Origin of the sequence: Marinomonas atlantica (assembly GCF_001639725.1) — a bacterium.
GTDB lineage: Bacteria > Pseudomonadota > Gammaproteobacteria > Pseudomonadales > Marinomonadaceae > Marinomonas > Marinomonas atlantica.
The window spans coordinates 1-115,343 of record NZ_LTAW01000003.1 but is presented as its reverse complement, the minus strand read 5'-3'; the positions used below and the strand labels follow the sequence as shown (position 1 = coordinate 115,343).

Genomic DNA, 115,343 nt, shown 5'->3' with positions numbered 1-115,343 from the left:
AATTTAGAGAATGGCGGCCATAAGTCACCTTCTATCCAAACGGCTAACTAGCCAGAATGTTAGGGGAAATACATGTCAAAACAAACTATTTACTACACGTTGACAGATGAAGCACCGGCGCTAGCAACAGCTTCTCTTCTGCCAATTTTTCGTTCTTTCGCGAAAGAAGCAGATATCGAGCTAGAACTAACAGATATTTCTTTAGCAGCTCGTATTTTAGCGGCCTTTTCTGATCGCTTACCAGAAGATCAACGAGTAGAAGACGGTTTAGCGTTTTTAGGTGAATTAACTGCTGAACCAACAGCCAACTTCATCAAACTACCAAACATTTCAGCCTCTATTCCTCAGCTAAACGCAGCTATCAAAGAGCTGCAAGAGCAAGGCTATGACATTCCTAGCTACCCTGAGAAAGCCGTATCTGAAGACGATAAAGCCGTACAAGCACGTTATGCTAAACTACTTGGCAGTGCGGTAAACCCAGTTTTGCGTCAAGGCAACTCTGACCGTCGTGCACCAGCAGCGGTAAAAGCCTTTGCTCGCAAGCACCCTCATTCTATGGGCGCATGGAAAAAAACGTCTCAAACGCACGCTGACTACATGCGTGATGGTGATTTTTTCTCTTCTGAGCAATCTGTGACAATGGATAAAGCTCAAGATGTACGCATTGAGTTCGTTGATCAATCAGGCAATGTTGAGCTTAAGAAGACACTACCTCTTATTGAAGGCGAAGTGCTTGATGGCATGCGCATGAGCGCAAGCAAGCTACGTGAGTTCTTCGAAGAGTCGCTTCAAGAAGCAAAAGAAGCTGGTATCATGTGGTCACTTCACGTCAAAGCAACCATGATGAAAATCTCGCACCCAATCGTGTTTGGGCATGCAGTGACTGTTTTCTATAAAGAAGTGTGGGATAAATACGGCGATGTATTCAACAAAATCGGCGTCAACCCAAACAACGGTCTTGGCAGTGTTTATGATAAAATTAAAACACTTCCACAATCTCAACAAGATGACATTCTTCAAGCCATCCATGACTGCCATGAACACCGCCCAGAAATTGCAATGGTTGATTCCGTACGCGGAATAACCAACCTACACGTTCCTTCTGATGTCATCGTTGATGCTTCCATGCCGGCTATGATCCGTAATTCTGGCAAGATGTGGGGCCGCGATGGCAAGCCAAAAGACACTAAGGCTGTAATGCCTGAGTCGACTTACGCTCGTATTTATCAAGAAGTAATTAATTTCTGTAAAACAAATGGCGCATTCGATCCAACCACTATGGGCACTGTTCCGAACGTTGGCCTGATGGCTCAAAAAGCAGAAGAATATGGCTCTCATGACAAAACATTCGAAGCGTCACAAGATGGCTTAATGCGCGTTGTCGATGCGGAAGGTAACGTCCTAATGCAACATGATGTTGAAAAAGGCGATATCTGGCGTGCCTGTCAAACAAAAGATGCTGCGATTAAAGACTGGGTTAAATTAGGCGTTACACGTGCCCGCAATTCCGATACGCCAGCGATATTCTGGTTGGACGAAGAACGCGCCCATGACAATGAGCTACGCAAAAAAGTGGCTTTGTATCTTCAGGATCACGATTTAGAAGGCTTAGATATTCGCATAATGTCTTACAACGAAGCCATTCGTTTCTCAATGGAACGTATTATTCGTGGTGAAGACACTATTTCAGTAACTGGTAACGTTTTGCGTGATTACCTAACTGACTTATTCCCTATTATGGAATTGGGTACCTCTGCGAAAATGCTGTCTATCGTACCAATGCTAAACGGCGGCGGCATGTACGAAACTGGTGCAGGTGGTTCTGCTCCGAAACACGTACAACAACTTCAAGAAGAAAATTACCTACGCTGGGACTCTCTTGGTGAATTTCTAGCAACTGCAGTATCGTTTGAAGAGCTTGGTATTAAGCAAGGCAACGATAAAGCAAAAGTGCTAGCTAAATGCCTAGATAAAGCTACAGGCAAACTTCTAGACAACAATAAGTCTCCTTCTCGTAAAATTGGTGATATTGATAACCGCGGCAGCCACTTCTATCTTGCAATGTACTGGGCTCAAGAGCTTGCAGGGCAAACAGAAGATACTCAGATTGCAGCTAAATTCGCACCTCTTGCTAAAACATTGACCGATAACGAGACGAAAATTGTTGAAGAATTGGCGGCAGTGCAAGGCAAGCCAGCTGACTTAGATGGTTACTACCATATGGATCTAGAGCAGCTATGGAAAGTAATGCGCCCAAGCGCAACGTTTAACGCTGCACTGGCATCACTGTAGTTCACTTTTCTCTAACCACTTACACGCTGTAAGCTGAGTAAGTGGTTAGCAAAAGTTAAACAAAAAAAGGGAGCTAATTAAGCTCCCTTTTTATTTTATTCTACTATCAATTAACAACTGCAATAGAACCAAAACTGGGCTCTGAGTGCGCATTGTTTAATGCATGCGTTGAGTGAGGCATATACACTAGATTACCCACACCTTGCTCAGCTGGCGTTATATTCCCCATCCAAGCAACTTTACGCTCATCACGTGGCGAGATACCTAAATGCTTACGGTAACATCGACTAAAATGAGGCGTTGAAATAAACCCACACGCAGCAGAAATCTCAACGATCGACATGCTAGACTGCTTAAGTAGTTGTCGCGCTCGATCTAGGCGCAAACGTAAATAATAGCGTGAAGGTGAACAATCCAAATATTTATGGAACATACGCTCTAGTTGACGACGTGACACGTCAACAAACGCAGCCAATTCATCAAGATCAATCGGCTCTTCTAAATTGTTTTCCATCAGCTCAATCACATCTACCAATTTAGGCTTGCATCCACCTTTATTAAGCTGACGTAAAGGCACGCGCTGCTGATCAAATTCACTACGAATACGGTCGCAAATAAACATATCTGAAACAGCGCCAGATAATTTCGCACCATGCTCTCTAGCAATGATAGTCAAAAACATGTCCAAGGGAGCGTTTCCTCCCGTAGCAGTAACACGATTTTCATCCATCGAGAAAAGACGATTATTACAGCGAACTTTAGGGAAGCTTTCTTGCAAAGCTGTCATACACTCCCAGTGAACACTACAATTAAATCCATCCAATAAACCTGCATGTGCAAGCACGTACGCTCCTGTACATATACCACCTAACGTAATTCCTTTACGCGATCTTTGTTGCAACCAGCTCACTTGCTTAGTAGTAAAACCGCGAGTGATGTCTAAGCCACCGGCAACAATAACCATATCCAGCTCTGGACATTCAGCGATTGATGTATCCGCTGATAAACTTAAACCATCGCTGGCGACAACAGGTTCACCAGTTTCTGAAATCATATGCCAGTTGTACAGCTCCTCACCGTACAGCTGATTGGCCATACGCAATGGCTCAAGAGCTGAAGCCAATGCAATCATAGTAAAATTATCTAGTAACAAGAAACCAACTCGCGTTACTTTCTTCTTGCTAGTCGTTGATGTAGGGGAAGATGAGACCATGGATGTGCCCTCTTATACGTGATATATAGCGTAAGCAATTAACAGGCCAGTATTGCTATAAAACACCATTTTTATTATGACGGACCGACAGAAACTGCTGGGTAAACGTCTCTTCACTTTCTGTTCATTAGATGGCTATTTTAAGCCCTAAAACAGAACCCGTATAATAATTGACCCGAGCCTTATAAATATCACAAAAACGACAAAATAAAAAACATACAACACAAAAAACGACATGAGCTAATACCACTTAAGAGGTAGAACAAGTCTTTTTTAATGCAGGTGAATTTTAACTATAGACTAATTCAGCCATCTTTGGCTTTATTTGATACCAAATAAAGCCACCTTTTATCATTTAAAGAGGCAATAGCCATGTTATCACTAAGCTTACTGCCACAAGTCTGACACACGACCTGTTTTATCAAAGCGGTGACGAACTTGAGCCTGCAGAAGTTCGGCTGTAGCAATCGCATCCGTCATCGCACTGTGCATATGATACCTAGGCAAACCATAACGTAAACGGCTATCAACTAAACGAATAGAAACCAGTTTTCTGCCAAACAGTCGCTTTAATTTAGTGCGCCAACCATCTCGATAAAGCATGGCCTCAAAATGCATGGTATCGAACATAGGAAACCAAAGCTCTTCCCCTAATACACCTTCAACCGCTCGATTCAAAAATTCTCGTTCAATATACTGGTAATGAACAACAACGATTTTACCTTCAAGAGCCTTTAGTACTTGTTCTAGTACTTCTGAGATACGAGGGGCTGTTGAAACTTCACTATGAGTAATTCCATGAATTACAATCGAGTCATCGTTCAATTTACATCTTGGGCGAACAACCCAATGCTTTGCTTCAGCCACCTTAATGCGCTTTAAATTAAAAGGCACCAAGCCAATACTGACTATTTCATCTGTTTTAGGATCAAGTCCTGTGGTTTCAAAATCTAACGCAACAAACTCGGCCTGATTTAATGTGAGGTCTTCAGAAAAATTTTGAGAGGCATAAAAGCTTTTCAGAAGTTTTGAATTAGCATCTTCAGCTTCCTGTCGAAGAAACTCGTGCCAAGAAAATGCGTCACTTACACGAGCCATATTTCTTAAACTCACGAAAACGGATAGCGGTATTTGAGGAAGCGCTGACTATTGCTCAGCACGTTAAAAGCTTCTTTTAGATTACGCCTTTCAATATCAGACAAGGTATCAGGCTCTATATTGTTATCAACCTCAGATTCATTCTCAACATCTTCAACTTGGTGTCGAATTCGAACCATTGCTAAGTACTCAAGGGCATATTTTAACTCTTGACCACGCTTATCGGGCAAGATTCCAGACTTTATGACATCATCAAGACGATCTATTGAATTTCGTGACGTTGAACCAACCGCCAATGCATGTACCCTGATAAGGTCAACTAAAGGTGCCGTCCCTCGACGCTTCAAGTTAATAGTGCGACGATGTTCACCATCTTGCTCCATTACAAACTCTTTGAAGAAACCCAGCGGGGGCGTACGGAGCAAAGCATTTCTCGACAAGCTAGCAAGAAACTTAGGCGTGTGTTTTGCTCGATTAACTATGAAACGATACAGCTCATCAGCCCATTCTGTTTTGCCCCACACACCTTCGAGATCAAAAAATACAGAGCTATTCAGTAATGCGGCTGGGTTAGGCACATCAATCCAATCAGCAAAACACTCACGCCACTCACTGATCGTTTTTCGCCAGCGCGAATTGGTTGCCATAATACGACCAGTGCAGTAGGGATAACCACATCTATCCAACCCCTCTGAGACAAACTCAGTTAAGGCCTCAAAATACTCATTATGCTGACGGTGGTTATAATCGTTAGACAAGATTAAGGCATTATCTTGATCCGTGATTAACAGCTGCTCATCTCGTGCCATAGAACCTAATGCCAAAAAGCAATAAGGTATTGGTGGTGGTCCGAGCTTCTCTTCTGCAAGTTCAAGTAGTCGCTGCTTAAAACTACGGCCGATAACCGACATTGCGCTACCAATCATTTGAGCACTAGATTCCTGCCTCACCATGCGAACAAAGCAAGACGGGACGTCTTTAGACACTTGAACCAACTCTTCAATAGAATGCTGCCGATGAATCAAACCAACAATATACAGACTATTTTTAGATTCATATCGAACAATATCTGAAATTGCAATCACACCAATTGGGACATTATTTTCAACGATAGGCAAATGATGAAGATTAAAGCGCAACATCATTAACATTGCTTCAAAAACAAACGTATCTTTATCTAATGTTTTAGGTGTTAGTGTCATCACTGAAGAAACAGCACTGTCGAGATCGACCCCCTGTGAAACAACACGGGTTCTCAAATCTCGGTCGGTTAGTATGCCAACCAAATGCTTAAAGCTGTCACCAAAGTCTTCTACTGGGGCTATTTCATCATAAATCAGCAGTGACGAAACGGATTCATCGGTCATCACCAACGCTGCTTGGCGAATACTGGCATCGGATGAAATCATAATAGGAGGACGAGCAATCAACGTAGACACTTTTACACTTGAAAGGTCATTCTCTTCACGTTTCTGCTGTATTTCTTTGTTCATCTTACGCTTGTCATCTACTTCAACAAAGTAAGCAAACTCATCGTAATTATCACACAATTCGTTAAAAAGGGTCTCAGGAACAAAATAAATTAACGAATCTTCAAGCGCTCGGGAAGGTAGACGAATACGATTATTCATCAACAAACCAAGTTGGCCAAATACATCACCGACACTTAAACGGTTGTAAAGAACACCATTACGACGATAAATTTCCACAGATCCACTGCGAATAAAACATAAATCATGAATCTCTTCGCCGAATTTATAGACATCAGCACCTTGACGGTAGTAACTAATCTCCAAAGAGGAAGCCACTAGATTCAATGTTTTTTCAGGTAAGAATGAAAAAGGAGGATAGCGCCCTAAGAATTCAGCTATCTCTATTTGCTCAGCTTCCATAGGGCGCCCTTAATACTAGTAATTAGTATTCGAATACAACATCAGATTTCGCTACTGTACAACATGAAAGCACATAACCAGCCGCTACATCTTCATCCATAATACCGCCATTGGACTCCATGTGCGTTTCACCTTCTTTAATTAATACCTTACAAGTACCGCAAATCCCCATACCACACGCTTTTGGAATGTGTAGGTTAAGTTTCGCTGCGGCGTTGTGCAACGTCTCACCTGGAGCAACCTGAACACTCATAGTCATACCAGAGCTGATCACTTCTACGCGGTGCATATCTGAAGAGTCAAGTGCATCAGCTGCTTCTTGAGCAACTTCTGCGTTTTCGATCGCTTCTTCTTCCACATCAGAAGGTGTCGCACCGAAAGCTTCTTCATGGTAACGAGACATGTCGAAACCTTTTTCTTGAAGCATCTTCTTAATAGCACTCATGTAAGGTGTTGGACCACAACAGAAGATCTCACGATCCATAAAGTCAGGTGCAATCATTTCAAGCTTAACGCCATCTAGATAGCCACGGTATCCATGCCAAGCTTGACCGTTTTCAACACGCTCAACGATAAGGTTAAGGTTGAAGTTATCAACACGAGAAGCCATATGGTCTAGCTCACGTGCGTAAATTAGATCACGAGGAGTACGCGCACTGTGGATGAAGACCATATCTACATCAGCATTCGAGTCAAACCACCAACGTGCCATAGACATAACAGGCGTGATACCAACACCACCAGATAGAAGTAGTACTTTCTCAGCTGGGAAGTCGATACAGTTAAAGTTACCAACTGGGCCGTGTACAGCTAGCTCGTCACCCACTTTCATGTTGTCATGCAACCAGTTAGATACCAAACCACCAGGTGCACGCTTAACAGTAATAGAAAAACTGTAAGGTACAGATGGTGCACTAGAGATGGTGTAAGAGCGCATTACTTGCTTACCGTCGATCTCAAGCTCCAAAGTCACAAATTGACCTGGCTTGAAGAAGAACATAACTGGCTGTTGTGCCATAAAGCAGAAAGTGCGCACATCCCAAGCTTCTTCAATAACCTTTACACAACGTACGTTATGACGGCCATTTACCCAAGTTTGAGTATTTACTGGTGCTAAGTAGTCTGCAGCGGATGCGACTGTTGGAGGAGTTGTCATGGTTATTCTCTCTTGATGGCGTTGACGTTTCACCGATTTGAGCAATTGTCGTTCGAGTGCTAGGATTTCAGTTGACCTTTTGCGACACCAAGTTGCTCATTGAAGCCATGAAAGTAGCCCTAACTATCTGATGTAGCAAGAAGAGTCGATATATGTATGAGAGTATGTCGTAATTAGTCATTTCGCAAACCCTAACTTAGGTGAGGATAGCGTCATTATTATAACGACAAAGGGAATGTAATAAAATATTCCCAATTATGTTGCTCCGACGAGGGAAACAACATCAACTCGGCTTTTGTTATTGAGGATCACTCTAATGAATCAATATGATCTGTTAAACATGCGTTACGCGACTGTTCAAGAAGCTCGCACAGAAATGTCTAAATTGCTTGAGGCTCGCCCAGCAAATTACTCGTTGGATGCACCACTGTACAACGACCCTCACATGTTCCGCGTTGATGTGGAAGAAGTATTCCAAAAGGAATGGCTATTCGTTGGTATGACCAGTGAAATCCCAAACCGTGGTGATTACTTCACAGTAGAAATTGCGCAAAACCCAATCCTTGTCATTCGTGATGCTGACGGTTCTGTAAATGCATTCCACAATACATGTCGCCACCGTGGTTCTCGCGTATGTCTTGAGCACCGCGGCAAAGTAGCAAACCTAGTTTGCCCTTACCACCAGTGGACGTACGACCTGAAAGGTAATCTGCTATTTGCTGGTACAGAGATGCAAGAAGGCTTCGATAAGTCTCAGCATGGTCTGAAGAAAACTCATTGCAAAACAGCTGGCGGTTTCATCTTTATCTCTCTTGGTAAAGAAGAGCCAGAAGGTGACTTTGATGAGTTTCTTGCAACGCTAGAAGAGTACATGGCACCTTACGACGTAGAAAATACGAAGTTAGCAGCTGAGTCCAACATGTATGAAAAAGCTAACTGGAAACTTGTACTTGAGAACAATCGTGAGTGTTACCACTGTGCAGGTAGCCACCCTGAACTATTGAATACAATTCTAGAGTGGGATGATACGAATGACCCTCGTGCACCTCAAGACTTCCTAGACCATTACGCAGAACAGTCTGCTAAATGGGACGCTGAAGGTATTCCACATGAACACAAGAGCTACGGCCCTGGTAAGCGTAACCGCATCGTTCGTATGCCTTTGAAAAAAGGCACTAAAGTAATGACGATTGATGGTGAAGCAGGCTGTAAGAAGATGCTAGGCAACATCAAGAACCCTGAGCTTGGTTCTATGCGTATCCTTCACCTTCCGAACTCTTGGAACCACATGCAGTCTGATCACTTCATCGTGTTCCGCGTGCTACCAATCTCTGCTCAAGAGTCTATGGTGACCACTAAATGGTTCGTACACAAAGACGCAGTAGAAGGCGAAGACTACAACCCTGACCGATTACGTCAAGTTTGGGATGCTACTAACGACCAAGACCGTGTACTTGGTGAGCAAAACCAATTGGGGATTAACTCTGTAGGCTACCAGCCTGGTCCATACTCTGAAACTTACGAATTCGGTGTTATGAACTTCCTAGAATGGTACACAGACACTATTCAAAAGAACCTTAAGAAATAATAAGGTCTTACCCTAAATAAAAAAGCCAGCTTAAAGCTGGCTTTTTTTTGCATTCATACTCTATTTGTAACTAATAAGTACAGTTAATTAAATGACATCTAATGCATTATAACGAGTTTTGCTGTGTTGCACTCCGATACGCCATTGCCAGTCTTCATTAATCGCATGAGATCAATCCACTTTAATATCTTGATATTCTGCACTACGTAGTTTGAATTAGACAAGATACCAATAACTGCTAGAAAATTGGACGCTTTACGGCTCTAATTCTAATTTAGCTCTGTATTAGATAAACCCGCATCAAGCTATATTCAATCCATAAAGACAAAAGAACACCACCATCGAGCCGATGCCAACCATATTCTACAACTTCAAAATTGATATAGCCCTCCTTACCTCATCAAGCGCAATATCTCCAATGAGCAACTAACACATTAATAGAGAGCGTCAATAACGGTATTAATAATCGTTAAGAACAACTTAATTAGCTGCAACTCAAAGATAGCTGTGTATAGGCCTGTTCTGTGCAAACACATGAATAAACACACTTATTAGAGTGAGCTAATTCTTATGACTGCTGGATATTACTTAGCTAACTTAATTATGATGTGGCGACTCAGCTTTAGATAAAAAATAAATACCTCATAAAACACCTAGTCGATCAGACATCAAAAAAGAGGCTGCCTCAAAAAGATTAGCTAAAATCAATAAACTACAAATCTACTTAAAAAAGAGCTACCAAAAATTGAGAGCAAGGTTTGCGCAAGATACTTCATCGGACTTCCAAGCAATGCAGCTCACAAAAAAACCGCACTAACATTTGCTAGTGCGGTTCTTATTTAAAGCTAACTAATTAATAAAATTTAGTTAGTTCAACTCTGAACGTAGACCTTTGTAGACACTCACACACATCAACAGAAGGATTACTGTAAACGGTAGGCCCGTAGTTACAGCACCGGCCTGTAGAGAGCTTAGAGCCTCTGAACCACCACCGAACAACAACACACCAGCGATCAGACCAACCATAGTTGCCCAGAAAATACGCTGTGGCACAGGCGTTTCAACTTTACCACCGGCAGCAATAGAGTCGATTACCAATGAACCTGAGTCAGAAGAAGTAATGAAGAACACCAATACAAGGACAATGGCAACAATCGAAGTCAATGTTTGCAGTGGCAAGTTCTCAAGCATCTGGAACATAGCGCTAGATACATCACCTAGACCACCAGCAAGTTGACCTACGCCACCTTGTACTTGATCAAGTGCTTGTCCACCGAATGCAGACATCCAGATAATCGAAACAACTGTTGGTACAAGCAACACAGCAATCATGAATTCACGAACAGTACGACCTTTCGAAACACGTGCGATGAACATACCTACGAATGGAGACCAGCTAATCCACCAAGCCCAGTAGAACACAGTCCAACCTTCGTAGAATTTATTGTCATCACGACCAATCCAATTACTTAGAGGGAAGATGTATTCCGCGTAAGAAACAGTTGTGCTGAAAATATGACCAAAGAAACCAGTAATCGAGCCAAAGATAGCAACAAACAGTACTAATATGCCCGCTAGCATCATATTGATGTTACTTAGAACTTTAACGCCACCATCAAGACCACGCATTACAGAAACAACTGCAATACTTGTCACAACAATGATGATTCCGATCTGTGTAGAGATATTGTTCTCAATACCAAATAAGAAACTCAAACCACCAGCAGCCTGAGACGCACCTAGACCTAAAGAAGTCGCCAAACCGAAGATCGTTGCGATAACAGCAATGATATCAATACAGTGACCAATAGGACCCCAGCAGCGCTCACCCAATAGAGGGTAGAAAGCTGAACGAATAGTAAGTGGAAGACCTTTATTAAACGAGAAGAACGCTAGCGCTAGTGCAACAACACCGTAAATTGCCCATGGGTGTAGACCCCAGTGGAACATTACCGCGCCCATCGCAGCAGAAGCTGCTTCTGGTGTGTTTGCTTCTACATTTAGAGGCGTACCCCACCAGTCGGTGTAATATGCAACTGGCTCAGCAACACTCCAGAACATCAAGCCAATACCCATACCAGCCGCGAATAACATGGAGAACCAAGACATAGTGGAGAATTCTGGTCGAGCCTCATTACCACCAAGACGAATTTTACCAACAGGCAAAACAATCAATGCCAGACAGAACAACACGAAGATGTTACCGCCAATCATAAACAACCAATCAAACGTCTCGATTGACCAACCACGCGCACCTACCATCCAGTCTTTAGCTTGTGCTGGGAAGATCAAAGCCAAAGCAATAAAGGCAATGATCGCCACAGCACTTGTTGTAAATACTGGGTTATTGACATCCATACCGAGGATCTGGACATTGTCCTGCCCCGCTTTGTAGTCAGACGTATAGTCCGACGACTTTGGACGTTTTTTAGTTTTTTGGTCCATTCTGTTACTCCACCTAGTTTAAGTCAGCAACCGCTCACCTAGACTCGCCAGAAAATCAGTCTAGGTGAACAGTCATTGTTTTGATCCAACACTATAAATCTTTTGACAGGTTAGTACCTATCTTTTCGAGCGCACAATTTTTGCACCGTCTTATGATAGTACGACGACTATTTGCGCATTTGGTGCCTAAAGGCGACAAGCTTAGAGTACATTATGACCAGACACGACAAGCATTGATTTTAGGCATAATTATAAAATTGACGACTCGGACAAGTTCTTTACAAACGCTTTATTTTAAGGCAAACGAACCATTTTAGAGCAGATCGTTTTATTAAAAACGCCCTAAATTAACACCATAAAAACAAGAAGTTATATTCGCGTTTTATAGAAATCAATGCACATTAGCATTCAACTAATACACTTTTAGCAAATATAAGAAAAAGCTTATCTAAAGAAAATTAACGTTCTAATGCCAATAAATCTTTTATAACAATATGAACATCAGGAAGGATAGTTGCACCAGTAGCTTCAAGCTCAATGCAAGCACTTTGTATAACTGATAAATTTTGTGGTGCATCGTTGATCCATAGGTTCAAAGATCCAATCACTTCCTCAAGTGTTTGACAATCTTTAACTGGCGCACCCACCCCAAGCATCTTCTCTTTGAAGTCAACTTCATCAATCAAATCGACAATCATCATAAGAAATAGCCTTAATCATTAAAACTTTTAAAAATATGGTAAGAAATGTAACTTAAAAAAGGGGTGATTAACAGTCGTTAATCACCCCTTCTTCAGAATACAGCCATTCTATCGAATAACTTTCTCTTCGATAAGAAGATCAAAGATAGCTTGCGCTTGTTCTTGCGCAGACTCATTCTTCATTACCTTACCTGAGCCACCTTGTGGTTTTGCGGTAGCCGCTTTAAAACGATCGGCAGCGGTTTTCGCTTTTACAATTTTCAGACGCTTTGGACGCGCTTTAGCAGGAGCCTCACTCCAGTCAACACGAACAGAGTCTTCAACTGTAGAACCATTTTGGCTATCCATCTTAGCACGTAGACCTGGGCCAAACGCACTTTGTCGCGCAGCCTCAGCAGCATTATCGATAGATGCAATAAAAGGAAGCTTAACAGTTACTTGACGACGTTGACCACGAGGAAGTGCAAGTAACACCTGAGCCTCATCACCTTTAATTTCAACGATATCAGCAACCCGCGCGACAATCGGCCAACCTAACTGCTCCGATAGAATGTAAGGCGTCATACCTGATGACTCCCCACTTTCTGCACGAACACCAGTTAAAACAATGTCAGCTTTTTCGCTTTTTAAGTAATCAGCAATAGATACTAAAGCATCGGCACTTTCGTCTTGTTCAAGCACTGTCACTTTTGGAAGCCCCATGCCCGCATATTGACGAAGCACAGGCTCTTGCGAAGAACCGGCATGAACGACATCTAAGTCAGTGCCTGCTAATTTAAGGCCTAACTCGACTGCTCGACTATCTTGATCCGCACGACGAGAGCGACCAGATTGAGGGTGACGACCAACCGAGATTAAAGAAATTACTTTATGCGGCATGACTGTCCTCCTCAGCTTGATCACTTACACTCGTGCTTTTGTGCTCGGCAGTCAGTTTCATTAACTCACCAAGAATCTCTTCACTGTCACCAATAACACTTAGCGCGGCACGTTTTACCATGTCACAACCAGCATCCGTATTGATCGCAACGACTTTGTCTACTTGACCAATGCCTTGCATGTGCTGAATCGCACCAGAGATACCAACTGCGATGTAAACACGTGCCGTTACCCAAGTACCAGTCGCACCCACCTGACGCGAACGAGGCATAAAGCCATCATCGACCGCAACACGGCTTGCACCTTCTGTCGCGCCCAACACTTTCGCAGCATCATGGAACTGATCCCAGTTATGGATACCATTACCAGCCGATAAAATGAACTCAGCTTCAGCCATTGGAATTGCATTTGGATCGACATCCATAAGGCCTTGGTCTTGAATGGTTGGTGCAGTCACTGAAACACCGTCCAACGTAATCGGTGTTGCTTCATGACGCGTCTCGTCAATTGCATCAGCACATTCTTCAAGAAGCATAAGTATTTTTGGTGTTTTGCGCGTAATGTCTAAACTAGCAGAAGCACCACGGCTTACTGTTTGCTCAACATTCACTTGCCATGCTTGTGTCGCTGGACGCTCACCTAAACGAGCCGCTAAACGAGAAGCAAGATCACAACCACCATGAATACTATCAGGGAATAACCATTGCTTGACTGGGTATTGAGCCTCAACTTGAGCCAATGCTTGTACACGGGCTTCAGGTGAGTAACCTTCAAACGCTTCACCATCGATATGCAACAGACGGTCAACGCCAGCTGTATCGAAATGCTCTTCTTTGACCTCACCGAAACACACTGCAACGACGGCACCATTACCGCCGCGCTCTGCAATCAATTTGTGTGCAAGACCTAAAATATCTTTATCGTGACCAGTCAAGCGACCACCCACTAAGTCTGCGACAACCATAATGTAGTATTCAGGGCTATCCACTTTATGTAGAGGTAATTGAACCTCTTGAGCAGCAGATGAACGTTTACCTTTCGGCGCAGATGAGTTGCCTTTCAAACGATCAATACGCTTGATGCCATTCGGCCCAATAAACCCTACTTTATGCGGAAACTTACGGAGCAAACCTGAAGGGCCGCGAACTTCGCCACCCTCCTCTTGGTTTGCGTATTGATCATGTAGTGGGTGCAAGCGGTTACGAATAATCCACTCTGCACGCGGGTCACGACGAATGATGTCACTCATTAGTGAACCTCCTCAGCTAATTGATCCACTAGGATCTCAGAGATGTCTTTTACCACTGGACGAGGCTCAACAACACCTTCAAGCATGGCAGTACATTGCTGACAACCTACTGCTACTAATTCGGCACCCGTTGTGCTCGCATCTTCCATACGCATATCAGCGATACGACGCTCACCTGGAATATCCGTGATCGGAGCGCCGCCGCCGCCGCCACAACAGCGTGAACGGAAACCAGAGCGCTCCATCTCAGCAATTTCGATACCCAATGAACGCAAGAGCTCACGTGGCGCTTCGTACTCACCGTTATAACGACCCAAGTAACAAGGGTCATGATAAGTTACTTTGCCACCCTTGAATGCATCAAGCTTCAAGGCTCCAGACTGAACCAGTTGATTCAAGAATGTAGTATGGTGCAAAACTTCAACACCTTCCAATGCACCCTCTTTATCAAAGTCAGCGTATTCATTACGTAGACAGTGGTAAGCGTGCGGATCAGTTGTCACAATCTTCTTAAACTTGTACTGGCCAAGCGTTGCTAGGTTACGCTGTGCAAGGCTTTGGAAAGTTGCATCATCACCTAAACGACGCGCCACATCTCCACTGTCTCGCTCTTCGTCACCCAGAATAGCAACATCTACGTTGGCATGTTTCATTAACTTAACAAATGCACGAAGAATACGCTGACTACGCATATCAAAGGCACCATCAGACACCCAGAACAATACGTCAGCTTCTTTCTTCTCTTTCATCACTGCTAAGTTTTGGTCAGCTGCCCAGTTGGTACGACTACCTGGAGCATAACCACCTGGGTTATCTGTAGCGATGATATTCTCAAGAACTTCAGAGCCTTTGTTTGGTGTCTCACCTTTTTCCATGGTTAGGAAACGGCGCATATCAACGATCGCATCAACATGCTCAATCATCATCGGACACTCTTCAACACAGGCACGACAAGTAGTACATGACCACAGTGTTTCTTGGCTCACAAGGCCGGCAGTAATGATCTCATTCGGACCACCTTTTGCGTTGCCTACTTCTTTTCCTGGGTAAGGACTACCTGCATAGTTCGCATCCGTTCCACCAGCAAGACCCACAACCATATCTTGAATAAGTTTCTTCGGGTTCAATGGTTGACCCGCAGCAAAGGCAGGACACATTGCCTGACATTTACCACACTGTACACACGCATCAAAACCAAGCAGCTGATTCCATTTGAAATCACTTGGTTTCGAAACACCTAGCACATCACCATCAAGATTTACCGGTTTAAGGCCAGTAGAACGACCGCCACCAAAACGCTCTGAGCGACGATGGAATGCTAAATGAAGTGCACCAGCGAAGGCGTGCTTCATTGGTCCACCCCAGCCCATACCGAACAACAATTCGCCAAGGCCAATAACAATACCAACACTCAATACAGCGATCATTAAGACACTGCCCGAAGCATCTGGCAAAATGCCTGCCGCTGGTAGAGTCAGAATAATGAAAGTAAGCGAGTAGATAATCAAACTTTTCGGCAAGCGCATCCAAGGCCCTTTAGAAAGGCGCTCAGGTGGGTTAAGACGACGTTTGAAAACAAAGAAAGCACCTGTCAGCATAATCAACAATGCACCGATCAACGCCCAAGCAACAATTTGCTGCTCAACATTGAATACATGCACGATCAGCACAAGCACCATAGAAAGAACGAAGCCACCACCCGTTGCAACGTGAGTACGTGACATGTATTTGTCGCGCTCAACAACGTGGTGTAAATCTTTAAGGTAGCGGCCAGGCATCGCTAGCAGACCAGCGATGAGATTGACTTTTTCCGGTTGGCCAGCACGCCATAGACTGACACGGCGTAACGCACCGATAACACCTAAGGCAAGCAGTACAACAATAAGAACAGAAGGTAACCAGTCGATAACCATCTTTCAACCCTCATATAGCAATAAAGAGGCGGCCGCATTGCCGCCTCTTGGGTTCGGTTTTGTTGGTTTAGTTTTGAATGGCTAAACGATTATAGATCTTTACATAGACGAAGAGCATCGTACATTGCAGCGTGAGTATTACGTTGAGATACGCAATCACCTAAACGCCACAAGATCATGCCATCGCCACTTTCAGAAAGTACAGGCTGTGGTTTGATGTCAAACATTGCCTCAACATCAAGCTGACCTTTGTTACGAGACTCTTCTTTCAGCTCGTAGTAAAGCTCTTCGTTTGGACGAGTGCCGTTTTCAATAACTACTTGGTCTACAACACGCTCTTCATGCTGACCTGTGTACTCATTTTCTAGTACTGCTACTAGGTTATCACCTTCACGGTAAACTTTTTCAAGTAGGTAGTCAGATGTCATTACCACTTCTTTCTCGTATAGAGAACGGTAGTAAGTTGGGAACGTTGTACCACCGATACCAACACCAGGTTTGATATCGTCCGTTACGATTTCAACCAATGAACCTTTAGATGCCAGATAGTCAGCCGCTGACAAACCTGAGAATTCACAGATTGTGTCGTAGATTAGAACATTTTTACCTGGCTCAACTTTACCAGTTAGAATATCCCAGCTTGAAACGACAAGACCTTCCTCAACACCCCATGCTGGGTTTTGATCCATGTATGGACGACCACCCGTTGCCATAACACAGACATCAGGTTTCAGATCACGAATCATCTGAGCATCGGCTGTTACACCCGTACGAACATCAACACCGAGGCGATCAAGTTCCATGACCAACCAACGAGTGATACCTGCAATTTGATCACGCTGAGGCGCTTTAGATGCGATCGTAATCTGACCACCTAGCTCATCAGCACGCTCTAATAGCGTAACTTTGTGGCCACGTTCGGCTGCAACACGTGCAGATTCCATACCACCAGGACCACCACCAACAACGACGACGTTGCGAATTGGCCCTTCAGTCTTCTCGATAATATGAGGAAGCCCCATGTACTCACGAGACGTTGCCGCATTTTGGATACATAGCACGTCAAGACCTTGGTACTGACGGTCAATACAGTAGTTTGCACCAACACACTGACGAATTTGGTCAACTTGGTCGTTTTTAATTTTCGCGATCAAGTGTGGGTCAGCGATATGCGCACGCGTCATACCAACAAAGTCAACGTAACCCGCTTCAACGATACGTTTCGCTTGGTTTGGATCTTTTATGTTTTGTGCGTGAATAACAGGAACACTTACTACTTCTTTAATACCAGCTGCCAAATGTAGGAATGGCTCTGGTGGGTAGCTCATGTTTGGAATTACGTTCGCTAATGTGTTGTGTGTATCACAACCAGAACCTACAACGCCAAAGTAGTCAATTAGACCTGTGTCGTCGTAGTACTTAGCAATTTGTTTCATGTCGTCGTGGTTGAGACCATCAGGATGGAACTCGTCACCTGTGATACGCATACCTACAACAAAGTCTGGGCCTACTTCAGCACGAACCGCTTTAGCAACCTCAAGACCAAATTTCATACGACCTTCGAATGAACCACCCCATTCGTCAGTACGTTTATTTACACGAGGAGACCAGAATTGGTCAACCATGTGCTGGTGTACCGCAGACAGCTCCACACCGTCAAGGCCACCCTCTTTCGCACGACGAGCCGCTTGTGCGAAGTCACCGATGACGCGCCAAATTTCTTCTGGCTCGATCGTTTTACAAGTTGCGCGGTGAACGGGCTCACGAATACCAGAAGGCGACATTAGGTTAGGCCAGTTTTCACCGTCCCAACGTGAACGACGTCCCATGTGAGAAATCTGGATCATGATCTTACCGCCGTGCTTGTGCACTGCATCAGCAAGATTTTGGAAATGAGGAATAATACGATCTGTCGATAAATTGACAGAGCTCCACCAGCTTTGTGGGCTGTCAATGGATACAACACTTGATCCACCACAGATACACAAGCCACAACCGCCTTTCGCTTTTTCTTCGTAGTACTTGACATAGCGATCGGTAGTCATACCACCGTCGGTTGCATAAACCTCTGCGTGAGCCGTACTGACAATACGGTTACGAATGGTTAATTTATTGATATTCAGTGGCTGAAACAGCGCATCAAACTGGGACATAGTGGAACCCCGCCTTTTTTAAACGATAGACTGACAATTAATAGTAATAATATTTAAAGCGGTGTTACTTCGAAGTAACCCACATCACAACCTTCTTCGGCTGCACATTGCGTTTGATCTGCTTTAGTACGAACAGAAAGACCTTGCGCTTCCGCGATTTGATCAAGTGCCCCTGCAAACCAACCAGTAAACATGTAATCGATTTTACGATTAACTTTCTTACCGTGAATTTTTTCGTAGTGGTAAACAAAAGCCGAATTTTCTAGACGTACTTTAGCCGTACCTTTTTCAATATCTAGCTCTTCAGTAATGAAGTAGCCCCAACCGCGCTGAGATAAACGCTTTAAATAGTGGTGCCAAACATCAGCACCAGACAGACCGTGACACTCAGCTTCTTGTTCACACCAGAAATAAGCTGATTTGTAGCCAGCCTTGTAAAGAATTTCTGCGTAACGCTCTGCGCCGATTTCATCTTCGATACCCATATGGTTGTTTACAAAGAAGTGACGTGGAACGTAAAGCATTGGCAACGCATCTGTTGTCCATACACCGGTTTCATCATTTACTTCGATTGGCATTTCTGGAGCATGTACACCCATTTCTTACACCTCAACTCTTATTGTAAGCTGGAATCGCATCGCGACCCCTAAAATTCTATTAAAACAAAATTGAAGTCGATGAACTTTGCAGTTATCGACTTCCTTTGATCGCTATAAGCCGTTTTTCGGCATATACGTAAAAAATTTACTCGCCCCAGACTTCAGCAAGTAGGTTTACCCAGTTTTCACCCATAATCTTCAACACTTGAGTTTCCGTAAAACCATGACGAAGAAGCGCTTCCGTTAAGTTAGGGAATTCACCCACTGTACGGATACCTTTCGGATTAATGATCTCACCAAAACGTGTCAGGCGACGAGCATAACCTTTATCATGCGTTAGGTACTCAAAGAAATCTTCGCCATGACCTTGAGTGAAGTCAGTGCCAATACCGATCGCATCTTCACCAACGATGTTGTAAACATATTGAATTGCTTCAACATAGTCATCAATCGTGGCATTAACACCAGCACGTAGGAATGGCGTAAACATTGTTACACCAACAAAACCACCGTTGTCAGCAATAAACTTCAGCTCTTCATCAGAGCGGTTGCGAGGATGCTCTTTAAGACCTGATGGTAGACAGTGAGAGTATGCAACTGGTTTTTTAGACTCAAGAATCACTTCTTTTGCGGTATTAGGGCCAACGTGAGAAAGGTCACATAAAACACCTACGCGGTTCATCTCTGCAACAATTTCGCGGCCAAAGCCAGACAGACCACCATCACGTTCGTAACAACCGGTACCCACTAAGTTTTGCGTGTTGTAACACATCTGTGTAATACCAACCCCAAGGTCTTTCAATATTTGCACATAACCGATTTGATCTTCGTAAGGATGTGCGTTTTGAAAGCCCATCATGACACCAGTTTTACCTTCTGCTTTGGCACGATGAATGTCTTTAGTTGTACGAATTTTCATAAGTAGATCGTTGTTTTCATCGATCATCTTGTTCATGTCAGCGATGTTTTGCACAGCGCCTTCAAAGTTTTCCCAGAACGACATTGTAAAGTTTGCCGCAGTCAGTTTACCTTTGGCCATGTCTTCAAATAACTCGCGATTCCAATTCGCACAAATCAAGCCATCGATCACAATAGCCTTATCATGTAATTCTGCTGCATTCATCGTTCTTTTCCTTCTATATTGAATATAGGATCAAGTGGAAGCTATGTCTTCCGATTGGGTCAGTTTATGACTTACCCTAAAACTATTAGTGGCTGTAAGCGACTTTAGCGGTACCAAAACCGACCTAGACTACGACGCAAGCCAAACAGGAATGGTATAAATAAAGGGCGCATGGCTGCGCCCTTAGAAAGGATAGTAGAAATATACTTAAACGCGATAGGATGACACTAAATCACTTAATTCTGAGGCTTGCTGCTGAACCCTCTTACTCGCCTGATTTGTCTGAGTCGCATTAACACTTGTGGTCGCTGCCTCATCGCGAATCATACGAATACGCCCATCAATTGTTTCCGCTGAAGCCGCTTGCTGCTCCATTGCTGCGGCGATCTCCGTTGCTTTGGCTGACATATTACTAATGGAGTTAGAGATTTTAACAAGTGCGTCAGACGCTTCGTTTGACTTGATAACAGTTTCTTCTGCTTGTTGTTTGCTATTATCCATAACGACGACAGCATCATGTGCACCACTTTGCAACTTAGTTATCATCTGTTGAATTTGCTCAGTTGATTCTTGGGTGCGTTGAGCCAGAGTTCTAACCTCATCAGCCACAACCGCAAAGCCGCGCCCTTGTTCACCCGCTCTTGCCGCCTCAATCGCAGCATTTAAAGCTAACAAGTTTGTTTGGTCAGCAATGTCACGTATAACATCTAGAATACTACCAACATCTGCTGTTTGGCTCTCTAATGCCTGTAAAGCCCGTGCAGCCTCTTGAACGCCTTCGGATAGTTTGGTGATGGACGCTGCATTACCATTAACAATTCCTGACACCTCTCGGGCAAAAGAGTCAGACTCTTTTGCAGCGTTCGCAGTCTCATCTGCACCTTCAGCAACATACCTAATAGTGCCCTGCATTTCCTCGATCGCCCCAGCGATTCCGAGCGTTTCATTTTGCAGTTCCTCCATACCATAACTCGTTCGCTCGGAAGCTACTAACATCTGTCCACCGACGGCAGACAATTCTTGAGATTGCTTCTGAACAGCACCAACAAGTTGGTTTAGGCTCATAATAAAAACATTGAAACTTTTTGATACATCAGCCAGCTCATCATTACCTTTCTCTTCTAAGCGCACAGTAAGATCACGAGCACCTTGGGCGATATCACGCAAAGATTCCTCTAATGTTTTTATGCCAGGCAAGGTTTTGCGCCTTAAATAGAGCAAAGCACAAACAGTTAATACAGCAGAAACTAAGCTACTAATCAGAGCAACCTGCTCCGTATGATCAATATTGTAAATTGATAGTTGAGACATAGCCTCTAAGCGCTGTGAAATATCTTCTGCAACCTCATTTAGTGAGTTAGAAAGCTCGATCGAAGCGTCATCTAACCCCCCATCACCTTTCATAAGTGCATTACCTGCCTCAGTGCCATCATTTATGTACGCCAATGCCATTTTGTAACCAGAGTCGTATAACGCATCTAGCTGAACTGTCAATTCGCTTACCTGATTTGTATATTCTGGAAGATAGCCTTTTAGTTTACCTAGACTCTTCTTGGCGTCTTGAAGGCTTTGTTGCGCTTCAGGCAAAGCATCGTTGCCACGTGTAGCCCCCATGTCCGTTAAAAACTGTTGCACTTGAACCGTGTAGTAACGAGCATCCTTCATAGAAGACATCGCATGAGCTAGCTTAACCTCTTCTCTTATAGAATCTTGATTTTGCTTTAAGCCATACTCCGTGACCACATAGAGCCCACTTAAAATAAAAATCACGCTAACTATTACAATTCCGTAAAGACGGTTGATGGTCATAAAAACCCCTTCGCAAATAAGCTTCAATAGCCGAACTGAACATATTAAAAAATCTAATGCTAAATATAAAAAACTTTAATGTATTTATTTGTCTCCGTCGTTGACTGATTTACAAATCGTTAACGTAGCACCGACGTAGCCTTTCCCTTATAATGGTATCTCCCTGAAAACCATGTTCGAGGCGTTAACTCAATGCAATTAACCAGCTTAAATGCGATTTCTCCGATCGACGGGCGTTATGGCTCAAAAACCAATGCTTTGCGTCGCTCTGTAAGCGAATACGGCTTACTACGTATGCGTGTAATCGTAGAAGTTCGTTGGCTACAAGCACTTGCTGCTCATTCTGAAATTGTGGAAGTGCCAGCGCTAAGCGCTGAAGCAAACGCTATCCTTGACGATTTAGCGGCTAACTTTTCTGAAGCCGATGCTCAATCCATCAAAGATATCGAGAAAACGACTAACCACGATGTTAAAGCGGTTGAGTATTTCATTAAAGATAAGATTGCAGATAACGCCGAGCTGGCTGCTGTTTCTGAATTCGTTCACTTTGCATGTACTTCTGAAGACATCAACAACTTGTCACATGCATTGATGCTAAACGAAGCATTGGCTGAAGCTATCCTTCCTGAGATGAAGTCGGTGCTTTCTTCTATTGAAGCGCTTGCGATCGAACATGCAGATCAATCTATCCTGTCCCGCACACACGGCCAAACAGCTTCGCCAAGCACTGTTGGTAAAGAAATGGCAAACGTTGCTGCTCGTCTTCGACGCCAAATCAAGCAAGTAGAAGCAGTTGAATTCCTTGGTAAAATCAACGGTGCCGTAGGTAACTACAATGCTCACCTTTCTGCGTACCCTCAAGTAGACTGGCAAGCACACGCGGAAAAATTTGTAACGTCCCTAGGTTTAACGTGGAACCCATACACGACTCAAATCGAGCCGCACGATTACATTGCTGAGCTATACGATGCGATCTGTCGCTTCAATACAATCTTGATCGACTTCGATCGTGACGTTTGGGGTTATATTTCTCTTGGCTACTTCAAGCAAAAAACCATCGCTGGCGAAATTGGCTCTTCTACTATGCCTCATAAAGTTAACCCTATCGACTTTGAAAACTCGGAGGGCAACCTAGGTATTGCGAATGCCATCATGGGCCACCTAAGTGCTAAACTGCCTATCTCTCGCTGGCAGCGCGACCTAACAGACTCAACTGTTCTCCGTAATCTTGGTGTTGGTTTAGGCCACAGTCTTATTGCTTACCAAGCTTCTTTAAAAGGTATCAACAAGCTTGAAATCAATGCAGCGCGTCTTGATGAAGATCTTAATTCGTCTTGGGAAGTGTTAGCAGAGCCTATTCAAACAGTTATGCGTCGTTTCGGTATTGAAGCACCTTACGAGAAACTAAAAGAACTTACTCGTGGTCGTACAATCAACCAAGAAATCATGCAAGAGTTCGTTGATAAGCTTGAGCTACCAGAGCAAGCGAAAGAAGAGCTAAAAGCCCTAACACCTTCAAACTACATTGGTAATGCTGTTGCTCAGGCGAAAGCTATCCGCGACTAATCTCGGCCAATAACTGTTTTTCTTATATACAAAGAGCCGCTCACACGACGGCTCTTTTTTTTTGATGAGAATCCATATGAATATCGATACGCCAATAAGTATACTCGCAGGCATCAGCGCCAAAACCTTTTACCAAGACTTTTGGCAAAAGAGACCTCTATTAATTCGTGGTGGTGCGAAAGACTTAGAGCTACCGATTAGTGCCGATGAGCTTGCCGGCCTTGCCATGGAAGAAGAAGTAGAGTCGCGTATTGTTATTGAACACGGTGAAACACCTTGGCAGCTTCTACAAGGCCCATTCGAGGAAGAAGATTTTACCTCCCTACCAGAAAAAGAATGGACACTTTTAGTACAAGCCGTCGACCATTGGGTCCCTGAAGTTCAGGCATTAAGAGAACGGTTCAACTTCTTACCGAGCTGGCGGGTCGATGACATAATGGTAAGCTATGCAACTGAAGGAGGCAGTGTTGGGCCTCACTACGATCAATATGACGTATTTTTAGTGCAAATGGCCGGTAAACGCCGTTGGCAAGTTCTGTCACCAGAGCAATACCAAGACAGCGCCTTACAAAACTCTCAGCTTCACATTTTAGATAATTTCACTCCTGACTCGACTCAAGACTATGAACTCGAAGCGGGTGATATTTTATATCTCCCACCCAACTTTGCTCACAACGGCCGCGCCTTAGACAATGAATGTATGACGTTTTCTGTTGGCTTTCGTGCGCCCTCCACTCAAGCAGCCTTACAAGGCATTACCGACAAGCTTTGTGAAGAAGTAAATGAAAAGAATCGTTTCTCTGCTCCTGAGCCATTGGAACGCGATCACCATGCCGAGATTCAAGCAAGTGACATTGAACATTTAAAGCAAAAACTCCATGAGTTGATTGATTCACCAGAGCTTTTAGCTAGCTGGTTAGCTGAATCCATGAGTGAGTTAAAATATCCAGAATACAGCGTACAATTAAATGACGAAGAACTATCTGAAACTTACCAACAGGCACTAAATGGCGATACTTTCATTCGCCCTGGCGATGCTCGGATCTGCTATTTTCTATCTGAAGATAAGCAATCATGCTCTTTATTCTGCAATGGCAATTCTATTGTTGTCGACGTAGAACTTGTACCTTTTATTCAAGCCATTTGCGATCAAGAAGAATTTGATTTCAGTGGACTAAAAATTGAGCAACATGCTCAATTACCGGATACATTGAGGTTTATACTTCAACATCAAGTAATCATTGCATTGCCGCACGAAGACGAGGACGCATAAAAACATGAAAGTTTTAACGTCAGACTGGAACAGCAGTAAAGCTCAGCTTATGTTTGTTCGTCGTCAGGTTTTTATTTTAGAACTTGGCGTGGATGAACAGGATGAATGGGATGAACAAGATACTGACGCAGTGCATTTTGTGGCATTTGGCACAACTGCGGTCCCCATTGGTGTATGCCGCTTAACAGAAGACGGGCAAATTGGTCGACTCGCGGTACTACCTAACTATCGCCAGCAGGGTAATGGCACTTTACTGCTTAGAAAAGCGTTGCAAGTTGCACGTGAAATGAACCTTAAAGACCTCTATTTACATGCCATGGTGGATGTTCAGACATTTTACCATGCACATGGATTTGAAACGGATGGGCGAATATTCATGGAAGCAGGAAAACCACACGTCAAAATGGTTCGAGCACTCTAATTCTGCTTAACAACGCATAAAAAAATAGGAGCTAAAAGCTCCTATTTTTATCATTGTTAGATGATGGCGATTAGCTCAACATCAAATACTAATGTAGCGTGAGGTGGAATAACCGCACCCGCGCCTTGCGCACCATAGCCAAGTTCAGCAGGAATAGCGAAACGGTATTTAGCACCTTCTTTCATAAGCTGAAGACCTTCCGTCCAACCAGCAATGACGCCAGCTAATGGGAATTCAATTGGCTCACCGCGCTGGATTGAGCTATCGAACACCTGCCCATCGACCAAGCGACCTTCGTAATGTACACGAACAGTAGAAGACGCAACTGGTTGGTTACCTGTACCCTCTTCTAAAACTTCATACTGAAGACCAGAATCCGTTACCTGAACACCATCACGCGCTTTGTTCTCGTCAAGGAAGGCTTCACCTGCCGCTACTGTTTCAGCTGCTGCTGCTTTTGATTTTTCTTCCATGCTCGCTTGAAGCTCAGCAAATGCTGCTTCTAGTTGCTCAGCAGGAACAGCCATTGGCTGGTCATTTAAAGCATCTTTAATCGCAGCAAATAGATGATCTAGAGAAAGCTCTCCTAAATCACTACCACGAAGTTGATCACCGATCTGACGACCGATTCCGTAAGCAATTTTCGCTTCATTTGTGTCAAAAGACAGTTCAGACATGATGTTATCTCTTTAGTGTCGTTAAAAATTCGCGCAAAGGATAACACAACCAATTAGCATTGCCGACTACCGACAAAGAAACAAGTTATAGACAGGATAAATGATATCGAATATCATTTACAAGAAATAATCATAGGACTAAAGTCATGAAAAACTTAGTTGCTATTATGTTAGCTCCAACAGAATCTCAACAAAAATGGAGCACTTTCCTATTTGTTGGCGCTATTTTAACTATTGTGGCCTTTGGATTTATGTTTGACGGATACCAAGACAGTACAAGCTAGACAAGCAAGCCACTTTAGGCAGCACAAATTTGATTTGCGTCACTCCCCCTTAATATGGAAGGATTAAAATAAGTAATCATCCTGATGAGGAGAAAAGTGATGTTACAGAAAATCCGTACGATTCTATTTGCTTGTGACTTAGAGCCTAAAACCAACCAAGCTATGGAGATGGCTTTGAATATGGCAATTGCTAATCAAGCAGAAATCGTTCTTATGCATGCCATTGAACCAGTTAGCGCTCAAGCAGCTAATATGATCAACAACTATATCTCTGATATAACCATTAAAGAAATGCGCGAAGAGGCTGACCGCTCTACATTGGAACGAATGCAAACGTATTTAGGTCAGTTCATGGAAGCTCATGCAGAAGAAATGAAACAACTACCAGCCTTCCCTAGGCTTGAGTTGGCACACGGCATACCGGCAGAAGTCATTGAAGCAACAGCCGAAAAAGTAGGTGCTGATTTAATCATCATGAATAGCCGTACACATAGCCGCATTGGTCAAATGGTTATCGGTTCAACGGCGAATAAAGTAGTTCATCACAGCCGTGTACCTGTCATGGTGGTACCAATCATCAATTAGAAAACACTCTTAATAGACTTGGGCACACAAAGTACTGTATAAATAACCATAAATATACAAATTTGTGTGTCCATGATTCTCTATATTGCTGAAAAACCCAGTCTTGCAAGAGCGATTGCGAGCGCCTTACCTACTCCACAAAAAAAGCATGAAGGCTATATTCTGCTTCCCAATGGGGACTGCGTCACTTGGTGCATAGGTCATTTACTAGAACTCGCCGAACCACATGATTATGGTCCACATTATAAACAGTGGAACCTAGACCACCTACCAATAGTGCCTGACGAGTGGCAATGGAAAGCAAAAAGCAACACCAAGAAACAGCTATCTGTTGTTAAAAAGCTAATAAAAGAAGCCAAGCAAATTGTACATGCTGGCGACCCAGACCGTGAAGGTCAGCTACTGGTAGATGAAGTTTTACACTTCGCTAAAGTGCCGAAGCGAAAGCTTGAACAAACTCAGCGCCTACTGATTAACGATTTAACTGTCACCGCAGTTAAAAAAGCCTTAAATACATTGCGACCCAACCAAGAATTTGCTGCGCTCTCACGTTCCGCTTTAGCCCGTTCTCGAGCCGATTGGCTATACGGGATTAACCTAACTCGAGCCTATACGGTGAAAGGCCGTCAAGCAGGCTACAATGGGGTGCTATCTGTTGGCCGGGTACAAACCCCTGTTTTAGGACTTGTCGTACAACGAGACAAAGAGCGTGAGAATTTTGTCTCAAAAGCATTTTTCCAAGTCATTGCTCACTTAGAAACAAACACACTCCCTTTCCAAGCAAAATGGCAGCCCAGTGAAGCCTGTGCTCCTTATCAAGACGAAGAGAGGCGAGTTTTGAGTCGCCCATTGGCCGAAAATGTCGCCAAACGAATCAGCAACAAACAAGGGCACGTAAAACAATACGATAAAAAACCGAAGCAACAGTCCGCACCGCTCCCCTATAATTTATCTGCTTTACAGATTGATGCTGCAAAAGCTTTTTCTATGAGCGCTCAAAAAGTTTTAGATGTCTGCCAAACACTTTATGAACGACATCAAATGATTACTTACCCGCGCTCAGACTGTCGCTATTTACCGACCGAACAATTCAAGCAAGCGAAGACAATTATTGGTCAGTTAAAGACGTTAGCTCTTCCCTTCTCTACAGCAGCACAAGAAGCGAACCCCACTACACGTAGTAAAGCCTGGAATGACAAACAAGTAGGCGCCCATCACGCTATCATCCCCACCTCCCAAACAGGCTCATTTAGCAAACTAAACCATGATGAGAAGAAAGTCTTTGAACTGATCGCGCGTCAATATCTTATCCAATTTATGCCCGTTTACAAATATTTAGCGACTAAAATTCTAATTGAAATTGAAGGTGGAAACTTTGTAACCCAAGGCATTACTGTTACAGAGTTAGGCTGGAAAAGCCTAATGCCTCAATCTAAAAAGGAAGATACCGAATTGCCGATACTAACCGTGGGGCAACAAGTTCATTGTCAAAGAGGCGAAGTCCTCGACAAGGAAACCGTTCCACCAGAGGCTTTCACCGATGCAACACTGCTTGCAGCAATGACTGGGATCAGCCGCTTTGTCAGCGATAAAGAGATCAAAGCAATCTTGAAAGAAACAGACGGACTCGGAACAGAAGCAACGCGAGCGGGTATTTTAGAACTACTTTTTAAACGGAGCTTTCTAACCCGTCAGGGGAAGCAAATACATGCGACGCCAACCGGACGAGCTTTAATTGGGGCATTACCGAACAGCACAACTGTACCTGATATGACAGCTAAATGGGAGTCCATGTTAAATGACATTAGTCAGAACAAGCAGAGCTACCAAACCTTCATGCATGAACTGGATCAAGCGCTACGTAATCTAATACACAGCGCCCGACAAGGCTCTATGAGCCAATTTTCCTCATTACCCAAAACAAGCAGCGCACCTAAAAAGAAACGCACCTACACTCGTAAGAGTAAACGCCCTAATAAAGCGAACCCCACAACCTAGCCAAATGCCAGCCATACTCCGACGCTGACCATCAACGTTCCTGCGATACGATTCATTATTCGCACATTACCACTCTTCATTAAGAGAGTACGCATTGTGCGACCTCCAGATGCGTAAATCAGTAGGCATGCAAATTCTAAGGTAAGGATAATTGCGATAAGACTAACTAGTTGTTGTACCAACGGCTGTCCGGGAACCAAAAAAGGTGGTAGCAAAGCCACAAAGAACGCCCAACCCTTAGGATTAGCAATAGCGGTTACAAAACCTTGAGACATCAATTCAAATGCGCTGGCGGGGCGCCTATGCTCATCATCAGCTTTGATCGCCATTTTTCCACGTGACAACCACATTAAAATACCAATGTAGGCTAAATAAGCTCCGCCAAGATATTTAAAAATAATAAAAACCGTTGGATAATTTAGCAAAAGGGCTGCTACACCAAAAGCCGATAAAGTGGCGACCAAGCCAACTCCGACCAACTCTCCCACCATCATCCATAAAGATCGCTTAACACCAATAGTCATTCCCAGCGTCATAGCAAGTGTCATACACATACCGGGAGTGATAGAAACGAAGAAAAAGGTTGGAATAAATACCGATAAAAGAGCGAAATTCATTGCAGCATACCGAACAAATTGACTAATTGAGCTTAAACTGCCAGAAGCTATGCAAGTTGGCAATATTGGAGCAGTGGAAATAATTGGAAAGCAATCTACTTTTAGAAATGCTTCTTACGTTCAAACTCCCCTTCTTCCATAAATTTTTGCCATTCATCATCCAGTCCCTCTTCCGCCTTGCTGTCTTCCAGTGCTTCAGCCTCCATTTCAGCTTCACGTTGCTGAAGAGCTAAATCATCTTGAATCTCTTGAATAATGTCTTGGAATTTGGTGATTAATTCAATCGCTTCCGGCTTTTCTTCAACAGGTTTTAGCTGATTAATAGCTTCACTATATTCAGTGATCGCATCTTCCATTTTGTGCGTTAGAAAAAATTGCCGAGCTAAGTAAGAATGATGATCCGCATTGATTTTATAGCGAAACCAGTGAAGTAACTCATCATATCGAGCAAAGCTGTCTTCATCTATTTGCTTAGCCGTTTTTGCTGTCAGCAAATAACCATGAAATGATTCAAATAGTCGCTTCAATTCCATTATTTGAATTTCATCAACAACAGGCTTCGCACGACGCTTTTCTTTACTTTCTTGAAACTGTTGCATTTCTTCATGCAGAAAACGACGTCTTCGAGATAACGGCTCATCGGGCTGTACAGCTAAAAGCTCGTCACAGATAGCAATCATACGAGCATACAACCACAAACGCATATCTTTTGGCTGATACTGCGCAGGCAACTCATCTAAATAACGGCGCACTTGGCGCAACTGGTTGTTTAACAACGCTGCTTTGCGCAACCGCTCAATTCTTGCCTGTTCTTTAAATTGTAGATATATGGCAAACGCAATAAAGCCTCCAATGACCATCAACAGAAGCGTTACGATAATTGCTGTCATAATTTCGTTTTCCGAAGCGCTAATACGTTATTGTTTTTTCAACCAATATTCCCTTATAACAAAAGGACTTAACTGGCTCTAGGATTATTTCCAAATAGTTCCGTTTCAATGCTCTGTATTGTACTTTGCAGTTTTTTAAGTACGGGTTCCGCTTGCTCAAATGTCGCTACTTTTTCCATTTCAGCCAATGCCAAACGAAGTTTTTCAAGCGCACTGGCTTTTTTATCTAGATCCAAACTTGCTTGAGCCTCTTTCACAAGCAAATCATGATGCGCTAAGCAGTACGAAAAACGAACCTGTGTCACTTGATCTTTTGCCGTTGCTTTATCAACTAGGTTATTACTGACCAAGCCCCTCAATAATAACGGGACATCCTGTAAACCTTGTTGGACTTGGGATAACTGAACATGTGTCTGTACTTTGTCATTAATAGACGCCTGCTGATCTAGTTTGAGTTCTTCCAAAAGTTGCAGATAGCCTGGAAGTGCACTTTCTAAATCCGCTACTAGTTTGTGTCGGCCAAGTAAGTGAATACTTGAAATTAAGTATTCCAACAAGACGACTTTGGTTGTTAGAGGCAAGTAGCGGTCAGGCAACACATTCAATAAATGGGCAACACGATAGCTACGTTTACTGAGCTGTTCTAACTCTTGTTGCTGCCTTTCTTGGCGCTCTTTGTAGAATTTCAACAGTGATATAATCAGTATCGCTAATAGCAATACCACTGTCACGATAATTATGGTTGTTACAATAAAGCTACCAGACACGGGTTCACCACGAAAATTAGAAAAGCCTAAACCTAAGCATATAAAAAAACCGACCATTATGCATGATCGGTTTTTAAATGATTCAAAACTAAGGTGAGGTTTACGCGACTGAGAAGCCTAGCAACGCATAGAAAATAATTGCTGATAGTATCCCTGAAGCAGGAACGGTGATAACCCATGCTGCAGCAATACGTATCAGTGCAGAGCGCTTTACTAACTCTTTCTTAGTTGCTTTCTTAAGACTCTTACGCTCATCACGTGAGATTGGCGCTGCGCTACGAAGAGACTTGACCTCACGTAAAATCGCACGCTTTTCCGCCACATCCGCCAACTTAAATCGCTCAACGAATGCATGCGTTTCATCTTCACCAAGGCCAGAGCTAGTCGAGTGTTTCTCTATTTGAGCTAATTTTTTCTCGTAAGAAAGCTTCAAATATTCGCGCAAGAAGCCAACACCAAAGATACCACCTACCGCAATGTGCGTAGAGCTCACTGGTAAGCCAAGCTGAGAAGCGATAATTACCGTAATTGCTGCAGCCATTGCCACACAGAAAGCTCGAGTCTTATCCAGCTCGGTAATTTCAGAGCCTACGGTACGAATTAACTTAGGCCCAAACAAAGCTAAACCAATCGCTATACCTATACCACCCGTCAACATAACCCATAAAGGGATAGACGCTTTAGTTGAAACACCACCATTCATAAGTGCATCATTGATTGCAGCCAATGGCCCAATCGCATTCGCTACATCGTTGGCACCATGAGCAAAACTCAACAAAGCTGCAGAAACAATAAGTGGAATAGTAAATAAGCTATTAACCGCATCTTTGTCATTCTTAAGCGCATTCGCTGCACGGTCGACTACAGGGCGAACAATAAAGTAGACGGTTAACGCCAAACCTAAGCCAATCAATAAAGCCGTAATAATATCCAGCTTCCAAATCTTCTTAAGACCTTTCATTGCTAGGTATGTTGAAAACGCCCATACCATCAGAGCAACCAAAAGTGGCACGACTTTTTTAGCCGCTTCTATCCTGTCACTCTTATACATGACGGATCGTTTAATATAGATCAAGAAAGACGCAGCGATAATGCCACCCAAGGCAGGTGAAATAACCCAGCTAGCAACGATCGCGCTTACTTTGTCCCAGTTAGCGATATCCCAGCCACCTGCGGCAATACCTGCTCCCATTACACCACCCACAATAGAGTGAGTCGTTGACACTGGTGCACCTAAATAGGTGGCTAAATTCAGCCAAATCGCGCCGGCCAATAAAGCGGCCATCATAACCCAGATAAATGTTTCTACATCTGCAATTGCATTAGGGTTAATAATGCCTTTTTTAATGGTTCCAACAACGCTACCACCTGCAATAATTGCACCCGCTGCTTCAAATATCGCAGCGATAAGAATTGCACCCGCCATAGACAGAGCTTTAGATCCTACGGCAGGGCCAACGTTATTTGCTACGTCATTGGCACCTATATTTAACGCCATATAAGCGCCAAAAGCGGATGCAATGGCTAAGATAGATATGTTTGAAATGCCTTCTCCATGCGTATACGCATAGTAGCCAGACAAAACAACGAACGCTAAGGCGATTAAAATCCGAACGATATCACCGCCACGGGTAGTCTTTGAGCTTGTGCCGTAATCTGTAAGATCCATAAAAAGATACTTCTTAAAAAATTAAACGACGCTGGTTGGTAAATAATCACCTAGCCGCTCTTTTCCTAGAGGACCTAAACCAGCCTTTCAAATTAATCCGTCAAAATTCATTAAACTGAAACGCGCGCCATTCTACACTTAGATCATTTTTATAAAAACCCAATAGGCCCTGAATCATGACTTAAGTAAGAGTTTTTTTGGCGTACATTTCATTTCGATTGCATTTATATGACTTTAATATGACAACAATGTTACAGCCAACATTAATCTAAATATTTTATTAAATTCAGACAAAAAAAAGCCCCATCAGGGGCTAAAAAGTTAGAATTGGGGGGGCCAATTCTCAGGGTAAAAAATGACTAGGGCTTAAAAGAAGCCCATAGGGTTGATATCGTAGCTTACTAACATGTTCTTAGTTTGTTGATAATGATCAAGCATCATTTTGTGGTTTTCACGGCCGACACCAGATTTTTTGTATCCGCCAAACGCAGCGTGTGCTGGATACTGGTGATAACAGTTCATCCACACTCGCCCAGACTGAATACCACGCCCCATGCGATAAGCGCGATTGGTATCTCGCGTCCACACACCAGCCCCCAGACCAAATTCAGTATCGTTGGCTATTGCTAGTGCTTCAGCTTCATCTTTGAAAGTAGTCACAGATACAACAGGACCGAAAATTTCTTCCTGGAAGACACGCATGTCGTTGGTGCCTTTCAATAGTGTTGGCTTAATGTAAAACCCATCATTGAAACCATCAACCACTTCTTGATCACCACCAACAAGTACCTCAGCCCCCTCATCGCGGCCGATTTTTAGGTAGCTTAAGATCTTTTCAAACTGCTCTTGTGACGCTTGAGCACCAACCATGGTGTCAGTATCTAGTGGATTACCACGTTGAATCTTTTCAATTCGATCAATGACAAGCTTAATAAAATCATCGTACATATCTTCTTGAATCAAAAGACGCGACGGACAGGTACAGACTTCACCTTGATTGAAGAATGCCAATACGGCCCCTTCAACACATTTGCTAACAAACTCGTCTTCGGCATCCATAATGTCGCTGAAGTAAACATTTGGTGATTTACCGCCTAACTCAACAGTGGATGGTATGATGTTTTCAGCGGCACATTTTAGGATATGCGAGCCAACTGGGGTAGAGCCAGTGAATGCAATTTTGGCGATGCGTGTACTGGTTGCCAGTGCTTGTCCGGCCTCTGCGCCGTAGCCGTTGACTATGTTGAGCACGCCAGCGGGTAACAAGTCACTAATCAATTCAGCTAATACTAAGATAGAAGCAGGTGTTTGTTCGGCAGGTTTTAGCACCACACAGTTACCTGCAGCGAGCGCTGGAGCTAATTTCCATGCAGCCATAAGCAATGGGAAATTCCACGGGATAATCTGCCCCACAACACCTAATGGTTCGTGAAAATGATAGGCAACTGTGTTTTCGTCGATTTCACCGATGGAGCCTTCTTGAGCACGAATAGAGCCAGCAAAATAACGGAAGTGATCCGCAGCAAGTGGCACGTCTGCAGCTAAGGTTTCTCGGACTGACTTCCCATTATCCCAAGTGTCTGCGACTGCCAAAACTTCTAAATTTGCTTCAATGCGATCAGCGATTTTTAACAGCACTAATGAACGCGCTTGAACCGATGTTTTACCCCAAGCCTCTTTTGCAGCATGCGCTGCATCAAGTGCAAGGTTAATATCTTCTTCGGTAGATCGAGGAATACGACAGAATGGTTTACCATCAACAGGGCTGACGTTGTCAAAGTACTCACCTTTTACGGGGGCTACCCATTCGCCACCAATAAAATTTTCATACTGCTCATTAAAGCTAACAACGCTGCCTTCAGAACCTGGTTTTGCATAGATCATACTGTTTACTCCGATTATTGTTGTTTTCAGTAAGTGAATTACTATGTAATCAATGTAGACCTATGGTTAGGAAGTTTCTTGCCTGACAGTCTAAAAAACTTGTCTAGCAGTCCATAAAAGTTGACCGTACTCTATAATTTAGGTTAATCATTAAACAACATTTACTCAGCACCACCATCAAACAATAATTAATGAGGTGTGTATGACTCATCAAATAGCGAGCCTTGAGGCACTTCGACAGCCCACAAAGCTTGTAGAAAATCGAGTTTGTTTTGCTGGCCCGCACGCCGAACTCAGCATATATGACACTTATGAACAAGCAGAGCGAGTTAGCTTGAAATCAGATTCACTTCTCTATTGCGGCATGGTCACTGGCGCCAAAGTAATGCATACCAAAAGTGAAGAGAACATTCCCTTCTTACCACATGAGTCTTTTATTCTTGCTCCGAAAGAAGAGGTCTTTATCGATTTTCCGGAAGCGTCACTAGATCGACCCACAACCTGCTTAACCGTTGAAATATCTCAAGAACGCATTGCACAAATATGCGACCGCATGAATGATGTGACTAACATGAATGGATTGTCGCTAATCGATCCAAATAAACCACTGCACGCACTACACACACAAGGCACGCAACAGGTACTGGATCGCCTAGTAAGCGATTTTGTACAAAATGACCCTGATCGCGATTTGTTGGTAGATTTAGGAGTCAGTGAACTGGTCACTCGTATTTTGCGTCATCATGGCCGTGAAGCCTTACTTCAATTCACTAAACTAATGCCCGATGCGAACGGCTTAACAAATGCATTAAGCTTTATTGAATCAAACTTAGCCATGCCGTTGGATATTGATCAGTTAAGTAAGCTTTCCTGTATGAGCCGGAGCCGCTTTTACCAAGAATTCAAGCGACACCTTGGATGCACGCCTAACGAATATCAGCATCAACGGCGCATGAGCATTGCCTTAGAGTTTTTAAAACAGAAACGCTCTGTAACAGAGGTCAGTATGGAGCTAGGCTATCAAAGCTTGAGCCACTTCAGTCGTCGATTTCATCAACATTTCGGTGTATCCCCACGCCAAATCCTGAGTCAACTCAACCTCCAACACTAGCCCCTCTTTTATAGTGATTATAAGGGAGTATCCAAAAGCTCCCTTCGTTTTCCCTGACGTTAGTTGATACTATTCACTTCATACTACTGTTTATGGTGATATAAGGGATCTCCATGCCATCCTTATCTGATTCGCTGCTCAGCCAGCCTAATTTTGTACATTTTTGGACTGGGCAAATCGCCTCTTCTTTCGCATTTCAAATGCTTGCTGTCGGCATTGGCTGGCAAGTCTACGATTTAACCGGTAGTGCGATGGCACTTGGTTTAGTCGGGCTGTTTCAATTTTTACCACAGCTTATGCTGACGCTTGTGGTTGGACATATAGCGGATCGATATAACCGCCGTCTTATCTGTGTTTGTACTCGTTTAGCCATGGCAGCAACCGTTGGCATTTTGGCCTACGGAAACATATCGGACACAATATCACCAAACATGATCTATACCTGCGCGGTTATGCTAGGCACTGCGCGTGCTTTTGAAATGCCTGCAGGGCAAGCCATTTTACCTAACCTTGTCCCCCCAGAACTGCTTTCTAAAGCCGTAAGCGCTATCGCTTCAGCCCGCGAAATATCCGTGATTGCAGGACCAGCCTTAGGGGGCTTTATCTATCTTTTAGGCGCACCTGCACTCTATTTTACTAGCATGGCTTGTTTTTTAGTGTCTTGCTGTATTTTGTTTTTCTTACATTACAACTATGTATCCAAAGAAAAACAGCCCGTGAACCTGCATCATTTATTTGGTGGGTTACGCTATATTAAAAATAACAAACTGATTCTTGGATCCGTATCTCTGGACATGTTTGCGGTGTTATTGGGCGGCGCAACAGCCTTGCTCCCCATTGTCGCAAAAGACATTTTGCAGACGGGCCCTTGGGGGCTTGGCTTATTGCGCTGTGCGCCAGCAGTGGGCGCACTATTAATGTCTGTCTATTTGGCTCGATACCCTTTAACCCACAGTGTTGGAAAAATCATGTATGCCGCCATCGCCCTATTTGGCTTAGCTACCATTGTATTTGGGTTATCAGAACATTTACTTCTATCAATGTCGGCACTGTTTGTATTAGGCGCCTCAGATATGATCAGCGTCGTCATTCGCTCAACCTTAGTTCAATTGGAAACACCGGATGATATGCGAGGACGAGTCAGTGCCGCCAATTCAATCTTCATTGGCAGCTCAAATCAGCTTGGGGAATTTGAATCGGGCGCAACGGCGGCGTTATTTGGGACCGTACCAGCCATTGTGGTTGGAGGCTTTGGCACGATTGCAGTTGTCGGTTTATGGGTGTACTTATTTCCCAGCCTTTTCCATCGGAACTCTCTAGAGAACGATAATGAACCGACAAATCCAACATAGAGGTAATATATCGGCACATTAACTAAATTAGGCGTAACATGTAAGGGTGACTATAAATTTCAGACAAAAAAAAGCCGATCTAAATAGATCGGCTTTTTAAAATTTGGTGCGGAAGGAGAGACTCGAACTCTCACGCCGTGAAGCACTGGAACCTAAATCCAGCGTGTCTACCAATTCCACCACTCCCGCAAGGAATGAGGCGTATTATAGGGATACGCATTTTAAGGTCAAGTATTTTTTAGCGCTTTTATAGAAAAGAGTAACTCGACTTAATATAAAAAAATGCTTTATGTATCAAGCATTTATTTTAGGCAATAAAAAAGCCGATCTATTTAGATCGGCTTTTTTAAATTTGGTGCGGAAGGAGAGACTCGAACTCTCACGCCGTGAAGCACTGGAACCTAAATCCAGCGTGTCTACCAATTCCACCACTCCCGCAAGGAATGTGGCGTATTATAGAGAAACGCTTATACAGGTCAAGCTTTTTATTTGGTTGTTTACCCTCTAAGCGTCAAACAACCAAATAGATCACACGCAACACACTAGTAAACCAAATGTAATTAATAAGTTTACTGACAATTTTATATGTCGTCTTTATAATGCCCGCGTCAATTTTGGAGAGTTCTGTTATGTGGATTTTATTGGTCATGACTGGCCTATGGGCGTTTTCATTCAGCCTAATCGGTGTTTATCTTGCGGGGCAAGTAGATGCTTGGTTTTCTGTTTTAATGCGCATCACACTTGCCATGCTCGTGTTTTTGCCTTTCATTAAGCTTCGCCAGACCCCTAAGCCTCTGGCCTTAAAACTTATGGCCATAGGTGCCTGCCAGCTAGGTGTAATGTATGGCCTGTATTATCAATCATTCTTGTATCTTTCGGTGCCAGAGGTGCTTCTGTTTACAGTAATGACACCTATTTATATCGCTTTGATAAACGATATTCTTGAGCGTCGCTTTCACCCTACTTACGTTATCAGCGCCGTCGTTGCGGTCGCTGGAGCCATCAGTATACGTTATCAAGGCATTGATGAAGGCTTTGTCCAAGGTTTCTTACTCGTACAAGGCGCCAACCTATGTTTTGGTTTAGGTCAGGTTGCCTACAAACGTCTTATGGCGAGCACCAAAACAAAGCTTCCACAATTAACGCTGTTTGGATGGTTTTTTATTGGAGCATTTATTGTCGTTGTACCGTGCTTCTTGTTACTCGGTAACATCGAAAAGCTGCCAACTACAAACCTTCAATGGGGAATTTTAGTATATCTGGGTGTGATCGCATCAGGAGTAGGCTATTTCGCTTGGAATAAAGGTGCCACATTGGTCAACGTCGGCGCCTTGGCAGTTGCAAACAACCTACTGATACCTGCGGGAATCTTGGTAAACGTTTTGTTTTGGAATCGTGATGCCGATATCGTTCGCTTAGCCATTGGGGGCGGTATCATTTTGTTCGCACTTTATCTCAACGAGTGGTTTATCAAACAAAACGCACAAAAGAAGTTAACCACCACAAAAGCGTAAACTAAACTTTTAGATCTACCCAATGCATTAAAAAAGGGAATCAAATGATTCCCTTTTTTAATCTGAGCGCACCGAATAATTTAATTCGCTAGAAATTCACTGCGCGTTTTGTCGCTACGTTTGAACAAACCGCCTAAGGCCGTAGTTTGAGTCGATGAGCTGGCATCCATCACACCACGCGCTTTGACACAATAATGCGTTGCGTTAATGCTTACCGCCACATTGTCTGTTTCAAGCAGTGCTTGCAAGGTCACTAGAACCTGCTGGGTAAGTCGCTCTTGTACTTGTGGTCGCTGGCCAAAGAAACGCACAATTCGATTGATCTTTGATAACCCAATGATTTTGTTCTTCGGTAAATACGCCACTTTTGCTAAGCCATCAATGGTGACAAAATGATGTTCGCAAGTACTGGTAAACGAGATATCACTGACTTTAACCATCTCGTCCACTTTCATCTTGTTTTCAATGACAGTGATTTTTGGAAACTGGCTGTAATCAAGCCCAGAGAAAATCTCTTTTACATACATTTTTGCGATACGGTGTGGAGTCTCTGATAGACTGTCATCCGTTAGATCCAAGCCTAATGTGTAGACAACATCTTCAAACGCAGATTTGATACGCTGATACTTTTCTTCTGTTGTAAACCCATTATCAATCATCGGCGTTTCAAGACCATGCTTGATGAGCGCATCACGAACACGACTGGCTTCTTCGGAAAGCGCAATAGTGCTAACTTTATTGGTTTCTGCCACTGCAGTTGTCATATCAATACCTTGTCTCGCTAATTCGTTGATTCATGATGCCTAGAGCGTCGTAGCTTGCTTAGTTAAGCCAGATGAAGACCTCCGTCCAAAGCCAATGTACGCTCGGTCATGTAACGACTACTTAGGAAGTATTGTACCGCTGCAACCCCTTCCTGTTCACCTGGTTCTTGGCATAATAACGATTTTTTTAATGCTTTCTGCTGATATTCCTTATTGTCACCCTCCTGAAACAGGAAAAGAGACGGTGCAATTGCACTCTACTTTACACGCAGATTGTCAGCTTGCGAGAGAAGGATAAACTTAAATTAGTGAGGTCCGCTTTACTAGCAGCGTACGCAATATGCTTATCGCTGCCATTTTCCGCCATACAGTCGATTAATTGCATAGCATCCTTACTCGACTCTGCCATTTTTTGCAGTGTTAATGAGTAAATTCATGCAATCGCACACTTATTACGATTGTATAATTCGTTTAACCTCAATCGCGTCGCTTTTCTTGATAAGACAATCAAGTTTAGGTTTATTCATAAAATAGTCTAACTTATATAGGGCCTTAACCTGAGCTTACTCTTAGCAATGGAGCAAATTATGAATTCACAAGAACAGCTACCAAATATCCCCCAAGCAGCATTTGATTGGTATGACGAGTATGCTCACGGTTACATCGACCGGCGTACTTTTATTCGACGTTTATCTACTCTAGGCGCAGCAGGAATTACAGCATCTGCTGTATCGGCTGCTTTACTACCCAATTACGCTTTAGCAGAACAAGTTTCATTTAACGATCCAGAGATTATAGCTCGTTATGTTGAAATTGATGCACCCAATGGTCATGGAAAAGCACGCGGCTATCTAGTAACACCCACCGGAGTAAGCAATGACAATCCAGCCCCGGGCGTCATTGTAGTCCATGAAAATAGGGGGCTAAATCCCTACATTGAGGATGTCGCTAGACGCCTTGCTAAAGACGGATTCGTCGCCTTCTCACCTGACGCGCTATTTCCACTGGGAGGGTATCCAGGCAATGATGATGAAGGTCGAGCAATGCAAAAGACATTAGACAGAGATAAGATTCTTGGGGATTTCAGTGATGCGGCCACGTATCTGAAATCATCTTCCATCACGACCAATAAACTTGGTATTGTTGGTTTTTGCTTTGGTGGGTATGTTTCCAACCAATTAGCCGCCTCTTGGCCTAATATGATCGATGCCGCCGCCCCATTTTACGGCACACCTCCAACGACTGATTTACAAAATCTAAAAGGCCCTCTCTTGCTACATTTCGCCGAACTCGATCAAAGGGTCAATGCTACATGGTCAAATTATGAAAGCGCTTTAAAAACTATGGGAGTCGATTATCAAGCACACATGTACGAACGGGTTAACCATGGTTTCCACAATGATTCTACTGCTCGGTACGACAAAGACAGCGCTGAGTTAGCATGGCAGCGTACCGTCGACTTTTTCAAGCTTCACCTAACTTAATAACCCTCTTCTAGAAATAACAAAGGCCTCTTAAAAGGCCTTTGTTTATGACGAATCGCTCACGTTTATTATATTGCCGCAGTCATGATGTCATCTTTGCAAAAATATACACCATTACTTGGCGAAACTTGTTGCCACATATCCGTACTAAGTTCTTCGATAGGAACTTTTGCGCCAGCAGAGACCCACTCAGCAATACCACGTGCAACATTTGGGTAGCAGACTCTCACTACTTTGGCATTGTTTAGCCAATCACTGACCACGTCTGACGATAAAGTGTTCGTCGAACTCGCTAACCCCAAACGCTCCAACGCAACAACATTAGACAGTTGCTCTATCTGACCTTGCAATGGTTTTACTAATATTCGTCGGCCTAAATGCAGCGCCTCAGAGTTTAATTCAAACCCAGCATTACAGAGTACAGATTCACATTCTCTTAAGTTTTTCTGAAACTCATCACGGCTAAATGGAAAGACTTCGATATTTCCGTAGACACCTGGCTCAATGTCTTTGCAATGCATTCTGAAGCGATGTGAGGTGACATTCTCTAAGCATTCCATGACCTCTTCACTGTTTTCAAAGGGTAGATAGACCAATACCTGATCGTCCACAGCAATGTTTGTTGTATATTGACCCGTATGCTGAATTATGGGGGGTAAAATAGGCTTATCAAAATGATGCCAATGAACTCCTACACCTTGCGTCACAGGTGCAAAGTTGGACATCACCCAAGCGCCAAATACATCGCCTTTGTGTTTCGGAATATCATGTTGAAATGCATATTGATGACCAACGCCAATACAAGGCTTGCTTTGTCGCTTGGCAGCCCATGCTGTAATCGGCTCAAAATCCGTTAAGATAAGGTCATATGATGACAAATCTAATGCACTAATATCACGAAATAATTGTATTAGCTGAGCTTTTCGATACGTTGCTAATAAGTTTACTTTTCCATCTTTAGCAGCAAATGATAACCCGCTAAACGAACGAAACTCACCAAAGCATTGCATATCAAAATAGTCATGTTTATCTCTTCCTGAGAATACATAATCCACTTCAATACCAAGTCGGTCAAACTCGACACTCATTGCTCGTGCACGGGTAATATGACCATTTCCAGTGCCCTGCACCCCATATAAAATCTTCATACTAATACCCCAAATGTCACCATAGCGCATGTCGTTCCTAACAAGGCACCCATTGCCGTATCCGTCGGAAAGTGCACTCCTAAGAAAATTCGTGACATAGCTACCATGGCAGACCAGCTGTAAAAACTCATATAAAACTCAGGAAACCATTCACTTAAACAGTACGCCATAAAAAAAGCGCCTGAAGTATGTCCTGAGGGAAAAGAAAATTGATCAGAAGGACGAATAAAGCTCGTAAAGTCATCCAGAATGTCGGCGGGACGATTTCGTTTGAAGCTTTTTTTCAGAAGCAGATAAAGTATGCGCTCTATAGTGAAGCCGACTGCAATGATCAGAGCACATTGAGAGTAACCCAGAGACCACATTAAGATGGCCAACAAGACATACAAAGGTCCATCAGCTGATATTGAAACAACACGACTTGCTCGTGTCATAAATTGGCGATGTTTTCTCGCCATCAGCCAATAAAACGTCGATACGTCCATGTTGTGAATGCTGTTCAGTATGTTCATAACCCCCGCCCCTACACGTCTTCTATACTTACAACATAGAAAGTTTGGGTGTCATTTTCGTGGCAAGAGGATGATGCTTTTATGACAAAAAACGCTCCCGAAGGAGCGTTCTGTATGGTCTGATGAATGAATATTAATTTGCATTCATCATATTAAACTTTTTCATCAATTCAACTGGCTTATGCTTTTTATTACTGCCATTCAAAGCGTAAACTACAGTTTCGCCTTCAGGACCAGCACCAATATCAGTGTAACGAAGAGGCACTTCGCCAACGATACGAGCTTGATTCATTTCTTCAAGTGATTGGAATACATAGATACGACCTTCCATTCGCATTTCACCGTAAAACTCTTCAGCACCACTTAGTTCACCATCATACATGTCGATGCTTGCGATACCGCTGGTTTTTTTCTTATCTTCACTTGTTAAACCGAATACTAGTGTTTCACCTTTTGGACCTTCACCTATATGAACTTTACGGTAAGAAGTTTCACCTACTTCTAAAAAACTTTCATACGTTGCACGATCATCAAATACGTAAATACGACTTTCTTCGTGAACTTCGTACATATCTTGATTGTTCAGGTTCGCTTCAGTCGCCATCATATCGTTGTCAGATTTGGCATTAGAGCCTGCACATGCTGTTAACAGTAAAGAACCAGCAATCGCTGCAACAAGTGGTAACATTTTTTTGTTCATGGGTTATCTCCTTAACGTAATAACCCAACAAACTAACAAAGCAATATTGCAAATATATTGCACTACCAACTAAAACCGCTATAACCAATTCGACAACATTATCCCTACACCAAATGAGCGTGTGTAATTGTCATAATCCAATAGGGATTGCCCATATCCTTCAAAATATTGTGCATAACCACGTGCTTTACCCCACATTGGAAAACTGACCCCAAGTTGCACCGCTCCGCGGTTATCGGAGAAATTAAGATTGTTGCGCAATATCAAATCGTATGTAACATCATTATCTACATGCACAATAGTCAACTCGCCATGTCCCATGTAGTCGGTAATATTAGGGTTGTCATCGTCCTCATCGGATTCAGGAATACGATACCAAGGCTTAAACGACACTACCGTGTTATTACGCTCAAATATAAAATCCGCATACACTCTATTCCAAGACCTAGAAAAAGGGTCACTACGACCATTAGATTGATGTTGAATGCCGTAATTTATGCGTTTTAGCTCGGAACCCAAAAAAGAAAAATTGGGTTCCGTAGCAATAAAGGCCTCAGGCTCGTAACTTGTATCCCTAAATGGTGCGGAAATTTCACGATTATAAGCTTGCCAATAAGACTGCTGGGTATAGGCGAACCAAAGTTTTGAGTTCCGACCTAGTACACCTTTCGCGACAGGAAACTTAAAACTTAACTGGAATTTAAACTCCACATCCTGCAACTCATCAGATTCAACATTGCTGTAGGTAGCACGATCTCCAGTTTTTTGTGTGTAATAAACGGGTAGAAAATAATTAGGCCGATGAGGTGTTAAAACAAAAGGTTCATCGGATGTTATTTCCTCGCGTTGGACACGCTGCTCAATCATCCCATTAGCTTTTCTAGCCCGCTCCGCAATGGGTTCAGGAACCTCAGGCTCGATCAATAGTTTGGTTTTTTGTTTATCGTTAGAGTCGCCTGTTGAAGATGAATCTACTGCCCATGCATTGGAGAAAACCCCTATACCGATAACGAGCATACTTACCTGTCGCCAACTCATGACATGACCCTACCTTTTGAAGTATTTTAGAAGGAGTAATTAAGTAGAAATAACTTTACGGATATAGCTGTCTTGTGCCATTTCACATATTTCGACAGACAGGCTAACCTGTTTCACAGAAAAGCGGCATAACGTTTCAAGGACAGACTGTGAAAGTTCAGACTTCTGTTGTGCCGTTCGCCCAGGCAACAATCGTATTGTTACGTGTACAAAAGCATCTTGAACCCCACCCGTTATGAAGTGCTTACAGGCAAAAGCACGCAGCTTGATATCATTCGCTTCAAATAAGCCGGATGCTATACAGGCTTGCTGAACCGATTCCATCCAATCTAGTGGCGGAACTTCTTGTTCTAGGTTTTGGCTATATTCAATAATACAATGCGGCATAGTGACTTCCTTTTATTGTTTTATACGAAAGTATCAGTACCCAAGCTGGGTATTTACCGTATTAGGTAAAATACGTAAATGACGGTAATTACGAATATTTTGGGCTACTATTTCACTCGCACTTTGCACTGTCGTAGGCGCAGATATATGAGGCAATACGGTCACTTTAGGATGCGTCCAAAAAGTATGTGAGACAGGCAAGGGCTCATAGGCAAACACATCCAATACGGCATGTTGAATATGTCCGCGATTAAGATCATAAAGCAATGCTTCATCATCAATGATACGTCCACGTGCGAAATTAATAAGTTTAGCACCTGGTTTTAATTTGCTTAGATTCTCAAAACTTAATAAATTTTCTGTGGCTGGAGTAAGGGGCAATAAGCAAACTAAAATATCACTCCGCCCTAGCACTGTATCGAGTCCCTCAGCTGTTGAATACGTTTCAACTTGGTCAATCGACTTTTGACTTCGACTCCAAGCAATGACGTTAAATCCAAACCTAGCTAATAACAATGCAGCTTCTTTACCTAACTCACCTAGACCAAGCACACCAACAGTCCGTTCACTGGCTGAAACATAGGGCAATGGCTGCCAAAGCGCCTTTGCTTGTTGCTCTGCGTACTCAGGCATATCTCGATGTAAATATAAGGTCCATGCTAATACAGCTTCGGCCATGGTCTGGCTCAATTTAGGATCCACTAAACGCACAATACTAAAGCTATGAGTTGCAGGGCTTTGTAGCATTTTTTCAACCCCAGCCCAGACACTATGTACCCAAATAAGGTTCGGTAGTGTTCGTAGATCTTCAGGATCAGGATTGGCAACAATCGCTATCTCTACCGATTGACGCGCTTGATCGTTAAGCATTCGTAAAGGAAGAATTGTCTCATCTGGCATGAGCTTAGAAAGAGCTTGTAACCAAATATTTTCATCAGCTTCGTTCATAGTACTAACGAAAGGGATGGTGGGTGTTGTCATCATACTTCAGCCTCTTTCATTTCGAACCATTATTTAGTATCCATCAGCCATGATACTAAATATGATTTTTACAGAACATCTCAAAGTCGTGTGCACACATAGGTCGACCAAAGTAGTAACCTTGATAAGTATAACAGCCCATTAATTTCAGTTGTTTAAAGTGCTCCTCTGTCTCCACACCTTCCGCTAAGACTTTCAGGGATAAAGCATTGGCCATAGCAATTACCGCTAAGACGATGGCGTAATCATCTTTGTCTGTGATTAAGTCATTAACAAAAGACTGATCTATCTTTAGGCGATCTATTGGGAGATCTTTTAGATACTTGAGAGATGAATAACCTGTACCAAAATCGTCAATAGAAAGACTAATTCCAAGTGATCGGATGCTTTCCATCTTACCTAAAGCACCTTCTAAGTCCGTCATCAAGGTATTTTCGGTAATCTCAATATCCATCAACTTTGCAGGTAAACCACTTTGCTTAAGGGCAAAAGTAATATCATTAATCAGGCTTATATGAGCAAATTGCAGAGGGCTCACATTAATAGATATGCGCCAATCATCTTGCCAGATGCCTTGTTGAAGCCATATCGAGACTTGTGATGCAGCCTGTTTTAATACAATACGTCCAATATCATGAATTAAACCAATGTCTTCAGCAACACCGATAAACTCCATTGGCGAAACACGCCCCATGTCTTTATCGTCCCAGCGTAATAATGCCTCAGCGCCAATGATCTCGCCTTTCTCATTATTCTGGGGTTGGTAATACACCTCAAACTCTTCATTCTTCACAGCACGATATAGAGATTTTTCCATTTTCAAACGTGCATCAGACAGCGATTGCATGTTCTCTTGAAAAAAAGCAAAGGTATTTCGACCAAGTTCTTTCGCTTTGTAAAGTGCAGTATCCGCCTGACGTACGATAATCGCTGTAGACTCTTCACTTCCATCAAAAAACGATACACCCATGCTTGCTGTTATATGCAAGTCATGTCCACTTACATGTTTTGGCTCTGAGCAGGAAGACAAAACTCTTTGCATAAAGCGGTTAATAAGTATATTGCTTTCATTCTTGGATCCTCGAACCTGATTCCATAAAAAGACAAACTCATCTCCTCCTATACGAGCAAAGGTTGTATTAGGAGGAAGCAATGGCAAGAAAGACTCAACTACTTCTATTAAAAGCTGATCACCCACGTTGTGACCTAGTGCGTCATTAATGGTTTTAAAGCGATCCAAGTCTAAAATGATCAAAGCACCAAAGTGGCCCTCTGTCATGTTCTCCATAGATTCTTGTAAATGATCAATCATCAATGTCCGGTTCGGCAAACGCGTTAAAGAGTCGTAATAAGACAGACGATTGATTCGTTGCTGAGCCTCTTTTCGTTCAGATAGATCGCGCATCAATAAAACTATCTCAGTTTCACCTTGTACTTTATATTTGCTGATACGAATTTCAACAGGAATAAGCCTTTGATTATTTGATAAGGTAGTCTCCGCTGTCATGGCCTCATCTAGGGGTAAATTGTATAACGAGTCTTCTAAAGCCCCCCAAAATTTTTCCTTTTGCAAACTAGCTAAAGTGGAGCCAGTCAGTTGACTTGAACTAAGGCCAATCAACTTCTCAGCGGCTTCGTTTACAACACAAATCATTAGTTTTTCATCTAGTACAATGATGCCATCTGCTGCGTGACTGATCATTGCTTTGGAATGCTGATGGCTTCGCTCTAAAGCGTCCAAAGCACTGGTTAGACGGCGCCACAACTCACTGAATGTAGACTTTAAACGGCCTAACTCATCTTGCCGATGCAAGACATCAAATGAAGGAGGCACGACAATATTTTGATTTTCATTTACACGACTTATCGACCAGGTTAACTGCTTTAAAGGACGTGTGACTATAAAATAGAAAAGTAAAGAAAGAATAGATGCTAGTAAGATATCTTTTATTAGGTTTTGAATAAAAAGCTGGCTATTAAAGCCAATAACCTGCTCTATTAGATAACTCCTATCAAGCTCAATTTGAATTATTCCTAACTGTATTTCGATACCACTATAATTAAGTTGACGCGTTACTATTATTTCGTCCGGTAGAAAAAAGTCAGCTATCTCGACTGTCCAAGAAGGTGCAATATAAGTTGCACTGGCTTCAGAAAATAGTTTTCCTGTTTCATCAAAAACAACAGCTCTAGCGATAGCGGGATTATAGAGTAGGCTCTCAACTTGTTGTTGGGCGAACACTTTATCTAAACGAAATAGGGCTTGTGTTAAAGGACGCTCCACAATGGATAAAAGTTCGTTAAACTCTTTTTGAACGCGGTAGGGCTCTTGCTGAATAGTTTGGTACGATTTGAAGAAACTCAGGACTAAGCTTAACACCACTGCCAATAAAAAAGTTGCTATAGACTGTTTTATGTACAGTGATCTATTTAATGTTGATAGCATTACTACCCTACTACTCAGCCGCTGTCGATATATAAAGTACCTGAATGGCACACCTAACTCTAACGATAGAGAAAGACTATACAGCGTTAGTAGTCATATGAAAACAGCTCTTAATGTGACACAAAACAGTTTTATCATGAAATAACATAAGCAAATTACTCTTTTCAGATAAGGTCATTAAGTAATTTAAAATCAGGGGGATACACATTCAAAAAAACTAATTAAGGGTTCCTTAATCGTGGCTATCCACTATCCGACTTTAGAAATCAAATTACTGGCAGACAAATTTGATTGCTTCAGATGATATTGGGATAAAGTCAAAGCGATTACAAATACAGCAGTCAAAATCAACCAAGAACCCAGCACAATGCCACCCCACCCCCAAGCTTGCCAAAATGGGTCTAAGTAGAACCCACCTACACTTGCCCCTAAATAGTAAAATACTAGGTACAAAGACGATGCGCTGGCTTTTGCCTGATGAGCATTTTTGCTGACAAAGCTGCTGGCAGTGGAATGACATAAAAAGAAGCCAAAACAATTAATCAACAAACCAATAATGATGCTAGTTAACGACCCGTATAAAGTGATCGCAGAGCCTAGCATCAGTATAAGTGTGCCAAGTGCCATGATTTTTGGCTGCGAATAATACACCGCTAATTTTCCTGAGAATGCAGATCCTATCGTCCCAGTCAAATAGGTTAAAAAAAGCAGGCTGACATACGAGGCAGATAAAGAGTAAGGCTCTGCTTCTAAAACAAAAGTAATATAGCTGTACTGATTAATAAATATGAAAAAATTAAAGCCGCCAATCAAATAGCACATGAACAAAATAGGATTGCTTATATGCAGTTTTACATTCATGAATAATGTAGCAGGCCGAAAACGCTTAGCATGAAAGTTCTCGGAATTTGGCAGTAATACCCAGAACAGAAAAAAACATACCATACTGACAACAGACATTACGAAAAACGCCGCAGAAGGCCCCTGCCATTCACCCACAAACCCGCCAATTAAACGCCCCCCAATACCGCCGATCGTATTGCCACTAATATACAAACCAACGGCTACAGCCATCGCTTGCGGACGATATTCATCACCAAGATACGCAACGGCAATAGCAGGCAAACCAGCGAGAAAAAATCCCTGTAAAGCTCTGATTAATAGCAGCTCACTGTATTGATTAACAAAACCAAGAGAAAGTGTCGTCAGTGTCACTCCAAGTAACGCCATGATCATAATATTTTTACGGCCTAACGCGTCAGATAAGGACCCGTAAAACAGCAAAGAGAACCCTAAGGTCAAAGTGGTAATGGTAAAGCTGCTTGCGGCTTGGAGCTCGGAAATCGAAAACTCATGCGCAATCATTGGCAACAAGGGCTGAGTGACATAGACGTTCGCAAAAACCATAAACGAACCAATCACCAGTGCTAATGTACCGCGCCAAAATGCCCAACTACCTGTATCAATCACCTTATCCACTCCGATAATAGAAGAATAAAATGACTATACGTATTATATTTTCATCAATAAAATATATTTAAATTATAGATTGGATAACATAAATTGATAGAAATAAAACCTATACGCTATTTTTTAGCCGTAGCGGAAGAGCTCAGTTTTACACGTGCAGCGGAACGACTGCACATTGCTCAACCCGCCATCAGTATGGCGATCAAAAAGCTTGAGAAAGAAGTCGGCGTCGACCTTTTTCATAGACAAGATAGAAAAGTCAGTCTTACCGATGAAGGTCGCGTACTGCTAAATCATGCTAAAAAACTCATTCAGCAAGCAGACGAAACAGTACTCGCTATGCAAGAGCTTAGTGGTCTTGAAAAAGGGGAAGTACGCGTCGGCATCCCTAGCATGCTTGGCTCGTACTACTTCCCTCCAATATTAATGGCATTTCGACATCAGCACCCGAACCTAACTCTGCAAGTCATTGAGGGTGGCACATGGAAACTTCAACAAATGCTGGAAGTCGGAGAAATTGATTTAAGCGTTATCGTCGCAGAGAAGCCCAGTGAGCAACTTGAAACACGTGCCTTACTTAAAGAACAAATGATGGTCACGGTTAATCGAGAACACCCTTTCGCACAATATGAAAGCGTCACGTCTGAGCAATTTTTTAAAGAAGAATTGGTGATGTTTAAAGAAGGTTATTTTCATCGCAGAGTCATTGATCGACTGGCACAAGAGCAAGGGGTCACACCGAACTTTGGCTTTGAAACCAACCTTATTCCATTGATCAAATCCATTGTCAAACAAGGTTTTGGTATTACCACCCTACTTGGGATGGTAATTGAAGAAAATGACCTGCTTGTTACCCGCCCTTTTTCGGAAGCCGTATGGCTGGACATTAACATTGCTTGGCGCAAAGGTGGTTATTTGTCAAAAGCCAATGCAGCCTTTCTGTCCTTCTTAATTCAAGAAACAGAACACAAAAAGCCAGCGTAAAACGCTGGCTTTAATACTTCTATTTTATGTTATTTAGTTTGGTATAAGCGCTCTTCTACTAAGCGTGACCCCTGCAAAGAACGACACGTCTTTGCACCGGCCAAGATTGCGAGATCCAAAATAGGCTCTAATAACACAACGCTTAAGTACGCCATACCAAATGTCGCGACTGAACTAAGGTTTTCAGCGCCAAACCCCTGACCATAGAATGCCCAAAAGGCAACCCAAGCAACGATCCCGCCTTGATACGTTAAAGACAGGCGTAATGCTTGGCTGTAACGGATATCGACGTACGCTGTTTTCTCAGAAATAGTTCGACGAGCAATGGCTGTCATCGCAAATAAAGGCAATAACAACGTGGTTACGTTCATGGCGTATTGAGGCAGATCAAACGGTGCGAAAAACACTCCTTGTAACAATAACCCCACACTTAGCCCGATCGCTGCTGCAGCCGAGCCAAAGATCAAAAACAGTGTCGATCCCAATATAAAGTGTACTTCCGATACACCTACTGGCTGTTTTGGAAACACTTCAAAAAAGATAAATACCAGCAAAGCTGACATCAATGCCCGACTTAAAAGGCTGACTAAGCCATCTTTTTTGATCGTGTTTAATGAAGATTTTGCGGCAATAGCAAAAGCCAATCCCGCAGTTGCGTAACTCAATCCTAGCTTAGCGCCAGTGACAACGCCTGGTTCGATATGCACAATGTGCCTCCTAATGGTTTTCATACCACCCGTATGAGAAAAGAACAGAAGTCAAATGGCCGGTCTCCGGACTCGGTAACGTTTACAGCCACCTTCCCAAAAATCAGTGGTGACTGCCGTGCAATCCTTGCTGTTACCTACCGTTGCGGGGGCAGTATAGGATCATCAGTAATAGCTGATTCCCTATTTCCCGTTTCACTTTTTACAAAGCACCCTTCAACAGGCGCACTTTAACAACTTTAGAGGCAATAAAGAACTGAGTATATTTACTGATCCGAATGGTTTGACTCATGTGTGCGAGAAAATAATAGCTCTGATAATCGGCTACGCTCATCCATTTTTTTCTCTAGTGAGTTAAATAAACTCGTACGATGAAAAATCGCTCCCGCGATAAAACCTATAAAACTACCTAAAACAATATCTATCATACGCTGCTCAAGTAGGACCGACGCATCCATTCCAGTCGAAGTAATCTCAGCCATAATAACGGTCAATGGCGTAATAAAAGTCACTGCTAGGGCATAATTTTTTACAATAAATACTTCTATTATAGTTTGTAGAACGCATATCAAAAGAGCTAGCACAATGGGTGATGGATGAAACGAGAATATGAAGCTTGCGAGCAGCATGCCAATAGACGTGCCCACTATACGATGAATATTTCTGTGCCAAACCATTCGGAACGTCGCACCCTGTAATATTGCAGCACACGAAATTGGCACCCAGTAAGGGTTATCAAGACTTAAGATTAAAGTAAAAGCATATGAGCCACTAATGCACACACTTAAAAATAATGCTTCTAACAATATAGCATTTACTCTTGGATCAACTTCTACAGGAGTATATGTTGTTTTATGAGCGCCGGTAAAAAGGCTATAAATGAAAGCCATAAGCACAGCCCATAATCCCCCTAATGCAATTAAGCCTACTCGCATTGGGATTGCGGAAAAGTCAAATGGCATCGCCATCGCGACACAAGATGCTAATATAAAAAAGAAGCTTCCTGGTGGAGGAAGGCAGTAATATCTTGTGATCACAATAACGGCCAAGGCAATCATAAATAAGCCAACCGGAGCCAACCCAGGTACCACAGCCGCAAGGGTTGCCAGTGTTAAGCACGCCATGAAACCAAAGGTACAGAGGATCATCGTCAACATTCGAGACGTTGTACGATTTGGGCTCATGTATAAAAACACCATCGCACCTAAGCTTGCGATCATGGCATCATTAAATGTTCCAGTTAACGCACCAATAACAGCGGGCGCACCAATTGTTACACCAGTCGTCACAGGTAGATGCCATGGACGACTAACTTTGTTTAATACCACTAGGCTCTTTAACGTTGTTCTAATAGTCACTTTTTTAAAAGCCCTCTTAATCATAACAATTATTTATGGATAACCTTTAATAACAAAATAACTCTATTAAAAACGGTGCTTTATAGTCTATAAAACTTGTATCACTTGTCTGTTATTTGCATATAAAAGGAACCTCCAATGAATCTATCATTGCAGACTAAAATCACCCTGCAAAGCATTCTCGCAGTCATGATTGTAACCGTTGCGGTCGCTTGGTTAGCTTTTAGCAAATTCGACTCTGCGAATCAAAATAGCATTCAATCAGAGTCTGCCTCACAAGCATCAGCTATTAATATATACCTAACCAACTGGTATAACGACCGTGAGAGCACGATGCAAACCATCAAGATGCACTTAGAAGCTTCACTTACTCAAAGTGAAAGTGAAGCTGAAATATTACCAATCTTGCAACAAGCTCAGTCTAGTCTTGGTTTTGGTATGACATTTTTGGGATTAGAAAATGGAAATATGTACCGTCATGACCCGAGTTTAAACAGTGCGGGCTACGACCCTCGAGTTCGCTCGTGGTATAAAGATGCCAAGTCATCGAATAAGGCTTTCATAACAGCACCTTATACTTCGTCATCTACCGGTAAATTGTCAATGACCTTTGTTCAACCTATTATCGTCAATGGCAAATTCGCAGGTGCCATTGGTGGATTAGTGTTTTTAGAAGATCTACTTGACCGTATACTTGAGTTGGATGTTCTTGGAAATGGTGAGCTGATTTTAATAGGTAAATCTGGCGAAATACTGGCTCATCAAAATAAAGATTTAATCCAAAAAAATATTACCGAATCTAGCTATCAAATTACATCTGAAGACCTCCAACAGGCCGATACATCCTTTGCTTTTAAAGAGATTAATTTAAATGGCATAACAAAATTCGCATATTTAAAAGAGTTAGGGGAAACCAGTTGGACACTCGCATTGATCATGGATAAAGATACACTGATGACCCCAATCCATGAGTTTGCAAAAAGCGCATTACTCTTCAGTATCATTTTGCTAATCATCATCTCATTTATCATTTTCAAAGTGTCACAGTTGCTTTTAAAAGGTTTGCGTGATGTTACTTCGCGTTTACAAGATATTGCAGAAGGTGACGCCGATCTAACAGCACGAATTACGGTAAACAGCCGCGATGAAGTGGCAGACTTGGTAAATGGATTCAACCAATTTGTTGGGCGGCTTCAAGGTACCATTAATAATGTGAAAGCGATTGAGAGCAACCTTTCGCAACAAGCTCAATCTATAAATTCTACTTCTAGCCATAGCCATGATCGATTAATTGCCCAACAAAGTAGTATCACAATGGTCGCAACTGCGGTTTATGAAATGGCTCAAGCGACTCAAGAAATTGCCACTAACGCACTTGAAACAGCTCGTAATGCTGATAATGCTGTTTTGTCCAGTGAAGCTGGACAAGCACAAATTGATGCCAGTCAGAACAGCATTCAGCAGCTAGCCGATGAGGTTAGCTCTGTATCAAGTGTTATTCAGCAAGTTAGTCAAGATGCTGAGAATATAAACTCTATTCTTAACACAATATCAGGAATTGCAGAGCAAACAAACTTGCTTGCCTTAAATGCGGCTATTGAAGCTGCCCGTGCTGGTGAACAAGGACGAGGGTTTGCAGTTGTAGCAGATGAAGTTCGTGTTCTGAGTCAGCGCACTTACAGCTCCATAGAAGAAATCCAAAAAATGATTGAAAACCTGCAAGTTAGCAGTGGCAACGCCGTCACACAAATTCAGCGTAGCTTTGATAAGTCTGAGCGAAGCGTAGAAGACATTCGCACTGCACGAGAGAGTTTTGATGAAATCAAGGAGCTTATTACGAGTATTAGTGATCGTGCAACGCAGATTGCTAGTGCCACAGAGCAGCAAACCAGTGTGTCAAAAGACATTAGTGAGAATACGACAGAAGTAGATAACGGTGCTCAAGAAATGGTGCTGTTTGCTCAGGAAAACTCTGAGACTGCTAACCAGCTTGCAAAACTAACCAGAGATCTAAAAGAAAACGTACATTACTTTAAAAGCTAAAATCACTATAAAAACGCCCAGCATACAGCTGGGCGTTTTTATTTGGATTGATCTACACCGCAAAAGGTGCAACACCAATTAATAATCCGTGTAAATAAAATGCAACAGCAACGTACGCTAACACTCCCACCACCACGGCAATAAAGTCATACTTGAAATCTGGCGCCAAAAACGTCTCACCTTGCTGCTTAATACGACGTTTTGAAATCACGAAGTTCGCTACCGCCCAAGCTAAAAAGCTACCAAAAAGTACGGCATCCGCCGTCGTTCCATTGCTGATTAAATGAGCAAATGCCCAGAGTTTTATACCGACCACCATTGGTACACCAACACGAGCTTTAATCTTCGAATACGGCATAGCGGCAGCGGCGATATAAATAAACGCGAACAGGATGATTAGCGCAGCAACATGACGTGTCCAAACAGGAGGAAACCATAACCATTCAGCACTGTAACGAGCATACCCATATCCCATGATCGTTGTCAGCAGCCCAATAATAGCCACAGCAGCATGCAGTATTTTCCAGTTATTTTTGCCTAACTGCTGCATCATAAATTCTCGCCAATCAGGCGCAAATAGACGTATCGAATGAATTCCGATAAACAATACCAATCCAACCAGCAATAATGCCATTGAGCACTCCTATAAAGTTATCTCTTAGTGTTAAGCATGACGTATGAAAATAAGGGCCAAAAACGCCTTTTTACGGTGCAAATGCATCTTATTTGTATACGATATTTCCTTTCTTAATCAGTCAATTATACAGTCTTTACAATGTATAAATGCAGCCCCCATACATTCCGTTTTCTTTGCGCTTTCTCGACAGCAAAATCACACTGTTGCGCTTATTAATCATTATCATAATGATTAGATAACTAGGCTAGCCAAGTAACTGTTTAGGCTGGACCTACCCACTTTTTTGAGACTTGAATTGTTCACTTTTATGAAAAAACTCACCACGCTCACATTACCACTGATTGCATCCGTATGCTTTAGCTCAGGGCTCATGGCAGAGAACAATACATCTTCGCTATCAGCACCCAACTCCTTGGAAGATGCTAACCCCCAAGAAATGGATCAAGGCTACAGTTTCAGTCGAAAGACAGTCATTGACTTGGCACAGCAGCTCGCACAACAGCCGATGCAAGACCCAGCTCGTGCGCCTGATGCTCTTAACAACCTTGATTACGATACCTATCGTCAAATTAATTTTCAGCAAAACCAAGCGGTGTGGGGTAAATCTCCTACCCAATTTTCTATCCAGCTGTTTGCTCCTGGCTTTCTATATAAAGACTTAGTGGAAATCGATGCCGTTGAAAGTGGTAAAGCGTACCCGATACAAGCAACTGAGGATTCATTCGTAACGCCTACTGATGAAATCGATCAACTTATTTCAGACGTCGGTAAATTTGCAGGTCTACGTTTGCATTACCCGATTAACCGTCCTGATTACAAAGACGAATTTATTGTTTTTCAAGGGGCAAGCTATTTCCGCGCTGTGTCAAAAGGGCAGAATTATGGTATCTCTGCGAGAGGACTGGCACTGGATGTGGCTCAGCCAACAGGTGAAGAATTTCCGGTGTTTCGACATTTCTGGATAGAGCGCCCTTCCTCTTCGCAACAAGCCATTGTTGTACATGCACTGTTAGACAGTAAAAGTGTAACGGGCGCATACCGCTTCGGTATTTTCCCAGGAGCGCCAACACGAATCGATGTGGAAGCCACACTGTTTCCAAGAAAAGATCTTCAACATGTGGGACTCGCGCCTTTAACATCAATGTATATGTTTAACGGTGCGATGGATCATCCTGAAACAGAGGATTATCGACGTGCAGTGCATGATTCTGAAGGTTTACAAATTCAAACGGGGCGCGGTGAAACATTGTGGCGCCCTCTTATGAACCCTGAGAACCTTCAAATAAGCGCATTCATGGATCAAACACCTCAAGGGTTTGGTTTGATTCAGCGTAATCGAGACTTTGAGGATTATTTAGATCTAGAGGCGCATTATCAAACACGCCCATCTATTTGGGTAAAACCTCTGAATGACTGGGGCAAAGGTCATATTGAGCTTGTTGAGATCCCATCAAATTCAGAAGCAAACGATAATATCGTCGCCTATTGGCAGCCTGAAAAAGCCTTGAAAAAAGGTGAGCCTTTCAACTATTCATACCGCTTAACTCTGACGAATGACACGCCTGTGCTGTCTGGTAAACCACATGTGGTGCGCAGTGCTCAAGGTCAAAAACTCGCCGCTGAACACCCTCAAGTTGTCATCGATTTTAACAACATTGAAGTCCAAGACATTAACTCTGTAGAAGTTGAAGCAAGTATTAGCCAAGGCAATATTATCGAAGCGCATGTCGCACCTAACCCCTATGAAGAAGGTCTCAGAGCGTTCGTAACATTTGACCCAGATAGTGCTAACTCAGCTGAATTACGCGTGCAATTAAAGGATGGTGACACGCCGCTTGCAGCGACGTGGCTATACCGTTGGTTAAGATAATGATGGATCATAGAATGAAAGAATCAGGGCTCTATGCATTACCTAGTGAAGCAAATTTAGACATGCCTCGTCATGAGGTTGATGAAACAAAAAAAACAGCTAAAAAGCAAAATCAGCGTTTTTTGATAACGACACTGATATCGCGCCTATTTATCATCGTAGTCACTCTTGGGCTATCAGCCTACGGAGCTAAAGAGATGTATGAGGTATTGAGCACGAATCAAATCACTTGGTTACAGTGGTTATTCCTAACGCTTTTCTGTATCAACTTCACTTGGATTTCATTTGCGTTTAGCCAAGCGACATTAGGCCTTATTTTCAAGCTTTCGCCGTTCAGCCAGAAGCGAAGAGAGGAAGATACCGAGGGGGTAACGGCTATCCTATTACCCGTTTATAACGAGGACCCTGTTCGTATTCGCGCAAGCATCGAAGCCATGCACGATGACCTCGTTGAAAAAGCACCAGGCAAGTTCGCATTCTTTATCTTAAGTGACACAAATCAAGCCGAGAACAGTATAAAAGAGAAACTAACCTTTTATCCTATCTTGAATCAAGACGAAAATAGTTGCCCTATTTACTACCGTCGACGCCTTAATAATGCAGAACGTAAAGCCGGCAACGTCTCAGAGTGGGTCACTCGCTTTGGCAGCGATTATGAATGCATGATCGTGCTGGATGCCGACAGCTTAATGAGCGCCGAATGCCTTACTTCCATGTCACGCCGTATGGCAGCTGAACCTTCTTTAGGTTTGATCCAGACACTACCAACTATTATACGTGCTGATACGCTATATAGCCGTATTCAGCAGTTTGCCAATCAATGTTTTGGCCCTATCTACGCAGCGGGCTTAACCACATGGCATGGCAATGCGTCTAACTTTTGGGGTCATAACGCTATCATTCGTACCAAAGCCTTTGCAGAGGCGTGCGGATTGCCCATCTTGCCAGGTAAAGCACCATTTGGTGGTCATGTAATGAGCCATGATTTTATCGAGGCGGCATTGCTGCGTCGCGCGGGCTGGGGGGTTCGATTTGATACCGACCTACAGGCATCCTATGAAGAAGCACCGCCATCACTTATCGATGTTATGGTACGAGACCGCCGCTGGTGTCAAGGGAACTTGCAGCATAAAGCATTTGTTAATGCGAAAGGGCTTCATTTTGCCTCTCGCATGCATCTAATGACGGGGATTTTCTCTTACTTCAGCGCGGTTTTTTGGTTTGCGCTGATCTCAGTCGGTTTTGCTCTAGCAGTACAAGCCCATTTTGTTCGTCCTGAATACTTCAGTAACTTATCGCTTTTTCCAAATTGGCCGGTGTTTGACTTTGAAAGAGCTCGGTCACTGTTTGTGCTTTCCATGGCGTTAGTATTAGCACCTAAACTTTTTGGCTGGCTTAATGCCATGCTTCATTGGCGCCAATGCCGAAAGTTTGGCGGCCCTATTATGTTGACGTTGGACACATTACTAGAGGTTCTTGTTTCTGCCTTGTACGCCCCTATCCTAATGTTCTCTCAATTCCTAGTCGTAATGGATGTCCTTAAAGGAAGAGACAGTGGCTGGAAGCCTCAATCGCGTGATGACGGTGCCAATAAATGGTCTGAAACGACCCGCGCTCATATTTATCACACCATTTTTGGTCTACTTCTAGCCGCAAGTGCCTATTTTTTAAGCACACAATTATTTTATTGGTCTTTACCTATTACATTCGGCCTTATTTACTCTATCCCCTTGTCTTGGTTAAGTGGTAGCGCTAAACGCGGTAACTTGCTATCAAAACTTGGTCTATTAAAAGGCCCAGAAGAGCGACGACCAACGACCATTGTTCAGCGACTTGGACAAAAAATACATCAACTAGATCAGAATAACCCATTAGAGTCTGATCAAGACGTGCCACTTAAAAACTACATCGACAATGTCGGCTTTTACACATGGCACTTAGCTCAGTTACCGAAGCAGGAAAGCCAACAATTCGACCGTCATAAAGTCTGCGCCGCTTGGCAAATAGAGAACAGTGACAGCGTTGAAGAACTTATGAACCATTTAAATGAACAAGAGCATCTGGCCATAATTAAATACCGATCCTTATTCGTGAAGTTGCAGAAGTTTTTACCAAAAAACAAGGCCTACGCCTAACACCCAAAACCGCTACTCTGTAGCGGTTTTTTATACTTAAATGCGTAGATATAACCACTACAAAGTGTATTTCTAGTTAGATATAAAAAAGAGTGAATCACGCATAACTTCAGCATGCGGTGCTTGCCTCCCCTCATTCAGCCAATTTTCATGACATAGATTAATAAATATCTCTTATTGCACACACGTATCTCTCATAAATTGATCTAGGTTAATTTCTTTATCCTGCTAAGGCGTATGGTTAGCACATCTTACTTGCGTCCATCAGGAGACATTGATATGAAATCTGTAACTAAATTTGCTCTACTTTCTGCTGCAATCGTTAGCGCACCATCTGCTATGGCTCACGAAGCTGGTGACATGTTTGTTCGTGGCGGTCTAGTCAGTGTTATGCCAAGTGTAAGCGACAACACAGGTGCAGGTCTGGACTTGGACGTAGATGACAACCTACAAATCGGCCTAACTGCAACTTACATGTACACTGATAACATTGGTATTGAGCTTCTAGCTGCAACCCCATTTACTCATGACATTACAGCTGGAGGTACGAAAGTTGGTGAGACTTCCCATTTACCACCGTCACTAATGGGGCAATACTACTTCGGCCAAGCGGACAGCGCTGTTCGCCCATACGTAGGTGCAGGCCTGAACTACACAATATTCTTTGATGAAAAGCTTTCTGTGGATCTTGATAGTAATGGCCAGAATGACACACTAAGTCTTGATGATTCTTTTGGCTTAGCATTCCAAGCTGGTGTTGACTACAACATCACTGATAATCTATTCGTAAACGCTTCAGTTTGGTACATGGATATCAACACTGATGTGACTATCAATGGAAATGCTACGGGCGATCTAGATATCGACCCAGTGTCTGTTATGGCAAGCGTTGGCTACACTTTCTAAGTTTTCATTCACTGTTTTGCTTTTCTAAAGCCCTAATGGCATGTCATTAGGGCTTTTTTATGCTTTATAAAACATGTCAAGAAACATTAAAGTTACTACTATTTTGACAACTTCATGCACGTAAGCTGAAGCAACAGCACATCAAAAGAGAAGACGCAGCAGTTTGTATTTACTCCATTTTTAATTCAGTCAACACTGAAACCGTTCAAAAAAAATTGGTCACAAGGAGTAATACAATGAAAAAAGTAATGCCTATTCTAGCCAGTGCTCTTGCCCTTACATCTTTTGCATCAGCGGCTCAGGCTCAAGACTGGAACACGAATGAAAGTGGCTTATACGTTGGCGGTAATTATGGCTATCTTAAAGTAGATGGTGACGATGACTTCGACGACAACAATGACGTTTGGCAAGGTATAATTGGTTACCGCTTTAATCAGTACATGGCATTAGAAGGCGCTTACACTGACTTTGGCTCTTATGGTAGTGGTATAGCCAGTGCTGAAACAGATGGCTACAGTGCAGCAGTAAAAGGTATTTTGCCTTTAACTGACTCTATCGAGTTCTTCGCCAAAGCAGGTCAGGTCTGGTATGAAACAGATTATTCAGTTGCGGGCTTTAATGGTAGTTCAGATGATGAAGCTCTGTTTTTAGGTGCAGGTTTTAACTTTAAGCTGTCCGATCAGTTGCTACTTAATGCTCAGTATGCGTGGTACGATGCCAACCTTAACGCAGATGAAGCAGCAAGTAACATTCAAGATACAGACTTTGACACGAACTTCAACCAAGCAAGTGTTGGTGTAGAATACCGCTTCTAACTTATTGTTTACAGTATAAAAAGCCCGTTTTAACACGGGCTTTTTTATGTCCTGGAGTTATCGAGATGCTAAGTCAAAGCGTTTGACCTGACGATACAAATTGTAACCCGCTATTGATGCGATAAGAGCAAAACTTATCCAAACAAGCTCTCTCGGAATAGAATCCATTGATAAAAGTGCTCCAACGCCTACGTTTCCTGTAAAAGCAGCTACACCTCCCACACAGGAATACAGCCCATAGTAACTGCCTAGCTCCGATTTATGACAAAACTTAGGGACATATGATCCAAGTAGAGGTAAAACAAGCATTGAACCAAGGCTAAACATAATAGCGTAAGCGATAAAATTTGCCCCAGAAAATTGTGTCACTTGTACGAGGAAAAACAGCGAAGCGTTCCCCATCAAAAAGATTCCCAGACCCATAGCTTTAGCACTGCCCATGCCATTCGCTACCCAACGACTGATCGGCATTTGCAGCAAAATCCCCATAATAGATGATGTCATGAAGACCCAAGTAATTACATCCGTTCCCAAGCCTCGCTGCTCCACTTCACTGGGAAGCGATAAATACAATTGATGGAAAAATAAATGGAATGCACAAGCACAAGCAATGAACTTCATAAACTGGCGATTCAAGAACATAGAATGCCACTGTTGCCAAAATGAAGCCTCCTGTCCACCTCGCTTCTCTTGTTCCGCTAAATCAGGTAAAAAGCGCCATTGAATGACAAACAGAATGGTAAATAGCAATGCAGCTCCTAAGCCTACCCATTGGAAGCTTAAGCTAACCAGAGAAATCCCCACTAAAGGCCCTAAAAACATCCCTGCCTCACTGGTCCAGTTTTGCATAGCGAAAATTCGATCCCGGCGAACTTGGTCAGGTGCTTCGTAGGCCAAATATGCATTACTTGAGGGCGTAAACAAAGCACCAGCAAACCCCGTCAAAAAGGCCCCAAGTAACAATAGGGGCAAATTGGCAGCAAAACCTAATAATACAAATCCAGCCACTCGAACTAGGCATCCCATCAAGATTAAACGCCGGTAGCCTAAATAATCACCTAATGTCCCCCCCACTAGAAATAAGCCCTGTTGGCTTAATACTCGAAGACCAATTACTAAACCAACATGCCAAGGACTTAGCCCTAAGTTTCGCTGCAGATGATCGGCAAGATACGGCAGCAACATGTAAAATCCAAGATTGAAGGAAAAGCCATTAATCACTAAGACACGACCGGCCGCAGAGAGTTGGCGCCAGTCTGCTAAGAAATGATTTGTATTCATATAATTAAGAGTTGTCTTTATATAAATGAGCTTAGGATAAAATGCTAAGCCTTTATTTGAATAAGCAGCGCCGGTAGAAAACTACAGAGCTCGTTCTTTAGTAGACTGTTCTGAGGTGACAAGTGTGTCTTTCATTGACATAAATGCTCTCGCACCGCGTCGTTGGGTTCTTACAAAAGGAACACCTAAGCTATCGAGCTGAATGTCCGCTTTGACCCCGTACACGTCCTCGATTAAATCAGACGTCAAAACGTCCTTGGGAACACCTTGCGCGACTACTTTTCCACCTTTTAATACCAACAAGTTATCCGCGTATTGCGCCGCTAAGTTTAGGTCATGCAAGATCATCAGTGAAATCCAGCTTTTCTGCTTAGTTTGCTGATCAAGATGATCCAAAAGCACCTGCTGAAAGTGAAGATCTAACGCACTAACAGGCTCGTCCAGCATCAAAATTTCAGGTTTACGCATAAGTGCTTGTGCAAACAGGATCATCTGACACTGTCCACCACTCAAAGTTCTGACATCTCGATTAGCCAAATGCAATAGACCTATTTGATCCAAAGCCTGAAGTGCTTCTTCTAAAAGACTGTCTCCCAGTTTTAGCGATAATGCATTCAATTGGCCAAGTAGAACCACTTCTAACACACTGAGACCCACATCAAGATTAATGTCCTGAGGCATATACCCAAAACATTGACGCCATGGGTTAATCGTCGCCTTCGTTAAGGCCATCCCTTGGTATAACACTTCGCCAGATTGTGGTTGGATATCACCAAACAATGTTTTCAATAAGGAGCTTTTACCAGTGCCGTTCGGCCCAATAATGACATGTGTTTTGCCCGCTTCAAGCGTAAAATTCATATCATCCGCTAACACAAGGTCATCAAACGCTAGCGATAAATTGCGAACTTCCAACATGTTCAACGCCTCTTACCAATAATTAACCAAAAGAAAAACGGCACCCCAATGATGGCCGTTACAATCCCTATGGGAAACAACGCCCCCGGTACAATCACCTTCGATAATACAGAGGCACTGGATAATAGGAATGCCCCGACCAAAAACGATAGTGGCAAGAAGTAGCGTTGATCTTCTCCAACCAGTATTCGAGCAATATTTGGAGCCACAATGCCGATAAAGCCAATAATACCAACAAAACTGGTTGCAGTTGCGGTCATAACAGCGACAAGAATCAATGTTTTCAAACGTAACCGAGTGACATTGACGCCTAAGCTCTTAGCACGCTCTTCACCTAGCCTTAATGCTGTTAATTTCCATGAGTCTTTCATTAATATTGCTGTACAGCCCAAAGTAACAACTGCGGTAATGGCAACATTGCTCCATGACGCTTTCGTCAAACTGCCGAACAACCAAAATAGTATTTGCTGACTCAGTTCAGGAGATGAAACAAACTGCACTAAAGACAAAAGTGATTGAAAAAGAAATAATAACGCAATGCCAGACAAAATTAATTGACCCGATGTGATATGTCGCATCATCGCCAAACCAAACAGTAGGCTTGCTGACAACATACAACAGACAAATGCCCCGATGGGCACTGCAATTTCAGTACTCATACCCAATGAGCCTGCGTACAACATTAGTGCTGCGCCAAACCCTGCCGCAGCAGCCATGCCTAATGTATAGGGGCTTGCCATAGGATTGTTTAATAAGGTTTGCATTTCTGCACCGCCAACACCAAGAGACCCACCAACGACCACCGCCATTAAAGCAATCGGCAAGCGCAAATTAGTCACGATCACTTCGGTTGTTCTAGCCACATCAACAGGAAGACCTATCATATTCAGCAATGCATTAAAGACATCCTGAATACCTAATAAAGAAGGCCCAGTGGCGATATCGAAAACAAACGAGCACAGTAACAACAACAATAGACTCATTAGAACAAACCAACGACGCTTTTCAAAATGACGCTGTGTATTGACGGCTTCAGTAATTAAGGCGGAATTCAACATATATCTATTTTCTAAGCTACCCTAAACTGCTAAGTGAAAAAGGGTAGGAGTTAATGGATCAAAGTTAGCTAACGAAGTATAAACGATAATGGTTTGCGAAATCATTTAAAATTACAGTAAAATGCAACACTAATAGTTTTCGATATTGATTTTCATTCATAGAATATTTTACAGCTAACACTACAAAGGAAATGACTATGTTGCCAAAATTAGTGGCTCTCACCTCAATCGCCCTAGCATCCAGTCTCAGCATTGCGCAGGATATTACTATATCTGATGTATTAGACCGCCAAGTTACCTTTGATGCGCCCGCAAAACGTGTTGTAGTGGGCTTTTATCCAGAAGATTACATGGCGATTGGTACTGAGGCCGCCTATGACAATGTTGTCGGTATGTCTAAATATATTTGGCAAGCTCGTCCATCAAATTGGGAAATGTACGTTGATCACCGCCCATCTTTAGCTGACATTCCAGCCATTGGGCGCGTTGACACAAAAACCTTTTCTGTCGAAAAAGTTATTAGCTTGAATCCTGACCTTATTATGCTGGCGGATTGGCAATTTAAAGGTCTAGGCAGCGATGTCGAAAGGCTAGAAAGTGCAGGCATCCCTGTCATAGTAGTCGATTATAATGCTCAAACCGTCGACCGCCATATGAAAAGTACTAAGATTATTGGTGTTATTACAGGCCAAGAAGAACGAGCTCAAACAATTGCCAATGAATACAAACATAATCTAAATATGATTCAAGAGCGTCTTGAAGAAGCAAACCTACCTAAGCCAACTGTATACACTGAATACGGCGCAGCTGGCATCGATGAAGTCGGCTACACCTTTGGTAAGAATATGTGGGGCGCTATTTCGACCATGGCTGGTGGTAATAATATTTCAGCGCCCTACGTCGAATGGTGGGGCAAGCTTAATCCTGAACAAATCATTGCAGCCGACCCTGATGTCATTGTGATGACTGGCTACGAATCTGGTAATGGTGATACCTCAATGGTCATGGGACAAGGCGTTGACGAAGCAACGGCAAAACAACGCTTAGAAGGCTTTAAACAACGTACCGGATGGTCTACTCTGACTGCCGTTAAAAACAATCGTATGTATGGAGCATACCACGGTGCATGTCGAACTATCCTTGATGGTGCCATGATTCAGTTTTATGCAAAAGCCATGTATCCAGTATTGTTTAGCGATCTGGACCCTGATGCGGCCTACCAAGACTTTTATAAAAAGTATTTACCTGTTACTCCTAAAGGTACTTTTGTAACAGAGCTATAACGATTTAATCACAAGCAGGGCAACGACCCTGCTTGTTTTCATTTACTGAATTTGATTCTTTATAAGATCTAACCGTTCTGGATTCACCACTACTTTGTCTTTAATCGCATTATAGGCCTGATCAAACTTTGCCTGGTTACCAGCCTTTCCTACTTGTATAACCCCCACCATGCCCATCATCAAATGAGGCGGACAGAAATACAATGATAGTCCTTCATGGGTCAGTTCTACAGAGTAGGTTTGATTAAACTTCGAGGTCCAACCCGCTTGCCCTGCTGGTGTTAATTGAGACTTAGTGTGATGTCCTGGCTGAGTTGGCACAAAAGTAACCGTATCACCTACTTCAGCATGAATGTAATCAGGCTCAAACACCATCGGCCCTTTATCGCCGTAACTTAACATCTCAACTTGCCAATCTTTCGCTATTACAGTGCTACTTAGCAGTACACCTACCCCTAGTGCTAACGCTTTAGATACCATCATTCACAAATACTCACTTTTACAATAAGAATACGACCAGAGACGCTTATTTTGGTTCGCAGAGTTATTCTTAATTTACACATATGCCATAAAAAAAATGTTCGTCACTTAATAAAAACGTCATTTAAAGTGCACGCAACTGAAAACTACTCACCGTATCTTTAAAGGAATCTATTTAAACAACTAACGGAGTTACCTATGTTACGTGCTTGTTTTCGACGCACTTTAATTGCAACGTGCTTAACCACTGCTGCTTTATCAGCTTCTGCCGAGTCATTTAACCGAGTAGCAAGCTTCCCTGTCGCGCAGAACCTAGGCAAAGAGTCGATTAACACTATTACCTCAGCTGAAATCATCACCGCTTCTGAAGATGGTAACACTTTGATTTATTCTGACAGTCCACGTGGCGGTATCGGTTTAGTAGACATTAAAGACATTCATAACCCTAAAGCGAAAGGTTTTATTGACCTAAAAGGCGAACCAACTTCTGTTGCCGGAGTAGGCCAATGGGTTATAGCGGGCGTCAACACATCAGCAAGCTACACAGAGCCAAGTGGTTACCTTGCGATCGTTGATCAAGCGACACAAAAAGTTGTTCAGCGTTGCGACCTTGGCGGCCAACCGGACTCTGTTGCGGTGTCTAAAGATGGGCGTTACATTGCCGTTGCTATCGAAAATGAACGTGATGAAGATCTAAATGATGGTGCGATGCCTCAAATGCCAGCAGGCTTTGTCAGCATCATCGAATTCGACAGCAAAACTGGACAATGTAAAGCTACGCACAAAATTTCGGTGGAAGGTTTAGCTAAGATTGCTCCAACGGATCCAGAGCCAGAATTTGTTGCTTTTAATGATAAAAACGAAGTGGTTGTGACCCTACAAGAAAACAACCATCTCATTATTATTGACGCGAAAAATGCTAAGGTTATCAATCACTTTTCTGCGGGTAGTGTTGATTTAACTAAGATTGATGTTAAACGTGATGGTGCCTTAACATTTACCGAGTCTCTAAATAATGTAAACCGTGAACCAGACGCGGTTAAATGGTTAGATGATGAGCGCTTTGTAATTGCCAACGAAGGTGACTACAAAGGTGGTGCACGCGGTTTCACTATTTTCAGTAAAGCAGGCGATATATTGTTTGAAAGCGGTGCTAGCTTTGAACACGAAGTCGTACGTGTAGGCCATTACCCTGAAAAACGATCTGGTAAAAAAGGCGCGGAACCTGAAGGTTTGGAAGTTGCGACTTTTAATGGTGAAACGTACATTTTTGTAATGTCTGAGCGGGGCTCAGTGATCGGCGTCTACCGCGATACAGGAAAAGCACCTGAACTTGTACAAATGTTGCCATCAGGCATCGCACCAGAATCCGCTATTGCGATTCCGAGCCGCAACATCATTGCAACAGCAAACGAAGAAGACCTTTTTGAAGACAAAGGGCCACGCTCTCATGTCATGCTATATGAATTAAACGATAAGGCGCCTACTTATCCTCAAATCCATTCAACATTTGATGATCACGGCGCACCTATTGGTTGGGGGGCATTGTCTGGCTTAGCGGCCGATCTAAACAAAGCCGGCACTTTGTATGCTGTAAACGATAGCTTCTACTCTGCTCAACCTGCTATCTTCACGATTGATGCAACTCAATCTCCTGCGAAAATCACTCACAAGATGACGGTTACTAAAGACGGTAAAGCCGCTGAAAAGCTCGATCTTGAAGGCATCGCAGTCGATCCTGAAGGGGGTTATTGGTTAGCGTCTGAGGGCAATGCAAAGAAAGAAGTTCCTCACGCTATTTACCATGTCACAACAAAAGGCAGCATCGATCAAACAATTACTTTCCCTGAAGCACTACTAGAACAGCAAGAACGTTTTGGCGCAGAAGGCATTACGTTGGTTGATAACACTCTGTGGATTGCCATTCAGCGACCATGGAAAGACGACTCGAAAGAGCAAACTAAGCTGTTAGCTTATGACCTTGATAATCAAACATGGGAAGCTGCGCACTACCCTCTTGAAAAAGCGGAAAGTGGCTGGATGGGATTGTCTGAGATCACAGCCCATAATGGTAACTTGTACATTCTAGAGCGTGACAATCAACTTGCTGAAGCGGCTAAGGTAAAACGCTTATACAAAGTCGAATTAAGCGCTGTCAAAACTGGCAAACTGGGTGCAACATTACCTGAAGTACATAAAGAGCTTGTATACGATTTCCTACCAGAGCTTCAAGCTGGCAAAGGCATCGTTGTTGATAAAATCGAAGGCTTTACCATTGATGCCAACAACATCGGCTATGCCATTACTGATAACGATGGCGTTGATGACAGCACCGGAGAAACGTTCTTCTTTAAAGTAGGCGAATTTAAGTAACATTTCACCAAGCTAGATAACGGTACTTATTGTTACCGTTATCTAGCTCACGCTCTCAGCAACAGCTCTAATTGCTCAAAAGCTTGAGACCATTGAGCTTCATCTTCGTACAGCTTTTGCATTTTATATGCTTGTTCATTGGTCCACTCCGGAGCTTCCCATAGCGCTTTGTTACTCGGAACTGGCGCAACATCAACAACTAACCTTTCTATACCATCTTGAGAATCATCTAGCTTTAACTGTTGAAACAACTCATTTAACGAATGTGTTTGATATTCCATATAAACCTCTACAAGTATTAACTTAAGTACGAATAGAAAATAGATTAGATGATAAAAAAATACCTTGCCAACCTATGGATTGCATATACCTAGTTTTTACACTTAATAGACTTAAAAGCCCTCGAAGTTGAAACAATTCAACTGCGAGGGATTACTTTTAAAATGGATTTACTCAGTTTATTAAATTTTAAACCGTGAGATCACATCTTCAAGGTGATGAGCCTGTCCAGAAATTTCAACACTGGACTTAGAGTTCAATCTTACTGCTTCGCTGGTATCCATAGAGATTTCACGAATAACCGTCACATTTTGATTGATTTCATTTGCTGCAATCGACTGTTGTCCAATCGCAGAAGCCACAGAGTGAGCCATATCAGCAATCTCATTTATCTCATCGGTAATACGCACCAATACATCACCAATAACAGACGCTTCTTCACTACTACGTAGACCATCTGCACTACATTCTTTCATGATGGTGACAATCCCTTGAGTGCGATTTTGTAATGATGAAATAATATCTGAAATTTCAACGGTTGCATCGTGTGTCCGACTGGCAAGAGCACGAACTTCATCCGCTACCACTGCAAAACCGCGACCTTGCTCTCCTGCTCGAGCTGCTTCAATCGCTGCATTCAATGCCAGTAGATTCGTTTGTTCAGCAATTTCTTGGATTACATTAAGCACAGTACCGATATTTTGACTTTCTTGGGCAAGTGCTTCTGCTGTCTCCATTGAGTTATCTAAGCGAGAGGATAAATCATGTACTAAAGAAACCGCCTTGCTAACACGAGCTTGGCCATCACTCACACCTTTTTGAGTAGAATTCGTCTTTTCTGCTACATGCTCCATGTTTCTAGAAATATCTTCGATGGTTCCCACCATTTCTGAAACAGACGCTGCCACCATATCTGTTTCATCGCGCTGACGCTCCGCGTCTGTCGCAGTTCGCTCAGCGGTCTCTGATAACATTTTTGTTTGTTGGTTCATATTGATAACCGTATCATTGACCGAGCCTACAACCGACTGAAAACCTGCCAACATTTGGTTCATACTTCGTGCGACATCGCCAATCTCATCCCTAGCATCGTACGAAACGCGCAGATTCAGGTCACGTGTTTCATCGACTTTAAGCATGGCGTTACGAATTAATGCAAGAGGATGATTAATCGAACAACTAATTCGCCACGCTATTACAATGACCGCAAGCATAACTAGGGCGATGACTGCAGACAAAGCCACTTTGATATTACTAAACAACAAATCGGTTTGATTAGTCATGCTTTGTCCCATCAACTGGAGTTTACTTTCCGTCTGATGAATTGTATTACGCATCTTTCCAAGTATTCCTTGATCACTACTTAGACCTATACGTTGCTGTTGCTCGACATAATTGGTGAAGTTTTTTTGATAGGTACTGGACAGTTTTATCAAAGTATTTTTAGTTTGATCATCAATTTGAGCAGTCTGGATTTGGTTATTTAAGATACTGATTTTCGATGCAAAGCGTTTAGGATATTTCATATCAAGACGTAGCATGAAATCTTTCTCATAGCGGCGCAGCTGAAGCATAGTCACAAGCATTTCAGCTTTATCTAACTCGTTGAGCGAGGTTTCAATTTCATGGACCGCACTTCTGAGGTTTCCATTAAGGCCATCTTCTGGAGTCAAGCCCATGGCCTGCTTCGCCGCTACAAGCTCTTTGAAATTATCGCCATACTGACCGAATAAGTTGGCTAACTCAGTAAAGTCAGTCGAGTTAATATCTAAGTCGACAAACATACGATCCAGCTTTTGTTGCTGACCCATGGTCAGCTGTAATGTTTCGTTGAAACGCTCAACGTACTTAACGTCACCTCTCGCTAAAAAGTCTTTTTCATGTCGACGTAACAGCAGCATGTTCAATTCTTGCTTTTGCGCCAGCTCTTTACCAACAATCAAATCTTTTAAACTGTTCTCGGCGACCAGAAATGAAGTAGCTAATACCAACATGGCCAAGACGACCACCGCAGTATTGAGGGTAAGTTTGTGCTTAATTTTCATAGCTCACCTGACTTTGTAAAACGGAATCCCTCCTTTCTAACAAGTCCATTTTGTATCAGATTAACATATTCAAAAAATTTAAAATAAAGTGTACTCGTTAAGAAATGTGTGTCTTTTTTCTATTCCGCAACGATATATAACGAGAAGCAACGTTACAATTCTTTAGATCTAGAAATATCGGCCCACATTAGTGTCGATTTATATAAACCTAGTATTAAATTAATACTTATTGCAAAAACTATTCAGCAGAAGCCTCACTGTATCAACTTTTTGAATGGTTCCAGTCACTACAATATAACCTTCTTTAAAGATTGTTTTTTAAGTGATTACTATGATGCGAACAAAGCTACTTTTTGCGACCTGCCTAGCTTCAATAAGCACTAGTGTATGCGCCAGTGATAACCTTGTTAGCCTTACAGTCGATAACGATTTATTTCTCCAACAAGATGAAGGCTATACCAACGGCTTGTATTTAGCACTCTACGAACGTGGAGGTATTCCGCAGCTGGAAGAGTTAGGAAGCTCACCCAAGCACAGTTTTTTAGTCAGTCCTTTGATGTGGTCTATGCCTTCGTCGAATAACCAAGGGGCTGTTAACGCACTTAACATTGGCCAAACATTATTTACGCCCAAGGATTTATCACTAAAACAACCGAACCCAAACGATATTCCCTACTCCGCGATGATAGCCATCACCAGCTCATACATCACGTTAGCAAAGAAACATGCTGACATGACTAGCACTAGCATTGGAGTAGTGGGCCCTGCCGCTCTAGGCGAACCATCTCAAAAACTCATGCATAAAATATTAGGTTCTGAAGAACCCCAAGGATGGGACGCGCAGCTCAAAAATGAACTGGTATTTCAATTTGGTCGCGGCCGAGTCTGGCGCACGTGGGCCGCTGAATTAGACAACTACGATGTATTGACCACAGCTAAAGCACACCTAGGAACAATTCAAAGCTCTGTTAATAGTAGCGTAATCATGCGCTATGGACGCGACCTAAAAAATTCGTTTGGCAATGTTTTACTAATGGACTCGCGTACCACTAATCCAATTGCTGTTAATGGCGAATGGTATGTTTATGCAGGACTTGAAGCGGAGTATATATTCAATCAAGTTTTCACTGATGGCAACACATTTCGAGACAGTGCTTCTATAGATTATGATAGGGAGTTTTTAGGCCTTAACTTTGGCATAACCTACTCTTGGGGGCAAAGTGCAATCACGTTTGCAGTAAATCACTCTGATATTTTTCAAACACAATCAGATCAATACCGAAATGAAACACGCTACGGTACGATAACATTTGCTTCGAAAATCTGAAGAACAGCCTTTTTACTCTTCAACAAACCAATCTTTGGGGATACTGTCGAGAGAGGCTTTCAATGCTTCAAAACACGTTCGGTCAATTGCAGTATCTAGGTTCTCTTCCATGATCGATAAGACTTTTGATACAGGCATAGCACCGCGATAAGGTCGTTCTGCTGAAATCGCATCGAATATATCAGCAGTCGTAATAATACGCGTAATTAATGGGATTTCTTCCGCAGATATGCCTCGCGGATAGCCTGTACCATCCAGCTTTTCATGATGGGAAGCCGCCATTTTGGCTAACGATTTCAGTGGCGTAATTTTTTCTAAAATGATCTCGGTATTAGCCGCATGTTGCTGTACTGAAAGCCACTCATCAGCGTCTAACTTATCCGGTTTATCGAGGATCTGATTACTGACCCCGAGCTTACCTATATCATGTAACAAAGCCGCACGCTTAACCCAAGTACACTCTAATTGACTGAGTTCCAGCTGCTCTGCAATCAATGCTGAGTAGACTCCGACACGCTGACTATGACCAGACGTATACGGACTTTTTGCATCCACAATTTTACCGAAGGCACTGACAATACAGTCAAAATATTCTTCGTCGAGTAACACATGTGTTTGCGCTGGCCCCAAAGCCATAACCTGCTCACGAATGCAATCAGCATGCAAACCGTCAACAAAGCTATGGTCTTTAATCAGTTCTTCCATTTCTCCCACTAAGTGAGGATCAAACCATGAACCACTTCGTTGACGCACTTCAATCATTGCTGCGGGTATATCATGCTCTACTTGAAATACATCCACTACTTGGGCGATTAGAGCGATTCTAGAATAAAGCGGGATCTGATCCGCTTTCAATTGCTCTGGGCGCCCCTCACCATCCCAATGTTCATCAAGACTTGCAATACCTAATGCAACAGGCTCAGAAAAGCGCAACTCACGCGCTACATCTGCACCTCGTGAACAGCGGGTTTTAATTAATTCTTGAGCGTAGTCAGCGCCATTTTTCAGAATATCGATCGTGGTAGAAATACGAGATAACCAACTTTCCCCTTTACCAGCATTACGCACAACAAAGTTAATAACACTTGATAAACTCGTTCCGACCGTTTTGAAATCCTTTTTAAACTCTCGGTCATCGGTTAAATAAAGCTCACAGATACGTGCGGCGTTACTACTACATCCTGCGTCTTTAAGAAGTAAGGTAAAAAATAAATCATGAAGATCTTGCTCAGCTAGCCCTAAGCGTTTACCTAGATGCATACCGATCCAGCAGCAACGAATACAATGTTCTGGTGGCTGACCTTCGGTCATATCTAAGGCCGTAGTGAGCGACAAGACAAGCTCAGATAGTGGGATTTGCGCGCTTAGTTTGGATAGCTCCATAAGGATGTCCCCTTGCTCAAGCAAAAAACCGACAATTAAACGTAGCAGGTATCTAAAACACTGAAAAAGGGCTATGTACGGATAGCCCTTTGACTTCTAATTATGGCACAACTTACAGTTCACGAGATGAAAGAAACTCATCATAGTTGCCTTGGAAGTGTTCAACTTTACCATCCTTAATATGGAGAATTTCAGTCGCTAGAGATGAAACGAACTCACGGTCATGACTCACGAAGATCAATGTACCAGGGTACATTTCCAACGCCATGTTCAATGACTCAATAGATTCCATATCCAAATGGTTAGTTGGCTCATCCATGACCAATACATTGGTTTCTTGCATGATCAACTTGCCAAAGATAAGGCGGTTTTTCTCACCACCTGAACATACTTTCGCTTTCTTTTTAAAGTCATCTGCAGAAAACAACATACGACCAAGCGTAGCACGCACGGCTTGATCATCGTCACCAGGCTTACGCCACTGAACCATCCAATCAAACAATGTTAGGTCATTATCAAATAGATCCGTACTGTCTTGTGGACAGTAGCCTAACGAGGCATTCTCTGACCACTTTACCACACCTTCTTTCGCTTCCAGCTCAGACATCAAGCAACGTAGCAAAGTCGTTTTACCAACACCGTTTTCACCTAATACCGCAAGACGAGCACCGGCTTCAAGTAACACGTTAGCACCACTAAACAGCTTTTCACCTTCAAATCCATGGCCTAAATTCTCTAGAATCAAAGCTTGACGATGTAGCTTTTTCGTTTGGGTAAATCGAATAAATGGGTTTTGGCGGCTAGACGGCTTAATGTCAGCTAGCTCAATTTTTTCAAGCTGTTTCGCACGTGAGGTAGCTTGTTTCGCTTTCGACGCATTGGCAGAGAAACGTGCTACGAATTGCTTCAAATCCGCAATTTGTGCTGACTTCTTAGCATTCGCGGCCATCATGGTTTCGCGTGCTTGAGTCGACGCCAACATGAAGTCATCGTAATTACCTGGGTAAACACGCAGTTCACCGTAATCTATGTCTGCCATGTGAGTACAAACAGAGTTTAAGAAGTGACGGTCGTGGGAAATGATGATCATGGTTGAATCATAGCGATTCAGCAGCTCTTCCAACCAACGAATCGAATCAATGTCCAAGTTGTTGGTCGGTTCGTCCAACAACAGAATGTCAGGGTTTGAAAATAGCGCTTGAGCTAGCAATACACGCAATTTAAGGCCTGGAGGTACTTCACTCATCGGGCCATAATGATACGATTCAGCAATACCCGCGCCTAATAAGATTTCGCCCGCTTTACTGTCGGCACTGTAGCCGTCCATTTCAGCAAATTCACCTTCTAAGTCGGCTACTTTTAAGCCGTCTTCTTCACTCATTTCTGGCAAGCTGTAAATGCGATCACGCTCTTTTTTAACTTCCCACAGCTCTTTATAACCCATGATTACCGCATCGATTACGCTGTATTCTTCAAAGGCAAACTGATCTTGGTTTAGTTTACCTACACGCTGGTTCGGGGTGACGGATACGTTACCCGCTGTTGGCGTCAAACTACCATCAAGAATCTTCATCAGTGTCGACTTACCACAGCCATTTGCACCAATTAGACCATAGCGATTGCCATCGCCGAATTTAACAGAAATGTTTTCGAATAGAGGTTTGCTACCAAACTGCATGGTAACGTTAGAAGCTACTATCATGGGGAATCCAGAAATTGAGGAGGCACTGTTTTGAGCGCTCGATGAAACGATGGGCGTACTATAAAGGCTGTATGTGAAATGTCCATGGCATTGATGAAAAAGTCATCATTTTTGATGTGTTTATTGTGCTAAAAATGCCTCTGAATTCCTGAATAGTATGGTCACTCTCATAAATAGCATCCTCTCTCTTTGAAGGGGCGCAAAGAAAGAGGGCTATGACCAAACTATTTTAGTGCCTTATTGACTTTGAGCAACAACGTTTCGATCTCTTTATGACGACCTTCATCGGCCAAAGGTCGGTCTGGTCGTGGCGCAGCACTTTGCGCCATCTCTAAATATTTTTTCGCTTCTTCATATTTTTCATCATCGTATAAAAATTCAGCAAAGAAGTAATTACTGTCTATTCCATTAGGGCTTTGTTTCAGAGATTGTTGCAGTAACTTTTTCGCTTTTTTATCGCTGCCGAAGCCAATCGGCCAACCTGGTACTTTATGATACAACACACCTAAGCTGGTAAATGCCGACCCCTGAAGCACTGTTGCGTCTTGCTCAATCGCATCTTCAAAACTCTTTTTCGCTTCTTTTGCTAACGATAACGCACCTAATCCGCCCTTCGCACCCGCGGTGCTAGACTGAATGATGCCCAACCAGACACGGTATTCTGCTTTTTCAGGATGCGCAGTCAACTTCTGTTGCGCTTGCTCAATCAACTGCGCAAACGCAGCCTCTTTCTCATCGTCTGGTACTAAATAGTTAATCTGCGCCCATGTTCTCTGCAGTGTCTGAAGCCCTTTATCTGTCTCTTCAGCCCAACTATTTGACGCCATAGCGAGGGTGATAAGAGCAATACTTAGAATAGATTTCATAGCAATTTCTCCTTCAAGGTGGGTGCAATAAAGCGCTTAATGATGGGGAGCTTTTTAATAAGTGCTTTATCAACTAATGATGGGAATGCGCCATTTAGTTTGACGAATAGGCGCTCAGGGAAGCCTATAAAAGCACGTGTCTTATGCTGCTCTAGCATTAACATAAATTGTTTAGCAACCATTTCAGGCGTATCTACTTGATTGCCGAGCGCTTTGTTCATAGCAAATGACGCATCACTGTTAATCTGTGTATCCGTGGCTCTTGGCGCTAGATAAGAAACCTTTATATTGGTATCAGCAAGCTCACGTAACAAGGACTCGGTAAAGCCTCGCAAACCGAACTTGCTGGCACAGTAAGCCGTTTGCCCAGCAAAGCCGATGCTGCCAAAAGTTGAACCAATATTAATAATATGAGTGGTTCGACGCTGCTGCAGTTGAGGTAGCAACGCTTGCGTTAATAGCATTGGAACCATCAGATTCGTCTGAAGAACAGACTCCAAGATTTCGGTACTGGTATCTTCTAATGTGGATAAATGGCTTATACCAGCATTGTTCACCAGCATACTCACGCCACCCTGTTTAGTCAGTTTGCTTACTAATGATTCGCGCTCCTGAGCGTTCGACAAATCGGCGCAGCATACTTGGTGCTCTCCAGGTAGTTGCTCCTTTAAGGCATGCAGCCGTGCGCTATTTCGTCCCACCAATACTAAGCTTACACCTTTTTGCGCTAACGCCTTGGCAATCGCCTGACCAATACCACCAGAGGCTCCGGTCAGTAGACAACTCTGATTACTCCACTCCATAACGACCCCTCTTATGCCGCTTGAACCGTAGCTTTAGAGTCTAAGCTACGAAAGATATTGGCATACAATGTAAAAAACATTTTGGCGCAATGAATGATGAGATCTTGCTCTTTAGGATCATTGATTTTGTTCATTAAATTCTCAAAAAACACAATATGCTCTTGATCTAATGCGCCATGAGAACGTAAGTAGCTGAAGGCCTCACTTTTAAGCGCTAATTTATCTTGAATGTGTTGAGCGGCATTATCCGCTAAGGCAGTACTGGTACCCTCTAAAACAAACACCATGCCAAAAAAACCCAGTGGATTGACACGGTTTACCATGTCATAGGCATAGGACACCATTAACTCAGTGGCTGCAGCAGGCTGGCTTGTACGAACCGCTTCTTTGTCCAAGCCACATGCTGCGATATCATTCAGTATCCACTCTTGGTGTCCCATTTCCTCATCAATATACTCCCCTACCGCTTCCCGCAACCATTCTTTTTCTTCTGGAAGACGGGCCCCAACAGCCATCAATAAAGGAACGGTATGCTTAACGTGGTGATAAGCTTGGGACAGAAACGCAACGTATTCATCGAGACATACTTCGCCATGGAAACAACGCTGAATAATCGGAGATGTCACCAAATAATGACGTTCCACTTGTGTCTCGTTTTGTAGTCGTTGGTACAAAGACATGATCTATCTCCTAGTAATCTGAATTATGGTTGGACTGGTACAAATCATTAATGCGATCTTTGTAGTGATCCAGAATGGCATCTCGAATAGGTTTACCCGTGGCAGTAACAAGCCCTTCAGACGCTTCAAAAGGCTCCATTGCAAGCACCCAATCTTTGATTTGAGCGTAATCTGGCAAACCTGCATTCACCTGCTCTATGGTAGTTTTAACAAGGTCATGTGGAACCTCGTGAGATATAAGAACAAGAATGGCTCCGCAATAAGCGCGTGCTTCACCAAAAACCACAACACTTCTAAAAATTTGACTAGCAAGTAACTCTGACTCAATCCATTCAGGGGAAAGGTTACGCCCAAAAGAATTGATAATGATATTGTTTCTGCGACCTTGAATGGTTAATACATTGGCTTTCAAATCAACCAAATCTCCAGTTGCAAACTGGGTTGGATAAAAGCTCTCAGGGTGATTCATATAACCCAAAAAGAGGTTGCCCCTGACGATTAATTCACCCTCAACGACATTAGCCTCACTATGCTCAAGCAATGTACCAGCACTTAAAATATGATCGTTATTTGGGGTATTCAAAGCCACGACCGAAGCACATTCCGATAGGCCGTATCCTTGATAGACAGGCAGTCCGAGCTGTCGCGCTCTACTCAGCATTTGTGCAGATACTTTGCCCCCTCCCACAGCGATAAACACTAATGACTCAGGTGGCTGCCAGCCTTGATTGCAAGCCTGCACCATAAACGATAATAATTCAGGCACCAGTATCAAGCTGGTTGGCTGTACTTGATTGATTAGCACCAACATCGCTTTCGGTTGAACCATTCGGCTACCTTCAAAACCACGTTGCTGCTGACTAGCCAGATATACCGTACCCCCTACTAATAAGGGAGCATAAATGCCTGCTATATTTTCAAGTAGCGTCGCTAAAGGAAGCAAACTCAGGTGTTTAACGTCTTGCAAAGCAAGTGCAGAAACTAATGAGCGAGCTACGGTCAGCTGAGAATCGGTACTCAAACAGACTCCTTTTGGCGCTCCTGTTGTACCAGAGGTGAAGGTGATTTTATGGGTACCCTCCGGCAATTCAGGTTGTTCATGTGGCCGGAAACTTTGAGCCTTTAACTTTTTGAAAGGCGTATCAAAACTTGTTACTGCAAATGCATCAGCCCGCTCAGCTTCAACAATCAGTAATTCAATCGCGCTGGCCCCCAACAAATACTCAGTTTGCTTTACGCTAAAAAAAACTGGAACAGGAACACAACATACGCCTGCTTGCTGGCAGGCTAAATCAAATAATACCCATTCAATTTGATTATCCATTAACAAAGCAACACGGCTCACGTTTTGTTCTAGCAGCCAATCACTGCGTGCCTGAACAGCGACTTCAAGTTGAGCGTAAGTAAGTTGCTGATCGACATCGATTAAAGCAGTGTTCTGCCCCCATTCTGTATGACTAAACCACATCATAAGCTCCGCAACGATGTTAGTAATTGAGAGGAGTGGTTTTGCACTATGGACAATAACCCATGAAATTCTCTGCGCTGATAAGCCACTTTGATCGAAGCCTCAATGTCTAACACCATGACTTCGGGATCGTTATCGTAATATCGGCCCCATTCAGAGATAGCTGTGCCTACGCATTCGGCTTTCGCGGACGACAAATGCGTCATCGCAAAGCCCATCGTACCCAAAAGTTGGCGTACTTTATGAGTGCCTGAAAAAGCTAAATACCGCACATCTGTAAGAAACAGCCCCATGACAACTGTCATAATCAGAGGCAAAGTAAAGCGTGGACTTTGCGAATATAAATTGCCCATTTCAGCGATCTGAAAGCGCTCCGCTAAAATGCCATGATTGGCTAATATTTGCGTAATAGGCTTAGAAAGATACTGTTCAATAAACAATGGTTCGCTAGCGCGACGCACACCGACTGCGGCTCTCAGCTGCTTAGTTTTGATGCCTAACAGTAAGGGAAGGAAGGTTTTCAAATCCGCTTCGTAACACTGACTAAAGCCTGATTTGATAAAGCACTCCAGCTCTGACCGAACGACCCCTTCATGTTTTGCCATGACAAATTCAAAGGACTGTTTTGGTCCTTGAAGCCGGTTCATTTTTACTGGGTGATCTTGAACTAGAAGCTCTTGCATCGTCTGTTCCTCATACTGGATAAGTACAGACTAAAACTCGAACCTTATGGAAAACTTATGTAGTGAATAATATTAGTAGCAAAGAAGCATCATCTTTCAGATATTAAACATAATCAGAGGGGGGATTGATGACTCCATCGTTTTGAGTCAATAAATTAAAAAAGTCTCGATGGTGCATTGGTTTTGAAAAATAGTAGCCTTGATACAAAGAGCATTCTCTTTGAGCCAAAAACTGATGCTGTATTTGAGTTTCAACGCCTTCAGCGATCACTTCTAGGTTTAGCTTTTTGGCCATTAGCAGAATCACATCAACGATTGGTGCATTGTCATCAAGCTTTGTAATGTCGCTAACAAATGAACGGTCTATCTTTAGCACATTTATCGGTAATTGATTCAAATAGCGCAGCGAAGAATAACCTGTTCCAAAGTCATCAATTGAAAATGAAATGCCTTTTTCCTGAAGTGCCTGCATTGTCTCAATTGCTTGCTTGAAATTATTAATTAAAAGGTTTTCAGTAATTTCAAACTCTATATTAATGTCAGGGACTGGATGTTTTTCTAGTATAGGCAACATGCGCTGAATAAAATCTGCCTGCATAAAATGAGATGGGCTGATATTAATAGATAAATGGCGAAATGTACTTGGCATCCCTGTTGCTTGCCAACGAGATAATAAATTTAGAGACTCTTCTAGAACCCATTCTTCAATGGCACTTATTTGACCAGACTCTTCAGCCACAGATATAAAATCCATTGGCGATATCATACCTTTTTCAGGGTGCCTCCAGCGGAGTAAAACCTCTGCACCTGTAATAATATACTCATTAGATACTTGCGGCTGTATCCACACTTCCAGTTGATTACGCTCGATAGCTTTATGCAGCCCTTCTTCTAGTTGCCAACGTTTTTGAGCTTCTTGCTGCATGGTCACATCAAAAAATCGATAACCATTTCGGCCTTCCGCTTTAATTCTATACATCGCGGTATCCGCTCTACGCAACACCTGACTACTCGAATCGTCTTGCTGCGGAAAAGTTGTTAATCCAATACTGGCTGAACAATGAATCAAATTTCGGCCTATCTGTACTGGCACCGCAATAACATTTGCTATTTCTGATGCAATCGACATGGCTTTTTCTGCCGCCTCGTCAACATGACCACTCAATTCCGGTAGCATGATAACAAATTCGTCACCGCCAAATCGTGCAACGATCGCCGTATCTAACACAACACCTTTTAATCGTTGAGCCAATGTCATCAAAAGCTGATCGCCAACTTGATGCCCTAGAGAATCATTTATGGTTTTAAAACGATCTATATCTAAATACATAACAGCGCCAATTTGGCGCTGTTTGATACCTGAATCAACCATTTTGTCTAGTTGTTCGACAAAGCGACGGCGGTTGGCAAGATCCGTTAATGGATCAAAATAAGCAAGCGTTGCTACCTGTTGACTCGCCTGATCTTTCTTATGCCAGATCTGTGCAACATTTTGCACTAGTTCTCCCAATTCATCTTGTTTTTTATAGGGCGGAACTAAACCACGATGATCTTTATCCAACTCCGCAACCCAGCGAGAAACTTGCTGAATAGGCTTAGATAACACGTAGTAGAAAATAAGAAACAAGATCGTGCTCAAAGCAAAGGTAGCGATTAAACCACTAACAGCAAGGGTCACTGCACGATTGGTCAAACCATTTGCAACATATTGCTTATCCAGTTTAAGGACTAATAAGCCGTTAGCTTTTTCACTCGATTGAATAGTAATCGTTTGTTCAAACGTTTCAGGAAGGCCAATCAAATCAAAACTATATTCATCAAGCTGAAGGCTCCTTGATCGTTGCTTCTCAACACTCGCAGAAGCTATTTTCTCTCCGAAATCATCGTATATCTGAACGTCGTAAAACAAAGGATCATTAATAAGTGAATTAGCAATTGTTTGAGTCTGAATGGAGTCTAAATTATAAATGGCACGCTCTAAATTAGGAACATACAATTCAATTGAGCGGTCTACATTGGCGCGCAAGCTATCACGTACATGATTCAGATCCATATAGAATTGAACTAACGCTGAGCAACCGCCAATTAGGAAAGACGAAAAAAGAATAATTTTAGCTTGTTGATAAGCTATCCGCTGCCCAATCTTCAATGAAAAGTTCCCTTAAATGTCACTGGCACGTAAATATTTTGTCACAATATCATCGTACAAGCCATTAGCTTTGATCGTTCTTAAACCAATGTCCATAGCATGCTTTAAATGTTCGGAGTTTGGGAATTTTTGGCTGATACATAAATGCAATGGCAGTGGCTCTTCTCCTTGCAGCTTGCTAACTTTTAATTCTGCTTGCATGCCTAATTTTTTCAAGTAGTAAATCGCAGGATATTGCGCCATATAAAGTACGTCCACTTCACGGTATCGTACAGCTTTCAAGGCACTTGCTAAGTCTGGAGATGAACGATGCTTTATATCACTGTTTATTAGTTCTTTTTGCATTCCCCAACCATTCACGGTGACAACCGAATAACGGTTAAGATCTGACAGTGTATGAATACTCCCTGTATCTAGATTTTTCTTACTTAATATTGCCCTACTAACATGGGAAATGGGATTACTAAAATACATGAAGTTGCTACGTAACTCTCTTTTAGAGCAAGATACTGTGCCCGCAATCCGGCCTTCTTGCATAGATTTAATAATCCGTTTCCAAGGTAGTCTCTCAAATTTCACCTCTATCTGTTGACTATCAAATGCAGCTTTTACTACCTCGACATCAATACCATGAATCGTTGAGTCGTCATTTGGCACCACAATATAAGGAGGGTAATCCACAACATAAAACGTATATACGTCGTTTGCTTTGACTAAGCCTGAAAACAAAAGCATCAGGAAAATCATAAGAGACGTTAAAAACTTGCTCATAATTAGGCTCTAATTATCTGTTATGCTCAAAAGATATATCTCATTAAAGACTAGCACATTTGAGTTTCACTGCAGCAACTAAATTAACCTAAGCAGCATGCTCCTATGTCGAACAGCTGTTCAGTTATTAGTGGCATGTCGCTTCCATGACTACCCAGTCACTCTTGATATAGCAATACTTAATCAACAGTCGCAGACATAAAAAAACCCTAAACTAAAGTTTAGGGTTTTCAAAAAATCACCTTTAAATGAGAGAGTTATTTGCTCGATTTAAAGCGACTTACCATTGATTGTAGCTCATTTGCTAATTCATTAAGTGACGCTGCTGTATGAGACACTTGGGAGGCTAAACTACTTGAATCATTAGCGCCATCATGGATAACCAATACATTGTTATTAATTTCTTCTGCAACCAAATGCTGCTCTTCCGCAGACGCGCTGATTTGAATCATCATATCTTTAATAGTAAGTACTGAAGCCAGTATCTGTTCAAATACTTGATATGTTTGACCTGCTAACTCTACTGAGTTATTCGCTACGACAACACTGTTCTCCATTTTGCCTGCTACAACATTGGTTTGTTGCTGTAAACGCGTCAGCAGTTTATCAATTTCATCTGTTGATTCCGCGGTACGACCTGCTAACGTTCGAACCTCATCAGCGACCACAGCAAAACCTCGACCTTGCTCACCTGCTCGCGCGGCTTCAATAGCAGCATTTAATGCTAGCAAGTTAGTTTGCTCTGCTATGGCTTTAATCGTGTCTAGAATGCCAACAATATTCTTCGATTCTTGAGATAACGTACCCATAGATTCGTTTGAGCTATTAATTTCTGATTCAAGCTTATGCAGTGAATCCATAGTCTGTTGAATTAAGCGATTACCTTCTTGAACCTGAGACTCACTGTCTTCCGCCGAAGAAGCAGCAGAACTACAGTTAGAAGCCACTTCATTCGCCGTAGCCACCATTTCATTAAAGGCAGCAGAAAGGTGATCAACTGAATTCGCTTGTTTAGAGACAATGCCACTTAAATCAGCTGACAACTCTTCTGAATGATGGGCTACTTTACCAATCTCATCACAAGAGTTTTTGGTCCGTCCTACAATGTTATCAATAGAAGCTACAAATTGATTAAATGCATGGGCCATTTGCCCAGACTCATCCTTAGATAACTCATCAAGACGCTGCGTCAAGTCTCCTTCGCCTTGACTAATGTCCGTTAAACGCTCAGCCATAACTTTAACCGGTTTGATAACCACACTTGATAGGAATGAACCAATAACGATGAACACAATCACCATTATTACCGAAATAATAACGATATTCGTAATTAAGTTGTTCGCTTGTGCGTAAACAACGCTACTTGGGATCAGTCCAATAAATTTCCAACCCAGATCTTCAGAGGTATAAACTCGAGCGAACCACTCGTCACCATCAATCATTAATGTCTGAATGCTATCACTACTGCTTAGAGAAGCGTAAGGACGTGACGCGTCAGAAATATCTTTAAAGTTGTTCTCAGGGTCTGCGGGGTCTGCCAGTATAGTATTGGTATCTTCAATCATGACCACATAGCCTTCACCACCAAACTTAACTGTGGCTAACAGCTCTGTCAGCTTCTGTAATGTCACATCAACACCGACTACGCCATAGGCGCCATCTTTACCTTCAAAGCGCTGCAAGTAATCGACTAACGGAGCGCCAGTAAAAGTGTCTCGGTAGGCCGGAATACGTTTCGGAGAAGTAGAGTTAATGGATTGTGTGTACCAACCCTTCTTAGTAGGATCGTAATTTTCACCACTGTTACCATGCGGCCACTGTAAATAACCTTTATTGGCTGTACCGATCCATATGTAAGCAAGGTCTGGATGCGTTTCACCAAAATCTTCAAATAATGAAAAAGCTGCTTGTTCTTGCGGGGAGTTTGACTCAGGTGTCATTTTTTTTACAGGCTGGTTAGCATAGCTCTCTATGCTATTAGGCATGATATTTTGAACCGCATCTGCACGCGCAAAAAATGCAGCATTTTCAGCCAAGTTATTCAAATACATTGAAAACAATGCATCTACATAGCTGATTTCGGATTTACTTTGATTATCAAACTTATCTACGGCATCAGTACGCACGCTGTTTATGATAACTAAAGACACTAGTAATACTGGTAAAATAACCCCAGCAGCGACTAGTACAATGATTTTTGCACGAACTGTCATATGTACCTCTCAAACTCTCAGTTTGGGTTAGATCCCAATTATTAGAATAGAATGCCTTACCGGTTTATCTTACCAACGCTTTCGTCGACCGATTGCGGCGTTTAACTAGAACATCCTTATTCATAACTGAACGGTACACATATCCATACACGCCAAGTAAATCCAGATATACGTTCAAAAAAAGATAGAACAATCTAAATTAGATCATCACAAAGTACTTCGTTTACCCAAAGCAGCTGTTTTCCTACAACTGATGATTAGGACAAAAAAAACTCTCAAGTACTCACTTTTTCATATTTATTAAATATAGCAGCGCTAAAATCATGTGATAGGTTTAATTCGTGATTACAGGCAACACTTACGAATTCCCAACCATTAGAAGATAATAGGCTGAGTTCTGATAGCGACTCTAAGAAACATGTATAGTATCTATCAAACTATTTTCTTTAACTAAAACAACTCTTTACGTACTACCATTTAATTCTTTCATAATAATGCGTAATAACATAACTTTGAAGTTTAATATTGTGAAGTGTTGTAGCTAAAAGAAAAAAGTTGATGACGACAACACTAAAAAACACGCACAACCTCCCATTTTGAGCAGGGACAGCCTTCGTTATGCTCTAAAAGTGTACGTTAGGATGTCTGCAATTTTTCGATCCAGTTCGATTCCAACTGCTGCAAAATCCTCACGTTCAACTTGGTATAGGAAAGGTTTGATCTCGCGAAGCTTTACAATTGCTTTTGGGTCGTCTGTTAGTAACACAGCCACATAAGAAAAAGCATCGTAATAGGCAAAACCGTTATCTTTTAATGCATTAAGATAAGAATCTAATGTTTCTTCACCAAACACCTGCTTGATCGCTGTAATAGCACCATAAACAGCCGTACCTTCACTCAACACCGTAGCTTTATCATCTTTCCCCAGTGGGTACAAACCACGTACTAATTCTTGTACGACATCTGCAAGCAACATAACATCATTACTAAATCCTCTGGCAGGCATACGTATTTTATAGCGGCAAGGTAGCTCTTCAGATTCAAGAAGTATCTCAGGCTTGGCAATGTCAGAGTTCACTTCAAATCCTACAAACTGAGCCTCTTCATTGGATAAACCAAATAAAAACTCTACTGCAGGTAACCATGCTGCACGAATTTTATCCAATTTTTGAACCTGCGATAGTTGAGATTCTGACACCTGATGTACCTCGTAAAATCGATTACATGATACTAAGTCGTTACTTAGTATTTCTGGGCGGGAACTTTATCATACCGATACCATTAGCGACCAGAATGAGTATTAAATACTGTATAGCCCAGCCTCTTTACGAAAAAGAGCTACCTTAATGAAATAAGGTCTTTTAAGAGTTAGCCCTCTTATGATCATTGTAAGGGGCTAATATCTATAAGTTAGTTTAAGGTAACTCATCTCTGCTGCTCTTGACGCTGATCGATATCTAAAAGAAAAGACTGGATCTTGCCAGCGTATTCCTGTGACTCTGTCCACATGCCACGTTGAATGGCTTCCAACAATCGCTCAGCCATTTCGGTTTGTGCGTGGGGGTTATTGTCCGCCATAAATTGCTGGTTGGCTGGATCAAACAGTAAGGTATCTGTCACTTGTTGGTATTGATAGTTAGCAACCAAATCCGTGGTTGCATCATAAGCAAATAAATAATCCACGGTTGCGGTCATTTCAAATGCGCCTTTATAGCCATGCTCTTGCATCGCTAAAATCCATTTCGGATTCAACACGCGTCCTCGAATAACGCGATTAAGCTCTTCTTTTAAGGTGCGTATTTTCGGTGTGGAAGGATTTGAGTGATCACTGTGGTAGACGCTTGGTGCCTTACCACTTAAGTGGGTAACGGCATTGGCCATGCCCCCTTGAAATTGATAGTAGTCATCCGAATCTAATAGATCATGTTCGCGATTGTCTTGATTTTGCACTACCGCCTCCAGCTTAGATAAGCGCGTAGAAAATGCCTCTTTGGCATCTACACCGTCGCGCAAATCGCCGTCGTAAGCGTAGCCTCCCCAATTGAGATAGGCTTCCGCCAAATCGGCTTTAGAATCCCAACAGCGCTCATCAATCAGTCCTTGAAGACCGGCACCATATGCACCCGGCTTGCTACCAAACACTCGATAGGACGATTGTCGAGCAGCTTCCGCTTTTGATACGCCCTGATCTATTAACTCACTTTCACGGGCACGAACATTCGCTTGAATCGTATTCCCATTTCCGGGTTCTTCATACTCAATAATGGCTTGTACCGCAGCATCATATAAGCGCATAACATTAGCAAAGGCGTCTCGAAAAAAACCCGAAACGCGTAAGGTAACATCGACTCTGGGACGACCTATTTGCATACAAGACAACACTTCAAAATCGCTCACACGATTCGAGCCTGGTGCCCAAATGGGACGTACGCCCATCAGCGCAAAGGCTTGCGCGATATCATCACCACCCGTGCGCATCGTAGCGGTTCCCCAAACAGACAACCCAAGGTTAGTCGGATAATCACCATGCTCCTGTAAATGACGCAATACCAGCGCCTGCGCTGATTTTTCACCAATCGCCCATGCTGCGGGAGAAGGTACCGCACGGTTATCAACAGAGAAGAAGTTGCGCCCCGTCGGCAACGTATCTAAACGCCCTCGCGTGGGCGCGCCACTTGGGCCAGGCGGGACAAATTGCCCCGCTAAACCGTTAATCAACGCGGTAATTTCATCCTGTTCACTCTGTAGTAAGGCTTGCATTAAAGTCTTGTTAGCGTGGTTGAGCAAAACTGCTGTGTTAGGCCACTGATCTGGTGATAGTGGTTTGTGATCCATCAACACTTGCATGACACATTGTTTTGCCAATAACTCCAAACGCTCTTTAGCGTCTGCATGAGTGCGCCATGGTGCCGAACTGATCGCCTGCAACACATGAGGCTTATGGCTCTGCCAAGGCAGAGCAGCTGATTCCATTGGGTTGAACTCAATCTCACTCAAAGCTAGATCAATAGCCAGAGAGTGCAAAATACCTTGGCTAGCTGTCTCTCTACCACGTGGTAGTCGCAATAATGCAACGATGGTATCCGCCAATTTATCGCGCTCTGGAAGCTCACCTAGACGATGCAAGCCGTGGCGAATTTGTGATTCTTTGATCTCACATAAATAGGCGTCTAGCTCTTCTAGCACAGATTCTTCATTATCCGCTTTAACGCCGGTCAGCTCTTCTAGCAAATTACTTGAGCGGACTTTTTCTAAAATAGACGACTTTAGCCACATCTCTCGACGCTCATCCATGCCAAGCGCTTGGTAGTATTCATCAACCAACGTTTCCAGCTCTGCCATGTCGCCATAGCTTTCTGCTCGGGTCATCGGTGGCATAAGATGATCAACAATAACTGCTTGCGTTCGTCGCTTTGCTTGCGCTCCTTCACCGGGATCATTGACGATGAATGGATAAAAATGCGGCATTGGCCCCATTGCGATGTCAGGCCAACATTGGTCCGATAACGCGGTACCCTTGCCCGGAAGCCATTCTAGGTTGCCATGCTTACCAACATGAACAATCGCATCTACGTGGTACACATGACGAAGCCAGAAGTAATAAGCTAAATAGCTGTGTGGCGGAATCAAATCAGGGTCGTGATAATTCGCCGCCAAGTCCAGATTAAAACCACGGGCTGGTTGAATTCCAATAAAGGTTTCACCTAACCGAATGCCAGCCAACATCATGCGCCACTCTCCTTCTACAGCGCGACATTTGTGGTCTTCTTCTGGCGCCCCCCAACGCTCCCAGACCGCTTGTTGAGACGCTAGTGGCAGCTGATAGAAATAATGCAAGTAGTCATTTAGCGCCAAACTCTGCCAACATCCACGTTGATGCAGTGTATTTGGATTGTTGGTAATCGCTCCCAGCAGCGCCTCGATGAGAGCATTACCATCTTCGGGTATGTCCTCTATGGGATAGCCCGCCCACTCTAAAGCTCGCAGTAGATTAATCGTTGAAGCAGGTGTGTCTAAACCTACCCCATTACCAATTCGACCATCTTTGGTCGGGTAATTGGCGAGTATAAAAGCGATCCGTTTTTGTGAGTTTGGTATGTGTTTAAGGCGGCCGTATTGCTTTGCTAATTGCGCCACAAATGTAGCCCGTTCCGTATGCAACTGATAACGAATTAAATCGATTTGAGCTAACTCATTGAAATGAGATAAGGCTTTAAAGCTCACAGCACGCGTGATAATTCGCCCATCCATTTCAGGCAATACAATTTGCATTGCTACATCTCGGCTACGTAAACCTTGAGATTGCTCTAACCAATCTTCTTCCGTGCTGCCGGATAAAATGAGCTGTAATACAGGAATAGGTTGTTCAAAGACCGATGCAAACTCTGTGGGCTCAGACGCCAAATCAGGGCTGCAAGCGCGATTAGCTGAAAAACCGGTGCAATTTAAAATAATAGTCGCCTCAGATCGGTCGATCAAAGACTCTACCAATTCAGTGCTCACAGCATCCTTCAGAGAGCTCAACGCCACCTGTAGCGGAATCACGCCCTGCTCAAGCAAAATTGAGGACAGATCACAAAACACTTGCGTGTTACCACTTTGAAAGTGCGAGCGATAATACAACACCAATGCCACAGGCCAATGCTGTGTTAACGCCTCTTGATAATGGATTTGCCAATCCAAATAACGCACAGCTTGCCCTTGATCGACAATAAACGCATTGGGAATCGTCGACGGTTCGCACCATTTCGCTTCACCGTCAAACCAGAGTGACTGCAAGTACTGAAGCATTTGTACCGCATTGCTTTGCCCGCCTTCACGAAGGTAACGCCAAACACGTGTGACAGTTTCTTGTGTGGCGGATGAGGCGTGCATGATCTCAGGGTCTGCGCTGTCATCACCCGGCACCACAATAAGATGTCGATGATGTTTAGCATTTGCCCATGCCTGTAAGCGCTCAAAACCATAAGGCCAATAATGTTGGCCACCTAGCAGAGATAGAACCACCACTTGAGCACGATTATTTTGTGTTGGTTTATCCAGTACTGAGGATTCATAGAGATCAAATGCAGCCGGTTTGACCAGCTGCATCCAATTGGCTAACCGAACACTTGGAGCCCCCTCATGATGCCATGCATCAATCGCAGTCCCCAGAGCGGTTAACAGTGAATCGGCAGCAGCTAATACAACAATATCAGCCGGGGTTTGCCCCAAATCGATGATACCTTCATCGTCAACAAAGCCACCTGGTTTGGCTGCCAGTAAATGCACTCTTGCTCGCTTAAGCGGTCAACGCCGCGTTGAGTTTATCTTCAATCAGATCTTTACTGATGCCTTTACCAATAAACACGAGCTGTGTTTGGCGTAGCTCATCCGATTGCCATAAGCGATCAAAGTAACGTTCTAAACGTGTGCCTACCACTTGGAAAACCTGACGCATTGGCTTGCCATTTACAGCGGCAAACCCTTTGACACGATAAATATTGTACTTCTCTACTAAGTCTTCAAGCGTATCTTGTAACGAGTCGACATCTACTTCTCCCAACTTCACCACGAACGATTCAAAGTGATCGTGAGCATGCGCATGGTCATTCCCATGGGCGTGATGGTGATCATGATGATTGTGAACGTGATCAATGCGAGACTCGGTTTCAGCTTCAAGGCCTAACAGTACGTCTAACGCAGCCTCGCCATTTTCGATGTAAGCAATCTTCACACTAGAGTCGACTTCATTTTCAATGATTTGCGCGACGCGTCGACGCTGGACATCATCAAGCAAGTCATTTTTACTGACCACCACAAGATCCGCCGAGCCCAACTGATCATCCAGTAACTCTTGTAATGATGGATCATGGTCTAACGACTCATCCGCTAGACGTTGAGCTTGAACTTTGTCTTCATCGTGAGCAAAACGACCCGCCGCAACAGCAGGACCATCGACCACCGTAATAACAGCATCTACGGTGCAGTGCTCTTTGATACCTGGCCAATTAAATGCCTGCACCAGAGGTTTTGGTAAGGCTAAGCCACTGGTTTCAATTAGAATATGGTCAATGTCATCACGACGTTCCACTAATTGTTTCATAACCGGAAGAAACTCTTCCTCTACGGTGCAACAGATACAACCATTGGCCAGTTCATAAAAACCATCCTCTGAACGCTGAGCAGTGCCGCCATCTTCGCAATCTAATGGGCAAGAGCGTAACAAATCGGTATCGATGTCCAACTCGCCAAACTCATTCACAATAACAGCAATACGTTTGCCTTGAGCTTGCTTAAGGACATTTGATAACAGCGTTGTCTTACCACTGCCAAGAAAGCCGGTCACAACAGTGGTGGGTATTTTATTAAGTTGCATTATTAATCCTTACGCTTGGCCATCATCTTTATGATTAATTTTACGGTAAATATGAGCTTAAGATTTGTCATATAAATAAGAGTCATCAAAATCCTCAGCATCCAACACTTTTCCAACTATGATCAAGCTGGCTCGCAAACTGACTATTAAGAAACAATTCTGGCCGTAATGCAGTAGAAACTCAGCAACCACTTTCGGGTCATATCTAAACGGCGCTGGTAACTTGATACAAGCTTGCGCAAATGTTAGTGAGTATTTACGTTCTAGGAACGCTGTATTGCCTTCATGATCAGTCACCATCATTGTACATACTTTGCTTTCTAACAATATGAAAAACATAGTATAAACAATGAAGTAAACTCAGGTATCAGAATACCCTGGGACTCGAAAGCAAGGAAGCTGACGACCTTTACGGTACATTAAAAAGGCTTTTTCGCCTTGATCTCGAAAGCTTAAAATATCACCAACATAGAGGTTTCCAGGCAAAGGCCGATTCAAATGAAGTACATAACTAAAATTATTGATTAGCAAATGGATTTTAGCTGGCTCAAACAAAGCAACAGCATCTAAGTTCTCACAGCGGGAGGAGATTGTTTTTTGCGGAACGTATGGATGTAGATTATATGCGCAGAAAATGATGCTAATAGCAGACTGACGAAACACAATAGCTGCTTCATTATGAGTGTGAGCCCATTCAATTAGAATCTAAAATAAAAAAGACATTTCAATGTTTGCTTTTCTAATAACACACACGCATTGCTCTCACTCTCCATCGATTCTTTTAAGTATACAAACGCACAATCATCCAAAACTTCCTTTTTGATAACTAAATGTTCGTTTTTGAACCTGTTTTTACGAATTTTGCCTTTGACACATCGCCTTAATAAACACTAAAGTAGGCACGTCGCTTAGGCGACTTCGTTCTCGGGGCGGGGTGAAACTCCCCACCGGCGGTAAATGAGCTCAGCTCAAAGCCCGCGAGCGCTTTCTAAGCTTAGAAAGGTCAGCAGATCTGGTGTGACTCCAGAGCCGACGGTTATAGTCCGGATGATAGAGGACGGCGTAGACAAGAAAAATCTTGACAGCCTTTGATGTTATTCAAAGCAGTTTGGCTTGCCTCCCGTTCGCCCTGATTCAGCATTTTTTGTGGAAGACATACTAATGAATCAGAGCTCAACGAATTCTCAAACGTTTAATACTTCAACTAAACGTGTCGCATTTTTACATGCATCTTGGCACAGTGACATTGTCTTACAGTGCTGGGAAGGCTTCAAAGAAGTTATGTTATCTCATGGTTATCAAGAAAATAACCTAGAGTTGATTGCTGTACCTGGCGCATACGAGATTCCTCTACAAGCAAAGCTTTTAGCCAAAACTGGCAATTACCATGCTATTGCTGCCAGTGGTCTTGTTGTAGATGGTGGCATTTACCGTCACGATTTTGTTGCACAAGCTGTTTGCACAGGCCTTATGCAAGTTCAACTGGAAACAGAAGTTCCTGTTTTGACAGCGGTCCTTACACCGCACAACTTCCATGAGCATGACGAGCACTCAAGCTACTTCAAGCGCCATTTCGTTAAGAAAGGGGAAGAACTTGCTGGTGCAGCCAACCGTGCAATGTTGTTGACTGAATTAGCTAAGTCCTAAGCTCTTACTATTTTTACAAAGGCAGCTTCGGCTGCCTTTTGTGTTCCTATCAAAGCCCTATTACCAAACAATATTGATACCAGCAACGAATCCACTGCCTAGACGATGCTCTTCAAAATCATCTAATATCAGACTCTCATGGTAGTACTTAGCATACAGGCCAATGTTTTTCGCCAGCCGTGTATCCACACCAATTTGTAACGCTAGTTCCGTAAGTGCATCATTATCCCAGTCAAATGATAAAAAGGTCGGGCGAACATCACCTCCGACAAACCAAGTGGTATTAACAAACAAAGGCATATGTAACAAGCCTCGGGCACTGAATCCTGTTCGCTTATAGTCTCCAGAGACAGTTTTACTCAACCCCATTGTGATATCCGCGCCACGCGCTTCTTCGCCTACTCCTTCGACACTAAATCCACGAAAACCAAGGGTCTTAATATCTGTTTCGAAGCGATGCTTCAGTTCGACTTGCTCGTAGTATAATCCGCCAAAACCAGAGCGATTGTTTTCAGGCTTAATACCTATGCCTAGCCCAAACTGTGAATAATCAGCCCCCGCAGACGCTTCAAACAACAGCGTACTAACATTGTTCTCTACCGTTTCTGTCGCTGCAACAGCAGCATTAGCGCACAACGAAAGTCCTACTACACTGATTATCTTTTTCATTTTGTCACTCTTCTAATATCCATACATTAGTCATTGGGCTCATCCTGCTCCCGATCCATCCCCATAGGATAAGAAGAATGGCGAATCGAAACAAATAAAAAAGCCCTTTTTGCCTGATGTGAGACAAAAAGAGCTTTTACTTCGAGCGGCGGCTTATTTGTGCTTAAACTCTAAACGGCGGGCGTGTAATAAAGGTTCAGTATAGCCATTAGGCTGTTCAGTGCCCTTAAACACCAAATCACAAGCGGCTTTGAACGCCACACCATCAAAATTAGGCGACATTGATAAATAAGCCGTATCATGCTCGTTCTGTTTATCAACAACCGCAGCCATTCGTTTCATTGAGGCCATTACTTGCTCAGGGTTACAGATGCCATGCTCTAACCAATTAGCGATATTCTGTGAAGAAATACGTAAAGTAGCGCGATCTTCCATAAGACCGACATTGTTAATGTCTGGCACCTTAGAGCACCCTACTCCTTGGTCAATCCAGCGTACTACATAACCTAAAATACCTTGGGCGTTATTGTCTAATTCAAACTGAATTTGCTCGTCCGTTAAACTCGTTGGATCCTCCAGTAATGGTATAGACAATATATCATCTAGGCTTGCTCGCTCACGCGAGGCTAATTCAGCCTGACGTTCACGTACATTCACCGTATGGTAATGCGTCGCATGCAAAATCGCCCCATTCGGTGATGGTACCCAAGCGGTGCTTGCACCGGCCATAGGATGGCCGATTTTTTGCTCTAGCATATCCGCCATTTCATCTGGCATTGCCCACATACCTTTGCCAATTTGTGCTTTACCCGGCAACCCACATTCAATGCCTACATCAACGTTCCAGTCTTCGTAGGCTTTTATCCATGCTTCTTGTTTCATGGCTGTTTTGGGGACAAAAGGACCTGCCAACATAGAGGTATGAATTTCATCGCCCGTTCTATCTAGGAAACCAGTATTGATGAAGACCACTCGCTCTTGCGCTTGGCGGATACACTCCTTAAGGTTAACGGTCGTTCGACGCTCTTCATCCATAATGCCTATTTTTATGGTGTTTCGATTTAGCCCCAACGCTTGTTCGATACGACTAAACAACTCTACTGTAAACGCCACTTCTTCTGGGCCATGCATCTTAGGTTTTACGATATTCACACTGCCCGCTCGGCTATTACGTCGTTTGGTATTTCCTTGTAAATCATGCATCGCAGCCAGTACTGTAATCATGCCATCCATAATCCCCTCATGAACTTCATTACCATTGGCATCTAAAATGGCAGGATTGGTCATCAAATGACCTACATTACGAATAAACAACAAACTGCGGCCATGTAAAGCAAAGCTTTTACCTGACTTATCTAGGTATTTTCGATCAGGATTCATTGCGCGGGTAATACGCTTGCCACCTTTATCAAACGACTCTTCCAGCGTCCCTTGCATCAGGCCGAGCCAATTACGGTAAACCTCTACTTTGTCTTCAGCATCCACAGCAGCAATAGAGTCTTCACAATCCATTATCGTGGACACAGCCGCTTCTACCAAAATATCTTGAATCCCTGCTTGATCATATTGACCAATAAAACCGCTCGCATCGATCTGGATCTCAAGATGCAGCTCATTATTTTTCAATAGCACAGCCGTCGGTGCATCAGGCTTACCTTGATAACCAACGCATTTCGATGTGTCTTTTAATTGAACCACTTCCCCATTCTTTAAGGTAACAGCCAGCTCACCGTCTACCATTTGATAATGCAACGCTTGAGCATGAGACCCAGTTACCAATGGTGCAGCTTGATCTAATAGCTGGCGACCGAATGCAATAACACGTGTGCCTCGAACAGGATTGTAGCCTCCAGAACGCTCCGCTCCCTCTTCCTCAGGAATCGCATCGGTACCATATAAAGCATCGTACAAACTGCCCCAACGCGCATTCACGGCATTGAGGGCAAAACGAGCATTCTTCACCGGCACTACAAGCTGTGGCCCAGCTTGCAAGGCAATTTCTTCATCAACGTTCTTAGTTGATACTTTGAAGTCGTCACCCTCAGGTAATAAGTAGCCAATTTCGATCAAGAAGTGCTTATAAGACTCAGCGTCATGGGGCTGATCTGAACGGGCGCGATGATAATCATCTATCTGTTGCTGAATTTCATCGCGCTTTGCCAATAACGCGGCATTTTTAGGAGCCATGTCATTAACGATTTCCTCAAAGCGCTGCCAAAACACCTCTGGCTCAATGCCGGTACCCGGTGCAATATGTTCGTTAACCAAACTTAAAAGGCTCTGTGCGATCTGAAGACCACCTTGCTGAGTTCGTTCTGTCATAGCTCTTTCCTTTCATTGACTGACGAGTACTTAAAAGCATCCCGTGTATTTATTATTGGTAGGTCATCGAAATGAATAACTTTGAACAATAAAAATAGATTCAACAACATTCACAACATGAATGACCTTTAGAATTAAATCGAATATTTATTTTTAAAAAGTCAGTATTTTTTAACATTCATTCTGAATAGACGATATATCATTCACTATGAACCGATGTAGCTCAAAAATCACATTCATAAAAGATATGGTTACAATAACAAATATAGATTAGACGAATCATACAACTCGGCACAGACTGAAAGGGTGATCAAGAAATGCACGACCGCAAACAAGCGGCGCAGCAACCGAAACACCAAGAGGAAAATGCCATGTCTAATTACAACAATGATATCGACGCAACTGCTACCCTAATCGCTCAACATGGAACACCCTGGGCAGCTATTAATCCTGAGTACGCCGCTCGAATGCGTGCTCAGAACCGCTTTAAAACAGGCTTAGACATTGCACGATACACGGCAAAAATCATGCGTTCAGATATGGAACGCTACGACCAAGACCCTTCACAATACACACAATCTCTAGGTTGCTGGCATGGTTTTATCGGTCAGCAAAAAATGATTTCCATTAAGAAACATTTCAATTCTACTGATCGCCGCTACTTATACCTATCTGGTTGGATGATTGCAGCGCTACGCTCTGAATTTGGCCCATTACCCGATCAATCCATGCATGAGAAAACCTCAGTACCCGATTTAATTGAAGAGCTGTACACTTTTTTACGCCAAGCAGATGCTCGAGAAATGGGTGGACTATTCCGTCAGTTAGATGACGCCAAAGGTGCAGGAGATGAAGTCAAAGCCGCATCGCTACAAAAGCAACTGGATGAATACCAAACTCATATTGTTCCAATTATTGCAGACATTGATGCGGGCTTCGGTAACGCAGAAGCGACTTACCTACTTGCGAAAAAGATGATCGAAGCCGGCGCATGTTGTATCCAAATTGAAAACCAAGTGTCCGATGAAAAACAGTGTGGTCACCAAGATGGCAAAGTAACCGTGCCTCACGAGGATTTCTTAGCCAAGATCCGCGCCGTACGCTACGCCTTCCTTGAACTAGGCGTTGATGACGGTGTGATTGTGGCACGAACTGACTCACTCGGCGCTGGCTTAACGAAACAAATTGCAGTGTCCCAAACCCCCGGAGATCTTGGTGCGCAATACAATGCTTTTCTTGATGTCGAAGAAATTGAGCTTAGTAATACGACTGAAAGCGATGTACTGATGATGCGTGATGGTAAACTGGTACGTCCTAAGCGTCTAGCCAGCAACTTATTCCAATTCCGCAAAGGATCAGGCGAAGACCGAGTGGTACTGGACTGTATTACCTCATTACAAAATGGTGCGGACTTACTCTGGATCGAGACTGAAAAGCCTCATGTCGGTCAGATCAAAGGCATGGTAGATCGAATCCGCGAAGCCGTACCAAATGCCAAACTGGTTTACAATAACTCACCATCGTTCAACTGGACACTTAGCTTCCGTCAACAAGTATTTGATGCATGGGAAACCGAAGGTCTTAATATGTCAGCGTACGACCGTACTCAGCTAATGAGCGTGGAGTACGACAACAGCGAACTGGCCCAAGAAGCGGACAATCGTATTCGTAATTTCCAAGCGGATGCGGCACGTGAAGCCGGTATTTTCCATCATTTGATCACTTTGCCGACTTACCACACAGCCGCACTGTCTACCGATAACTTAGCCAAAGAGTACTTTGGATCCGAAGGCATGCTGGGCTATGTGAAAAATGTTCAGCGAGAAGAAATTCGTCAATCCATTGCCTGTGTGAAACATCAAAACATGGCAGGCTCGGACATGGGCGATGATCACAAGGAATATTTCTCGGGAGAAGCTGCGCTCAAGGCTTCCGGTAAAGATAATACCATGAACCAATTTGGCTAAACCATTTACCTCAGAGCGATCAATACGCCACCAGTTTGATCTTTTCCCCCGCATTGGGCCGCATACGCGGCCCATTTTTTTATGGCAAATTTGACCATACCGCAATCCGCATTACACTGAACATTCGTATTGTCACATGCTGGTCATTGGTTTTACGTCAGAATGGCCAAAGGAACTTATTGAGAGAATAAACAACCAAGTTTATTCACGATAACAAAGGGGTAAGAAGATGACGGATATTTACGATATCGCAGTGAAGGACATCGACGGAAACGAGATGACCCTAGAACCTTTCTGCGACAAGGTTCTACTGATCGTTAACGTTGCATCAAAATGTGGTTTAACGCCACAGTATGAAGGCCTTCAAGCCCTGTATGAACATACCAAGGACCTTGGGTTTGAAATACTTGCTTTTCCAGCGAACGATTTTGCTGGCCAAGAGCCCGGTACAGACGATGAGATAAAATCGTTTTGTAGCACGCAATACAATGTTACGTTCCCTATGTTTAGCAAAATACAAGTAACAGGGGAAAACAAACATCCTTTGTACGACTATCTCACAAAAGAAGCAGCTATTACGATCAATCGTCATGAAATGGAAGAAAAGCTCAAAGGTTACGATATAGAGCCGACACAGGCGCCTGAAGTAGTGTGGAATTTTGAAAAATTTATCATCAGTCGTTCAGGTCAAGTGCTGGGGCGTTTTGCACCTAATACGCCATTAGATGACACTAATTTAGTTAGCACCATTCGTGTAGCTCTGGCAAATGGCTAGCATTTATTAGGGTTATGGAGCAATGAGGCATAACCCTAATGACTTCCATGGCTCTTTTATGAGTCACTCTTTCGCCCGTACAAGTCACTCGAAGAATATCTTAATTCAAGGCTCTGACGATCTTTTTTAGTCAAACCTCTAACAACCAATTCATAGGATTGATCAACCATACACATCACTTCACCTATAGGTAAAGAATCATCTAGGTACACTGTATTCCAATGTTTTTTATTCATGTGATAGCCAGGCTTTACTGTCTCGAAAATGCTGCGTAATTCGATCGCATGCTCAGGGTCACATTTTAAATTCACTACTGGAGTACCTTGCTGTTCTGAAAGCAATGCAAACATTTTTCCATATACTTTAAAAACAGGGACATCTGGCTTAAATGGGTATTCCTCTTTGGCTTCAGGTTTTGCTTTTATATATGCTTTCACATCATTAAACTGACCCGACATTAACCACTCCTTACTTTTAAGATTCGCTTCGAATCATCAACAAAGCCCCACTTCCATAACAATCCGATACCGAACCAGAGCTTCTTTTAAAGCCAAATGATGCCCAAAACGAAGCACTATTTTGAATAGATACCAACTTAATTTGAGTATAAGCCATCCACGACACTACTGATAAGAAGTGTCTAATCATGCTTTTTCCAATCCCTTTATTTGGCTCAGAAACAGCTAAATCATGAAGCAATACCCATTTACTAGAAACGGAAAAGTCTAGCACGGTATCTAGCTTAGGCAACGCACCAGACCAAGTATGAGCAAGTAAATATGCAACCACTTTTCCCCTCTCTTCATAGACAAAACAAAAATCCGGAGATCGGTGCCACTTCTTTTGCAACACATGAAGTGACTCAGGCGTTACATCAAGATATACATCGGATTGAATGGCCATAATCTGCGGCCAGTCAGACTCTTGAATAAATCTAATCATTTAATACCCATGCTAAATCAATACTCTCAGATTTTAACATAAGCCATCAATGAAGCTTAAACCCTTAGTCCCGGTAACCATTTTTTCAAACTAGGCTTAATATATAAAAGAATTACTAAATGTTAGAGCTAGATCAATACATTTAATTGATAAAAGGCAATACACTGAACAGGCGTGTTAAATTTTTACACATTTACTAAAAATAATGAGGCGTTTTTATGCATCAGTACATCTCCGTTCGCTGGAAAATACTCCTGCCGATGGCTGGCATTTTAATTTTCATCATTGCTGCACTGAACCTGTACTCTTCTCACCAACAAAAAGAACGCCTTTTAGATCTCAGTGAACACCAACTACTAGATATTGCTAATGGCTATATGGACAGTATGAACGCACTAATGTTTACCGGTGCGATGGCCAGCCGTGAAATATTACGAGATAAGATTGCTCAACGAGAAGGTATTGCCAATGTTCGTATGCTGCGTGCTGACGCGGTAAGCAACATTTACGGTCCGGGTTTTGAACACGAGAAGCCACAAGATGAGCTAGATAAACGGGCTTTGAATGGAGAAACCATTATTGACGTGAATACTATTGATGGTGAACGACACATCACATTGCTACTGCCTTTTGAAGCCACTACAGATCGTCATGGAACAAATTGTTTAACTTGCCATCCTGTAACGGAAGGCACCATTTTAGGCGCTGCTCGTATTACTTATTCTATGGCAGAACGAGATGAAGACATTGAAACTGCCATCATACAAAATTCCACTATTAATTTTATTGCTATTTTTATCGGCATGGTAATCATTTACTTCATTTTGTTAAAAGTGCTGATCCAGCCCCTAAACCGTCTAAAAGACACTATGTCCGTTATTGGTGAAAATGCAGACCTTAGACCGAGAATAAAATTAGGTGCTAACGATGAATTTCGAATGGTGGGCCAAGCGACCAATAATATGCTCGATCACTTCCAGCCGACGATCCATAGCCTTACCAAAACCATGGATAATCTAAGTTCTTCAGCAGACCAACTTGCTCAAGTAACACGCGAAACCAGTGAAGGCGTTGATAAGCAAAAGAATGAAAGTGAACTTTTAGCGCAATCAATTCAAGAGTTATCTAATGCAGCTGAAGAAGTGGCGCGAAATGCCGCAAACGCAGAGGGCTCAGCCAGTGACACCAAATCTCTTGCAGATGAGGGTAAAAATATGGTGTTGCATGTGGCAAACACAAACATTGAACTGGCGCAAAAAGTCGATGCCGCCACAGTTGTAGTCAAAGAGCTGGCAGAAGGTGCTCAAGGCATTGGTCGCGTATCACAAGAAATCAGCGATATTGCAGAACAAACTAACCTACTTGCTTTAAATGCAGCGATTGAAGCGGCCCGTGCTGGTGAGCAAGGTCGAGGATTTGCCGTGGTGGCCGATGAAGTTCGTAGCCTTGCCAGTCGCACGCAACTTTCAACAGAAGAAATTCGCTCTATCATTGACAACCTTTCAGCCATTTCCAACGAAGCGGTTCAAGCAATGGAAGCCAGTAAAGCTCAAGCAAGCGATAGTGTTGAGGATGCAAATAAAGCGGCTCACGCTTTAGAAGACATCGCTTTAAGCGTTGATAAAATTCGTGAAATGAATACCATGATTGCCGCTGCAGCGTCAGAGCAAAGCGCTGTGGTAAATGAAATAAACAATAATATTCATGCTATTAGTGCGATTTCAGAACAAACAGGCTCTGGCTCTCATAAAACGTTAAAGCAGAGTGAAGAAATTGCTAAAATATCTCAATCTCTGGACGCGACTATTAACCAATTTAAGTCTTAACGCTAGTTTACAGTACTGCTCAATCGATAATGCGAGCAGTACTGATGAACAACTAGCACCCAAAAAATCCCCAGTAGCCAGCCAGCCAAAACATCTGATGGCCAATGTACGCCCAACATCACACGACTTGCACCAACTACTAAGCTACTTAACACCGCCACAGTAATCAAAGCGCGACGAGCTATACTTTCGGGCCACATTCTTGCAATTACCAGTGCGCCACCCAAAAAACACACCATAGACATAGTCGCATGCCCTGAAGGAAAACTGGGCGTATACACTTCGATAAGATGCGGTACCAACTCTGGTCGAGGACGTTGAAATAAGTACTTGGCTCCCATACTTAAGAACACGCCCCCTAAGGTCATAGTAAGTAGCTCTATGGATTGTAGGTAGTAACGTCGTAGTGTGAACATCAAACTCATCACAGCCATACCAAATAACAATATCCAGTTGCTACCAAACGCAGTAATATCTCGAATGATTACACTGCCCCATTCGGGACCAAGTAACCTCCCTTGTTCATCGCGAAAGAAAAGTAGCCCAATTCGATCAAAATCTCCTGCTTGACCAAAGCTTAACCAAATACACAATAAAATCCCTAGTAGTAAAACAGGATAAACCAAGCGATAAAACAAGTAGCCTCCAAGACACCCTAAAAAATTAATAATAATGAGTAAATATACATGGCTTAATTGAATTGATGCAGGATTGCGCGTAGGTTTCACCTTATTTTGATCTTCTGTCACAATTTAACTAATGCTACTGATGAAAAAGGATTTGCGATGCAAACATATAAGTGGGGCGTGTTTGCTCTGGCACTTGGAGCTTTTGGCCTTGGTACGACTGAATTTTTCCCAATGGGTTTGCTTCCGACGATTGCCGAAGGTGTGGACGTATCTATCCCATCGGCTGGCCTACTCATTAGTGCTTACGCTGTGGGCGTTATGTTTGGTGCTCCACTGGTAACGCTGTATTTAACACGCTTTAGTCATAAGTTTTCACTGATTGCTTTAATGATCGTCTTTTTCGTCGGTAATGTTTTTTCCGCATTGGCTACCGATTACAGCATTCTAATGATCTCACGAATTACTACTAGCCTGTCCCATGGTGCTTTTTTTGGTATAGGTGCCTTAGTTGCCATGAAACTTGCGCCACCGGGAAAACAAGGCAGCGCAGTAGCCTCTATGTTTTTAGGGTTAACCATTGCTAATATTATTGGTGTACCCATAGCAACTTGGCTTGGACAAAGCGTTCACTGGCGTATGGCCTTTGCTGCTACTTCGGCACTTGGGTTAGTGGCTATGATTGGTTTATGGCGTACATTGCCCCAAATGGAGAAGCCAAACCGCCCGAACGTAAAGCAAGAGCTTCAGGCTATTTTGCAACCAGCAGCACTACGCACTTTCCTAACAACCGTTTTATGTGCTGGCTCAATGTTTACGCTGTACACCTATATCACGCCAATTTTACAAACTTTAGCCAGCATTTCAGACAGCAACATTGCTTATCTACTAATGATAGCTGGTATTGGTTTTACTCTAGGCAATTTCATTAGCGGTAAATTGTCTGATCACTCACCTGATTTATCTTTGGTGGTCGCATTAATAGGACAAGTCACTATTTTGGGTTTATTCAGCCTTATGGTAAGCGACTTATTTTCAGCTATCGTAATAATTGCTGTTTGGGGCGTTGTGAACTTTATGATTGGGCCACCATTGCAAATGAAGGTGATGACCATTGCAGATAAGGCTCCAGGATTAGCCTCATCCATCAACATTGGTGCGTTTAATTTAGGTAACGCACTGGGAGCAGCCTTAGGTGGTGCAGTTATAACACTTGGATTTGGCTACGCTTGGATCCCCGCTGCAGCAGCAAGTCTATCTTTTAGCGCCCTAATCTTATTAGTCGTAAACCGTAAATTATCTAGGGAGGGATTATCAAATGGCCGATAAAAAAACACGTTATTTACTGCGTAACGTACGCTCCAACCAATCTAAAAAAACATGCGCTTCCGCTGAAAGCGTCTTACCGAAACGTTGTACTAAGTAAAATGATTCACTGGCTTCTACCTGTTCAGTCAGTGGAGCCACTAAACGCCCATCTGCCAGCATGTCTTCGACCATGGAAGAGCGGGCTAATGCTACACCTATGCCCAGCTCTGCCATCCGTAATGAGGCTAAAAGTGTGTCTAACTGCATGCCTCGCGAAGGGTCTACTTGTGTCTCATTTACCATCGATAACCAATACCCCCAACCTTCTTCATATCCCAAAACATGCAATAAAGTATGAGCTGACAAATCAGAGGTTGAACGAATCGGTGAACATTCTAATAAATCGGGGGAGCAAACTGGGAACAAGCCATCCCAACTGAGACGCTGAGAGACGTAGCCAGGCCATTGACCACAACCCCATCGAATTTCAAAATCGTCATCAACCTCAGAGTCTTTCACCCAAAGGGAGCTGATGTAACGAATGTCGATGTTGGGATGCAATGCATGAAAATCTGTCAGTCTCGGCGCCAACCAGTGTACAAAGAAAGATAAGCTACCCCGAATTTTAACTGGGGCTCTTTGATCTTGGCTAAACAGCTCATTTGTCGCAGCAGACAGTCGAGAAATAGAATCTTGCACGACAGGAAGATACGACATGCCTTCATCAGTAAGTGCTAATCCACGAGGGAGACGAGTGAATAGAGCTACTCCTAAATGAGCTTCTAATAAACGAATCTGCTGACTGACTGCACCTTGGGTTAAGTGAAGCTCTTGCGCAGCTTTGGTAAAATTAAGGCTACGAGCAGCGACTTCGAAGGTTCTTAACCAATTTAACGGAGGCAGTGTTTTTGAGTTCATGCAGTGCTTCAACCATCGCTCTAAAAAATACGAGGCGCTAGAGTACCTGACCTAAAAACCGTTGCAAGCGTGGATGCTCGGAATGGAAAAAACGCTCAGGGGTTTCTTCTAATACCAGCTCTCCTTCTTCCATAAAAACTACACGATCGGCCACTTCACGAGCAAACCCCATTTCATGGGTGACCACGACCATGGTCATACCTTCACTGGCCAGCTCTTTCATCACGTCTAACACTTCTCCTACCATTTCTGGGTCAAGTGCACTGGTGGGTTCATCAAACAAAAGGGCTTTAGGTTTCATAGCCAAAGATCGAGCAATGGCGACACGTTGCTGCTGACCACCCGATAGTCGAGACGGATAATTGTTCATGCGATCTGCTAAACCCACTCGGTATAACAAATCACGAGCACCTTGCTTAGCATCTTCTTTGCTTTGTTTAAGGACCTTCATGGGCGCTAACATTACATTACCCAGCGCAGTTTTATGTGGGAATAAGTTGAACGATTGAAATACCATACCCACTTCAGCACGAACAGCATTTATATCTGTGCGTTTATCAGTCAAATCTACTTGATCTAATAAGATGTTACCTGATGAAATACTTTCTAGCTGATTCAGTGTACGTAAGAAAGTAGATTTTCCAGAGCCACTTGGCCCAATGATAACAACTACCTCACCACGCTTGATATCCAACGACACATTTTTCAATGCATGACAGCCATTCGGAAAAATCTTGTTTACTTTCTTAGCTTTGATCAATATTTTCGAGTCCGGCGGTGTTAATTGATCAATCACTGGCTGATAACCTCTTTTCTAAACGCTGGATAACCAATGACAGGCCTCCCGTCACGACCAAATATAAAGCGGCGACGGTAAACCACACTTCAAAAGGTGCAAAGCTACCACTGACCACTTCTCGACCTGCCTTGGTTAAATCGGTTATCGAAATCACTGAAACCAAAGAGGAATCTTTAATTAAGTTAATAAACTGTCCCGCTAGAGGCGGTAAAGTACGCTTAATAGCCTGAGGCATGATGACATACGCCATTGCTTGCACATAATTCATCCCCAGAGATCGAGCGGCTTCCATTTGCCCAACTGGAACCGACTGTATTCCGGCACGAACGATTTCAGCAACATAGGCACCGGTGAAAATGGATAACGCAGCGACACCAGCTGTAAAACGATCTAAATCGAATACCGTGCCAATAAAAAAATAGACAATAAATATTTGCACCAATAATGGTGTGCCGCGAATGACTTCTACATATGTCACCGCAAGGTTACGCCATACTTGTCCGTGCGCTACTCGCATCAACCCAAATATTACCCCCAACAACACGGCAAATATTAATGAGATAAAAGATATCTTAATGGTTACCCATAAGCCTTCAGCAATCGGTCCAAAGCGCCACCCATCAAGGCGAGCAATCGTATCACCTTGAAAGATTAAATCGCCATTGCGAGACACCAGCGTGTCGTATCTTTCAACAATCTGTGGATCATCACCATAATCAGGCGTGATGGATAGGTGACCTGAATTATCAACTTTGGCTGTACCGTCTGTGACAGCCAAAATATCTTGGGATTCCGTGTTAATAATGTAGGGCCACAAGCGTTCCCAGTGCCATGTATAATCGATTTTCTGGCCTGCGAAGTACACACCAGAAATCAATATTGCCATGATTACAAGGTAAACCCCGTGACCTAGCCAACGTGAAGATTGAGTTTGCATGAGCTCTCTTAAATACAAAAAGAGCCTATAGAATATAGACTCTTTGAAACACTAAAAATGACGCAGAAATGTTACTGGATACTATCGACCCAAGCATCAGACTTAAACCATTTATCGTAAATACGATCATAAGAACCATCTTTCTTGATTTGGACAAGATAGTTATTTAAGAAGTTAATGAAGTTTGGATCATTCTGACGAATCGCCCATCCCAGTGGTTCATAAGTAAACGATTGGTCCAAATGAACCACATTATCTTGATGCTGCGATGCATACAAAGCATTATATGGAAGGTCGTAAACGAACGCATCGGCTTTACCATTTGCAACTTGAAGCACAGCATCTGCAGACGTTTCAAACAAATCTAACTTTGCTTTCGGAAAGAATTTCTTGGCTGCTTGAGCACCCGTTGTGCCGATTTGAGAAACCAATGTGTACTTAGCATCATTCAGATCGCGATACGATGCCACTGTTCCTTCTAAATCAGACTTAATCAATACAGTTTGACCAATCTCAATGTACGTATCAGCAAACATTACTTTTAGGTTACGTTGAGGCGTAATCGCCATACCACCAATGATGATGTCGCATTTACCCGTTTGCAAAGCAGGAATAATACCGTCCCATGCTGTATTAACAGGTGTGAACTTGACGTCCATAGAGCGTGCCATATGCTTTGCAATATCAATATCAAAACCGATAAAACGGCCGTCTTTGGTCTTCATTTCAAAAGGAATGTAGCCTGCTTCAAAACACACTTTAAGCTCACCGCTCGACAATATGTTATCAATGGCAGGTTCAGTAGCATGGATGTTAGTAGAAAACAATGCACCAACCAGTGCTAAGCCAGAAAGGGCTTTCTTCAGACCAAGTTTCATAGTATTCCTTATTTTGTTAAGCCATTTATCACAGGCTAAACACACATGGATTTTGTAGGGATTATTTGGCGGATAATATAACGGAAAGCAGGGATATGTAGTAACCATGGAATCTAGGCCTAAGACCCCATTATTTTAATGGATAGCACTATTTTTATGGTGTCTTAGAGATTATAAACTCAAAAAGAGCAAATTGACCTAAATTTTATAATCAAATTCTTTTCCATCTATTCATCACATGGTAAAAATGCCTCCATTCAAAGCAATGGAAACAGTTATGCAATCAATTACTATCCTTGATGGCGGCATGGGTCGTGAATTAGAGCGTCGCGGTGCCCCGTTTAAACAACCAGAATGGTCAGCTTTGGCTATGATGGAAGCACCAGAAATCGTTAAAGATGTTCATAAAGCATTCATCGAAGCGGGCTCTCGTGTCATCACAACAAACAGCTATGCATTGGTCCCTTTCCATATTGGCGAAGTGGCCTTTCAACAAAGAGCAGCAGAGCTAGCGGCTGAATCAGCACGAGTTGCTCGTGAAGCTGCTCAAGAAGCCGATGCAGACGTAAAAGTAGCGGGATCATTAGCGCCTTTGTTTGGCTCTTACCGCGCTGATTTATATGAAGCTGATCGTGCAGAACAAATAGCACGGCCTTTGATTGAAGCGTTGGCTCCAAATGTCGACCTTTGGCTAAGTGAAACTCAAAGTTTAATTGCAGAAACGCTACAAGTAAAAGCACTTGTCGATGAGATTGATGGTCAGAATAAGCCTTATTGGGTTGCCTTTACACTCGAAGATTCGGAAGTCACTGATCAACCTCGCCTACGATCAGGTGAAACGGTAGCTGATGCTGTTTTGGCTACTGTCAAAGCAGGTGTAAATGGTATTCTTTTTAATTGTTGTCAGCCGGAAATAATCGCCGATGCAATTGAAGTAGCTGCTTCAATACTGTCAGACACCAACCAGCAAGTTCAACTTGGTGCTTACGCAAATGCTTTTCCACCTCAGCCAAAAAGTGCTACTGCCAATGACGGCTTAGATGAGCTTCGTGATGATTTAACACCTGACTCGTACCTAGTATGGGCGCAACGCTGGAAAGAGCTTGGAGCAACGCTAATTGGTGGCTGTTGCGGTATAGGCCCTGAACATATGGAAAAGCTTTCTAAGCATCTATAAACCTCTATTTTAGCTACTCAGACTGACGTATTTGAATTTCAATACGCCAGTCTGTCCTTTACCCCGTCAATCTGCATAGTGTTTCGTCACGAAGAGCATAGTGCTGACAATACAGGAAAGTACTCTTTTACTTTCACAACAAAGCATTTTCTACAGCCCACCTTATAATTTGATTAATCATAACTTGAGAAAGTACCTCTATTTCATTCTCAAAAGCTCAGTTCATATGAAAACATATATATAAAACCTTAAATCATTGATTTTAATGAATAAAAACAAATTTTCCTTTCTCACTAATCGTTTAAAAGTAATTTCACGCTCCGTAAATCACTTTTTTCGCCTGCTACGCTGTAAAAATAGGTGATTTTTCAATCATCACCTGTTGTAACCGTCTCCAAAATCTCTCCTTATTTCAATTGCAATTTGATTAGCAATTGTTAGATGTGTAAATTAAATACAAATAATAACTACATGACTCAACAATAAATTTATAACTAAGGAACAGAAAAATGATGAAATATGCTCTCGTTTCTACCGCTGGTGTACTTTTCGCTTGCTCATCTTTTGCAGCAGATTGTGGCAAGGTAATGATTGCTGAAATGAATTGGAACTCCGCTAGCTTGATGGCTAACGTGGATCAATTCATTTTAGCAAACGGCTACGACTGCGAAGCTGAGCTTGTACCAGGCGACACCATGCCAACCGGAACGTCTATGATTGAAAAAGGGGAACCTGATATTGCCCCTGAACTGTGGACTAATGCCATGAAAGACGCGTTGGATCGCGGGGTCGAAGAGGGTCGCTTAAAGATTGCTAGTAAGTCTCTTTCAGATGGTGGCGAGGAAGGTTTTTGGGTACCGCAATATATGGTTGACGAGTACCCTGAGCTCGCCACGATCGAAGGCGTCAAAAAGCACGCTAGTGGTTTCCCACACCCTGAAGACTCTTCAGTTTCCGGTTTCTACGGTTGCCCTGCTGGCTGGAATTGCCAAATAACGGCACGTAACCTCTTCCATGCCTTGGAGCTCGATGACTCTGGCTTTGAATTAATTGATCCAGGTTCTGGTGCGGGGCTTTCTGGTTCGATTGCACGTGCGTATGAGCGTCAGGAACCATGGTTTGGATACTACTGGGCACCTACTGCGATACTCGGTAAATATAAAATGGTCAAAGTCGACTTTGGTAGCGGGATCGATGAAGAAGAGTTCACCGATTGTACGTCTCAAGAAAACTGTCTTGATCCAAAAGTGACCATGTATCCCCCTTCTCCTGTATACACTGTAACAACATCTGAGTTCGCAGAACGAGCACCGGAAGCCTATGAATACCTTTCTCGTCGGTCGTTTACTAACAATGAAATGAACGGCCTTTTAGCTTGGATGGAAGAAAACCAAGCAGATGGTAAATATGCCGCTGAGAACTTCATGTTTGAGCACGAGGATATTTGGTCTCAGTGGGTCAGTAGTGATGTAAAAGTAAAATTAGATGAAGCGTTAGATAATCTTTAACAAAATTTAATGCTAAGGGGAGCTTGTTGCTCTCCTCATTTTTTTAACACAGTGAGATAGATTTATGGCAGACGCATCCTGGTTAACCGAATTTCCAGATATGAGCCGTCGCGAGTTACTCACAATCCGTAAGACACTCGATGGTGCTTATCGTGATTTTTCCCGTGAGTACGGCGATACAATTGAAGCCCTTTTTGACCCTCTTTTAAGTTTTTTGGTTTGGTTTGAAAACTTACTCATCATAACCCCATGGTGGGTAATTCTTTTTATCATCACCGCCATTGTTCACTTGGCCACACGTTCATTAAAGCTCAGTATCGGTGTCGTTATTTCACTTTTACTCATTGGTTATTTCGGTATGTGGGAAGATACGATGCGTACGTTGAGTATCATTACGGTCTGCACCATCATGTCGATTGTCATAGGTATTCCTATCGGTATTCTAATGTCTCGCTCTGATCGTGCCCAATCGATTGTAACGCCCTTGCTTGATGTTATGCAGACCATGCCAGCTTTTGTATATTTGATTCCTGTCGTGATGCTACTGGGTATTGGTAAAATCCCCGGAGTTATTGCCGTGGTTATCTATGCAATCCCTCCCGTTATTCGACTCACCAATCTTGGTATTCGGTTGGTTAATAAAGAAACTTTGGAAGCCGCTACTGCTTACGGTGCAACACCCACCCAACGTTTATTTGGGGTACAGCTTCCACTTGCAATGCCAACTATTATGGCTGGTATCAACCAAACTATTATGATGGCACTCGCTATGGTGGTTATCGCTTCGATGATCGGCGTGAAAGGCTTAGGGCAACCCGTTCTGAAATCTATCACCAATCAGTATTTCACTCTTGGCTTATTGAACGGTTTAGCGATTGTTGCTTTAGCTATTATTTTCGATCGGGTTTCGCAAAGCTATGCAAAACGAACCCAGAGACATCTAGAGGGACATGATAATGGCTAATTCAGAAAACGCACTGATCGAAATTGAAGGTCTTTATCAAATATTTGGCTCTAGCCCTGAAAAAGTGCTTCCCGCTGTCAAGGGTGGGGCATCGAAAGAAGAAATATTAGCGGATACAGGCCATACTGTTGGCTTACAAGATATCAACCTCACTATTGGTAAAGGGGAAATCTTTGTAATCATGGGCCTATCAGGCTCTGGAAAATCAACGCTAATTCGACACTTCAATCGTTTAATTGATCCAACTGCAGGGAAAATCAAAGTTAATGGTGATGATATCATGCAGTTTTCGATGAAAGAGCTGACGCAATTTCGTCGTCATAAGATGTCGATGGTATTTCAACATTTTGGTCTGCTGCCTCATCGCACTGTCGTAGAGAATGTTGGCTATGGCCTATCAATCAAAGGGCAGAAAAAAACTGAATGGAAGGAAAAGGCGAAAGAATGGCTCGAAACAGTGGGCTTATCAGGCTATGAAGAACAATACCCTTCACAACTCTCTGGCGGTCAACAACAGCGTGTGGGGTTAGCTCGTGCCTTGTGTACCGACGCTGAAATTCTATTAATGGACGAAGCATTCTCAGCTTTAGACCCTCTCATTCGTTTTGAAATGCAAAGCCAGTTAATCGAACTTCAAGAAAATCTACATAAAACGATCGTTTTCATTACCCACGATTTAGATGAAGCGTTACGTTTAGGTGACCGTATTGCAGTATTAAAGGATGGTAAGCTTGTTCAAGTCGGTAAACCGGTCGAAATCATCTTAAACCCTGCTGACGATTATGTTCGTGCTTTTGCAAAAGATGTGAATCGCGCCAGAGCATTATTAGTCAAGAACGTCATGCAGCGAGCCCAACCTATACTGTCTATAGATAATGATACTAATAAGGCTGATGAAATCCTCAAAGAATATGATGTTGTATTTAGAAAGACTAAAAGCGGTGACTTTGAAGCCTACTCGAAGATTTCTGAGAACTACTCAGCATCATGGACATCCGTCCCAAGCCTTAGAAGAAACGAGCTACTTCAAGATGTTTTACCCAAGATGCTGCGAAGCAAAGTTTCCCTCCCTGTTCTCAATAAGGATGATGAACTATGTGGTTATTTAAGCCATCAATCTTTGGCTGAAATGCTAAAAATTTAACTTTTAGCCTTGTATCAACTATTCCTGAGCCCTACGGGCTCAGGAAAGTAGCTAACTTCCTGTGATTCATCCCAAGCAGTTAACTTCACCATCACGGTTTCAAAGCATTCACTTTTTAAAATTCTATTGAGCCAATCTTGCAAATACACATAGCCACTTCCCTCAAACCAACTAGCATTAACTCCTGCAAACTGACGTATAAATGGAAAGATCGCAATGTCTGCTATAGTCATCTGCTCACCAAGCAGGTTTGTAGAGTGCTTAAGTCTAGTATCTAAGCGTTTCAAAAAACGCTCTCCTTTATCACGATAATAGCTTTCAGACTGCTCTGGATGTCTATCCGCGTATTTATAACGGTCTAACCAAGGTTTAAAACAATGATCATTAAACCTAATCCAGCTCATGATTTTTGCTCTAACTATTGGATCGGTAGGCCACAATTGGTTAACTAGGTCGTCATTTGAAGAGGTTTTCAAAGCCCAAAAGATAATGTCTAAGCTTTCTGGAAACCTATCACCATCTACTAGTAACTGAGGGACCGTAGAGCGCCCACCTAATGCCAACAAAGCAGCAGGCTTATGTTTAAGTACCACCTCACGAATTTCAACTCTTAACATTAAAGTTGCCAATGTATAGCGTGCTCGTATGGCGTAAGGACAGCGCCGAAAACTGTACAAAACTGCAGACAAAGAAACTCTCCAAATCAATATGTTACAAAAAACTGCTAAAAGTATATGCTATCAGACAGAGTAAGTAGTCTATTCTGTAGTGACTATTTAGTAATACGACTACTACCTATCTATTTGCGACGCACTGACTATAGATTAAGCAACAATGTTCATAGAATGAGTAAATAGTATAGAATTTTATCAAAACAAGAGGATCACCTACATGAAAAAACTTACGAAGTTCTTTTCCGCATTAGCTATTGCTCTACCTCTTACGGTCCAAGCTCAAACAGTTGACCTTACTACTATGAACTGGCCGCCATTCTATGGCGATAGTCTGGAAAAAGGCGGTTTCATCTCCGCAATCGTTGACGAGGCACTGGCTGAATCTGGCTATGACAGCACAATTGAGTTTACCGCTTGGCAAACGGCATTAGACACCGTTAAAGCAGGTGATAAAGATGCAATTGTTGGCGGCTACTACTCTGAAGAACGCGCTCAAGAATACTACTTCTCAATTCCAATCTACACGGTATTAGCTGGTCTAATCAAAAAACCAGACTTCCCACTTAGCAATTACGATTCTTTCGAATCGCTAGACCAATACAGCATCGCTAAATTAAAAGGCTCTGTCATTGGTGAATCTTTTGATAATTTCCCATTTTCTGATCTAAAAGAATACCCTGAAGTCTCTGATGCCATTAAAGCATTAGATTCTGGTGAAGTTCAGCTTTATGCTGACAGCCTAGCGGTAGCAAAAGAAGCGGCTGAAGCTGCTGGCATTGACGCATCTCAACTACAAATTCTTCTTCCGCCACTGGAAGAAAATGACCTTTATCTTTTGATTTCAAAATCTATTCCAAATGCAGAAGAACTTCGTGATGCATTTAACAAAGGTTTGATGGAAATTCAAATGTCAGGCCGTTACGATGAAATCCTTACAGAGTTTAACCAGCAGTAAGTTAACTACCTTTCTGATATAACTACTTCAGCGTAAACTAACTAAAGCCTTCAAAGACTTTCTTTGAAGGCTTTATAATTTTTGGAGCAAGGAATGTTCTTACCCAGTACTATTTCATTGGTTACTACACCACCAAAATTAAGTGACTGCGACATTGACCATAAAGCATACTCTTTAAAGAGCAAAGAACAGTACCGAAAAAAGCTAAAGAAAGCTCAAGAGCTCATGCTGCAAGTACAGCAGGCCTATTACCACCAAGGCAAACGGGCCATCATCATATTTCAAGGCTGGGATGCAGCCGGAAAAGGTGGGGCGATTAGACGCATTACTGAGAAACTTGACCCTCGTGGTTATCGAGTTCATCCAATCTCTTCTCCAACTGACGAAGAACAAGGTAAACATTACCTTTATCGTTTTCAAACTCGCTTACCTAAGCCTGGAGCTATCGCCATATTTGATAGGTCTTGGTTCGAGCGAGTACTTGTTGAAAGGGTCGAAGGCTTCGCATCCCCCTTTGAATGGCAGCGAGCCTATCAGGAAATTAATGAGTATGAACGTATGCTGACAGATGATGGTGTACGTATCATCAAGGTCTTCATGCACATATCTAAAGCGGAACAGCTAAAACGTTTTGAAGAGCGATTGAACAATCCTACGAAGCAATGGAAACTCACAGAAGAAGACCTACGCAATCGCGCAAAATGGGATGAGTATGAGTCAGCTACAGACGAAATGTTCCAACGCACGGCAACCGTGTCAGCACCGTGGCACATCATTCCAAGTAACAAAAAGTGGTATGCTCGCGTGCAAGTGCTTAATACCATCATTGAAGAGCTTTCTAGAGAAGTTGATCTGAGCCCACCACCTGTTGACGAAGCTGTTGTCAAAGCGGCTAAGAAGCAATTAGGCCTAAAATTACTTTAATTTAAAAGGGCCAACTATTGGCCCTTTTAAGCTCTACTACCACATTAGGTCATCAGGAATCTGGAATTCTGCGTATGGATCATCCTCATCGTCTTCTTGAGGCTGAGCAGTATTTAGCACAAGAATCATGTCCGGTGCTTTCTCAACGATCTTCTCAGCGACACCTTTCGCTAATACTTCGTATTGACCTTCTAACTTAGCAATCGCTAAACGCCCTTCAGATAAGTCTTTATGCATCTTATCTGACACATAAAGCTTTTTAACTTTCTTATCATCTGTAAAGTTATAAGCAATCTCACCGTCATCTTTAGCAACACGGTTCTGAAGGATTAACTGTCGAATTTGACCAAGAATCGCTTTATGCTCAATTTCTTCCTGACGTTGGCGATTAAGCTCTTTATCACGTGCCGCTTTTTCTTCTTTTTGACGTTTCAGCTCCGCCTGACGAGATAACTCTTCACTGTTATCAACTTGTCCTTTTTTCGCTTTTTGCTTAGTCTGCAACTTTTCTGCTTTTATTTTTTTTGCTTTCTTCTTATCTACGATACCAGCACCTAAGAGCTGCTCTTGTAATGACTTAGCCATGATTTCCTCTACACTGATTCAAGCCTTAATTGGCAGCATTATAGCGCCTTTTTAGGCTCTCGCTAACCATAGCGTTTGTAACGCATAACAATGAAATAGTTTTAGGAAATGAACTCATTTCTTTTAGCTGATAAAGCTTATATCTATCAACTCGAGATCTATCTTATTTAACGTGGGCACTGAACTCATTTAATGTGCGTTGTGAGACAGATGTAAAACAGGCAGCATGGTTTTTAAAAGCCCTGACAGCAGGCAATCAGGACCTTCTTTGTATGATGTATCTTAATAGAAAACGATCATGCATGTACTCACACCACCATAGCAGTGTTTTGAGAGCCACTTCTGAACACCTTCTCTGACCAATGCCATAAAGCGTACGCTTTTGAGGCCACGGGCTGACGCGTCGAAGCATGAGACAGGCGCAAGCGGGGCGCAAAAGGGTAAGCGTAAGCTGCTTGGGCTGAGGTATTGAGGGGGTTGCGTTAACCGAATTTCAAACACAAAAAAGCCCTGACAGCATGGCTATCAGGGCTTCCTTTGTATGATGCTTGACGACGACCTACTCTCACATGGGA

94 protein-coding genes, 2 tRNA genes and 2 riboswitches are annotated in these 115,343 nt (G+C 42.8%); of the genes, 32 read left to right on the top strand and 64 right to left on the bottom strand.

Annotated elements, in window-relative coordinates:
* Positions 1 to 72: 72 nt before the first annotated feature.
* Positions 73 to 2,292: an NADP-dependent isocitrate dehydrogenase gene (locus AYW75_RS05650; RefSeq protein ID WP_067096683.1), complete on the top strand. Its 2,220-nt coding sequence runs from the start codon at positions 73 to 75 to the stop codon at positions 2,290 to 2,292.
* Positions 2,293 to 2,398: 106 nt separating this feature from the next.
* Here AYW75_RS05650 and gbdR read toward each other — a convergent pair whose 3' ends face one another.
* From gbdR to AYW75_RS05630, 4 genes are all read right to left on the bottom strand, one after another.
* Positions 2,399 to 3,505: a choline metabolism transcriptional regulator GbdR gene (gene gbdR / locus AYW75_RS05645; RefSeq protein WP_067096680.1), complete on the bottom strand. Its 1,107-nt coding sequence runs from the start codon at positions 3,503 to 3,505 to the stop codon at positions 2,399 to 2,401.
* 387 nt (positions 3,506 to 3,892) lie between these two features.
* Positions 3,893 to 4,603 (bottom strand): 3'-5' exonuclease, encoded by a 711-nt coding sequence (locus AYW75_RS05640; RefSeq protein ID WP_067096677.1) that lies wholly within the window; start codon positions 4,601 to 4,603, stop codon positions 3,893 to 3,895.
* Positions 4,604 to 4,614: 11 nt separating this feature from the next.
* On the bottom strand, positions 4,615 to 6,495 hold the full coding sequence (locus tag AYW75_RS05635; RefSeq protein ID WP_067096673.1) for a DUF294 nucleotidyltransferase-like domain-containing protein: 1,881 nt from the start codon (positions 6,493 to 6,495) through the stop codon (positions 4,615 to 4,617).
* Positions 6,496 to 6,517: 22 nt separating this feature from the next.
* Entirely contained in the window at positions 6,518 to 7,651 is a 1,134-nt protein-coding gene (locus tag AYW75_RS05630) for a hybrid-cluster NAD(P)-dependent oxidoreductase (RefSeq protein WP_067096670.1), read from the bottom strand.
* 316 nt (positions 7,652 to 7,967) lie between these two features.
* On the opposite strand from AYW75_RS05630, the gene AYW75_RS05625 reads away from it, so the two are divergent.
* The gene (locus AYW75_RS05625; protein WP_067096667.1) at positions 7,968 to 9,239 is read left to right on the top strand and encodes an aromatic ring-hydroxylating oxygenase subunit alpha; all 1,272 of its coding nucleotides are present in this window, start codon (positions 7,968 to 7,970) and stop codon (positions 9,237 to 9,239) included.
* An 867-nt stretch (positions 9,240 to 10,106) separates the two neighbouring features.
* On the opposite strand, the gene AYW75_RS05620 is transcribed toward AYW75_RS05625, so the two are convergent.
* From AYW75_RS05620 to AYW75_RS05580, 9 genes are all read right to left on the bottom strand, one after another.
* The gene (locus tag AYW75_RS05620; protein WP_067096664.1) at positions 10,107 to 11,684 is read right to left on the bottom strand and encodes a BCCT family transporter; all 1,578 of its coding nucleotides are present in this window, start codon (positions 11,682 to 11,684) and stop codon (positions 10,107 to 10,109) included.
* A 458-nt stretch (positions 11,685 to 12,142) separates the two neighbouring features.
* A complete protein-coding gene (locus tag AYW75_RS05615) occupies positions 12,143 to 12,385 on the bottom strand; it encodes a hypothetical protein (protein ID WP_067096662.1) in 243 nt (80 codons plus the stop codon).
* A 108-nt stretch (positions 12,386 to 12,493) separates the two neighbouring features.
* On the bottom strand, positions 12,494 to 13,264 hold the full coding sequence (etfB, locus tag AYW75_RS05610) for an electron transfer flavoprotein subunit beta (protein WP_067096659.1): 771 nt from the start codon (positions 13,262 to 13,264) through the stop codon (positions 12,494 to 12,496).
* Positions 13,254 to 14,513, bottom strand: coding sequence for an electron transfer flavoprotein subunit alpha (gene etfA, locus AYW75_RS05605; protein WP_067096656.1), 1,260 nt, complete (start codon positions 14,511 to 14,513; stop codon positions 13,254 to 13,256). The genes etfB and etfA overlap by 11 nt, the downstream gene beginning before the upstream one ends.
* The gene (locus AYW75_RS05600) at positions 14,513 to 16,426 is read right to left on the bottom strand and encodes a (Fe-S)-binding protein (protein ID WP_067096653.1); all 1,914 of its coding nucleotides are present in this window, start codon (positions 16,424 to 16,426) and stop codon (positions 14,513 to 14,515) included. Before AYW75_RS05600 ends, etfA begins: the two co-directional genes overlap by 1 nt.
* Positions 16,427 to 16,515: 89 nt before the next feature.
* Complete coding sequence (gene dgcA, locus AYW75_RS05595) at positions 16,516 to 18,579, bottom strand: dimethylglycine demethylation protein DgcA (RefSeq protein WP_067096650.1); 2,064 nt, start codon at positions 18,577 to 18,579, stop codon at positions 16,516 to 16,518.
* Positions 18,580 to 18,632: 53 nt separating this feature from the next.
* Positions 18,633 to 19,178, bottom strand: a complete 546-nt coding sequence (locus AYW75_RS05590) for a DUF5943 domain-containing protein (RefSeq protein WP_067096646.1) — start codon at positions 19,176 to 19,178, stop codon at positions 18,633 to 18,635.
* 145 nt (positions 19,179 to 19,323) lie between these two features.
* Complete coding sequence (locus tag AYW75_RS05585; protein WP_067096641.1) at positions 19,324 to 20,301, bottom strand: dipeptidase; 978 nt, start codon at positions 20,299 to 20,301, stop codon at positions 19,324 to 19,326.
* A 207-nt stretch (positions 20,302 to 20,508) separates the two neighbouring features.
* Positions 20,509 to 22,110, bottom strand: coding sequence for a methyl-accepting chemotaxis protein (locus tag AYW75_RS05580; protein ID WP_067096638.1), 1,602 nt, complete (start codon positions 22,108 to 22,110; stop codon positions 20,509 to 20,511).
* Between the two features lie 192 nt (positions 22,111 to 22,302).
* On the opposite strand from AYW75_RS05580, the gene purB reads away from it, so the two are divergent.
* The 3 genes from purB to AYW75_RS05565 all read left to right on the top strand — a co-directional run bounded on the left by purB (position 22,303) and on the right by AYW75_RS05565 (position 25,370).
* Positions 22,303 to 23,676, top strand: coding sequence for an adenylosuccinate lyase (gene purB, locus AYW75_RS05575; protein WP_067096635.1), 1,374 nt, complete (start codon positions 22,303 to 22,305; stop codon positions 23,674 to 23,676).
* Positions 23,677 to 23,752: 76 nt separating this feature from the next.
* Positions 23,753 to 24,949 (top strand): cupin domain-containing protein, encoded by a 1,197-nt coding sequence (locus AYW75_RS05570; RefSeq protein WP_067096632.1) that lies wholly within the window; start codon positions 23,753 to 23,755, stop codon positions 24,947 to 24,949.
* Positions 24,950 to 24,953: 4 nt separating this feature from the next.
* Positions 24,954 to 25,370 carry a GNAT family N-acetyltransferase gene (locus AYW75_RS05565; RefSeq protein ID WP_067096629.1) on the top strand — a complete coding sequence of 139 codons (417 nt, stop codon included), beginning with the start codon at positions 24,954 to 24,956 and terminating at the stop codon, positions 25,368 to 25,370.
* A 56-nt stretch (positions 25,371 to 25,426) separates the two neighbouring features.
* Here AYW75_RS05565 and AYW75_RS05560 read toward each other — a convergent pair whose 3' ends face one another.
* Positions 25,427 to 26,047, bottom strand: a complete 621-nt coding sequence (locus tag AYW75_RS05560) for an FKBP-type peptidyl-prolyl cis-trans isomerase (RefSeq protein ID WP_067096626.1) — start codon at positions 26,045 to 26,047, stop codon at positions 25,427 to 25,429.
* 146 nt (positions 26,048 to 26,193) lie between these two features.
* On the opposite strand from AYW75_RS05560, the gene AYW75_RS18765 reads away from it, so the two are divergent.
* The 3 genes from AYW75_RS18765 to AYW75_RS05550 all read left to right on the top strand — a co-directional run bounded on the left by AYW75_RS18765 (position 26,194) and on the right by AYW75_RS05550 (position 28,914).
* Positions 26,194 to 26,331: a hypothetical protein gene (locus tag AYW75_RS18765; RefSeq protein WP_156490815.1), complete on the top strand. Its 138-nt coding sequence runs from the start codon at positions 26,194 to 26,196 to the stop codon at positions 26,329 to 26,331.
* 99 nt (positions 26,332 to 26,430) lie between these two features.
* On the top strand, positions 26,431 to 26,916 hold the full coding sequence (locus AYW75_RS05555) for a universal stress protein (RefSeq protein WP_067096623.1): 486 nt from the start codon (positions 26,431 to 26,433) through the stop codon (positions 26,914 to 26,916).
* A 72-nt stretch (positions 26,917 to 26,988) separates the two neighbouring features.
* The gene (locus AYW75_RS05550; protein ID WP_067096619.1) at positions 26,989 to 28,914 is read left to right on the top strand and encodes a DNA topoisomerase III; all 1,926 of its coding nucleotides are present in this window, start codon (positions 26,989 to 26,991) and stop codon (positions 28,912 to 28,914) included.
* On the opposite strand, the gene AYW75_RS05545 is transcribed toward AYW75_RS05550, so the two are convergent.
* From AYW75_RS05545 to exaC, 5 genes are all read right to left on the bottom strand, one after another.
* A complete protein-coding gene (locus AYW75_RS05545; RefSeq protein WP_067096616.1) occupies positions 28,911 to 29,531 on the bottom strand; it encodes a LysE family translocator in 621 nt (206 codons plus the stop codon). The two genes, AYW75_RS05550 and AYW75_RS05545, sit on opposite strands and share 4 nt — an antisense overlap.
* A gap of 101 nt (positions 29,532 to 29,632) precedes the next feature.
* Positions 29,633 to 30,421 (bottom strand): hypothetical protein, encoded by a 789-nt coding sequence (locus AYW75_RS05540; RefSeq protein WP_067096613.1) that lies wholly within the window; start codon positions 30,419 to 30,421, stop codon positions 29,633 to 29,635.
* Positions 30,422 to 30,489: 68 nt separating this feature from the next.
* Positions 30,490 to 31,188: a hypothetical protein gene (locus AYW75_RS05535; RefSeq protein WP_156490814.1), complete on the bottom strand. Its 699-nt coding sequence runs from the start codon at positions 31,186 to 31,188 to the stop codon at positions 30,490 to 30,492.
* A gap of 100 nt (positions 31,189 to 31,288) precedes the next feature.
* Entirely contained in the window at positions 31,289 to 32,857 is a 1,569-nt protein-coding gene (locus AYW75_RS05530; protein WP_067096605.1) for an inorganic phosphate transporter, read from the bottom strand.
* Between the two features lie 366 nt (positions 32,858 to 33,223).
* A complete protein-coding gene (gene exaC, locus AYW75_RS05525; RefSeq protein ID WP_067096602.1) occupies positions 33,224 to 34,741 on the bottom strand; it encodes an acetaldehyde dehydrogenase ExaC in 1,518 nt (505 codons plus the stop codon).
* A gap of 202 nt (positions 34,742 to 34,943) precedes the next feature.
* Between exaC and AYW75_RS05520 the strand changes: the two genes are divergently transcribed.
* Both AYW75_RS05520 and AYW75_RS05515 read left to right on the top strand, forming a co-directional pair.
* On the top strand, positions 34,944 to 35,852 hold the full coding sequence (locus AYW75_RS05520; protein WP_067096600.1) for an AraC family transcriptional regulator: 909 nt from the start codon (positions 34,944 to 34,946) through the stop codon (positions 35,850 to 35,852).
* Between the two features lie 113 nt (positions 35,853 to 35,965).
* Positions 35,966 to 37,204 carry an MFS transporter gene (locus AYW75_RS05515; RefSeq protein WP_067096597.1) on the top strand — a complete coding sequence of 413 codons (1,239 nt, stop codon included), beginning with the start codon at positions 35,966 to 35,968 and terminating at the stop codon, positions 37,202 to 37,204.
* 104 nt (positions 37,205 to 37,308) lie between these two features.
* Here AYW75_RS05515 and AYW75_RS05510 read toward each other — a convergent pair.
* Positions 37,309 to 37,393 (bottom strand) — tRNA-Leu (locus AYW75_RS05510).
* Positions 37,394 to 37,557: 164 nt separating this feature from the next.
* Positions 37,558 to 37,642 (bottom strand) — tRNA-Leu (locus tag AYW75_RS05505).
* Between the two features lie 191 nt (positions 37,643 to 37,833).
* Here AYW75_RS05505 and AYW75_RS05500 point away from each other — a divergent pair.
* Complete coding sequence (locus AYW75_RS05500) at positions 37,834 to 38,718, top strand: carboxylate/amino acid/amine transporter (protein WP_067096595.1); 885 nt, start codon at positions 37,834 to 37,836, stop codon at positions 38,716 to 38,718.
* Between the two features lie 80 nt (positions 38,719 to 38,798).
* Here AYW75_RS05500 and folE read toward each other — a convergent pair whose 3' ends face one another.
* Positions 38,799 to 39,482 (bottom strand): GTP cyclohydrolase I FolE, encoded by a 684-nt coding sequence (gene folE / locus AYW75_RS05495; protein ID WP_067096592.1) that lies wholly within the window; start codon positions 39,480 to 39,482, stop codon positions 38,799 to 38,801.
* 587 nt (positions 39,483 to 40,069) lie between these two features.
* On the opposite strand from folE, the gene AYW75_RS05490 reads away from it, so the two are divergent.
* Positions 40,070 to 40,966 (top strand): dienelactone hydrolase family protein, encoded by an 897-nt coding sequence (locus AYW75_RS05490; RefSeq protein WP_067096590.1) that lies wholly within the window; start codon positions 40,070 to 40,072, stop codon positions 40,964 to 40,966.
* A 68-nt stretch (positions 40,967 to 41,034) separates the two neighbouring features.
* Here AYW75_RS05490 and AYW75_RS05485 read toward each other — a convergent pair whose 3' ends face one another.
* From AYW75_RS05485 to AYW75_RS05450, 8 genes are all read right to left on the bottom strand, one after another.
* Positions 41,035 to 42,114 (bottom strand): MJ1255/VC2487 family glycosyltransferase, encoded by a 1,080-nt coding sequence (locus AYW75_RS05485; RefSeq protein WP_067097631.1) that lies wholly within the window; start codon positions 42,112 to 42,114, stop codon positions 41,035 to 41,037.
* Entirely contained in the window at positions 42,111 to 42,626 is a 516-nt protein-coding gene (locus AYW75_RS05480; RefSeq protein ID WP_067096588.1) for a phosphatase PAP2 family protein, read from the bottom strand. Before AYW75_RS05480 ends, AYW75_RS05485 begins: the two co-directional genes overlap by 4 nt.
* A 133-nt stretch (positions 42,627 to 42,759) precedes the next feature.
* Positions 42,760 to 43,326 (bottom strand): hypothetical protein, encoded by a 567-nt coding sequence (locus tag AYW75_RS05475; protein ID WP_067096586.1) that lies wholly within the window; start codon positions 43,324 to 43,326, stop codon positions 42,760 to 42,762.
* A gap of 78 nt (positions 43,327 to 43,404) precedes the next feature.
* On the bottom strand, positions 43,405 to 44,364 hold the full coding sequence (locus tag AYW75_RS05470; RefSeq protein WP_067096584.1) for a phospholipase A: 960 nt from the start codon (positions 44,362 to 44,364) through the stop codon (positions 43,405 to 43,407).
* A gap of 39 nt (positions 44,365 to 44,403) precedes the next feature.
* Positions 44,404 to 44,751 (bottom strand): 5-carboxymethyl-2-hydroxymuconate Delta-isomerase, encoded by a 348-nt coding sequence (locus AYW75_RS05465; protein WP_067096582.1) that lies wholly within the window; start codon positions 44,749 to 44,751, stop codon positions 44,404 to 44,406.
* A gap of 33 nt (positions 44,752 to 44,784) precedes the next feature.
* Positions 44,785 to 45,735 (bottom strand): 2-hydroxyacid dehydrogenase, encoded by a 951-nt coding sequence (locus tag AYW75_RS05460; RefSeq protein ID WP_231886150.1) that lies wholly within the window; start codon positions 45,733 to 45,735, stop codon positions 44,785 to 44,787.
* A 52-nt stretch (positions 45,736 to 45,787) separates the two neighbouring features.
* The gene (locus AYW75_RS05455; RefSeq protein WP_067096580.1) at positions 45,788 to 48,178 is read right to left on the bottom strand and encodes a putative bifunctional diguanylate cyclase/phosphodiesterase; all 2,391 of its coding nucleotides are present in this window, start codon (positions 48,176 to 48,178) and stop codon (positions 45,788 to 45,790) included.
* A 249-nt stretch (positions 48,179 to 48,427) separates the two neighbouring features.
* On the bottom strand, positions 48,428 to 49,648 hold the full coding sequence (locus AYW75_RS05450) for an MFS transporter (protein ID WP_067096577.1): 1,221 nt from the start codon (positions 49,646 to 49,648) through the stop codon (positions 48,428 to 48,430).
* A 96-nt stretch (positions 49,649 to 49,744) separates the two neighbouring features.
* Here AYW75_RS05450 and AYW75_RS05445 point away from each other — a divergent pair, with 96 nt between their 5' ends.
* On the top strand, positions 49,745 to 50,632 hold the full coding sequence (locus AYW75_RS05445) for a LysR family transcriptional regulator (RefSeq protein WP_067097621.1): 888 nt from the start codon (positions 49,745 to 49,747) through the stop codon (positions 50,630 to 50,632).
* A gap of 29 nt (positions 50,633 to 50,661) precedes the next feature.
* On the opposite strand, the gene AYW75_RS05440 is transcribed toward AYW75_RS05445, so the two are convergent.
* Positions 50,662 to 51,339: an energy-coupling factor ABC transporter permease gene (locus tag AYW75_RS05440; protein WP_067096575.1), complete on the bottom strand. Its 678-nt coding sequence runs from the start codon at positions 51,337 to 51,339 to the stop codon at positions 50,662 to 50,664.
* A 40-nt stretch (positions 51,340 to 51,379) separates the two neighbouring features.
* Positions 51,380 to 51,571, bottom strand: a riboswitch (cobalamin riboswitch).
* Positions 51,572 to 51,605: 34 nt separating this feature from the next.
* Positions 51,606 to 52,697, bottom strand: a complete 1,092-nt coding sequence (locus AYW75_RS05435) for an FUSC family protein (RefSeq protein WP_231886149.1) — start codon at positions 52,695 to 52,697, stop codon at positions 51,606 to 51,608.
* 138 nt (positions 52,698 to 52,835) lie between these two features.
* Here AYW75_RS05435 and AYW75_RS05430 point away from each other — a divergent pair, with 138 nt between their 5' ends.
* On the top strand, positions 52,836 to 54,740 hold the full coding sequence (locus tag AYW75_RS05430) for a methyl-accepting chemotaxis protein (protein WP_067096571.1): 1,905 nt from the start codon (positions 52,836 to 52,838) through the stop codon (positions 54,738 to 54,740).
* 52 nt (positions 54,741 to 54,792) lie between these two features.
* Here AYW75_RS05430 and AYW75_RS05425 read toward each other — a convergent pair whose 3' ends face one another.
* A complete protein-coding gene (locus AYW75_RS05425) occupies positions 54,793 to 55,374 on the bottom strand; it encodes an NnrU family protein (RefSeq protein WP_067096569.1) in 582 nt (193 codons plus the stop codon).
* Between the two features lie 310 nt (positions 55,375 to 55,684).
* On the opposite strand from AYW75_RS05425, the gene AYW75_RS05420 reads away from it, so the two are divergent.
* The 4 genes from AYW75_RS05420 to AYW75_RS05405 all read left to right on the top strand — a co-directional run bounded on the left by AYW75_RS05420 (position 55,685) and on the right by AYW75_RS05405 (position 61,103).
* On the top strand, positions 55,685 to 57,247 hold the full coding sequence (locus tag AYW75_RS05420) for a glucan biosynthesis protein G (protein WP_067096567.1): 1,563 nt from the start codon (positions 55,685 to 55,687) through the stop codon (positions 57,245 to 57,247).
* A complete protein-coding gene (gene mdoH / locus AYW75_RS05415; RefSeq protein ID WP_067096564.1) occupies positions 57,247 to 59,382 on the top strand; it encodes a glucans biosynthesis glucosyltransferase MdoH in 2,136 nt (711 codons plus the stop codon). The genes AYW75_RS05420 and mdoH overlap by 1 nt, the downstream gene beginning before the upstream one ends.
* 279 nt (positions 59,383 to 59,661) lie before the next feature.
* A complete protein-coding gene (locus tag AYW75_RS05410) occupies positions 59,662 to 60,288 on the top strand; it encodes an OmpW/AlkL family protein (RefSeq protein WP_067096561.1) in 627 nt (208 codons plus the stop codon).
* 236 nt (positions 60,289 to 60,524) lie between these two features.
* Entirely contained in the window at positions 60,525 to 61,103 is a 579-nt protein-coding gene (locus AYW75_RS05405; protein ID WP_067096558.1) for a porin family protein, read from the top strand.
* Positions 61,104 to 61,160: 57 nt separating this feature from the next.
* Here AYW75_RS05405 and AYW75_RS05400 read toward each other — a convergent pair whose 3' ends face one another.
* From AYW75_RS05400 to AYW75_RS05390, 3 genes are all read right to left on the bottom strand, one after another.
* Positions 61,161 to 62,384: an MFS transporter gene (locus tag AYW75_RS05400; protein ID WP_067096555.1), complete on the bottom strand. Its 1,224-nt coding sequence runs from the start codon at positions 62,382 to 62,384 to the stop codon at positions 61,161 to 61,163.
* A gap of 81 nt (positions 62,385 to 62,465) precedes the next feature.
* A complete protein-coding gene (locus tag AYW75_RS05395; protein WP_082856406.1) occupies positions 62,466 to 63,302 on the bottom strand; it encodes an ABC transporter ATP-binding protein in 837 nt (278 codons plus the stop codon).
* A gap of 2 nt (positions 63,303 to 63,304) precedes the next feature.
* On the bottom strand, positions 63,305 to 64,360 hold the full coding sequence (locus AYW75_RS05390) for a FecCD family ABC transporter permease (protein ID WP_067096552.1): 1,056 nt from the start codon (positions 64,358 to 64,360) through the stop codon (positions 63,305 to 63,307).
* 197 nt (positions 64,361 to 64,557) lie between these two features.
* Here AYW75_RS05390 and AYW75_RS05385 point away from each other — a divergent pair, with 197 nt between their 5' ends.
* Positions 64,558 to 65,643: an ABC transporter substrate-binding protein gene (locus tag AYW75_RS05385; RefSeq protein ID WP_067096549.1), complete on the top strand. Its 1,086-nt coding sequence runs from the start codon at positions 64,558 to 64,560 to the stop codon at positions 65,641 to 65,643.
* A 42-nt stretch (positions 65,644 to 65,685) separates the two neighbouring features.
* Here AYW75_RS05385 and AYW75_RS05380 read toward each other — a convergent pair whose 3' ends face one another.
* A complete protein-coding gene (locus AYW75_RS05380; protein ID WP_082856405.1) occupies positions 65,686 to 66,126 on the bottom strand; it encodes a plastocyanin/azurin family copper-binding protein in 441 nt (146 codons plus the stop codon).
* A 195-nt stretch (positions 66,127 to 66,321) separates the two neighbouring features.
* On the opposite strand from AYW75_RS05380, the gene AYW75_RS05375 reads away from it, so the two are divergent.
* Positions 66,322 to 68,496, top strand: coding sequence for an esterase-like activity of phytase family protein (locus tag AYW75_RS05375; protein WP_067096546.1), 2,175 nt, complete (start codon positions 66,322 to 66,324; stop codon positions 68,494 to 68,496).
* Between the two features lie 47 nt (positions 68,497 to 68,543).
* Here the strand turns inward: AYW75_RS05375 and AYW75_RS05370 are convergent, their stop codons facing one another.
* Together AYW75_RS05370 and AYW75_RS05365 are read right to left on the bottom strand one after the other, a co-directional pair.
* Positions 68,544 to 68,777, bottom strand: a complete 234-nt coding sequence (locus tag AYW75_RS05370; protein ID WP_067096543.1) for a DUF2789 family protein — start codon at positions 68,775 to 68,777, stop codon at positions 68,544 to 68,546.
* Between the two features lie 180 nt (positions 68,778 to 68,957).
* Positions 68,958 to 70,820 (bottom strand): methyl-accepting chemotaxis protein, encoded by a 1,863-nt coding sequence (locus tag AYW75_RS05365; protein WP_067096540.1) that lies wholly within the window; start codon positions 70,818 to 70,820, stop codon positions 68,958 to 68,960.
* 331 nt (positions 70,821 to 71,151) lie between these two features.
* Between AYW75_RS05365 and AYW75_RS05360 the strand changes: the two genes are divergently transcribed.
* A complete protein-coding gene (locus AYW75_RS05360; RefSeq protein WP_082856404.1) occupies positions 71,152 to 72,147 on the top strand; it encodes a lipid A deacylase LpxR family protein in 996 nt (331 codons plus the stop codon).
* Positions 72,148 to 72,159: 12 nt separating this feature from the next.
* On the opposite strand, the gene AYW75_RS05355 is transcribed toward AYW75_RS05360, so the two are convergent.
* The 14 genes from AYW75_RS05355 to AYW75_RS05290 form a co-directional block, all read right to left on the bottom strand.
* Positions 72,160 to 73,530 (bottom strand): HD-GYP domain-containing protein, encoded by a 1,371-nt coding sequence (locus AYW75_RS05355; protein WP_067096538.1) that lies wholly within the window; start codon positions 73,528 to 73,530, stop codon positions 72,160 to 72,162.
* A 112-nt stretch (positions 73,531 to 73,642) separates the two neighbouring features.
* Positions 73,643 to 75,232 (bottom strand): ABC-F family ATPase, encoded by a 1,590-nt coding sequence (locus AYW75_RS05350; protein WP_067096535.1) that lies wholly within the window; start codon positions 75,230 to 75,232, stop codon positions 73,643 to 73,645.
* Positions 75,233 to 75,456: 224 nt separating this feature from the next.
* Positions 75,457 to 76,098, bottom strand: a complete 642-nt coding sequence (locus tag AYW75_RS05345) for a tetratricopeptide repeat protein (protein WP_067096532.1) — start codon at positions 76,096 to 76,098, stop codon at positions 75,457 to 75,459.
* The gene (locus tag AYW75_RS05340; protein ID WP_067096528.1) at positions 76,095 to 76,901 is read right to left on the bottom strand and encodes an SDR family oxidoreductase; all 807 of its coding nucleotides are present in this window, start codon (positions 76,899 to 76,901) and stop codon (positions 76,095 to 76,097) included. The genes AYW75_RS05345 and AYW75_RS05340 overlap by 4 nt, the downstream gene beginning before the upstream one ends.
* 11 nt (positions 76,902 to 76,912) lie before the next feature.
* A complete protein-coding gene (locus tag AYW75_RS05335; protein ID WP_067096524.1) occupies positions 76,913 to 77,581 on the bottom strand; it encodes a TenA family transcriptional regulator in 669 nt (222 codons plus the stop codon).
* 10 nt (positions 77,582 to 77,591) lie between these two features.
* Positions 77,592 to 79,052: an AMP-binding protein gene (locus AYW75_RS05330; protein WP_231886148.1), complete on the bottom strand. Its 1,461-nt coding sequence runs from the start codon at positions 79,050 to 79,052 to the stop codon at positions 77,592 to 77,594.
* Positions 79,049 to 79,732 (bottom strand): thermostable hemolysin, encoded by a 684-nt coding sequence (locus AYW75_RS05325; RefSeq protein WP_067096517.1) that lies wholly within the window; start codon positions 79,730 to 79,732, stop codon positions 79,049 to 79,051. The genes AYW75_RS05330 and AYW75_RS05325 overlap by 4 nt, the downstream gene beginning before the upstream one ends.
* Before the next feature lie 103 nt (positions 79,733 to 79,835).
* Complete coding sequence (locus AYW75_RS05320; protein WP_067096513.1) at positions 79,836 to 81,881, bottom strand: putative bifunctional diguanylate cyclase/phosphodiesterase; 2,046 nt, start codon at positions 81,879 to 81,881, stop codon at positions 79,836 to 79,838.
* A gap of 12 nt (positions 81,882 to 81,893) precedes the next feature.
* Positions 81,894 to 82,652, bottom strand: a complete 759-nt coding sequence (locus AYW75_RS05315) for a substrate-binding periplasmic protein (RefSeq protein WP_067096509.1) — start codon at positions 82,650 to 82,652, stop codon at positions 81,894 to 81,896.
* A 257-nt stretch (positions 82,653 to 82,909) separates the two neighbouring features.
* A complete protein-coding gene (locus AYW75_RS05310; RefSeq protein WP_067096506.1) occupies positions 82,910 to 84,865 on the bottom strand; it encodes a methyl-accepting chemotaxis protein in 1,956 nt (651 codons plus the stop codon).
* A 616-nt stretch (positions 84,866 to 85,481) separates the two neighbouring features.
* A complete protein-coding gene (locus AYW75_RS05305) occupies positions 85,482 to 86,063 on the bottom strand; it encodes a hypothetical protein (protein ID WP_067096503.1) in 582 nt (193 codons plus the stop codon).
* Positions 86,064 to 86,290: 227 nt separating this feature from the next.
* On the bottom strand, positions 86,291 to 90,136 hold the full coding sequence (gene cobN, locus AYW75_RS05300) for a cobaltochelatase subunit CobN (RefSeq protein WP_067096499.1): 3,846 nt from the start codon (positions 90,134 to 90,136) through the stop codon (positions 86,291 to 86,293).
* A 10-nt stretch (positions 90,137 to 90,146) separates the two neighbouring features.
* Entirely contained in the window at positions 90,147 to 91,223 is a 1,077-nt protein-coding gene (gene cobW / locus AYW75_RS05295; RefSeq protein WP_067096496.1) for a cobalamin biosynthesis protein CobW, read from the bottom strand.
* 57 nt (positions 91,224 to 91,280) lie between these two features.
* Positions 91,281 to 91,526: a hypothetical protein gene (locus AYW75_RS05290; protein WP_067096492.1), complete on the bottom strand. Its 246-nt coding sequence runs from the start codon at positions 91,524 to 91,526 to the stop codon at positions 91,281 to 91,283.
* A gap of 613 nt (positions 91,527 to 92,139) precedes the next feature.
* A riboswitch (FMN riboswitch) is annotated at positions 92,140 to 92,286 on the top strand.
* Between the two features lie 98 nt (positions 92,287 to 92,384).
* Between AYW75_RS05290 and AYW75_RS05280 the strand changes: the two genes are divergently transcribed.
* Positions 92,385 to 92,870: a 6,7-dimethyl-8-ribityllumazine synthase gene (locus tag AYW75_RS05280; RefSeq protein ID WP_067096474.1), complete on the top strand. Its 486-nt coding sequence runs from the start codon at positions 92,385 to 92,387 to the stop codon at positions 92,868 to 92,870.
* A gap of 60 nt (positions 92,871 to 92,930) precedes the next feature.
* On the opposite strand, the gene AYW75_RS05275 is transcribed toward AYW75_RS05280, so the two are convergent.
* Both AYW75_RS05275 and AYW75_RS05270 read right to left on the bottom strand, forming a co-directional pair.
* Entirely contained in the window at positions 92,931 to 93,539 is a 609-nt protein-coding gene (locus tag AYW75_RS05275; protein ID WP_067096470.1) for a hypothetical protein, read from the bottom strand.
* A gap of 153 nt (positions 93,540 to 93,692) precedes the next feature.
* Positions 93,693 to 95,861 carry a malate synthase G gene (locus AYW75_RS05270; protein WP_067096467.1) on the bottom strand — a complete coding sequence of 723 codons (2,169 nt, stop codon included), beginning with the start codon at positions 95,859 to 95,861 and terminating at the stop codon, positions 93,693 to 93,695.
* Positions 95,862 to 96,232: 371 nt separating this feature from the next.
* On the opposite strand from AYW75_RS05270, the gene AYW75_RS05265 reads away from it, so the two are divergent.
* Positions 96,233 to 97,828, top strand: coding sequence for an isocitrate lyase (locus tag AYW75_RS05265; RefSeq protein WP_067097612.1), 1,596 nt, complete (start codon positions 96,233 to 96,235; stop codon positions 97,826 to 97,828).
* A gap of 229 nt (positions 97,829 to 98,057) precedes the next feature.
* Positions 98,058 to 98,603 carry a glutathione peroxidase gene (locus AYW75_RS05260; RefSeq protein ID WP_067096463.1) on the top strand — a complete coding sequence of 182 codons (546 nt, stop codon included), beginning with the start codon at positions 98,058 to 98,060 and terminating at the stop codon, positions 98,601 to 98,603.
* 56 nt (positions 98,604 to 98,659) lie between these two features.
* Here the strand turns inward: AYW75_RS05260 and AYW75_RS05255 are convergent, their stop codons facing one another.
* Both AYW75_RS05255 and AYW75_RS05250 read right to left on the bottom strand, forming a co-directional pair.
* Positions 98,660 to 99,061, bottom strand: a complete 402-nt coding sequence (locus AYW75_RS05255; protein WP_067096460.1) for an MmcQ/YjbR family DNA-binding protein — start codon at positions 99,059 to 99,061, stop codon at positions 98,660 to 98,662.
* A gap of 16 nt (positions 99,062 to 99,077) precedes the next feature.
* Entirely contained in the window at positions 99,078 to 99,545 is a 468-nt protein-coding gene (locus tag AYW75_RS05250) for a GNAT family N-acetyltransferase (RefSeq protein WP_067096457.1), read from the bottom strand.
* A 218-nt stretch (positions 99,546 to 99,763) separates the two neighbouring features.
* Between AYW75_RS05250 and AYW75_RS05245 the strand changes: the two genes are divergently transcribed.
* Positions 99,764 to 101,371 (top strand): methyl-accepting chemotaxis protein, encoded by a 1,608-nt coding sequence (locus AYW75_RS05245; protein ID WP_067096452.1) that lies wholly within the window; start codon positions 99,764 to 99,766, stop codon positions 101,369 to 101,371.
* Positions 101,372 to 101,373: 2 nt separating this feature from the next.
* On the opposite strand, the gene AYW75_RS05240 is transcribed toward AYW75_RS05245, so the two are convergent.
* The gene (locus AYW75_RS05240; RefSeq protein WP_067096449.1) at positions 101,374 to 102,120 is read right to left on the bottom strand and encodes a phosphatase PAP2 family protein; all 747 of its coding nucleotides are present in this window, start codon (positions 102,118 to 102,120) and stop codon (positions 101,374 to 101,376) included.
* Positions 102,121 to 102,156: 36 nt separating this feature from the next.
* Here AYW75_RS05240 and AYW75_RS05235 point away from each other — a divergent pair, with 36 nt between their 5' ends.
* Positions 102,157 to 103,326 (top strand): MFS transporter, encoded by a 1,170-nt coding sequence (locus tag AYW75_RS05235; protein WP_067096446.1) that lies wholly within the window; start codon positions 102,157 to 102,159, stop codon positions 103,324 to 103,326.
* Between the two features lie 9 nt (positions 103,327 to 103,335).
* On the opposite strand, the gene AYW75_RS05230 is transcribed toward AYW75_RS05235, so the two are convergent.
* The 4 genes from AYW75_RS05230 to AYW75_RS05215 all read right to left on the bottom strand — a co-directional run bounded on the left by AYW75_RS05230 (position 103,336) and on the right by AYW75_RS05215 (position 106,837).
* Positions 103,336 to 104,223 (bottom strand): LysR substrate-binding domain-containing protein, encoded by an 888-nt coding sequence (locus tag AYW75_RS05230; RefSeq protein WP_067096443.1) that lies wholly within the window; start codon positions 104,221 to 104,223, stop codon positions 103,336 to 103,338.
* A 37-nt stretch (positions 104,224 to 104,260) separates the two neighbouring features.
* The gene (locus AYW75_RS05225; protein ID WP_331709516.1) at positions 104,261 to 105,019 is read right to left on the bottom strand and encodes an amino acid ABC transporter ATP-binding protein; all 759 of its coding nucleotides are present in this window, start codon (positions 105,017 to 105,019) and stop codon (positions 104,261 to 104,263) included.
* Positions 105,012 to 105,959, bottom strand: a complete 948-nt coding sequence (locus tag AYW75_RS05220) for an amino acid ABC transporter permease (RefSeq protein ID WP_067096440.1) — start codon at positions 105,957 to 105,959, stop codon at positions 105,012 to 105,014. The genes AYW75_RS05225 and AYW75_RS05220 overlap by 8 nt, the downstream gene beginning before the upstream one ends.
* Before the next feature lie 71 nt (positions 105,960 to 106,030).
* A complete protein-coding gene (locus AYW75_RS05215; RefSeq protein ID WP_082856403.1) occupies positions 106,031 to 106,837 on the bottom strand; it encodes a transporter substrate-binding domain-containing protein in 807 nt (268 codons plus the stop codon).
* A 277-nt stretch (positions 106,838 to 107,114) separates the two neighbouring features.
* Between AYW75_RS05215 and AYW75_RS05210 the strand changes: the two genes are divergently transcribed.
* From AYW75_RS05210 to AYW75_RS05195, 4 genes are all read left to right on the top strand, one after another.
* Positions 107,115 to 108,014 (top strand): homocysteine S-methyltransferase family protein, encoded by a 900-nt coding sequence (locus tag AYW75_RS05210; RefSeq protein WP_197478905.1) that lies wholly within the window; start codon positions 107,115 to 107,117, stop codon positions 108,012 to 108,014.
* A 509-nt stretch (positions 108,015 to 108,523) separates the two neighbouring features.
* The gene (locus tag AYW75_RS05205; protein WP_197478904.1) at positions 108,524 to 109,522 is read left to right on the top strand and encodes an ABC transporter substrate-binding protein; all 999 of its coding nucleotides are present in this window, start codon (positions 108,524 to 108,526) and stop codon (positions 109,520 to 109,522) included.
* Positions 109,523 to 109,586: 64 nt separating this feature from the next.
* A complete protein-coding gene (locus tag AYW75_RS05200; RefSeq protein WP_067096437.1) occupies positions 109,587 to 110,486 on the top strand; it encodes an ABC transporter permease in 900 nt (299 codons plus the stop codon).
* Entirely contained in the window at positions 110,479 to 111,630 is a 1,152-nt protein-coding gene (locus tag AYW75_RS05195; protein WP_067096434.1) for a quaternary amine ABC transporter ATP-binding protein, read from the top strand. The genes AYW75_RS05200 and AYW75_RS05195 overlap by 8 nt, the downstream gene beginning before the upstream one ends.
* Positions 111,631 to 111,644: 14 nt before the next feature.
* Here the strand turns inward: AYW75_RS05195 and AYW75_RS05190 are convergent, their stop codons facing one another.
* Positions 111,645 to 112,319, bottom strand: coding sequence for a glutathione S-transferase (locus AYW75_RS05190; RefSeq protein ID WP_067096431.1), 675 nt, complete (start codon positions 112,317 to 112,319; stop codon positions 111,645 to 111,647).
* Positions 112,320 to 112,521: 202 nt separating this feature from the next.
* Between AYW75_RS05190 and AYW75_RS05185 the strand changes: the two genes are divergently transcribed.
* Complete coding sequence (locus AYW75_RS05185) at positions 112,522 to 113,259, top strand: substrate-binding periplasmic protein (RefSeq protein ID WP_067096427.1); 738 nt, start codon at positions 112,522 to 112,524, stop codon at positions 113,257 to 113,259.
* 93 nt (positions 113,260 to 113,352) lie between these two features.
* Complete coding sequence (locus AYW75_RS05180) at positions 113,353 to 114,183, top strand: polyphosphate kinase 2 family protein (protein WP_067096424.1); 831 nt, start codon at positions 113,353 to 113,355, stop codon at positions 114,181 to 114,183.
* Between the two features lie 36 nt (positions 114,184 to 114,219).
* Here AYW75_RS05180 and AYW75_RS05175 read toward each other — a convergent pair whose 3' ends face one another.
* A complete protein-coding gene (locus AYW75_RS05175; RefSeq protein WP_067096421.1) occupies positions 114,220 to 114,768 on the bottom strand; it encodes a DUF2058 domain-containing protein in 549 nt (182 codons plus the stop codon).
* Positions 114,769 to 115,343: the final 575 nt, after the last annotated feature.

Coding starts and splice junctions, on each gene's coding strand:
- AYW75_RS05650 (WP_067096683.1), top strand. CDS start 73: ATGTCAAAACAAACTATTTACTACACGTTGACAGATGAAGCACCGGCG.
- gbdR (WP_067096680.1), bottom strand. CDS start 3,505: ATGGTCTCATCTTCCCCTACATCAACGACTAGCAAGAAGAAAGTAACG.
- AYW75_RS05640 (WP_067096677.1), bottom strand. CDS start 4,603: ATGGCTCGTGTAAGTGACGCATTTTCTTGGCACGAGTTTCTTCGACAG.
- AYW75_RS05635 (WP_067096673.1), bottom strand. CDS start 6,495: ATGGAAGCTGAGCAAATAGAGATAGCTGAATTCTTAGGGCGCTATCCT.
- AYW75_RS05630 (WP_067096670.1), bottom strand. CDS start 7,651: ATGACAACTCCTCCAACAGTCGCATCCGCTGCAGACTACTTAGCACCA.
- AYW75_RS05625 (WP_067096667.1), top strand. CDS start 7,968: ATGAATCAATATGATCTGTTAAACATGCGTTACGCGACTGTTCAAGAA.
- AYW75_RS05620 (WP_067096664.1), bottom strand. CDS start 11,684: ATGGACCAAAAAACTAAAAAACGTCCAAAGTCGTCGGACTATACGTCT.
- AYW75_RS05615 (WP_067096662.1), bottom strand. CDS start 12,385: ATGATGATTGTCGATTTGATTGATGAAGTTGACTTCAAAGAGAAGATG.
- etfB (WP_067096659.1), bottom strand. CDS start 13,264: ATGCCGCATAAAGTAATTTCTTTAATCTCGGTTGGTCGTCACCCTCAA.
- etfA (WP_067096656.1), bottom strand. CDS start 14,513: ATGAGTGACATCATTCGTCGTGACCCGCGTGCAGAGTGGATTATTCGT.
- AYW75_RS05600 (WP_067096653.1), bottom strand. CDS start 16,426: ATGGTTATCGACTGGTTACCTTCTGTTCTTATTGTTGTACTGCTTGCC.
- dgcA (WP_067096650.1), bottom strand. CDS start 18,579: ATGTCCCAGTTTGATGCGCTGTTTCAGCCACTGAATATCAATAAATTA.
- AYW75_RS05590 (WP_067096646.1), bottom strand. CDS start 19,178: ATGGGTGTACATGCTCCAGAAATGCCAATCGAAGTAAATGATGAAACC.
- AYW75_RS05585 (WP_067096641.1), bottom strand. CDS start 20,301: ATGAATGCAGCAGAATTACATGATAAGGCTATTGTGATCGATGGCTTG.
- AYW75_RS05580 (WP_067096638.1), bottom strand. CDS start 22,110: ATGACCATCAACCGTCTTTACGGAATTGTAATAGTTAGCGTGATTTTT.
- purB (WP_067096635.1), top strand. CDS start 22,303: ATGCAATTAACCAGCTTAAATGCGATTTCTCCGATCGACGGGCGTTAT.
- AYW75_RS05570 (WP_067096632.1), top strand. CDS start 23,753: ATGAATATCGATACGCCAATAAGTATACTCGCAGGCATCAGCGCCAAA.
- AYW75_RS05565 (WP_067096629.1), top strand. CDS start 24,954: ATGAAAGTTTTAACGTCAGACTGGAACAGCAGTAAAGCTCAGCTTATG.
- AYW75_RS05560 (WP_067096626.1), bottom strand. CDS start 26,047: ATGTCTGAACTGTCTTTTGACACAAATGAAGCGAAAATTGCTTACGGA.
- AYW75_RS18765 (WP_156490815.1), top strand. CDS start 26,194: ATGAAAAACTTAGTTGCTATTATGTTAGCTCCAACAGAATCTCAACAA.
- AYW75_RS05555 (WP_067096623.1), top strand. CDS start 26,431: ATGTTACAGAAAATCCGTACGATTCTATTTGCTTGTGACTTAGAGCCT.
- AYW75_RS05550 (WP_067096619.1), top strand. CDS start 26,989: ATGATTCTCTATATTGCTGAAAAACCCAGTCTTGCAAGAGCGATTGCG.
- AYW75_RS05545 (WP_067096616.1), bottom strand. CDS start 29,531: ATGAATTTCGCTCTTTTATCGGTATTTATTCCAACCTTTTTCTTCGTT.
- AYW75_RS05540 (WP_067096613.1), bottom strand. CDS start 30,421: ATGACAGCAATTATCGTAACGCTTCTGTTGATGGTCATTGGAGGCTTT.
- AYW75_RS05530 (WP_067096605.1), bottom strand. CDS start 32,857: ATGGATCTTACAGATTACGGCACAAGCTCAAAGACTACCCGTGGCGGT.
- exaC (WP_067096602.1), bottom strand. CDS start 34,741: ATGATCTATGCAAAACCAGGTTCTGAAGGCAGCGTTGTTAGCTTTAAT.
- AYW75_RS05520 (WP_067096600.1), top strand. CDS start 34,944: ATGACTCATCAAATAGCGAGCCTTGAGGCACTTCGACAGCCCACAAAG.
- AYW75_RS05515 (WP_067096597.1), top strand. CDS start 35,966: ATGCCATCCTTATCTGATTCGCTGCTCAGCCAGCCTAATTTTGTACAT.
- AYW75_RS05500 (WP_067096595.1), top strand. CDS start 37,834: ATGTGGATTTTATTGGTCATGACTGGCCTATGGGCGTTTTCATTCAGC.
- folE (WP_067096592.1), bottom strand. CDS start 39,482: ATGACAACTGCAGTGGCAGAAACCAATAAAGTTAGCACTATTGCGCTT.
- AYW75_RS05490 (WP_067096590.1), top strand. CDS start 40,070: ATGAATTCACAAGAACAGCTACCAAATATCCCCCAAGCAGCATTTGAT.
- AYW75_RS05485 (WP_067097631.1), bottom strand. CDS start 42,114: ATGAAGATTTTATATGGGGTGCAGGGCACTGGAAATGGTCATATTACC.
- AYW75_RS05480 (WP_067096588.1), bottom strand. CDS start 42,626: ATGAACATACTGAACAGCATTCACAACATGGACGTATCGACGTTTTAT.
- AYW75_RS05475 (WP_067096586.1), bottom strand. CDS start 43,326: ATGAACAAAAAAATGTTACCACTTGTTGCAGCGATTGCTGGTTCTTTA.
- AYW75_RS05470 (WP_067096584.1), bottom strand. CDS start 44,364: ATGAGTTGGCGACAGGTAAGTATGCTCGTTATCGGTATAGGGGTTTTC.
- AYW75_RS05465 (WP_067096582.1), bottom strand. CDS start 44,751: ATGCCGCATTGTATTATTGAATATAGCCAAAACCTAGAACAAGAAGTT.
- AYW75_RS05460 (WP_231886150.1), bottom strand. CDS start 45,735: ATGATGACAACACCCACCATCCCTTTCGTTAGTACTATGAACGAAGCT.
- AYW75_RS05455 (WP_067096580.1), bottom strand. CDS start 48,178: ATGCTATCAACATTAAATAGATCACTGTACATAAAACAGTCTATAGCA.
- AYW75_RS05430 (WP_067096571.1), top strand. CDS start 52,836: ATGAATCTATCATTGCAGACTAAAATCACCCTGCAAAGCATTCTCGCA.
- AYW75_RS05425 (WP_067096569.1), bottom strand. CDS start 55,374: ATGGCATTATTGCTGGTTGGATTGGTATTGTTTATCGGAATTCATTCG.
- AYW75_RS05420 (WP_067096567.1), top strand. CDS start 55,685: ATGAAAAAACTCACCACGCTCACATTACCACTGATTGCATCCGTATGC.
- mdoH (WP_067096564.1), top strand. CDS start 57,247: ATGATGGATCATAGAATGAAAGAATCAGGGCTCTATGCATTACCTAGT.
- AYW75_RS05410 (WP_067096561.1), top strand. CDS start 59,662: ATGAAATCTGTAACTAAATTTGCTCTACTTTCTGCTGCAATCGTTAGC.
- AYW75_RS05405 (WP_067096558.1), top strand. CDS start 60,525: ATGAAAAAAGTAATGCCTATTCTAGCCAGTGCTCTTGCCCTTACATCT.
- AYW75_RS05400 (WP_067096555.1), bottom strand. CDS start 62,384: ATGAATACAAATCATTTCTTAGCAGACTGGCGCCAACTCTCTGCGGCC.
- AYW75_RS05395 (WP_082856406.1), bottom strand. CDS start 63,302: ATGTTGGAAGTTCGCAATTTATCGCTAGCGTTTGATGACCTTGTGTTA.
- AYW75_RS05390 (WP_067096552.1), bottom strand. CDS start 64,360: ATGTTGAATTCCGCCTTAATTACTGAAGCCGTCAATACACAGCGTCAT.
- AYW75_RS05385 (WP_067096549.1), top strand. CDS start 64,558: ATGTTGCCAAAATTAGTGGCTCTCACCTCAATCGCCCTAGCATCCAGT.
- AYW75_RS05380 (WP_082856405.1), bottom strand. CDS start 66,126: ATGATGGTATCTAAAGCGTTAGCACTAGGGGTAGGTGTACTGCTAAGT.
- AYW75_RS05375 (WP_067096546.1), top strand. CDS start 66,322: ATGTTACGTGCTTGTTTTCGACGCACTTTAATTGCAACGTGCTTAACC.
- AYW75_RS05370 (WP_067096543.1), bottom strand. CDS start 68,777: ATGGAATATCAAACACATTCGTTAAATGAGTTGTTTCAACAGTTAAAG.
- AYW75_RS05365 (WP_067096540.1), bottom strand. CDS start 70,820: ATGAAAATTAAGCACAAACTTACCCTCAATACTGCGGTGGTCGTCTTG.
- AYW75_RS05360 (WP_082856404.1), top strand. CDS start 71,152: ATGATGCGAACAAAGCTACTTTTTGCGACCTGCCTAGCTTCAATAAGC.
- AYW75_RS05355 (WP_067096538.1), bottom strand. CDS start 73,530: ATGGAGCTATCCAAACTAAGCGCGCAAATCCCACTATCTGAGCTTGTC.
- AYW75_RS05350 (WP_067096535.1), bottom strand. CDS start 75,232: ATGATAGTAGCTTCTAACGTTACCATGCAGTTTGGTAGCAAACCTCTA.
- AYW75_RS05345 (WP_067096532.1), bottom strand. CDS start 76,098: ATGAAATCTATTCTAAGTATTGCTCTTATCACCCTCGCTATGGCGTCA.
- AYW75_RS05340 (WP_067096528.1), bottom strand. CDS start 76,901: ATGGAGTGGAGTAATCAGAGTTGTCTACTGACCGGAGCCTCTGGTGGT.
- AYW75_RS05335 (WP_067096524.1), bottom strand. CDS start 77,581: ATGTCTTTGTACCAACGACTACAAAACGAGACACAAGTGGAACGTCAT.
- AYW75_RS05330 (WP_231886148.1), bottom strand. CDS start 79,052: ATGATGTGGTTTAGTCATACAGAATGGGGGCAGAACACTGCTTTAATC.
- AYW75_RS05325 (WP_067096517.1), bottom strand. CDS start 79,732: ATGCAAGAGCTTCTAGTTCAAGATCACCCAGTAAAAATGAACCGGCTT.
- AYW75_RS05315 (WP_067096509.1), bottom strand. CDS start 82,652: ATGAGCAAGTTTTTAACGTCTCTTATGATTTTCCTGATGCTTTTGTTT.
- AYW75_RS05310 (WP_067096506.1), bottom strand. CDS start 84,865: ATGACAGTTCGTGCAAAAATCATTGTACTAGTCGCTGCTGGGGTTATT.
- cobW (WP_067096496.1), bottom strand. CDS start 91,223: ATGCAACTTAATAAAATACCCACCACTGTTGTGACCGGCTTTCTTGGC.
- AYW75_RS05290 (WP_067096492.1), bottom strand. CDS start 91,526: ATGATGGTGACTGATCATGAAGGCAATACAGCGTTCCTAGAACGTAAA.
- AYW75_RS05280 (WP_067096474.1), top strand. CDS start 92,385: ATGAATCAGAGCTCAACGAATTCTCAAACGTTTAATACTTCAACTAAA.
- AYW75_RS05275 (WP_067096470.1), bottom strand. CDS start 93,539: ATGAAAAAGATAATCAGTGTAGTAGGACTTTCGTTGTGCGCTAATGCT.
- AYW75_RS05270 (WP_067096467.1), bottom strand. CDS start 95,861: ATGACAGAACGAACTCAGCAAGGTGGTCTTCAGATCGCACAGAGCCTT.
- AYW75_RS05265 (WP_067097612.1), top strand. CDS start 96,233: ATGTCTAATTACAACAATGATATCGACGCAACTGCTACCCTAATCGCT.
- AYW75_RS05260 (WP_067096463.1), top strand. CDS start 98,058: ATGACGGATATTTACGATATCGCAGTGAAGGACATCGACGGAAACGAG.
- AYW75_RS05255 (WP_067096460.1), bottom strand. CDS start 99,061: ATGTCGGGTCAGTTTAATGATGTGAAAGCATATATAAAAGCAAAACCT.
- AYW75_RS05250 (WP_067096457.1), bottom strand. CDS start 99,545: ATGATTAGATTTATTCAAGAGTCTGACTGGCCGCAGATTATGGCCATT.
- AYW75_RS05245 (WP_067096452.1), top strand. CDS start 99,764: ATGCATCAGTACATCTCCGTTCGCTGGAAAATACTCCTGCCGATGGCT.
- AYW75_RS05235 (WP_067096446.1), top strand. CDS start 102,157: ATGCAAACATATAAGTGGGGCGTGTTTGCTCTGGCACTTGGAGCTTTT.
- AYW75_RS05230 (WP_067096443.1), bottom strand. CDS start 104,223: ATGAACTCAAAAACACTGCCTCCGTTAAATTGGTTAAGAACCTTCGAA.
- AYW75_RS05220 (WP_067096440.1), bottom strand. CDS start 105,959: ATGCAAACTCAATCTTCACGTTGGCTAGGTCACGGGGTTTACCTTGTA.
- AYW75_RS05215 (WP_082856403.1), bottom strand. CDS start 106,837: ATGAAACTTGGTCTGAAGAAAGCCCTTTCTGGCTTAGCACTGGTTGGT.
- AYW75_RS05210 (WP_197478905.1), top strand. CDS start 107,115: ATGCAATCAATTACTATCCTTGATGGCGGCATGGGTCGTGAATTAGAG.
- AYW75_RS05205 (WP_197478904.1), top strand. CDS start 108,524: ATGATGAAATATGCTCTCGTTTCTACCGCTGGTGTACTTTTCGCTTGC.
- AYW75_RS05200 (WP_067096437.1), top strand. CDS start 109,587: ATGGCAGACGCATCCTGGTTAACCGAATTTCCAGATATGAGCCGTCGC.
- AYW75_RS05195 (WP_067096434.1), top strand. CDS start 110,479: ATGGCTAATTCAGAAAACGCACTGATCGAAATTGAAGGTCTTTATCAA.
- AYW75_RS05185 (WP_067096427.1), top strand. CDS start 112,522: ATGAAAAAACTTACGAAGTTCTTTTCCGCATTAGCTATTGCTCTACCT.
- AYW75_RS05180 (WP_067096424.1), top strand. CDS start 113,353: ATGTTCTTACCCAGTACTATTTCATTGGTTACTACACCACCAAAATTA.
- AYW75_RS05175 (WP_067096421.1), bottom strand. CDS start 114,768: ATGGCTAAGTCATTACAAGAGCAGCTCTTAGGTGCTGGTATCGTAGAT.